105 protein-coding genes and 1 tRNA gene (2 of these 106 only partly in view) are annotated in these 114,282 nt (G+C 68.4%); 52 read left to right on the forward strand and 54 right to left on the reverse strand.

Annotated features, from left to right (window positions below; genetic code table 11):
- Positions 1–293 carry the final stretch of a PDDEXK nuclease domain-containing protein gene (locus tag HDA44_RS25495; protein ID WP_184838574.1) on the forward strand. The gene continues 769 nt to the left of window position 1, outside the view, so the window shows 293 of its 1,062 coding nt (coding positions 770–1,062); the start codon falls outside the window, past its left edge; it ends in the stop codon at positions 291–293.
- Between the two features lie 37 nt (positions 294–330).
- Here the strand turns inward: HDA44_RS25495 and HDA44_RS25500 are convergent, their stop codons facing one another.
- Positions 331–798 carry a nitroreductase family deazaflavin-dependent oxidoreductase gene (locus HDA44_RS25500; RefSeq protein ID WP_184838576.1) on the reverse strand — a complete coding sequence of 156 codons (468 nt, stop codon included), beginning with the start codon at positions 796–798 and terminating at the stop codon, positions 331–333.
- 107 nt (positions 799–905) lie between these two features.
- Between HDA44_RS25500 and HDA44_RS25505 the strand changes: the two genes are divergently transcribed.
- Entirely contained in the window at positions 906–1,598 is a 693-nt protein-coding gene (locus tag HDA44_RS25505) for a TetR/AcrR family transcriptional regulator (RefSeq protein ID WP_184838578.1), read from the forward strand.
- On the opposite strand, the gene aat is transcribed toward HDA44_RS25505, so the two are convergent.
- Positions 1,591–2,256 (reverse strand): leucyl/phenylalanyl-tRNA--protein transferase, encoded by a 666-nt coding sequence (gene aat, locus HDA44_RS25510; protein ID WP_184838580.1) that lies wholly within the window; start codon positions 2,254–2,256, stop codon positions 1,591–1,593. The genes HDA44_RS25505 and aat overlap by 8 nt on opposite strands.
- A gap of 198 nt (positions 2,257–2,454) precedes the next feature.
- Between aat and HDA44_RS25515 the strand changes: the two genes are divergently transcribed.
- Entirely contained in the window at positions 2,455–3,150 is a 696-nt protein-coding gene (locus HDA44_RS25515) for an EcsC family protein (RefSeq protein ID WP_184838582.1), read from the forward strand.
- Between the two features lie 167 nt (positions 3,151–3,317).
- On the opposite strand, the gene HDA44_RS25520 is transcribed toward HDA44_RS25515, so the two are convergent.
- Positions 3,318–4,160, reverse strand: a complete 843-nt coding sequence (locus HDA44_RS25520; RefSeq protein WP_202887555.1) for an MmyB family transcriptional regulator — start codon at positions 4,158–4,160, stop codon at positions 3,318–3,320.
- Positions 4,161–4,383: 223 nt separating this feature from the next.
- On the opposite strand from HDA44_RS25520, the gene HDA44_RS25525 reads away from it, so the two are divergent.
- On the forward strand, positions 4,384–5,265 hold the full coding sequence (locus HDA44_RS25525; protein WP_425557185.1) for a hydroxymethylglutaryl-CoA lyase: 882 nt from the start codon (positions 4,384–4,386) through the stop codon (positions 5,263–5,265).
- 25 nt (positions 5,266–5,290) lie between these two features.
- On the opposite strand, the gene HDA44_RS25530 is transcribed toward HDA44_RS25525, so the two are convergent.
- Positions 5,291–5,740, reverse strand: a complete 450-nt coding sequence (locus HDA44_RS25530) for a pyridoxamine 5'-phosphate oxidase family protein (RefSeq protein ID WP_184838589.1) — start codon at positions 5,738–5,740, stop codon at positions 5,291–5,293.
- A 67-nt stretch (positions 5,741–5,807) separates the two neighbouring features.
- Here HDA44_RS25530 and HDA44_RS25535 point away from each other — a divergent pair, with 67 nt between their 5' ends.
- Positions 5,808–6,395 (forward strand): TetR/AcrR family transcriptional regulator, encoded by a 588-nt coding sequence (locus tag HDA44_RS25535; RefSeq protein ID WP_184838591.1) that lies wholly within the window; start codon positions 5,808–5,810, stop codon positions 6,393–6,395.
- Between the two features lie 150 nt (positions 6,396–6,545).
- Entirely contained in the window at positions 6,546–7,190 is a 645-nt protein-coding gene (locus tag HDA44_RS25540; RefSeq protein ID WP_184838593.1) for a GNAT family N-acetyltransferase, read from the forward strand.
- A 104-nt stretch (positions 7,191–7,294) separates the two neighbouring features.
- Here HDA44_RS25540 and HDA44_RS25545 read toward each other — a convergent pair whose 3' ends face one another.
- The 6 genes from HDA44_RS25545 to HDA44_RS25570 form a co-directional block, all read right to left on the reverse strand.
- Complete coding sequence (locus tag HDA44_RS25545) at positions 7,295–8,086, reverse strand: metallophosphoesterase family protein (RefSeq protein ID WP_184838595.1); 792 nt, start codon at positions 8,084–8,086, stop codon at positions 7,295–7,297.
- Positions 8,087–8,278: 192 nt separating this feature from the next.
- Positions 8,279–9,493 (reverse strand): TrbL/VirB6 family protein, encoded by a 1,215-nt coding sequence (locus HDA44_RS25550; RefSeq protein WP_184838598.1) that lies wholly within the window; start codon positions 9,491–9,493, stop codon positions 8,279–8,281.
- The gene (locus HDA44_RS25555; protein WP_184838600.1) at positions 9,493–10,260 is read right to left on the reverse strand and encodes a DUF8175 domain-containg protein; all 768 of its coding nucleotides are present in this window, start codon (positions 10,258–10,260) and stop codon (positions 9,493–9,495) included. The genes HDA44_RS25550 and HDA44_RS25555 overlap by 1 nt, the downstream gene beginning before the upstream one ends.
- Positions 10,261–10,356: 96 nt before the next feature.
- Positions 10,357–11,166 carry an ABC-2 family transporter protein gene (locus HDA44_RS25560; RefSeq protein ID WP_184838602.1) on the reverse strand — a complete coding sequence of 270 codons (810 nt, stop codon included), beginning with the start codon at positions 11,164–11,166 and terminating at the stop codon, positions 10,357–10,359.
- Entirely contained in the window at positions 11,159–11,956 is a 798-nt protein-coding gene (locus HDA44_RS25565; protein WP_184838605.1) for an ABC transporter permease, read from the reverse strand. Before HDA44_RS25565 ends, HDA44_RS25560 begins: the two co-directional genes overlap by 8 nt.
- Positions 11,953–12,963 (reverse strand): ABC transporter ATP-binding protein, encoded by a 1,011-nt coding sequence (locus tag HDA44_RS25570; protein ID WP_184838607.1) that lies wholly within the window; start codon positions 12,961–12,963, stop codon positions 11,953–11,955. Before HDA44_RS25570 ends, HDA44_RS25565 begins: the two co-directional genes overlap by 4 nt.
- 199 nt (positions 12,964–13,162) lie before the next feature.
- Between HDA44_RS25570 and HDA44_RS25575 the strand changes: the two genes are divergently transcribed.
- Together HDA44_RS25575 and HDA44_RS25580 are read left to right on the forward strand one after the other, a co-directional pair.
- The gene (locus HDA44_RS25575; RefSeq protein WP_202887558.1) at positions 13,163–13,714 is read left to right on the forward strand and encodes a MarR family winged helix-turn-helix transcriptional regulator; all 552 of its coding nucleotides are present in this window, start codon (positions 13,163–13,165) and stop codon (positions 13,712–13,714) included.
- Between the two features lie 92 nt (positions 13,715–13,806).
- Entirely contained in the window at positions 13,807–15,339 is a 1,533-nt protein-coding gene (locus HDA44_RS25580; RefSeq protein ID WP_184838609.1) for a molybdopterin-dependent oxidoreductase, read from the forward strand.
- Here the strand turns inward: HDA44_RS25580 and HDA44_RS25585 are convergent.
- Positions 15,320–15,949 (reverse strand): TetR/AcrR family transcriptional regulator, encoded by a 630-nt coding sequence (locus HDA44_RS25585; RefSeq protein ID WP_184838611.1) that lies wholly within the window; start codon positions 15,947–15,949, stop codon positions 15,320–15,322. The genes HDA44_RS25580 and HDA44_RS25585 overlap by 20 nt on opposite strands.
- 56 nt (positions 15,950–16,005) lie before the next feature.
- On the opposite strand from HDA44_RS25585, the gene HDA44_RS25590 reads away from it, so the two are divergent.
- Positions 16,006–16,719 (forward strand): P-loop NTPase family protein, encoded by a 714-nt coding sequence (locus HDA44_RS25590; RefSeq protein WP_184838613.1) that lies wholly within the window; start codon positions 16,006–16,008, stop codon positions 16,717–16,719.
- Positions 16,716–18,779: a YhgE/Pip family protein gene (locus HDA44_RS25595; RefSeq protein WP_184838616.1), complete on the forward strand. Its 2,064-nt coding sequence runs from the start codon at positions 16,716–16,718 to the stop codon at positions 18,777–18,779. Before HDA44_RS25590 ends, HDA44_RS25595 begins: the two co-directional genes overlap by 4 nt.
- An 8-nt stretch (positions 18,780–18,787) precedes the next feature.
- On the opposite strand, the gene HDA44_RS25600 is transcribed toward HDA44_RS25595, so the two are convergent.
- Entirely contained in the window at positions 18,788–19,657 is an 870-nt protein-coding gene (locus HDA44_RS25600) for a DMT family transporter (RefSeq protein ID WP_184838618.1), read from the reverse strand.
- A gap of 81 nt (positions 19,658–19,738) precedes the next feature.
- On the opposite strand from HDA44_RS25600, the gene HDA44_RS25605 reads away from it, so the two are divergent.
- Positions 19,739–20,629: a LysR family transcriptional regulator gene (locus tag HDA44_RS25605; protein WP_184838620.1), complete on the forward strand. Its 891-nt coding sequence runs from the start codon at positions 19,739–19,741 to the stop codon at positions 20,627–20,629.
- Between the two features lie 141 nt (positions 20,630–20,770).
- Here the strand turns inward: HDA44_RS25605 and HDA44_RS25610 are convergent, their stop codons facing one another.
- The 9 genes from HDA44_RS25610 to HDA44_RS25650 all read right to left on the reverse strand — a co-directional run bounded on the left by HDA44_RS25610 (position 20,771) and on the right by HDA44_RS25650 (position 30,553).
- Positions 20,771–20,962, reverse strand: coding sequence for a hypothetical protein (locus tag HDA44_RS25610; RefSeq protein WP_184838622.1), 192 nt, complete (start codon positions 20,960–20,962; stop codon positions 20,771–20,773).
- An 81-nt stretch (positions 20,963–21,043) separates the two neighbouring features.
- Positions 21,044–22,381 carry a hypothetical protein gene (locus HDA44_RS25615; protein WP_184838624.1) on the reverse strand — a complete coding sequence of 446 codons (1,338 nt, stop codon included), beginning with the start codon at positions 22,379–22,381 and terminating at the stop codon, positions 21,044–21,046.
- A complete protein-coding gene (locus HDA44_RS25620; protein ID WP_184838626.1) occupies positions 22,378–23,208 on the reverse strand; it encodes a carbohydrate ABC transporter permease in 831 nt (276 codons plus the stop codon). The genes HDA44_RS25615 and HDA44_RS25620 overlap by 4 nt, the downstream gene beginning before the upstream one ends.
- Before the next feature lie 14 nt (positions 23,209–23,222).
- Entirely contained in the window at positions 23,223–24,113 is an 891-nt protein-coding gene (locus HDA44_RS25625; protein WP_184838628.1) for a carbohydrate ABC transporter permease, read from the reverse strand.
- A complete protein-coding gene (ngcE, locus tag HDA44_RS25630; protein WP_184838630.1) occupies positions 24,113–25,480 on the reverse strand; it encodes an N-acetylglucosamine/diacetylchitobiose ABC transporter substrate-binding protein in 1,368 nt (455 codons plus the stop codon). Before ngcE ends, HDA44_RS25625 begins: the two co-directional genes overlap by 1 nt.
- Before the next feature lie 121 nt (positions 25,481–25,601).
- The gene (locus tag HDA44_RS25635; protein WP_184838632.1) at positions 25,602–26,270 is read right to left on the reverse strand and encodes an N-acetylmannosamine-6-phosphate 2-epimerase; all 669 of its coding nucleotides are present in this window, start codon (positions 26,268–26,270) and stop codon (positions 25,602–25,604) included.
- Positions 26,267–27,154, reverse strand: a complete 888-nt coding sequence (locus HDA44_RS25640; RefSeq protein WP_184838634.1) for an N-acetylglucosamine kinase — start codon at positions 27,152–27,154, stop codon at positions 26,267–26,269. Before HDA44_RS25640 ends, HDA44_RS25635 begins: the two co-directional genes overlap by 4 nt.
- Positions 27,151–29,835 carry a hypothetical protein gene (locus HDA44_RS25645; protein ID WP_184838636.1) on the reverse strand — a complete coding sequence of 895 codons (2,685 nt, stop codon included), beginning with the start codon at positions 29,833–29,835 and terminating at the stop codon, positions 27,151–27,153. Before HDA44_RS25645 ends, HDA44_RS25640 begins: the two co-directional genes overlap by 4 nt.
- 79 nt (positions 29,836–29,914) lie before the next feature.
- Complete coding sequence (locus HDA44_RS25650) at positions 29,915–30,553, reverse strand: hypothetical protein (protein ID WP_184838638.1); 639 nt, start codon at positions 30,551–30,553, stop codon at positions 29,915–29,917.
- A 108-nt stretch (positions 30,554–30,661) separates the two neighbouring features.
- On the opposite strand from HDA44_RS25650, the gene HDA44_RS25655 reads away from it, so the two are divergent.
- Both HDA44_RS25655 and HDA44_RS25660 read left to right on the forward strand, forming a co-directional pair.
- A complete protein-coding gene (locus tag HDA44_RS25655; RefSeq protein ID WP_184838640.1) occupies positions 30,662–31,453 on the forward strand; it encodes a polysaccharide deacetylase family protein in 792 nt (263 codons plus the stop codon).
- On the forward strand, positions 31,450–32,643 hold the full coding sequence (locus tag HDA44_RS25660) for a YncE family protein (RefSeq protein ID WP_184838642.1): 1,194 nt from the start codon (positions 31,450–31,452) through the stop codon (positions 32,641–32,643). The genes HDA44_RS25655 and HDA44_RS25660 overlap by 4 nt, the downstream gene beginning before the upstream one ends.
- A gap of 4 nt (positions 32,644–32,647) precedes the next feature.
- Here HDA44_RS25660 and HDA44_RS25665 read toward each other — a convergent pair whose 3' ends face one another.
- Entirely contained in the window at positions 32,648–33,391 is a 744-nt protein-coding gene (locus HDA44_RS25665) for a GntR family transcriptional regulator (RefSeq protein WP_184838644.1), read from the reverse strand.
- A gap of 147 nt (positions 33,392–33,538) precedes the next feature.
- Between HDA44_RS25665 and HDA44_RS25670 the strand changes: the two genes are divergently transcribed.
- From HDA44_RS25670 to HDA44_RS25705, 8 genes are all read left to right on the forward strand, one after another.
- A complete protein-coding gene (locus HDA44_RS25670; protein ID WP_184838646.1) occupies positions 33,539–34,327 on the forward strand; it encodes a TIGR03084 family metal-binding protein in 789 nt (262 codons plus the stop codon).
- Positions 34,328–34,428: 101 nt separating this feature from the next.
- Entirely contained in the window at positions 34,429–36,132 is a 1,704-nt protein-coding gene (locus HDA44_RS25675; RefSeq protein ID WP_337906410.1) for an acyclic terpene utilization AtuA family protein, read from the forward strand.
- A complete protein-coding gene (locus HDA44_RS25680; RefSeq protein ID WP_184838650.1) occupies positions 36,129–37,262 on the forward strand; it encodes an acyl-CoA dehydrogenase family protein in 1,134 nt (377 codons plus the stop codon). The genes HDA44_RS25675 and HDA44_RS25680 overlap by 4 nt, the downstream gene beginning before the upstream one ends.
- A gap of 62 nt (positions 37,263–37,324) precedes the next feature.
- Positions 37,325–38,860, forward strand: coding sequence for an acyl-CoA carboxylase subunit beta (locus HDA44_RS25685; RefSeq protein WP_238353332.1), 1,536 nt, complete (start codon positions 37,325–37,327; stop codon positions 38,858–38,860).
- A gap of 4 nt (positions 38,861–38,864) precedes the next feature.
- Positions 38,865–40,778: an ATP-binding protein gene (locus tag HDA44_RS25690; protein ID WP_184838654.1), complete on the forward strand. Its 1,914-nt coding sequence runs from the start codon at positions 38,865–38,867 to the stop codon at positions 40,776–40,778.
- Positions 40,779–40,815: 37 nt separating this feature from the next.
- Positions 40,816–41,973 carry an acyl-CoA dehydrogenase family protein gene (locus HDA44_RS25695; RefSeq protein ID WP_184838656.1) on the forward strand — a complete coding sequence of 386 codons (1,158 nt, stop codon included), beginning with the start codon at positions 40,816–40,818 and terminating at the stop codon, positions 41,971–41,973.
- An 11-nt stretch (positions 41,974–41,984) separates the two neighbouring features.
- Positions 41,985–43,541, forward strand: a complete 1,557-nt coding sequence (locus tag HDA44_RS25700; protein ID WP_184838658.1) for an AMP-binding protein — start codon at positions 41,985–41,987, stop codon at positions 43,539–43,541.
- An 8-nt stretch (positions 43,542–43,549) separates the two neighbouring features.
- Complete coding sequence (locus HDA44_RS25705; RefSeq protein WP_184838660.1) at positions 43,550–44,161, forward strand: TetR/AcrR family transcriptional regulator; 612 nt, start codon at positions 43,550–43,552, stop codon at positions 44,159–44,161.
- On the opposite strand, the gene HDA44_RS25710 is transcribed toward HDA44_RS25705, so the two are convergent.
- Positions 44,134–44,928, reverse strand: coding sequence for an AraC family transcriptional regulator (locus HDA44_RS25710; RefSeq protein ID WP_184838663.1), 795 nt, complete (start codon positions 44,926–44,928; stop codon positions 44,134–44,136). The two genes, HDA44_RS25705 and HDA44_RS25710, sit on opposite strands and share 28 nt — an antisense overlap.
- A gap of 54 nt (positions 44,929–44,982) precedes the next feature.
- On the opposite strand from HDA44_RS25710, the gene HDA44_RS37535 reads away from it, so the two are divergent.
- A complete protein-coding gene (locus HDA44_RS37535; RefSeq protein WP_184838665.1) occupies positions 44,983–47,619 on the forward strand; it encodes an MFS transporter in 2,637 nt (878 codons plus the stop codon).
- 39 nt (positions 47,620–47,658) lie between these two features.
- Entirely contained in the window at positions 47,659–48,573 is a 915-nt protein-coding gene (locus HDA44_RS25720) for a GNAT family N-acetyltransferase (protein ID WP_184838667.1), read from the forward strand.
- 67 nt (positions 48,574–48,640) lie between these two features.
- Here the strand turns inward: HDA44_RS25720 and HDA44_RS25725 are convergent, their stop codons facing one another.
- Positions 48,641–49,186 (reverse strand): MarR family winged helix-turn-helix transcriptional regulator, encoded by a 546-nt coding sequence (locus HDA44_RS25725; RefSeq protein WP_238352547.1) that lies wholly within the window; start codon positions 49,184–49,186, stop codon positions 48,641–48,643.
- 16 nt (positions 49,187–49,202) lie between these two features.
- On the opposite strand from HDA44_RS25725, the gene HDA44_RS25730 reads away from it, so the two are divergent.
- Complete coding sequence (locus HDA44_RS25730; protein ID WP_202887562.1) at positions 49,203–49,595, forward strand: hypothetical protein; 393 nt, start codon at positions 49,203–49,205, stop codon at positions 49,593–49,595.
- Between the two features lie 402 nt (positions 49,596–49,997).
- On the opposite strand, the gene HDA44_RS25735 is transcribed toward HDA44_RS25730, so the two are convergent.
- Entirely contained in the window at positions 49,998–50,171 is a 174-nt protein-coding gene (locus HDA44_RS25735) for a hypothetical protein (RefSeq protein WP_165549662.1), read from the reverse strand.
- A gap of 229 nt (positions 50,172–50,400) precedes the next feature.
- Here HDA44_RS25735 and HDA44_RS25740 point away from each other — a divergent pair, with 229 nt between their 5' ends.
- The 4 genes from HDA44_RS25740 to HDA44_RS25755 are packed head-to-tail and all read left to right on the forward strand — an operon-like array spanning position 50,401 to position 54,462.
- A complete protein-coding gene (locus HDA44_RS25740; RefSeq protein WP_184838669.1) occupies positions 50,401–51,696 on the forward strand; it encodes an NsdA family TPR-like regulatory protein in 1,296 nt (431 codons plus the stop codon).
- Positions 51,697–51,739: 43 nt separating this feature from the next.
- Complete coding sequence (locus HDA44_RS25745; protein WP_184838671.1) at positions 51,740–52,273, forward strand: GNAT family N-acetyltransferase; 534 nt, start codon at positions 51,740–51,742, stop codon at positions 52,271–52,273.
- Between the two features lie 35 nt (positions 52,274–52,308).
- Positions 52,309–53,253, forward strand: a complete 945-nt coding sequence (locus tag HDA44_RS25750) for an oxygenase MpaB family protein (RefSeq protein WP_184838673.1) — start codon at positions 52,309–52,311, stop codon at positions 53,251–53,253.
- A 9-nt stretch (positions 53,254–53,262) separates the two neighbouring features.
- A complete protein-coding gene (locus HDA44_RS25755; RefSeq protein WP_184838675.1) occupies positions 53,263–54,462 on the forward strand; it encodes an ROK family protein in 1,200 nt (399 codons plus the stop codon).
- Between the two features lie 68 nt (positions 54,463–54,530).
- Here HDA44_RS25755 and HDA44_RS25760 read toward each other — a convergent pair whose 3' ends face one another.
- Together HDA44_RS25760 and HDA44_RS25765 are read right to left on the reverse strand one after the other, a co-directional pair.
- The gene (locus HDA44_RS25760; protein WP_184830367.1) at positions 54,531–55,754 is read right to left on the reverse strand and encodes an IS30 family transposase; all 1,224 of its coding nucleotides are present in this window, start codon (positions 55,752–55,754) and stop codon (positions 54,531–54,533) included.
- A 155-nt stretch (positions 55,755–55,909) separates the two neighbouring features.
- Positions 55,910–56,506 (reverse strand): ParA family protein, encoded by a 597-nt coding sequence (locus HDA44_RS25765; protein ID WP_184838677.1) that lies wholly within the window; start codon positions 56,504–56,506, stop codon positions 55,910–55,912.
- Between the two features lie 259 nt (positions 56,507–56,765).
- On the opposite strand from HDA44_RS25765, the gene HDA44_RS25770 reads away from it, so the two are divergent.
- From HDA44_RS25770 to HDA44_RS25780, 3 genes are all read left to right on the forward strand, one after another.
- Complete coding sequence (locus HDA44_RS25770) at positions 56,766–57,404, forward strand: sigma-70 family RNA polymerase sigma factor (RefSeq protein ID WP_184838679.1); 639 nt, start codon at positions 56,766–56,768, stop codon at positions 57,402–57,404.
- Positions 57,401–57,673, forward strand: coding sequence for a hypothetical protein (locus HDA44_RS25775; protein WP_184838681.1), 273 nt, complete (start codon positions 57,401–57,403; stop codon positions 57,671–57,673). Before HDA44_RS25770 ends, HDA44_RS25775 begins: the two co-directional genes overlap by 4 nt.
- A 64-nt stretch (positions 57,674–57,737) precedes the next feature.
- On the forward strand, positions 57,738–58,898 hold the full coding sequence (locus HDA44_RS25780) for a DUF4185 domain-containing protein (RefSeq protein ID WP_184838683.1): 1,161 nt from the start codon (positions 57,738–57,740) through the stop codon (positions 58,896–58,898).
- A gap of 9 nt (positions 58,899–58,907) precedes the next feature.
- On the opposite strand, the gene HDA44_RS25785 is transcribed toward HDA44_RS25780, so the two are convergent.
- A complete protein-coding gene (locus HDA44_RS25785; protein ID WP_184838685.1) occupies positions 58,908–59,768 on the reverse strand; it encodes an NAD(P)-dependent oxidoreductase in 861 nt (286 codons plus the stop codon).
- Positions 59,769–59,810: 42 nt separating this feature from the next.
- Between HDA44_RS25785 and HDA44_RS25790 the strand changes: the two genes are divergently transcribed.
- Complete coding sequence (locus HDA44_RS25790) at positions 59,811–62,663, forward strand: AfsR/SARP family transcriptional regulator (RefSeq protein WP_184838687.1); 2,853 nt, start codon at positions 59,811–59,813, stop codon at positions 62,661–62,663.
- Between the two features lie 26 nt (positions 62,664–62,689).
- On the opposite strand, the gene HDA44_RS36785 is transcribed toward HDA44_RS25790, so the two are convergent.
- From HDA44_RS36785 to HDA44_RS25810, 6 genes are all read right to left on the reverse strand, one after another.
- The gene (locus tag HDA44_RS36785) at positions 62,690–63,643 is read right to left on the reverse strand and encodes an ABC transporter substrate-binding protein (RefSeq protein WP_337906415.1); all 954 of its coding nucleotides are present in this window, start codon (positions 63,641–63,643) and stop codon (positions 62,690–62,692) included.
- Complete coding sequence (locus tag HDA44_RS36790; RefSeq protein ID WP_202887563.1) at positions 63,640–65,610, reverse strand: ABC transporter permease; 1,971 nt, start codon at positions 65,608–65,610, stop codon at positions 63,640–63,642. Before HDA44_RS36790 ends, HDA44_RS36785 begins: the two co-directional genes overlap by 4 nt.
- The gene (locus HDA44_RS25800) at positions 65,610–66,680 is read right to left on the reverse strand and encodes a betaine/proline/choline family ABC transporter ATP-binding protein (protein ID WP_184838691.1); all 1,071 of its coding nucleotides are present in this window, start codon (positions 66,678–66,680) and stop codon (positions 65,610–65,612) included. The genes HDA44_RS36790 and HDA44_RS25800 overlap by 1 nt, the downstream gene beginning before the upstream one ends.
- An 86-nt stretch (positions 66,681–66,766) precedes the next feature.
- Positions 66,767–67,015: a globin family protein gene (locus HDA44_RS37540; protein ID WP_238352548.1), complete on the reverse strand. Its 249-nt coding sequence runs from the start codon at positions 67,013–67,015 to the stop codon at positions 66,767–66,769.
- Positions 66,997–67,227: a globin domain-containing protein gene (locus HDA44_RS37545; protein ID WP_337906416.1), complete on the reverse strand. Its 231-nt coding sequence runs from the start codon at positions 67,225–67,227 to the stop codon at positions 66,997–66,999. Before HDA44_RS37545 ends, HDA44_RS37540 begins: the two co-directional genes overlap by 19 nt.
- Positions 67,228–67,254: 27 nt before the next feature.
- On the reverse strand, positions 67,255–68,193 hold the full coding sequence (locus HDA44_RS25810) for an aminoglycoside phosphotransferase family protein (protein ID WP_420488555.1): 939 nt from the start codon (positions 68,191–68,193) through the stop codon (positions 67,255–67,257).
- 36 nt (positions 68,194–68,229) lie between these two features.
- Between HDA44_RS25810 and HDA44_RS25815 the strand changes: the two genes are divergently transcribed.
- Genes HDA44_RS25815 through HDA44_RS25825 form a run of 3 tightly spaced genes read left to right on the forward strand, consistent with a single transcriptional unit; the run spans position 68,230 to position 70,008 of the window.
- Entirely contained in the window at positions 68,230–68,463 is a 234-nt protein-coding gene (locus HDA44_RS25815; RefSeq protein ID WP_184838695.1) for an antitoxin VbhA family protein, read from the forward strand.
- Positions 68,464–68,472: 9 nt separating this feature from the next.
- Positions 68,473–69,255: a Fic/DOC family protein gene (locus HDA44_RS25820; protein WP_184838697.1), complete on the forward strand. Its 783-nt coding sequence runs from the start codon at positions 68,473–68,475 to the stop codon at positions 69,253–69,255.
- A gap of 42 nt (positions 69,256–69,297) precedes the next feature.
- Positions 69,298–70,008, forward strand: coding sequence for a hypothetical protein (locus HDA44_RS25825; RefSeq protein ID WP_184838699.1), 711 nt, complete (start codon positions 69,298–69,300; stop codon positions 70,006–70,008).
- A 12-nt stretch (positions 70,009–70,020) separates the two neighbouring features.
- On the opposite strand, the gene HDA44_RS38680 is transcribed toward HDA44_RS25825, so the two are convergent.
- From HDA44_RS38680 to HDA44_RS25840, 3 genes are all read right to left on the reverse strand, one after another.
- The gene (locus tag HDA44_RS38680; RefSeq protein ID WP_184838701.1) at positions 70,021–70,845 is read right to left on the reverse strand and encodes a siderophore-interacting protein; all 825 of its coding nucleotides are present in this window, start codon (positions 70,843–70,845) and stop codon (positions 70,021–70,023) included.
- Positions 70,846–70,916: 71 nt separating this feature from the next.
- A complete protein-coding gene (locus tag HDA44_RS25835) occupies positions 70,917–71,948 on the reverse strand; it encodes a hypothetical protein (RefSeq protein WP_184838703.1) in 1,032 nt (343 codons plus the stop codon).
- 2 nt (positions 71,949–71,950) lie between these two features.
- Positions 71,951–73,012: a hypothetical protein gene (locus HDA44_RS25840; protein ID WP_184838705.1), complete on the reverse strand. Its 1,062-nt coding sequence runs from the start codon at positions 73,010–73,012 to the stop codon at positions 71,951–71,953.
- A gap of 179 nt (positions 73,013–73,191) precedes the next feature.
- On the opposite strand from HDA44_RS25840, the gene HDA44_RS25845 reads away from it, so the two are divergent.
- Positions 73,192–75,825: an ATP-binding protein gene (locus HDA44_RS25845; RefSeq protein WP_184838707.1), complete on the forward strand. Its 2,634-nt coding sequence runs from the start codon at positions 73,192–73,194 to the stop codon at positions 75,823–75,825.
- 165 nt (positions 75,826–75,990) lie between these two features.
- Here HDA44_RS25845 and HDA44_RS25850 read toward each other — a convergent pair whose 3' ends face one another.
- A complete protein-coding gene (locus HDA44_RS25850) occupies positions 75,991–77,109 on the reverse strand; it encodes an endonuclease (protein WP_319044795.1) in 1,119 nt (372 codons plus the stop codon).
- 394 nt (positions 77,110–77,503) lie between these two features.
- Positions 77,504–78,283 (reverse strand): PrsW family intramembrane metalloprotease, encoded by a 780-nt coding sequence (locus tag HDA44_RS25855; RefSeq protein ID WP_184838709.1) that lies wholly within the window; start codon positions 78,281–78,283, stop codon positions 77,504–77,506.
- A 147-nt stretch (positions 78,284–78,430) separates the two neighbouring features.
- Between HDA44_RS25855 and HDA44_RS25860 the strand changes: the two genes are divergently transcribed.
- Positions 78,431–82,048 carry a S8 family peptidase gene (locus HDA44_RS25860; RefSeq protein ID WP_184838711.1) on the forward strand — a complete coding sequence of 1,206 codons (3,618 nt, stop codon included), beginning with the start codon at positions 78,431–78,433 and terminating at the stop codon, positions 82,046–82,048.
- Between the two features lie 33 nt (positions 82,049–82,081).
- On the opposite strand, the gene HDA44_RS25865 is transcribed toward HDA44_RS25860, so the two are convergent.
- The 5 genes from HDA44_RS25865 to HDA44_RS25885 form a co-directional block, all read right to left on the reverse strand.
- A complete protein-coding gene (locus HDA44_RS25865) occupies positions 82,082–83,059 on the reverse strand; it encodes a helix-turn-helix domain-containing protein (protein WP_184838713.1) in 978 nt (325 codons plus the stop codon).
- A gap of 333 nt (positions 83,060–83,392) precedes the next feature.
- Complete coding sequence (locus tag HDA44_RS25870) at positions 83,393–85,234, reverse strand: hypothetical protein (RefSeq protein ID WP_184838715.1); 1,842 nt, start codon at positions 85,232–85,234, stop codon at positions 83,393–83,395.
- Positions 85,219–85,974 (reverse strand): ABC transporter ATP-binding protein, encoded by a 756-nt coding sequence (locus tag HDA44_RS25875; RefSeq protein ID WP_184838717.1) that lies wholly within the window; start codon positions 85,972–85,974, stop codon positions 85,219–85,221. The genes HDA44_RS25870 and HDA44_RS25875 overlap by 16 nt, the downstream gene beginning before the upstream one ends.
- Positions 85,975–86,081: 107 nt before the next feature.
- Positions 86,082–87,089 (reverse strand): Abi family protein, encoded by a 1,008-nt coding sequence (locus HDA44_RS25880; RefSeq protein ID WP_184838719.1) that lies wholly within the window; start codon positions 87,087–87,089, stop codon positions 86,082–86,084.
- Positions 87,090–87,272: 183 nt separating this feature from the next.
- A tRNA-Leu gene (locus HDA44_RS25885) sits at positions 87,273–87,356 on the reverse strand.
- 180 nt (positions 87,357–87,536) lie between these two features.
- Between HDA44_RS25885 and HDA44_RS25890 the strand changes: the two genes are divergently transcribed.
- From HDA44_RS25890 to pknB, 6 genes are all read left to right on the forward strand, one after another.
- A complete protein-coding gene (locus tag HDA44_RS25890) occupies positions 87,537–88,373 on the forward strand; it encodes an FhaA domain-containing protein (protein WP_184838721.1) in 837 nt (278 codons plus the stop codon).
- A gap of 10 nt (positions 88,374–88,383) precedes the next feature.
- Positions 88,384–88,866, forward strand: coding sequence for an FHA domain-containing protein FhaB/FipA (locus tag HDA44_RS25895; RefSeq protein WP_184838722.1), 483 nt, complete (start codon positions 88,384–88,386; stop codon positions 88,864–88,866).
- Between the two features lie 10 nt (positions 88,867–88,876).
- Positions 88,877–90,271 (forward strand): protein phosphatase 2C domain-containing protein, encoded by a 1,395-nt coding sequence (locus HDA44_RS25900; RefSeq protein ID WP_184838724.1) that lies wholly within the window; start codon positions 88,877–88,879, stop codon positions 90,269–90,271.
- The gene (locus HDA44_RS25905; RefSeq protein WP_184838726.1) at positions 90,268–91,665 is read left to right on the forward strand and encodes an FtsW/RodA/SpoVE family cell cycle protein; all 1,398 of its coding nucleotides are present in this window, start codon (positions 90,268–90,270) and stop codon (positions 91,663–91,665) included. The genes HDA44_RS25900 and HDA44_RS25905 overlap by 4 nt, the downstream gene beginning before the upstream one ends.
- Positions 91,662–93,116: a peptidoglycan D,D-transpeptidase FtsI family protein gene (locus tag HDA44_RS25910; protein ID WP_184838728.1), complete on the forward strand. Its 1,455-nt coding sequence runs from the start codon at positions 91,662–91,664 to the stop codon at positions 93,114–93,116. The genes HDA44_RS25905 and HDA44_RS25910 overlap by 4 nt, the downstream gene beginning before the upstream one ends.
- Positions 93,117–93,254: 138 nt before the next feature.
- Complete coding sequence (gene pknB, locus HDA44_RS25915) at positions 93,255–95,105, forward strand: Stk1 family PASTA domain-containing Ser/Thr kinase (RefSeq protein WP_184838730.1); 1,851 nt, start codon at positions 93,255–93,257, stop codon at positions 95,103–95,105.
- Positions 95,106–95,260: 155 nt separating this feature from the next.
- Here the strand turns inward: pknB and HDA44_RS25920 are convergent, their stop codons facing one another.
- The gene (locus tag HDA44_RS25920) at positions 95,261–95,890 is read right to left on the reverse strand and encodes an aminodeoxychorismate/anthranilate synthase component II (protein WP_184838732.1); all 630 of its coding nucleotides are present in this window, start codon (positions 95,888–95,890) and stop codon (positions 95,261–95,263) included.
- 17 nt (positions 95,891–95,907) lie between these two features.
- Positions 95,908–96,669, reverse strand: a complete 762-nt coding sequence (locus HDA44_RS25925; RefSeq protein WP_238352549.1) for a DUF881 domain-containing protein — start codon at positions 96,667–96,669, stop codon at positions 95,908–95,910.
- Positions 96,670–96,790: 121 nt separating this feature from the next.
- Between HDA44_RS25925 and HDA44_RS25930 the strand changes: the two genes are divergently transcribed.
- The 4 genes from HDA44_RS25930 (at position 96,791) to HDA44_RS25945 (ending at position 99,848) form a co-directional block, all read left to right on the forward strand.
- Positions 96,791–97,057 carry a cell division protein CrgA gene (locus HDA44_RS25930; protein ID WP_184838736.1) on the forward strand — a complete coding sequence of 89 codons (267 nt, stop codon included), beginning with the start codon at positions 96,791–96,793 and terminating at the stop codon, positions 97,055–97,057.
- Positions 97,058–97,386: 329 nt separating this feature from the next.
- The gene (locus HDA44_RS25935) at positions 97,387–97,911 is read left to right on the forward strand and encodes an EXLDI protein (protein WP_184838738.1); all 525 of its coding nucleotides are present in this window, start codon (positions 97,387–97,389) and stop codon (positions 97,909–97,911) included.
- Positions 97,912–98,073: 162 nt separating this feature from the next.
- Positions 98,074–99,021 carry an ATP-binding cassette domain-containing protein gene (locus HDA44_RS25940; RefSeq protein ID WP_184838740.1) on the forward strand — a complete coding sequence of 316 codons (948 nt, stop codon included), beginning with the start codon at positions 98,074–98,076 and terminating at the stop codon, positions 99,019–99,021.
- Positions 99,018–99,848, forward strand: coding sequence for an ABC transporter permease (locus HDA44_RS25945; protein ID WP_184838742.1), 831 nt, complete (start codon positions 99,018–99,020; stop codon positions 99,846–99,848). Before HDA44_RS25940 ends, HDA44_RS25945 begins: the two co-directional genes overlap by 4 nt.
- Here HDA44_RS25945 and HDA44_RS25950 read toward each other — a convergent pair.
- Positions 99,845–100,525 (reverse strand): pyridoxamine 5'-phosphate oxidase family protein, encoded by a 681-nt coding sequence (locus HDA44_RS25950; protein WP_184838744.1) that lies wholly within the window; start codon positions 100,523–100,525, stop codon positions 99,845–99,847. The genes HDA44_RS25945 and HDA44_RS25950 overlap by 4 nt on opposite strands.
- 188 nt (positions 100,526–100,713) lie before the next feature.
- Here HDA44_RS25950 and pdxR point away from each other — a divergent pair, with 188 nt between their 5' ends.
- Positions 100,714–102,081, forward strand: coding sequence for a MocR-like pyridoxine biosynthesis transcription factor PdxR (pdxR, locus tag HDA44_RS25955; protein WP_184838746.1), 1,368 nt, complete (start codon positions 100,714–100,716; stop codon positions 102,079–102,081).
- On the opposite strand, the gene HDA44_RS25960 is transcribed toward pdxR, so the two are convergent.
- The 3 genes from HDA44_RS25960 to arfA all read right to left on the reverse strand — a co-directional run bounded on the left by HDA44_RS25960 (position 102,068) and on the right by arfA (position 106,846).
- On the reverse strand, positions 102,068–102,928 hold the full coding sequence (locus HDA44_RS25960) for a hypothetical protein (protein ID WP_337906423.1): 861 nt from the start codon (positions 102,926–102,928) through the stop codon (positions 102,068–102,070). The genes pdxR and HDA44_RS25960 overlap by 14 nt on opposite strands.
- Before the next feature lie 136 nt (positions 102,929–103,064).
- On the reverse strand, positions 103,065–105,275 hold the full coding sequence (locus HDA44_RS25965; RefSeq protein WP_337906424.1) for a family 43 glycosylhydrolase: 2,211 nt from the start codon (positions 105,273–105,275) through the stop codon (positions 103,065–103,067).
- A gap of 68 nt (positions 105,276–105,343) precedes the next feature.
- Positions 105,344–106,846, reverse strand: coding sequence for an arabinosylfuranosidase ArfA (gene arfA / locus HDA44_RS25970; protein ID WP_184838748.1), 1,503 nt, complete (start codon positions 106,844–106,846; stop codon positions 105,344–105,346).
- A gap of 127 nt (positions 106,847–106,973) precedes the next feature.
- On the opposite strand from arfA, the gene HDA44_RS25975 reads away from it, so the two are divergent.
- Positions 106,974–107,972 (forward strand): LacI family DNA-binding transcriptional regulator, encoded by a 999-nt coding sequence (locus tag HDA44_RS25975; protein WP_184838750.1) that lies wholly within the window; start codon positions 106,974–106,976, stop codon positions 107,970–107,972.
- Here HDA44_RS25975 and HDA44_RS25980 read toward each other — a convergent pair.
- The 3 genes from HDA44_RS25980 to HDA44_RS25990 all read right to left on the reverse strand — a co-directional run bounded on the left by HDA44_RS25980 (position 107,969) and on the right by HDA44_RS25990 (position 111,707).
- Positions 107,969–108,751 (reverse strand): sugar phosphate isomerase/epimerase family protein, encoded by a 783-nt coding sequence (locus tag HDA44_RS25980; RefSeq protein WP_184838752.1) that lies wholly within the window; start codon positions 108,749–108,751, stop codon positions 107,969–107,971. The two genes, HDA44_RS25975 and HDA44_RS25980, sit on opposite strands and share 4 nt — an antisense overlap.
- A 12-nt stretch (positions 108,752–108,763) precedes the next feature.
- Complete coding sequence (locus HDA44_RS25985) at positions 108,764–110,773, reverse strand: DUF4328 domain-containing protein (protein WP_184838754.1); 2,010 nt, start codon at positions 110,771–110,773, stop codon at positions 108,764–108,766.
- A 208-nt stretch (positions 110,774–110,981) separates the two neighbouring features.
- Positions 110,982–111,707: a DUF4328 domain-containing protein gene (locus HDA44_RS25990; protein ID WP_184838756.1), complete on the reverse strand. Its 726-nt coding sequence runs from the start codon at positions 111,705–111,707 to the stop codon at positions 110,982–110,984.
- Positions 111,708–111,816: 109 nt separating this feature from the next.
- Between HDA44_RS25990 and HDA44_RS25995 the strand changes: the two genes are divergently transcribed.
- Together HDA44_RS25995 and HDA44_RS26000 are read left to right on the forward strand one after the other, a co-directional pair.
- Entirely contained in the window at positions 111,817–112,290 is a 474-nt protein-coding gene (locus tag HDA44_RS25995) for a methylated-DNA--[protein]-cysteine S-methyltransferase (RefSeq protein ID WP_184838758.1), read from the forward strand.
- Between the two features lie 167 nt (positions 112,291–112,457).
- Positions 112,458–112,769 (forward strand): hypothetical protein, encoded by a 312-nt coding sequence (locus HDA44_RS26000; protein WP_184838760.1) that lies wholly within the window; start codon positions 112,458–112,460, stop codon positions 112,767–112,769.
- 84 nt (positions 112,770–112,853) lie between these two features.
- Here the strand turns inward: HDA44_RS26000 and HDA44_RS26005 are convergent, their stop codons facing one another.
- Positions 112,854–113,759 carry a hypothetical protein gene (locus HDA44_RS26005; protein WP_184838762.1) on the reverse strand — a complete coding sequence of 302 codons (906 nt, stop codon included), beginning with the start codon at positions 113,757–113,759 and terminating at the stop codon, positions 112,854–112,856.
- 250 nt (positions 113,760–114,009) lie between these two features.
- Between HDA44_RS26005 and HDA44_RS26010 the strand changes: the two genes are divergently transcribed.
- On the forward strand, positions 114,010–114,282 hold the 5' portion of the coding sequence (locus tag HDA44_RS26010) for a peptidylprolyl isomerase (RefSeq protein WP_420488543.1). 270 nt of this gene lie beyond the right edge of the window; only the first 273 of its 543 coding nucleotides appear in the window; it begins with the start codon at positions 114,010–114,012; its stop codon lies beyond the right edge, outside the window.

The raw sequence follows: 114,282 nt of genomic DNA on the forward strand, positions 1-114,282 counted from the left end.
TGGTGATCGAGTTGAAGGCAGTGAAGTTCAACGCGGCGTTCCTGGGGCAGCTCGGGCTGTACATGGCGGTCGTCGACGACGTACTCGCGAAGGACGGCGACAAACCGACGATCGGCTTGCTGCTCTGCCGGAACAAGAACCAGGTCGTCGCGGAGTACGCGTTGAAGGGTTTCAAGGCGCCGATGGGTGTGGCGGAGTGGACGAGCGCTATCAATCGTTCGCTGCCTGCGGAGTTCCGATCCGCGCTGCCGAGTGTTGACGTACTGGAAGCGGAACTGACCGCCGGGGACTGAGTCCACCGTTTGTGCAAGCCGGCGTTGCACGAATGGATCAGCGGATCTTGAAGACGGGGACGCCGGGGGCGATGTGGTGGAGGACCTCGTCGGGGGAGTTCTTGGTGACGTCGCCGCTGAAGAAGGTGCCGACCTCCCAGGCCCACTTCTTCAGGTACAGGCGGAGGGCGGGGAGTTTGTCGGCGTCGGCGAGCTCCTCGGCGTGGAAGGTTTCGACCGTGCGGCCGAGTTGCAGGCGGGCGACGCCGCTGGCGCGCAGGTTCTTCACCCACTGGGTGTGGCCGCGCGGGGCGACCAGGTAGCGCTGGCCGTCGATCACCAGCAGGTTCACCGGCGTACTCCGCCACTCGCCGGACTTGCGGCCCTGGACCGAGAGCACCCGGCTGCCCATCAGGCTGAGACCGAGCTTCGTCAGCCGGGCGACGATCCGGTTGAAGACCCGCATGCTGCCCTCGGACGCGGTGATGACGCGCTTGCTGTCGTAGGTCTGCTTGTACTCGGTCATGACATCTCCCTATTTACGAGAGCGGTGCTCTCTGTTGTGATCAGTGAACACCGGATCGCTGCTCACTGTCAAGAGCACTGCTCTCGGTTTTGTGGCAGACTGACCACATGAACGCCGGACGTACCGCCCGTGAACGTGCCCGGGCCGAGCTGACCGAGGAGATCAAGAACACCGCGCGCGAGCAGCTGGCGACGGTCGGCGCGGAGGCGCTGTCGCTACGGGCGATCTCCCGCGAGCTGGGCATGGTCTCGTCGGCGCTCTACCGGTACTTCGCCAGCCGCGACGAGTTGCTGACCGCGTTGATCATCGACGCGTACAACGCCCTCGGCGCGGCAGCCGAGGCGGCCACGGACTCGTCGGAGGGTGACCTGATCGACGAGTGGCTGTCGGTCTACGCCGCGGTCCGGGGCTGGGCACGGACTTATCCACAGGAGTACGCGTTGATCTACGGCTCCCCGATCAGCGGGTACGAGGCGCCGCAAACAACGGTCGAGCCCGCGGCCCGGGTTCCGCTGGTACTGCTCGGCCTCCTCCAGCGAGCGCAGACCGCCGGCCGCCTCGACACACCCGCCGACGCGCCGCATCCGACCGGAGTGCTGGCGAAGCAGACCGAGGTACTGGTCGCGCTGGCACCGGACGTACCGCCGGCGGTGCTCGTACGGACAGTGATCGTGTGGACGCAGCTCTTCGGGATGATCAGCTTCGAACTGTTCGGTCAGCTGGTCGGTTCGATGGACCCGGCCGACGAGTTCTTCGAGTCGGCCGCGCGGCAGCTGGCTGCGTTCGTGGGACTCAAGTGAATGCCTTCGGCAACGGTACGTCGGCCGCGCGGGCGAGTCGGCGTACGTAGGTCTCGCGCGGAATCGACACCGCGCCGAGCGTCGCCAGGTGATCGGTGACCCATTGGATGTCGAACACGCGATCAGCCGCGTACTCGTCGTCGAGCAGCTCGATCGTTCCGGCTACTGCCGCCTTCGAACCATCGGTTTTGTGGTGGAACATCGACTCACCGGCGAACAGTCCGCCGACCGCGACCCCGTACAAACCGCCGGCGAGTTCGTTACCGTCCCAGGCCTCGACGGAATGCACCCAGCCCATCCGGTGCAGTTCCGTGTACGCGGCGATGATGTCGCGATCGATCCACGCCCCGGGCCGGCGCGGATCGGCGCAGGCCCGGATCACCTGGTCGAACGCCGTGTTCACCCGGATCTCGAACTTCGCCCGGGCGCGCCGCAGCGTACGCGACGGCTGATGCCCGGCGACCTCGATCACGCCGCGGTCGACCGGCGACCACCACAGCACCGACCCGCGGTGATCCGGCATCGGGAACAGGCCACGGCGGTACGCCGCCAGCACCGTCCCGGGCGCGAGATCCGCGCCACCCGCGACGACATCACTCGCCCCGGCCACCCCGACCGGCGGGAACTCCCAGACAGACGCGTCAGGCTCAACAGGCACGGCACCATCCTGAACCCCGGATCGCCAGGCCGTCACCTGCCCCCTTGCGCCCGGCGCGTCACGCTGAGCTCGCGGGCGGGCCGCGATCGTGATGCCCTGGAGATCCCTTAGGGGTTTCTCCCGAGTGGCGGGCGGCGGGGAGCCACGTACAGTTGAAGCACGTCCAGGCTCCGACTCGGCCGGGCGGGAAGGAGCACCGTGGCCGGAGTAACCAGGTTCGTCGCCAGCAGCCTCGCGCCCGCCGCGCAGCGCTTCGCCCCGACCGCCGCGGCGGGTGCGCTGCGCCAGGTCCTCGAAATCGCGATCGACGGGTACCAGCGCTTCCCCGGCGCGGAGCGGATCGCGGACAACAAGCTGGCCCGCTGCGGCGGCGACGCGCAGCTCGCGGTCGAGGCAGTGATCGACCAGCACATCCGGTTGGCCGGCGTACAAGGGTTCGTGACGAGTATCGGTGGGCTGGTCACCCTGCCGGTCGCCCTGCCGGCGAACCTGACCGGTCTGGCCGTGGTGCAGGCACGGATGGTGGCGGGGATCGCGCATCTGCGCGGGTACGACTTGGACGATCCCCGGGTACGGACCGCGGTGATCACCTGTTTGCTCGGCGAGGACGGGGTCGCGGATCGGCTACGCAAGTCGAGTCTCGTGACGTCCCCGCTGGCAATCGCGACCGCACCGGTGTTCGACCCGGAGCTGGACCGCCAGGTCGCCGGCGAGGTCGTCGCGGAACTGATCGCGCGAATCAGCGGAAAGCGGATGGCACTGACAGTCACCCGCCGCATCCCGCTACTCGGCGGCGCGGTCGGCGCCGGCGTCGACGGCTGGTCCACCTACCGAGTCGGCCAGTACGCCGACGAAAGCCTCGTACGCCGAATCCCCCGCCCCATCGAACCCTAACTGTGGATAACCGGCGTCCCGTGTGCCCGCCGACACGGTGCTTTGGGAAGCCACCGCGTACCCATCGGCCGCGGTAATACACGGTGGGTTCTCAAAGCCGCGGGGTGCACAGGCGCACCATCACCCCTGAACCGCAACTGGAGCTCAGCCGGCCGGTGTTGCGTTCGTCAGGCTGGCTGGGGGGTGGTGGGTTGGCGGCGGGTGCGGGGGAGGTTGGCTCGGGTGTCGGCGGTTGCTGGGGTCTCGATGAAGAGGATCAGCTCGGGGTGGGCCGGGACGCTCAGTTCGGTGACCGTGAAGTGCAGCTCGCCCGCTACCGGGTTGAGGATGCGGCGGACGCGCGGAGTACACGCCGCGACCTCGTGCCGTGACCACAGCCGATCGAACTCCGGGCTGCTCGAACGGAGCCGTTCGAGGTCGGTTTCCCAGTCCGGATCGCCGACGTGTTCGCCGTACGCCGAGCGGAGGCGGCCAACCAGGTACGGCACCTCGGTGTCGTAGTTGAGCAACTGCGCACGGGCGGCCGGCTCGGTGATGATGCACCAGAGCAGGTTCTTGTGGATGCACGGCAGTGCGTGCCAGTCATGGAACAGATCGCTGTACGCGGTGTTGGGGCGGATGATGTCGTACCGCGTGTTCGTGATCACGGCAGGCAGCGGGTCGAGCGCGTCCACGATCTCGCCCAGCACCGACTCGCTCGCACAATCCGCGGTCCGCGGCAGCCGCACCGGTGTCGCCTCGGCCAGCCGGTACAGGTGCTCGCGCTCGATCGGCGACAGCTTCAACGTCGCCGCGACCGCGTCGAGCACCTGCCCGCTCACGTTGATCGGCCGCCCCTGCTCGAGCCAGGTGTACCAAGTCACGCCGACGCCCGCGACCTGCGCCAGCTCCTCCCGCCGCAGCCCCGGCGTCCGCCGCCGCCCACCCCCAGGCAAACCGACATCCTCAGGAGCCACCCCGGCCCGCCGAGCCTTCAAGAACTCCCCGAGCTCAACCCGCTGCGCACGCACCCCACCATCCTTCCCCCACCCACCGACAATTTCTCGCCGGCCCACCACTTCCACCCCGACCCAACGCAAGCCGGCCGCGCTGACTTTCGCCTGCAGCATCAGTGCGTACGCCTAGGATTGAGCGGGGCTCCGGGATCAGCGGGCCGGAGGTCGACCGAGTAGCGCGCGGAGGCGGACAGTGCGGAAACCGCAGGTGGTGCGGAGCGAGGGTTTGCCTTCGCGGGTGACGATCTACGAGGTCGGGCCGCGGGACGGGTTGCAGAACGAGTCGGCGATCGTCGACGTGGCGGTGAAGGCCGAGTTCATCCGGCGGCTGATCGACGCCGGGCTGAGCACCGTCGAGACGACGAGTTTCGTCCACCCGAAGTGGGTTCCGCAGCTCGCCGACGCCGCCGAGCTGCTGGCCGGCCTGGACCTGCCCGCCGGCGTCCGCGCCCCGGTCCTGGTACCGAACGAGCGCGGCATCGACCGCGCCCTCGAGGCCGGCGTCCGGGAGATCGCGATCTTCGCCAGCGCGACCGAAACCTTCGCGGCGAAGAACCTGAACTCGACCCTCGACGACCAGTTCGCGATGTTCACGCCGACGGTGCAACGCGCGCTCGGCGAAGGTTTGGCGGTCCGCGGATACGTCTCGATGTGTTACGGCGACCCATGGGAGGGTGACGTACCGATCGATCAGGTGGTCAAGGTCGGGGCCCGGCTGGTCGAGCTCGGGTGCCACGAACTCTCGCTGGGCGACACGATCGGGGTCGCGACACCGGGGCAGGTACGCGCGTTGATCGCCGCGTTCGGCGCGGCCGGGGTCGGGGTGGAGAAGCTCGCGGTGCATTTCCATGACACGTACGGGCAGGCGCTGGCGAACACCCTGACCGCACTGCGCGAGGGCGTCACCACGGTTGACAGCTCGGCGGGCGGGCTGGGCGGGTGCCCGTACGCCGAGAGCGCGACCGGCAACCTCGCCACCGAGGACCTGCTCTGGCAACTGGACGGCCTCGGCATCGAGACCGGTGTCGACCTGGAAAAGCTGGTCTCCACCAGCGGCTGGATGGCGACCCAGCTGGGCAAGCCGTCCGCGAGCCGAGTAGTCCAGGCGCTCGCCGGATGAGCTCGCCCGCGCCGGATCCTTTGGGTCAGCCCAGGTCGTTGGTGAAGTCGGCCGTGTTCCACTTCGTGGGTTTCATGGTGTAGACGAAGTCGGTTTCGGCGGCACCGGCTTCGTACCAGCCCTTCGCGTACGCCGTGCCCTGCTCTTCGCCCAGGTAGCGGATCGCCAGCGGAAGAACATCGGTGATGCCTTCGGTTCCGCGGATCTCGACGACCGGGCCTTCGACCGTTACGTAGCGGTACGGGAGCGATTCGGACTGTACGACCAGGCTGAAACGCTTCGCCGCGTCGATGGCGACGCCCTTGCGGGACGTGCGGTTCATCATCACGGAGATGCCGGTCTCGGGGCTGTAGGTGTACCAGATCGGCGCGCTGACCGGCGCGCGGTCGGGATCGTTCGAGGCGACGGAGAGTACGCCGACGCGGACGTCCGACAGGAACGCGTCCCGCTCGCTGCGACTCAGACGGGTTGGCATGGGGGATCCTTTCGATTAGGTCAGTGACCAATAATAGGTCATCGACCTAGGCACGTACACTGAGGTCATGAGGAGCTCGCTGAGTACGCGCGGCTATGAGCGGTACTGCGAAGTGCTGGCGGCGGCGCGGGAGCTCCTGGTCGACGAGGGATTCGACCGGTTCGTACTGCGGCGGGTCGCGGCGAAGACCGGGATGACGCTGGGCAACTTGCAGTACTACTTCGCGACCCGTGACGATCTGCTCGAAGCAGTGATCCGGTGCGAGTTCGAGCAGGACCTGGTGGCGGTACGGAACGCCACGACGATCGACGGTTTGAAGGAAGCCGCGGGAGCACTGGTCGACAACTGGACCAGTGGCGCCGGCACCGCCTTCGGCACGATGTCGCTGCTCGCGTACCACCAGGAGCGGTTCCGGCGGCTGAACCGCGAGATCTACGCGACCTTCTACGACGAGCTCGGCGTACTGATCCGGCGGGTCACGACCGGGCTGAGCGACGACGAGGTCGCGACGCGGGCGCGCCTGATCACCTCGGTCCTGGACGGTGTCGCCCTCCAGATCCACGCCGGTACCGAACCGGACGAGCGCACCGCCCTCACCAACCGCGCCGCCGCCGTCGTCATCACCATCGCCACCGGCGACCCCGAGTCCCGGTGAACTGAGGCCGTACCGAAGCACGGGTAGTGGTGGCGCCGACCTGCGTCCTGGCGGCGTCCGCGCCGCCTGACGTGGCCGCAGGCATCGAACCACTACCTGTCCTTCGGTACCTGTGGATGAGGCGACGCTCGGGTTCGTGAGAATAGGCGGGTGACGACTCTTGGGGACATCTTTGCGGCGGTTGAGCGTGGGGTTTTTCCGGTGGTGGATCTGGGGGTGAGTGTGGTGCCGGCGCCTTCCGAGCGGGAGTCGGCGGTGGTGGCGTTCACCGGGCATGTGGTCGTGGCGGCCGAGGTGACGCCGGAGTGGGTCGCCGCGCGGGTGCCTGTGGATGACCTGGCCACGCCGACCAACCCGCCGTTTCTGAGCGCGCTCGCCGCGGCGACCGGGCGGCGGGTCAGCTCGAACGACGCGATGCTGCTCGCGCCGGCCGTGACCGATCCGGACGAACGCGCGGCCGCGGTGGAAGGCCTGACCCCGCTGACCGACCTCGACCATCCCAGGGTGCGGCGGGCGCTCGACTACCGCGACGACGTGCAGGCGTACGGCGACGTACACGGCGGGGTCGTGGTCACCGGACGCGGAGTCGCCGGGCGGCTGGAGTGCGCGATCGAGTTGCCGGACGAGGTGTGGGGCCGTGGGCACGGACGGCGGCTGGCCCGCGCGGCGCGCGCGTTGATCCCCACCGGGGCGTCGATCTGGGCGCAGGTCACGCCGGGTAACGCGGCGTCACTGCGGGCATTCCTCGCGGCCGGGTATCAGCCGGTCGGCTCCGAGGCGCTTCTGGTCAGGTGAGCGGAGGTCCGCTGTTCAGGTGGCCAGGAGCTGAACATCCATCGGATAGTTGCTGTCAGCCCCCAATTCACAGCTGTGGATAACCCTGGGGAAAGTGGGCCGCTTCAGCTTGGCGCCGTCGGCGTACGGCGGCCGTGGTAGGCGCGCGGAATGCTGTTGTAGAGGTTCGTCCGGTACAGGCCGTGGATGAGTTCCGACTCGTAGCCGTCGCATTCCGGCATCCCGAGCTCGCGCGCGACGGCCAGTTCGGCGTACGCGTCGTACGGCACCCGGACGAACTGGATCGAGAACGGCGCCGGCGCCGGGGAGTCCAGTATGCCTTCGAGGATCACGTACACGGGGGTCGGATCGCCCAGGCTGTTGCCGACCGAACCGGTGTTGAACAGGGTTCGGCCGCGATCGGACTCGTAGAACGGGTCATGAGTGTCGGCGTACCCGACGACTGTGGGCACCGGGCCGTCGCCGGTCGCGGGGGTGTTCTCGAAGAAGCTCAGGAACTCGGCTTCGTCGTGGTCGTAGAGGATGCGGCGGTGAACATCCGTCGACGATGCGTGGAACAGGCGCACTTGGCGACCGCTGATCAGGAAGTCGTACGAGAACGGGAGCCCGCGCAACCAGGTCCACTGCTCCTCGCGCAGCTCGTTCTTCCACCAGCGCAGGGCTTCGCGGTCGTCAGTGCGGTTCGGGTCGGGGAGCGAGTCGTCCCAGTTGCCGAGGAGGTTCACCTCGCACACCTCACGACACTTATCCACAACCGCCCGGCCGCGCGGACCTTTGCCGACGTAGTCGCCGAGGTTGAAGATCCGCTCGATCCCACGAGCAGCAATATCCCCAAGCACCGCCTCCAGCGCAGTCAGATTCCCGTGCACGTCGGAGATCAGCGCAACCCGGTCCATACCCACATGCTTTCATCCACCCGCAGCCGCCTCACCAGGCACCGGGTTGCCGCCTGGGATGGAGGGTTGCCCCCTGGAATTTCGAGGGGGCAACCCTGCAGTTCGAGGGGCAACCCTCTTCGGGCGGGTTCGCGGGGCACTCCCTCGGGCGGGTTCGCGGCGGCAACCCCCTCGGGCGCGTGCGTTTGTCGGTTACCGGGTGGTTCGGTGGCGGCGGGGGTGGGTCAGGGGGCCGGCGGTGGGTGGGGTGGGGATGCCGCCTGCGGGTTCGCCGGCTGAGTGGGCGGCTGCGCCTGCTACGCCGCCGGCGGCTTTGCGGGCTGCGGCCAGGGCCAGGCCGGCGGCACCTGAGGCACCTGAGGCACCGGTGGCACCGGTGGAGTGGGGTGGGTTGGTCAGGGATGCGCCGGATGGGCTGGAGGGAGTGGGCGTGCCGGGGGAGGCAGTGCTCAGGCGGGAGGTAGCTATGTTGAGGGCACCGGTGGCGAGGCCGCCAGGGTCGGTGGCGGCAGTGCCCATTGCGGCGTTGCCGCCGGCCGCGGCGGTGGTGAGGGGGACCATGAAGCGGAGGAGGGCGGGGAGGGCGAAGATCGAGAGCAGGAGCATCATCATGCCGGTCATCGCCTGCATGACGGCGTCGGTGCTGCCGGGAGAGCTCTTGGACATCATGATCGCGGCCGCGTAGACAAGAGCGGCGGCAGGTTTGTACGCGATGAACGCGAGTGACCAGCCGCAGAACTTCTTCAGCCAGGTTCGGCCGATGTCGGTGTTGGTCGCGGCGGCGGCGAGCGGGAAGGCACCGGCGAGGAGTACGAGCATCGCGGAGCGGACCAGCATCAGGACCAGCTGGACCAGGGACGCGATGATGACGGAGACGCCGATCGCCATCGCGAGCAGGTTCGGCATCGTGTCCGCGACCAGGTCCGTGACTTTGCCGTCAGCTGACACCGGGCCACCGAACGCGGCGGCCAGTGACAGGTCCTTGGCCGCCTTGTCGATGATCGAGACCGCGAACGCGTCCGACCACTCCGCCAGCAACTGCATCGTCGCCGTCCCGGCCCCGGCCACCACGACGAAGGTCAGCATCGCCTTCAGCAGTTCTTGCGCCGGCTGCGCGCGTTGTTCCCAGGCGATCCGGATCCCGGCGATGATCACGGCGACCGTGAACACCCCGATCGTCACCGGCAGCAGACCGCTGTGCATGAACTCGATCGCCGGATTGTTGGTCCAGGTGTTGCCGTTCTGCTCGGCCAGGTGTGGGGTGTCGGGGCGGATCCAGAAGCTCGCGGACTGCAGGGTGTTCAGCGCGGCGTGGGTGGTTTCCTGCCGGAGCTGGTCCAGAACGTTCGCCGCGACCGCCTGGAAACCCTCCTTGACCTGGCAGCTGACCTCGAGCGGGCCGCACATCAGACACCGCTCCAGGCGACGAAGCCGGACAGGTCACGGTGCTGGGCGTACGGCGCGCCGACCGGCTCGTCGCCCGCTGGTGGTTGGAGACGCCAATCATTGTCGTGCCAGACGAGCGTGAAGTTCAGGCTCATGTACGCGGACTCGACCGGCATCGCGAGCATCAGACTGACGCGCTCCTGACCGGCGTCGATGATGCGGTAGCCGCTGAGTTGCGGGGTGGTGTACCCGCTGGTCGAGTTCTGTGCTTGCACTTTGCGGATCAGGGCATCGGTGGCCGGCCCGGGAAGCATCAGTTTGCGGGCGGTGCTGACGATGACGGATTGATCGGCGATCGCCGCGTACGCGTTGTAGGCGGCGTACACGGCGCCGGTCGGGGAGTGCGCGAAGCACCTACGGAAGCCGTCGGGGTCGGTGGTTGCCGGGCCGTTGGTCGTGGAGCGGGGGACGACGATGCGCCGGCTCACTTCCCAACTGTCCACGGTTGGCGCCTTGGAGGGGATCGCCTGATCGCCACCCGGAAGTTGGCAGCCGGAAGAACGCCGGCCGGTCTCCGCAGAGCCGATTGCCCCAACGGGATCAGCAGGCGTCGCGGGATCGGCGGGGGGCGCGGCACCAGCGCCCGGGGTGGTTTCCACGGCGGTTGGTTCGGCCGAGGTCAGGTTGGCGATCAGGAGGGTCGCGGCGCACAGGATGACGGCGGCGACGACGATGCAGGCCGCGATGAAACCCCGGCCGTACGGTGACTGCTCGCTGGTGTCGCGCATCTGAACTCCCCGATCCAAGGCGGAAAACCGTGTGGATCAAGGGTGGCAAAAATCGCCGAACCGCCGCGGAAGTTATCCACAGCCCCCGAAGCGCCGTCAGCTCCCCGGGCTGGCGTACCTGGGCAGCATCCGGATGAAGAACGCGTACCCAAGCGCCAGCACCACCGGCCCAGCCACCGGTGCAGCCGCGATCAGCCAAACCGGCAGCGGAATATCCTCAGTACGGCCAAGCAGCAGCGAGGCGGGCAGGAACGCGATGAACGCCATCGGAAACACGCTGCAGAACCCGTAGAACACCCCACGACCGAACATCGTCAACGGGTACCCGGAGAACTGCGTGATCGAGTTGTCCGCGAAGATCCGCAGCGAGAACGTCGAGGCGGCGACGAACGACAGACCGCAGAAGAACGTCTGAATGCCGGTCTCCACAAGTCCGCCGCCGATCACCGCGAGCAGCAGGTAACCGACCTTCGCCACGCTCCACTCGACCGGCGCCTGCCAGCCGAACACGATCAGCGCCCCGAACCCGAGCAACGCGTCGCCGATCGACATCAGTGGGAACTGTCGCGTGATCAGCTGCAGGAACGGATTCACCGGCCGCAGCAGCACCCGGTCGAACTCACCGTCGCGCACGATCAGATCCGTCAACCGCAGCGAGCCGAACGGTACGACGTACAGCGCATGCGACGCGAGCCGCATCGCGAACACGAACGCGACCTCGCGAAACCCCCACCCGGCGATCAGACCGAACTTCCCGAGCAGCACGCCCAGGAAGAGCAGCTGTGTTCCCTGGTACGCGACTCCACCCATCAGCGTGGTCCAGAAGTTCACCCGGTACTGCAACTGGGCTCGCAGTGCAGCACGCTGGAGGATGACGTACTGGCGGACCCACGAAACGTCAGCCACCTTGCACCACCACCTTGTGCCGGGCGCGCCGCCAGATCAGCTCGAGCAGCAGCGTCAGCACGACCACCCACGCCAGCTGTACGCACACCAACGCCAGTGCTTCACCGCCACGTGTCTGACCGAGGTAGATCGACACCGGCGTGTACACCTGCGCCTGGAACGGCAGCCACTCGACAGACGACCGCAGCCACCCCGGCATGAACCACAGTGGGATCAGCGACCCGGACAGGAACGCACTGCCGAACCGGTACACGATCAGTGGACCGCTCACCTCAAAGGTCCAGAACGTCACCATCGACACGATCAGGTTGCACAGCATCGCAACCGCCACACCGCCCACGGTCGCCACCGCGGTCAGCAAGGCCGCGCCCAAACCTGGCGGTCCAGTCAGCGCTCCGAGCAGACCCGCGGCCACCAGCCCGACCACGCCGAGCGGCAACCGACCGAACAGGACACCGAGGTTCTGCCCGAGCACCTGCCACATCAGACCGAGCGGTCTGGTCAGGTCGGTCGCGATCTGACCGTTCCGGATCCGCTCCGGCAAGGACGAGAACTGCCAGGGCAACAGCACTGCCTGCAAGCACGCCGCGATCGCCGCGTACGACACCGCGGTCTGGCCGTCCACCCCGTTCACCGGCGCGCGTCCTGAGTACACGGTGCGCCAGACGGCGATCGCCAGCACGACCTGGATGACCAGTGTGATCGCACCGGTGACCAGATCGCCGCGGTAGATCAGTACGGACCGCGTACCTGCTCGTGTCATGCCACGAAACGCGCGGACCGTGCTCACGTCAGCACGCCGTCGTACAGCTGCGCGATCACATCGGTCAGCCGTGGGTCCACTATCGACAGCTCATCAACCTGGTACACCTGCGACGCCTGCGTGATCAGCGCGGGCGTAGCGATCTCTCGCGGGTCGAAACGCAGTACGACAGTGCGGTCCGGGTACGGCACGGCCGCTCCGACCGCGGCCGCATCCACTTCGGTAGCGAACGGGATGTCAGCGCGAAGGCTGCGCTCGGCAAGAGTGAGTACGAGAAACCGGTACGGCATGAAGCGTTCTTTGAGCTTCGAGAGGTCACCGTCGTACAGCACCGTGCCGGAGTCGATCACGATGATCCGCTGGCACAACCGCTCGACGTCATCCATGTCGTGCGTGGTCAGTACGACAGTAGTACCCGCCGTGCGGTTGGTTTCGGCGATGAACTCGGTCAGCCGCGCCTTCGCGACCACGTCCAGCCCGACGGTCGGCTCGTCCAGGAACAGGATCGACGGCGCGTGCAGCATCGCCGCGACCAGGTCGCCCCGCATCCGCTGACCGAGTGACAACGACCGCACCGGTGTGTCCAGGAAGTCGGACAGGTCGAGCAGCTCGGTGAACAGACCGACCCGGTCGCGGTACGTCGTCCGGTCGAGGTTGTAGAGATCGCCGAGCACTTCGAACGAATCACGCAGCGGGAGGTCGTACCAGAGCTGGGTGCGCTGCCCGAAGACCACGCCGATGTTGCGGGCGTTCCGCGCGCGGTCCCGGGACGGCTCCAGACCGGCCACCCGGCAGACCCCGGACGTCGGCGTGAGGATGCCGGTGAGCATCTTGATGGTCGTGGACTTCCCGGCGCCGTTCGGCCCGAGGTAACCGACCAGCTCGCCCGGCTCGACCTGGAAGTTCACGCCGCTGACCGCGCGGGTGATCTCGCGTTTGGTGCTGAACAGGCCGCGGAGCCGCGGCAGCCGGCCTGGGAGCACCGCCGGCCGACTGAACTCCTTGACCAGCCCGGCCGCCTCGATCACCGCCATGCGTACCCTCCCCAGCGAGCGCGAACCGCCATCGTGCCACCGTTCCGGGCAGCCTGCAGGTCAAATTCTCACCGTGCTAGACCGGATCGGCCGCACCAGCTCCCGCTAGGCTCGGACTTCCTTGCAGTTCTGGGTCGATCTGTAGCCGACAGGTCACCCCGTGTAGCGAAGTGACCTAGTCAGCTAATAGAGTCCGCGCATGACCATCGCGCCTTCGCTTTGCTCGCCCCTAGCGCTCGCCGATGCAGAACCCACTCGCGCCGCCGAACCCTGGGAAAGCGACGTGCTGACGGCCTACGGCCTGCTGCGAGAAGCAGCAGCCGAGCTGGATCACCTGATGCGCCATTCCCTGAAGCGCAGTGGACTGCAAATGGCAATGTTCGAACTGTTGCTGCGGCTTGCCCGCAGCCACGGGGAGAAGCAGCGTCTCACCTCGCTCGCCCGGGAGCTGACCGTCACCACCGGCGGCATCACCCGGCTGGTCGACCGCGCCGAGAACCTCGGCCTGGTTCGCCGGGAGCCCTGTCCTGACGATGCCCGCGGCTCGTTCGCCGTCCTGACCGAGGAGGGGAAGCGCCGGCTGCGCGAAGCGTTGCCGGACCACCTGCTCGAGATCGACAGCCTCTGGATGTCCCAGTTGGCGGACGACCGCGACGCTGTCCTCGGCAGGCTCCGACGGGTCCGGGACAACGCCCGCCGCTGGCCGAACGGCCGGCCGGGACTAGGGCCGATCACACCCGACCGGATCTGACCGACGAGCTCGACAACCACCCCGCATTACCCGTGACTAACGGATGGGGCGCCTGGCTGGTGCTGGGCGCCCTGTCGCGCAATTGTTGAGAAGTGAAGCAACAAGTCGATCCGAAGGCCCCTGGCGGCACCAAATGGCGTGGCGCCGTCGGCGGCGTCCTCGCGGCGCTGGCCGGGCTCGCGGTCGGCAGCGTCGTGGCCGGATTCCTCGGTACGGCGCAGACGCCCGTGACGGCGATCGGATCGGCCTTCATCGACCGGGTGCCGCCGTGGCTGAAGGACCTGGCGATCTCCTGGTTCGGTACGCACGACAAGACCGCGCTCCGAGTCGGAATCCTGATCGTGGTCGGCGTACTCGCGGCGGTCGGCGGCATCCTGGCCGTACGGCGCTACTGGGCCGGTGCCCTGATCACGGTCGCACTCACCGCCGCGGCGATCGCCGCGGCCATAACCCGCGCGGACTCCGGGCAGACCGGCTTCCTGCCGTCCTTGCTCGCCGGGGCCACCGCGCTGATCGTGCTGCGCCTGTTCAGCCGTCGGCTCGAGCCGCTGGTCGATGCCCCGGACGACGGGGTCAGCCGCCGTGGGTTCCTGCAGCTCTCGGCCGGTGTCGCGCTCGGCAGCGCCGCGGTCGGCCTACTGGGTCGCGTCGCCAACGGGAGCCGCGCCGCGGTCGCCGACGCACGGGCAGCGCTCCGGCTGCCGCAACCGCCGAGCCTCGCCCCGCCGGCCGGCGTGCAGGCCGACGGCGCCGTCCCCTGGGTGACGGCGAACGCGGACTTCTACCGGATCGACACCGCGCTCTCGGTGCCGCAGATCGTGCCGTCGGACTGGAAGCTGCGCATCCACGGGATGGTCGATCGCGAGCTCGAGCTGACCTTCGACGACCTGCTGAAACGCCAAGTTGTCCACAAGTGGGTAACTCTCACTTGTGTCAGCAACGAGGTCGGCGGCAACCTGATCGGCAACGCGTTGTGGTCCGGCGTGCTCCTGAAGGACCTGCTCGAAGAGGTCGGTCCGGCGAAGAACGCGGACGCGATCCAGTCGACCTCGAAGGACGGTTTCACCGCCGGTACGCCGCTGCCGACGCTGCTCGACGATCGGCAGGCGATGCTGGCGTACGCGATGAACGGGCAGCCGCTGCCGGTGGAACACGGGTTCCCGGTACGCATCGTCGTACCCGGCTTGTACGGGTATGTGTCGGCGACGAAATGGCTCGTGGACATCGAGGTGACGCGGTTCGACCAGTTCCAGGGGTACTGGACACCGCGTGGCTGGTCGGAGCTCGGTCCGATCAAACTGTCGTCGCGGATCGACGTACCAGGCGGCAAGAAGGTCGCGCCGGGGCCGGTCACGGTCGCCGGCGTGGCATGGGATCAGAACGTCGGCGTGTCCAAGGTCGAGGTACGCGTCGATGGTGGCCCCTGGCAACAGGCGACGCTGGCGGCGGATGCGTCGATCGAAACTTGGCGGCAGTGGCACTGGACCTGGCAGGCGTCGGGCGGTACGCACGTATTGCAGGTGCGCGCGTTCGACGACAAGGGCAATCCACAGGTGGAGTCGTCGGCGCCGCCCGCGCCGAACGGCGCGACCGGCCTGCACACCGTCAGCGTGAAGGTCGGCTGACCGCTGCCAGCACCATCGGCAGGAACGTGTGCTCCAGCGAGCCGGCCGGGACCTCCCGCGGCTCGAGCAGGCTCTGCGACCGGGCCCCTTCGTGTACGGCGATCACCATCCGGACGAACTGCTCCGCCGGGACGGTCAGCTCCATCCCGCTGGTCTCGGTGATCTGCTCGACCAATCTGGTCAGGCTCTCGCGGAACATCGTGCGCTGCTTGTTCAGCGCCTCGGCCGCGTCCTTGTCGCGGAGCGCGTGCAGGGTGAACTCGGCGGAGATCAGGTGCCACTGGCGCTGGTCCGGCGCGGTCTCGTCGAGCAGGCTCAGGACGGCGTCGAGCAGCGAGCCGGGTTGATTGGCCAGCTCCGGGAGCAGCGCCTCGATCTGCTCCAGCAACCGGTCGGTGGTGGCCTGGAAGAGGGCCAGGACCAGCTCGTCCTTGGAGCCGAAGTTGGAGTAGAAGGCGCCGCGGGTGAATCCGGCCCGCTCGCAGATGTCCTCCACCGAGGCACCCTGGAACCCGCGCTCGGCGAACACGTCGAGCGCTCCCGCGAGCAGCCGGGCCCGGGTGTTCGAGCGGCGACGCTTGGCCGGTTCGGGGCGCTTGGTCGGTTCCATAGGAGTAGGATACAGTTCTGTATTGAATACACAACCGTATTGAACGGGGACGCAGGATGGAGCTCCACGCCGTCAGGATCAGCGTGCGCGGACCGCACGCACCGATGCTGCCTGCCACGTCGGTGAAGGTCGCGGACCACCAGGTGGTCCTGCTGACCGGCTATCCAGGCGCTGGACACGTCGCGGCCTCGCTTGGGCTCTCCGGGCGGCTGAAACCCGACACCGGTTCAGTCCGGATCGACGGACTGGATGACCTGGCCGCCCTGCGTCGGCGGGTCGCAGTGGTCGACGCGCCCGGTATCACCGAACCGGACGACGCGCTGCCGGTGCAGACGGTGGTTGGCGAAGAGCTGGCGATCGCTGGTCGTAAGGCGGGGCGCAAGGCCGTACTGGAGTGGCTGAACGAGCATGACGCGGCCGAGCATGCTGACAAGCGGTTCGAGCACCTGCCAGTTGCCGTACGCACCAGACTGCTCACTGAGCTGACCGTGGCGCGTGCTGACGTCCAGGTGGTCATTCTGACGATGCCGGATCGCCATGGTGGAGACCCGCACGGTTGGTACGAGCTGGGGCGTTCGCTGGCGGCAGATGGGTACGGCGTGATCATCACCTGTGCTGACGCGTCGGCCCGGTTGCTCGACATCAAGGCGGCTCGGATGGGTGAGACGGATCAACCGGATCCGATACAGGTCGCCCCGGTAGCTCCGGTTGAACCTGTCACCCCCATTGACGAAGAAGACGAAGCAGACGAAGTGGAGAAAGAGGCGTGACCGCGCTGCGGATGGCCTTGAGTGAGTTGCGGCGCCTCACGGCTGGGCGGCTGCCCAAACTGGCCGTGGTGGCACTACTACTGGTCCCGGTGCTGTACGGCGGCCTGTACTTGTACGCGAACCACGATCCGTACGGCCGACTGAACAAGATCCCCACCGCGGTCGTCGTCGAGGATGCGGGTACGACGCTGGCAACCGGTGAGAAGCTGAACGTCGGACCGCAGGTCGCCGATGAGCTGGTGAAGTCGAAGAGCTTCGACTGGCATCAGGTGAACCGTGCGGACGCGACCTCGGGGGTGTCGGACGGGACGTACGAGTTCGCGCTGGTGCTGCCGAAGACGTTCTCCTCGGACCTGGCGTCCAGTGCGGACTTCAAGCCGCGGCAGGCGGAGTTGGAGCTGCTGACCAACGACGCCAACAACTACATCGCGCATACGATCGCCAACCAGGTTGTGGCGCAGGTGACGAAGACGGTGGCGTCGCAGGTCAGTGAAACGGCCGCATCGCAGCTACTGGCCGGCTACAACACCATCCACAAGCAGGTGAGCTCCGCGGCCGCTGGTGCGGCGCAGCTGCAGACTGGTCTGACGTCGGCCGCTACCGGTGTGACGAAGCTACAGACCGGTGCTACGCAGCTCAACACCGCGCAAAAGCAGTTGTCTGCTGGCGCGACCCAGCTGGCGGCCGGTGCTGGGCAGGCGTCTCAGGGTGCGTCGTCCCTTGCTGCTGGTGCGTCGCAGTTGGACAGCGGGCTGGCCACGCTGAAGGACAAGACGGCCACACTGCCCCGTCAGACGAAGCAGTTGGCCAACGGCGCTGACCAGGTGGCCGATGGCAACGAGAAGATCGCTGGTGTCGGGCGACAGGTCGCTACGGCGTCCGGCACGTTGGTGTCTGATCTGACCACGTTCGACAAGCAACTCGCGGCTCGGCTCAAGGCGGAAGGGCTGAGTCAGCACCAGATTCACGTCGTACTGACCGAGACGGCGAAGTTGCGCGCCCCGGTCGTACGCGCCAACACCAAGATCCAGTCGACGTCCAAGCAGCTCAACCAGTTGGCCACCGGCGCGCGGAAGGTGTCGGACGGTGCGTCCGCCCTCGCCAAGGCAACACCGGCCCTGACGAACGGGATCAGTACGGCGTCCAGCGGCGCACATCAGCTGAACACCGGTGCGGCGAAGCTGAAGACCGGTCTGGGTACGCTGAACACCGGTGCCACGCAGCTGGCTGCCGGCGAGAAGCAGGCGGTCACCGGGCAGGGTCAGCTGCTGACTGGCGTGAACAGCCTGTCCACCGGCGTCACCCAGCTGAAGAACGGTGCGACGCAGTTGAACACCGGTCTGGCCAACGGGGTCAAGCAGATCCCGAACCCGACGGCTGACCAGCGCAAGGCGGTCGCGGAGACGCTGGGCGCGCCGGTGACGCTGCAGAACGTCTCGCAAGCCACCGCGGACAGCTACGGCGCCGGTCTGGCTCCGTTCTTCCTCAGTCTGGCCTGCTGGATCGGTGCCTACGTCCTGTTCCTGCTGGTTCGTCCGCTGTCACCCCGCGCGCTGGCCGCGCTGCAGTCGCCGTTCCGGGTGGCGCTGGGCGGCTGGCTGACTCCGGCTCTGTTCGGTGCGGTTCAGGCCACGCTGGTGTTCGTCGCGGTCGTCCTCGGGCTCGGTATCAGCACAGCGCACCCGTGGCTGACGGTTGGGTTCCTGATCCTGACTTCGTTCACGTTCGTCGCGATCCTGCACGCGTTGTCGGCGTGGTTCGGTGCCGTGGGCAAGTTCCTTGGTCTGGTACTGATGGTGGTGCAGCTGGTCAGCGCCGGCGGTACGTTCCCGTGGCAGACGATCCCGGAGCCGTTGTATTTCTTCCACCATGCACTCCCGATGAGTTACGCGATCGACGGCGTACGCCACCTGATGTACGGCGGACCCGGCACCTCACTCGGCAAGGACCTGCTCGCACTGGGCGCCTGGTTCGTGGTCGCCCTCGCCGCCTCCACCCTCGCCGCCCGCAAGCAACGTGTCTGGCCCGCCAAGAAACTCGCTCCGGAGCTGGCGCTGTAGCGGTCAGATCAAGCGGGTGCAGGTGTCAGTGGTTTGGACGTCGACTCCCGGTGGGTTCGTTCGATGGATTGGCCCCAGGTGGTGCCGGCCAGCATGAGGGCGGCGCCGATCGCGGCCGGGATGGTCAACCGTTCATTGCCGAGGCCGATGCCGATGGCAACTGCCCAGACCGGTTCGGTGCCGAGGAGCAGGCTTGCGCGGCTGGCCGACGTACGCTGCACGGCCCAGGTCTGCGCCAAGAACGCGAACACGCTGCAGAACAAGGCGAGGTACGCCACCTGGAGCCAGGTTGTCGTCGCATGGATGCTCGGTAGGTGCGTGATCGCGGGCGCGGCGAACAGTGCCGTACCGACCAGAGTCTGCACCGCGGTCAGAGGCGCGGGCCTGAGGCCGGCGGCGAGGCGGCCGACGAGCGCGACGTGACCCGCGCGTACGACGGCCGCCGCGAGCATCAACAGATCGCCGAGGCCGGGGCGGTGCAGGCCGTTGCCGGCCATCAGCAGCCCGACGGCGAGTACGCAGGTGGCCGCGGCGAGGTAGAAGCGCGGCGGCAGCGTACGGCGATCGAGGAGTGGGGTGAGGACGAGCGTCAGGCTGATGATGAGGCCGGCGTTCGCGGCGCTGGTGTGCGTGACGCCGTACGTTTCGAGGACCAGGACCGCGGCCTGGGTCAGTCCGAGGACGATCCCGAACCGGAGTTCGGCGCGGGTGATACGGCGGACGGCGAACAGCAGGGCGATCGCGGAGATCGCGTAGCGCAGGAAGAGGACCGTGAGTACCGGCAGGGCGGCGGTTGCGGTTTTCGCCGCGAGATAGCTCGATCCCCAGATGATGGCGACGATCAGCAGGACGAGATCGATACGGCGCGATGCGGGCACGAATCCAACGGTGACCGATCACGACGTTGTAGCCAAGGACGAAGTTCTTCAACGAAGTTGTAGTTCGCCTACAGTGTGTGGATGGACGAACGGCAGCTTCGCGTACTCCGGGAAGTCGGCGAGCTCGGCAGCGTGACCGCGGCGGCCGACGCGCTCTTCGTCACCCCGTCGGCGATCTCACAACAGTTGCGACTGCTGCAACGGTCGATCCCGGTGCCGCTGACCGAACGCGACGGGCGCCGGGTCGTACTCACCGCCGCCGGCCAGGCGCTCGCGAGTGCCGCCGCGGACGTCGAGCTGGCGCTGGCGCGGGCGCGGCATGCGGTGGACGAATTCATTGACCAGCCCAACGGTTCGGTGTCGATCGCGGCGTTCCACAGTGCGGCGGCCGCGTTCTTTCCGTTGCTGCTGAAGGCGGGGGCCGGGCTCCGGTTGCATGACGAAGACGTGCCGCAGGACGAGTTCCCGGCGCTCACCCGCGAGTACGACATCGTGCTGGCGCACCGCCTCGACCACGCCGTCGGTTGGCCGCGTACGGTCGCGGTCGCCCAACTGCTGCGCGAACCGCTCGACGTCGCGGTACCCATCGACCATCCGTTGGCCTCGAAGCGGATGCTGACGCCACGGGACGTCGCGCACGAACCGTGGATCACCGTGCACGACGGGTTCCCGCTGATGGCAACCATCGAGGCGATCGGCGCGGCCGCGAACCACCGGCTCGACCTGGTCCACCGCGTCAACGAATTCACCGTCGTCACCGAACTCGTCGCCGCCGGCGCCGGCCTCGCCCTGATCCCCCGCTGGACCGCCCGCCGCCACCCCGCCGTCGCCCTCCGCCCCCTCCGCGGCGTCCACACCCGCCGCCACATCGACGCCCTCCACCGCCCCGAACACACCCCCCGCCAAGCCCTCCGAACCACCCTCACCCACCTCCACCAAGCCGCCACCACCATCCGAACCACACCCCACTGACCACCTTCCCCGAGCACACCACACGAAGCCCAACGCGCCGGGCGGCCGAACCCTGCATTTGAAGGGGCATCCCCGCAAGCGCAGGGTTGCCCCCTGGAAATTCGAGGGGGCAACCCGTCGTTCGAGGGGGCAGGCTGCTGGTCAGGAGCGCGCGGCCGGTGCCTCGCCCAGCGCGACGCGGAGATGCTCGCTGAGTACCTGCAGATGGTTCCGGATCACGCTCACGAAGAGGTCCGGTCCGGCCCAGGTCAGGTCGCCGCCTGCTGATGCGTACGCGGCGATCGGCCGCGGCATGTCGATCCCAGCGTCGAGCGCCTTCCGCTCGAACGCCATCGCAACCGCCACCTCATCTGACGTCGGTGTGTACAAGATCCCTCCACTACAACCGTCGGCTCGGGGCGTACGCCGGGGGTGTCAGGTGTTCATGAAGTCGGCGGCTTGTTTGATCAGGTGGTTTGTGGTGGGTTGGTCGAAGAAGGTGATGAGGGCTTCGTAGGTGCCGGCTTCGGCGGCTGAGGGGTCTACTACGTAGCCGTAGTAGCCGTCGGTGTAGCCGATTACTCGGGTGATGGGGTGGGTGCTGTCCGACTGGAGGCAGGCGCCGTGGACGGCGAAGAGTTCTACTGGGAGGTTGATCCAGCAGACGTCGCCGAAGGTGACCGTGCTGACGGACAGGTCCAGCGCGGGTGGGAGGTTGGCGGCGGCCATCAGGGCTTGGCCGCGGGCTCCGTCGAGGCGGGTTTGGGTGATGCGGCCGGAGGGGTCGTCGGCGGCAGCGGCGCGGGTTTCGGCGGCAGGGGCGCGGGTTTCGGTGGCGGTGACGCGGGTTTCGGCGGCGGTGGCGGGCAGGTTTGCCTGCTCGGTGGTCGACAGCACCGCCTGCTCGGCGGCGGTGACGAGTTTTTCGGATTCGTCGGCGGGTGGGATGCTCCGGACCGGCAGGGTGAGGGTGGTACGGCGGATGGCCGGCGCGGATTGTGGCAGCTCGAGGCCCGGTTGGGTGAGCGCTTCGCGGACCCGGCCGGCCAGGAGTGAACCGAGTCGGGTGACCTCGGCCGCGCCACGGCCTTGCCGGGTGAACCGCGGGCTGACGTCACCCGCGGCGCCCTGAAGGAACCCGACGACGGCCGGCGCCAGCGCGGCCCGCGCCGCCCCGGGCCAGTCGGCGGAGTACTGCATGTTCTCCGGACCGTACGTGGTCGGATGGCAAGCGAAGTCCAGCAGTACGGCCTCGAGCGAGCCGGATCGTGAGTGCAACGCGAGGATGCCGGCGGTGTTGTCGTGCGGACCGTTCTTCCGGTGCCGGTTGGTGCCGACGCCGATGACCTCGATCGAACGCCACGACGCGCTGACCGGCTGCCGCTCCAACCGGACCGCGCGGACCGCACCGACCAACGAGTCGATCAGGTCGCGTTCGCGCTCGGCCGGGATCACCGGGTGGATCTCGCCGGTCCACCCGGACGGGCCGGAGTGGGTGTGCGATGCGGACACGACGACGTGCGACGGCGGGATGCCGGCCGCGGCGCCGGCGGCTTCGGCCAGCTCGGCGCACAGTTGGTGACCGGCGGCGATCGCATCGAGGGTGAGCCACAGTACGCCGGGATCGTCGGCCGTCGACAGCCAGATCAGGGTGGCGTTGAGTGGGTCCGCGGTGCCGGTGGACAGGCCGGCGCGGGCGGCGTACCCGTCGAGTCGGTGGCCCGGTGGTGGGGTCACGTCGAGGGCGGTCGCGGCCAGGAGGAGGTCAGTCATTTGAGGGCTCCCGCGGTCATGCCGGCGCTGATCTGGCGATGGAATCCAAGATATACGGCCAGGACCGGAATTATCGAGATGGTGAGTCCGGCGAACAGCCCGGAGAAGTCGCTGTGGTAGCCCTGAGTGACCGCGATGCTGGCCAGGCCCTGGGTGACCAGGTACCGCTTCTCGTCGGTGTTGAGCACCAGCGGCAGCAGGTATTCGTTCCACATGCCGAGGAACTGGAAAATGCCGATGCTGACCAGACCGGGTCTGGCCAGCGGCAGCATGATGCGAAAGAGCACACCCCAATGAGAACACCCGTCCACAAGTCCCGCCTCAGCCAGTTCCTTCGACTGCGTCCGGAAGAAGGCCGTCAGGAAGAACACCGAGAACGACATCCCGTGCGCCGCGTACACCAGGATCAGTCCGAGGTACGTGTTCAGCAGCCCCAGGTTCTGGACCACGAAGAACAGCGGCACCAGGGCCAGGAACCCGGGAAACACCATCCCCGCGACGAACACGTAGTACAGCGGCCGCGAACCCGGGAACTCGAACCGCGCCAGCACGTACGCGACCGCCGACGACAGCAGCAGGGTCAGTACGACGCCACCGAGTACGACGATCACGCTGTTGAAGAAGTACGTACCGATGTGTGACTCGTTCCAGGCCCGCGAGAAGTTGTCCCAGCGCCACCGGGTCGGCAGGCTCCACGGGCTGGTGAAGATGTCCTGGTCGGACTTGAACGAGCTGAGCACCGCCCACAGCAGCGGGAACACGACCATCGCGCCCCACACCAGCAGGAACCCCTGCGACACGCCACCCAGCACCCGGCCGCGAACCATCCAGCGCTCCCCACTCAGTACTCGACCCGCTCGCGCCGGGTCAGCCGGAACGTGAGCAGGGTCAGGATCATGTTGATCAGGAACAAGGTGACGCCGATCGCGGACGCGTACCCGAATTTTCCGTACGTGAACGCGTTCGTGTACATGTACAGCGAGATCACCTGGGTCGCGTCGTCCGGCCCGCCGGGACCGACGGACAGGATCTTGACCAGCGCGAACAGGTCCAGCGCGCCGATCACCTGGAACGCGAGCGCGGTCTGCACCGTGTTCCAGATCAGCGGCAGCGTCACCCGCCGGAACGACTGCACCGCGCCGGCCCCGTCGAGCGTCGCCGCCTCGTACAGTTCACGCGGGATCGCCGCCATCGCGGCCGTGAACAGCACGACGTAGAACCCGACGCCGCCCCAAACCACCACGGCCATGATCGACCCGAGCGCGGTCTTGCCGTCGCCGAGCCACAACCGGGCCAGCCCGTCCAGCCCGATCGCCCGCAGGAACCCGTTCAGCAGCCCGTTCCGCGGCTCGAAGACGAACTGCCACAGCACGCCGATGATCGCGATCGACAGGACGCCCGGGAAGAAGTACACGACCTTGTAGATCCGCGCCCCCGGTACGCCGCCCTGGTAGTTCAGCGCGGCGGAGAAGAACAGGGACAGCGTGACGATGATGACCGGCAGCGAAACCAGCAGGAACAGGTTGTGCCGCAGCGCCACCCAGAACACCGAGTCGTGGAACAGCGTGACGAAGTTCCCGAAGCCGATGTACTGATAGCTCGCCGAAAGCCCTTCCCAGTTCGTGAACGCGATCGGGAACGCCTGCACGTACGGAGAGACCACGAACACCGCGTACACGGCCAGCGGTACCGCCAGCAGGCTGACGATGAACCGGTACTTCCCGTGGTGCATCAGGCGTGGAACTTCTTGATCGACGGGTCCTTGGCGGTGTCGTCGGCGTACTTCTGCATCTGCTTGCTCCACTCGTCCGGCGTGACCTCGCGGTTCATCAGCGCGGCCATCGCCTTGTCCGAGTTGTCCAGCAGCTTCTTGTACCAGAGCCGGAACTGCCAGTCCGCGAACATGTTCGTACCGGCTGCCTCGATCACTGCCTGCATGGACTTGTTCGCCGACGACAGTTCGACGCCGTCGCTGGCGCCTTTGACCACGGTCAGTGACTTGGTCACCTTGGTGAAGTTCTGCATGCACTGCTTGGACAGGATGATCCGCAGCAGTTCCATCCCACCCTGCGGGTTCTTCGCCTTCGCCGGCACGATCAGCGCGCCGCCCGGTCCGCCGGTGACGGTCTCAAATGGTGCCTTGTCCGCCGCCGACAGACCCGGCACCGGGACCATCGTCATGCCCAGGTCCTTCGGGGCGATCGCGCCGAGCTCGTTCTCCAGCCAGCCGCCGCACGGGATGAAGACGGCCTTGCCCTGCGCCCAGTACGTCTGCGACTGCGTGTGTGAGAGCGCTTGCGAGCCCTCCAGCAGGTAGCCCTTCGCGGCCAGCTCCTGGTACCCCTCGGCGGCCGCGATCAGGGCCGGATCACGCCACGCGTTCGGTTCGAGGTTGTCGACCTTCTTCTTCAGATCCGGCCCGGCGGCCTTGTACGCGGTCATCAGCATCGGGTTGGTCAGGTACCCGGGGAACTTGCCCTGGTACGTCCACGGCGCGATGCCGGTCTTCTTGATCTCCGCGCAGAGCGCGAGCATTTCGTCCCAGTGCTTCGGGTACGTCCAACCGTGCTTGTCCAGCAGCGGTTTGCTGTACCAGATCCCGCCGACGCCGAACACGTACGGCATCTCGTACTTCACGCCGTCGTACCGCCCGGCTTCGGCGACGCCCGGGAGCAGCGTGTCGCGGACCTTCTTGCCGGGTTCGTCGTACGCGTCCAGGTCGAGCAGCGGGCCGAGGTCCATGACCTGCTTCTGCGCGGCGAGCGTAGCGCCGTCGAGGCCGACGTTCTCGATCAGGTCGGGCGGGTTGCCCTGGATGAAGCGTGGCTGCAGCTGCTGCTGGAGCTGCTGCCCGCTGGTCAGCTTCACGTCCGCCTTGGGGAACTCCTTGCGGTAGAGGTCCAGCGGCATCGTGGTCCATTCCTTGCCGTAGCCGCCGTCGAAGTTGAAGAACTCCAGCGGCTTGCTGCCGTCCACCGAGGTCCCGGTCCCGGCGGCCGCGGTCTTGTCCTGGACCGGCTTCGCGCAGGCGGCGAGGGTGGCGACGGCGGAGCCGGCCAGCGCGGCGCGGAGCAGGGTACGACGGTCGACCTCGATCATGATGGGTGCGTCCTCTCACGGCCGGTTGGGCACTGGCTGGGACATGGATACGCCCGGCGGCCGCCCACGCGGAAGAGGATTCGATCCCGATCGACAAGATGGACTAGACCACTGATCTGGTCTACGGCAGCGGCATCGCGCCAGCCAGCCGGGCGGTCAGGTCCATCGGGTTGGTGATCGCGTGCCCGACCACCACCGCGTACGCGCCCGCATCGCACACCCTGCGGACGTCCGCGGGGGTCCGAATCCTGCCTTCGGCAACGATCGGGCAGTCCAGCTTCGCCGCGAGTTGCCGGACCAGTTCGACGTCAGGTCCGGCCGGCGGACGGCCATTGGTATAGCCCGACAGGGTCGTCGCGACCAGGTCGGCGCCCGCGTCCCGGGCCGCCAGACCGGCGTCCAGGGTGTCCACGTCGGCCATCACCGGTACGCCGAGCTCGGCGTGGATGCGGTCGATCTGACCGGCCAACGGGCGGCCGTCCGGGCGCGGTCGCAAGGTCGCGTCGAGCGCGACCAGGTCGGCTCCGGCGGCGACGGCACCGGCGGCGGCCTCGTACGTCGGGGTGATGAACACGCCGGCCGGATCGCCGAGTTTGTGGATGCCGATGATCGGCAGGTCGGTGACCGCGCGGATCGCCGCGATGTCGTCCGGTCCGTTCGCCCGGATCGCGCCGGCCCCGCCTGCCGCGGCGGCCTGGGCCATCAGCGCCATCCCGGCCGGGCCGTACAGGGGATTCTCGGGACCTGCCTGACAGGACACCACCAGGGTGCCCGGAGCGAGCGCTCTCATCGACGGTAGGTCACGATCAGATCCGCGTACGTCCCGGTCGGACCGGTGGCGAGCCGTTCGGCACCGTCGAGCGAGTTACCGGCCGCCGGGATGAGCCGGGCGCGGGCGGGCAGGGCCGCGCGGACCGGTGTCAGTAGTTGCTCGCCCGCTCCGGCGAACAGTCCGCCGACACACGCGACCGGCACCGGTCCTTCACCCGCGAGCTGCGCGACCGCCGCGCCGATCGTCTCGGCGATGTCACCAGCGGCGCGTACGAGCACATCGTGCGCGACCGGATCACCTTCCGCGGCACAACGCAGTACTTCCGGGGCGAAGCGGGCCACGTCGTCCACCAACGTCGACGAGCGGTAGAGCAGCACCGGGTCGATCGCGGTGTCGGCCAGTTTGGTGACCGGTCCACGTCCGTCCCGCGCCCGCTGCACGGCCACCAGTCCGGCCCGGCCGATCGCGAACGCGCTCCCGGCATCACCGAACAGGTACCCGTGCCCGTCCAGCTTCCGCCAGGTCCCGTCCCGGTCGACCGCGAGACACACCAAACCGGTGCCTGCGGCAACCACCACGCCGTACCCCGCGGGCAACGCGCCGGCATGCGCGGTCACCATGTCCTGCGTCAGCCGCACCTCGTCCGCGTCCAGCAGTTCACCAACCTGCCCCGCGAACCGCTCCGCAACTCCCGGAGCCTGTGGATAACCGGTGAGACCCAAGGCGACCACGTCCACCGGCCCCTGCAACTCAACCTCGGCCGCCGCGACCCGAATCGCGTCCAGCATCCGCATCAGCGCGTCCGGCCCATGCGTGTACCCCGGCCCGGTTCCCGTTCGCGCCGAAGCCGCCACCCGAAGCCGAAGCGCGGACTGCCCACCATCGATAGCAATGCGGTTCATGAGGTGATCCATCGCGAGTAGTCCTGCCAGGGGAGGTGCCAGCGGTTGACCTTGCGGGTGCGGCGGTCTTGGCCGGCGGTGTCGTTTGCGGTGAGGCGTACGGTGCCGAGTTTCTCGTCGTACATCACGGCTGGTGAGCCGGTGAAGTGCAGCGTACCCACAGGTTCCCATGGGGTGTGGCCGCCGCGGACGTCGATCATCGAGCAGTGATGGATTCGGCGGTCGGCGGCCAGTACGTAGACCTCGATGGCATCGGCGCCCGGGTTGAAGGCGACTACTGGGTCGTCGGCGAGTTCGAGGTCGCCGAGTTGGTGCCAACGGCCTTGGCCGACGCGGTCGTCCAGGTACGTGTGGTGCAGGTGGTTGTCGGTGCCACGGACGTAGATCTCGTAGGAGTTCCACGGATCGTTGCGGGCCCAGGCTGGCTCGCCTGCCGCCTGCAGGTCGCCGAGGATCGCCTGGACGCCGGCTTGGCGGCGGCTGATCCGGCCGTCTTGGCGGCGATGGAAGCTGGGCTCGGCTGGTTCCCTGGCGAGGATCGAGGCGAACTCCGATCGCACCGAAGCAACAACTGCAGCTGGGTCCGCGGGGGCGACCGACGGGTTGGTGGGGGCACCAACAGTTTGAGCGGCGGGGAAGAAGGGTTCGGCTTGGAGGTATTGCATGGCGGCGATCAGTGTGGGAGCGACTGACCAGCCGGTTTCGACGCAGTACGGGCCCCAGCCGATGTCGGCGTTCGAGCCGAAGTACTCCCAGGCGTCGAAGTCGAACGCGCGCTGCCACGTACCGTGCAACTGTTCGTCGGCCGGATCGTCGATCTGGATCCGGCTCAGATAGTCGAGTACGCCCTCGGCGAGTTCGGCGAAGATCGGCTCGCCGGTGATCTGGTGGACGATCGGCAACGCCCAGGCCGCGAACGGCGTCCCGTACAGCTGGTCGGTGACCGGATCACCGTTCGCCTGGAAGATCGACGCCTCGTCCACCCCGTACGCCTCGTTGCTCGGCGGGCACTTGCCGTCCCACTCGGCGAACCCACCGTCCGCGCCTTGACGGCTCTTCAGGTACGCGGCCAGCTTGAGCAACGTCTCCAGGTACAACGGCTTGCGCGTGTAGAAGTACCCACCGGCCAGCGGCAGCAGGAAACGGCCCGCCTCGCAGGTGCGGCTGGTCTCCAACCGGGCTCGCGGATGATGCGACGCCATGTGCTCGAGCCCGCGCTCGGCGATCTCCAGGTACGACGGTTCGCCGGTGATCCCGTACGCGTACAGGTAGGCGCACAACGCGGAGCTCTGCCAATGCGACGTCAGGTCCAGACCGTCCTCGATCGGGCTCCGGCCGAACTCGTCCCAGCCCTTCACCAGCAACGTCGACGGCGTACGCCACGGGTCGACCTGCAGGCCGAGTTCGGTGTTCGCGGTCCGGATCAGCGACTCGACCCCGCGCAACCCGGCTTCCAGGTGCCCGGAGATCAACGCGAACAGCGAGATCCAGCCGCCGTCGTCGGCGAACAGGTTGTTCGTACGGGTCAGGTCGGTACGCGAGCCGCGCGGCTCGAAGGCGCCGTACAACGGGTTGCGATCGGTGAGCTGTTCCTCCTCGACGACCTGCCGCATCAGATTGGCCGCGATGGTGTGTCCGCGCGGGAAGCCGGCCAGGTCGGCGTACATCCGGAATGCGTGCGCGGTCTGGGTGTAGCAATCGCCCCGCGGCACCGGCCGGAAGGGCAGTTTGCCGTCGAACCCGATCTCGTTCGAGAACCCTTCGGCGACCCCGCGCGACCCGTCCGGGGCGTCGTAGAACATCCCCGCCCGGTCGAACCAGGCGATCCCCCGATCGACCATCCGCCGGTACCGCTCGGCGCGCGAACCGACCGTCACCGTCGCGTTCTGCCCGCCGACGACGAACGTGTGCTCACCGTCGGGAAGCACCATCGGCTCGGATTCGAACCTTCCCGGTGAAACTTCAGTCAGCTCAAGGTCCGAGGCCGGCGGTTTGCCCGTACGCGCCACCACCTTGACCGGTGCGCCGGATGCGACCCACACGCGTGGTTCGGTGAAGACCTCAAGGTCGGTGGGTGCTTCGGTGCCGGTGAGCTCGGCGACGATCAGCCGCAGCAACCGGGTCCATCGGCGTACGGGTTTGTAGCGGCCGCGGACATGATGGCTGAGTGCGGTCGTCGCGTACAGCAACCGCCCTTCGCCGACCGGAATGTCGAGCAGCGCAGGGAACGTGTGCGCGGGCGGACCGAACACCGCCTTGTGCGTACCAGCGACCGAACCGTACGTCAGCAGCTCGATCGAACCTTCCGGCGCGACCACCTCCTGCGCCCGCGACAACTGCTCGTCGAGGATGCTCAGCGGCTCGATGCCAGTCAGCGCTTCCCGGGTGAAGATCCGTTCGATATGCGCGTCCCGCACCGGACCGGCCGGCAGGAATCCGTCGTCAACCGTGTACTCGACGTACGCCGCCCCGCCCGAACGCAGGTACGCCGCCAACCGCGAACCATTGATCCGCCCCGGCTCCGGATACGTCCCGGCGAGCACGATCACCGCCCGGTACGCGGTCAGTTCCACGGGCAGTTCGTCGTACCGAACGTAGGCGAGACCGGCCTGATCAAGGGCGGCCGTGAAGGCGGCCGCTGGGCCGGGCGATCCGATCAACGCGACAGACGATGCAGGCACCGGTTCACTGTCGCGGACGAACCGCACCCGGTAAAGCACTCCAGCTAGACCACTTCACCAACCGGCCGAACGAAGGCAGCTAGTGGATCGCGAGCTGGCGGGATTCGGCCAGAACGGCTGCCAGCGGCATGCCGGTGAGGTGGATGCTGGGGCTGGCCCAGTCGTTCAGGATCGGGGCTTCGGTGCCGAGGTGGTCGGCCAGCTCGGACTGGCTCAGCTCGAAGATGTGCGCGGCGTTGCCGGTCAGGTCGACGACGGTTTGCATCAGCCGGGTGACCTGGTCCTCCCAGCGCGCGTCCTCGAACTCGTGCTGGTCCGGCCGGATCAGGAGCAGGTCGATGTCGCTGTCCAGATCGCCGTCGGCGCGGGCGATCGCGCCGTACACCCCGGCGTGTACGGGCGGGATGCGCCAGCGGGTGATCTCGTCGGTGAGCCGGGCGACGAGCGTACTGCGGAGGTCCGCGAGCTGCGCGACGATCGCCGCGACGAGATGTTGCCGGTTCAGCCGGTACAGCAGTGAATTGCCGAGGTCGTCGACGTGGACGAGACCGGTCGCGGCCAGTCGCTGCAGCACCAGGCGGACGCCCGCGACGCTGCCGGAGCCGGCGAGTTTGTGGATCTGCCGGCCGGACAGACCTTCATCGGCGCGGGCCAGCACCTGCAGCACCGGACCGTCCAGCGACGGCACCACGGTACCGATCGGATTCCCGAGATCCATCTGGTCAACCTAGTAACCAAGCGGCCACGTCAGGTAATCATCTTGACGGCTCAGTCACTCCGTCCAGGTTCAGCGTCCCCTCAGGCGGCGCTGCGTACGTTCGCCGTCATGGCTGTGGAACGACGAACCGTACTGAGGTCTGCCCTGCTGGCGATAGGTACGGGAACGGTGGCTGCCTGCTCGAACGACAACCAGGCGAAGAACGCCCCGCCGGACGCCGCGTCCCAGCCGACGACCGCACCGGCCTCGACCCGGCCGGCCGCGAAGAGGCCTGCCGGACCGCGACCCGCGCCGCCGACCGAAGCCACCGAGATCGGCCACGGGCCGCGTACTGTCCCCAAGGTCGCGCTGACCTTTCATGGCAACGGCGATCCGGCGCTCGGGACCGAACTGCTCGATCTGGTCGAGAAGGCCGGCGCCAAGGTCAGCGTCCTCGCGGTCGGTACCTGGCTGGTCGCGCATCCAGAGATGGCCACCCGGGTCCTGAAAGGCGGCCACGACCTCGGCAACCACACCATGCACCACAAGCCGATGCGGAAGCTCGGCGCGGCCGACGCGCGGCGCGAGATCGGCGACTGCGCGGCGGTTCTGCGCCGCGCCACGAACAGCCAAGGACGTTGGTTCCGCGCCTCGGGTACGCAGCAGACGACACCACTGATTCGCTCATCGGCCGCCGCCGCGGGCTACGCTGCGTGTGTGTCCTATGACGTCGACGGTCTCGACTGGCAGGACCCACCTGCCGCGACCGTGGTGAAGGCCGTCCTGGACGGGGTCCATCCGGGTTCGATCGTCAGCCTGCACCTCGGCCACCAAGTGACGGTCAAGGCACTGCCACAGATCCTGTCCGGTCTGTCGGCCAAACACCTGACCCCCGTCACCTTGAGCGAACTACTGCAATGAAACGACTGGTCGCTCTGGGCGCGCTGGTGGCACTGACCGCGAGCGCGTGCTCCGGCAGCGGCCACCCGGCCACCTCCTCGGCCCCGCCTTCGCCAACAACCGCGCCACGCGAAGAGACGAAACCGGCGGCCGAGCGCGCGCCTACTCTGCTGCCCGGGATGCCGCGACCGCTGTCGCCGACCGACGTCTGGGCCGCGGACCGGCCAGGGCAGTTCGCCAAGGCCGTCCGCGGCGTGCCGCTGCGCATCTACGTACCGAACAGCGGCAGCAACACCGTCACCGAAATCGATCCGCGTACGTACAAGGTGATCCGCACGTTCCGTACCGGGCGGGAGCCGCAGCACGTCGTACCGTCCTGGGACTTGAAGACGCTGTGGGTGAACAACGATCTCGGCAACAGCCTGACTCCGATCAACCCGGTCACCGGGCTGCCGGGCCGTTCGATCGCGGTGCACGATCCGTACAACCTGTACTTCACGCCGGACGGCAAGCACGCGGTCGTGATGGCGTCGAACGACAAGCAGCTGGTGTTCCGCGATCCGCACACGATGGCCGTACAGAAGACCGTGCCGGTGCCGTGTGCCGGCGTGAACCACGCGGACTTCGCGGCCGATGGCAAGTCGTTCCTGGTGTCGTGTGAGTTCTCCGGACAGCTGCTGCTCGTCGACACGGCCGCGGAGAAAGTACTGCAGGTGCTGAAGCTGCCGGGGATGGCCGGGATGCACGCGCCGATGCCGCAGGACGTCAAGCTGTCGCCGGACGGGCGGTTCTACTACGTCGCGGACATGATGAGCAACGGGATCTGGGTGGTGTCGACGCATCCGCCGGTCGCGATCCAGGACTTCATCCCGACCGGCAAGGGCGCGCACGGGCTGTACGTCACGCGCAACTCGCGCGACCTGATCATCACCAACCGGGGCGAAGGCTCGGTCTCGCTGTTCGACTTCGCCACCCGCAAGGTGGTGAAGAAGATCAAGATCCCCGGCGGCGGCAGTCCGGACATGGGCGGGGTGTCACCGGACGGCAATGTGCTGTGGGTGTCCGGTCGGTACAACTCGGTCGTGTACGCGATCCGGTTGAGTACCGGCAAGCTGCTGGCTCGCATCCCGGTCGGCAGAGGCCCGCACGGTCTGGCCGTCTTCCCCCAGCCCGGCCGGTACTCGCTCGGCCACACCGGGGTCTTCCGCTGAACCCCTACAGCCCCTTGGCGTTCGCGCGTGGGCTGGGCGTGGTCGTCCGCAGCTCGGTGGTGAAGGCGTACCGGTCACCGCGATAGACGGCCGACGTGTACTCGAAGACGCGATCGCGGCTGTCGAAGCTGATGCCGTGTACCGCGAGGCACGGCTGCGTGGTCGGAATGTCGAGCCAGCCGGCCGTCTTCGCGTCGGGCATCACCGGTTCGAGGCGCGACGTTCCACTCACGACCTCGATCCCGTACCGGGTGGTGAGCAGGTCGTACAACGAGCCGTTCAGGTCGTCGGCCTGCAGACCGGGGACGTACGCGGCCGGCAGCGTCGTACGCTCCACCACCATCGGATGGTTGTCCGCGAGCCGCAGCCGGGTGAACGAGATGATCGCGTCGCCGACGGGGATGCGCAGCCGCCGCGCCGCCGCCCGCTCGGCCTTCTGGTGCCGGAACTCCAGCATCGTGCTGCCCGGCCGCATCCCGCGCCGGCGGATGTCCTCGGAGAACCCGATCATGCCCAGCCAGCGCGCGACCTTCGGCCGGGTCGTGTACGTCCCGCTGCCGTGCCGGCGGACCAGCAGTTCCTCGATCACCAGCTCGTCCACCGCCCGCCGCAGCGTCATCCGCGCGACGTTCCAGCGGGCGGCCAGCTCCCGCTCGGGTGGCAGCGCCGCACCCTCCGGCAGCGTGTCGATCAGACTCAGCAGCAGCGCCCGGATCTCGGCGGCCTTCCCCGGCAGCGAACCATGCATTGGTCCTGATTAACACCAAGTGGTCTACGCCGAAACCCTTTCCATCAGGTTGGAACCTGTCGAGCTGCCGAGGTTCGGCAAAACAAGCACGGTTGATTCTTTTTGCGGGAAGTGGGACGCTCGGGGGACCTGCTGAGGGAGTGTCGCGTGCGGCTGGATGACGTGCTGGCGGATCTGTTCGCCGAGAGTGCCGAGTTGGACCAGCTGGTCGGTGGGCTGGCGGCCGACGAGTGGGCGACGCCGACGCCGGCCGAGGGGTGGACGATCGCGCATCAGATCGCGCACCTGGCCTGGACCGACGAGGCGGCGCGGTTGTCGGCGAGTGATCCGGCGGGGTTCAAGGAGTCGCTGCGGGTCGCGGCGGCGAGCCCGGAGACGTACGTCGACGATGGTGCTGCCGAGACTGCCGCGTTGCCGCCCGATCAGCTGCTCACGTACTGGCGGGAGGCCCGGGCCGAGGTCGCGGAGGCGCTGAAGCAGGTGCCGGCCGGGGAGAAGGTGCTCTGGTACGGGCCGCCGATGAGCCCGACGTCGATGGCGACCGCGCGGTTGATGGAGACGTGGGCGCACGGGCAGGACGTGTTCGATGCGCTCGGCGTACGGCGCGAACCGAGTGGGCGGTTGCGGCACGTCGCGCATCTCGCGGTGCGTACGCGGGACTTCGCGTACTTACTCAACAACCGCACTCCGCCGCGCGATGAGTTCTTCGTCGAGCTCATCGGGCCGGATGGTGTCGTGTGGACGTGGGGTCCGGAGGGTGCCGCGCAGCGGGTGAGCGGACCGGCGGTGGACTTCTGCTTGCTGGCGACGCAGCGGCGGCACCGGGATGACGTGGCGGTGCGGGGGGAAGGTGCTGAGGCGGAGGAGTGGCTGGGGATCATCCAGGCATTCGCCGGACTACCGGGAAAGGGCCGCCGCCCGGGACAGTTCGCATGACGGGACCAGGCGCGGCCGGCCCGACCGGGACGAGCAGGACGGGCAGTTCTGGCCGGACCGGCGGCACCGGCGGCACGGGCAGTTCTGGCCGGACCAGTTCGGTGGTTCGGATTGGGAATGCGTCCGGGTTCTACGGGGATCGGTTCAGTGCCGTGCACGAGATGCTGACCGGTGGGCCGTTGGATGTGCTGACCGGTGACTACCTGGCCGAGTTGACCATGCTCATTCTCGGCCGCGATCGGCTCAAGGACCCGTCCCTCGGCTACGCGCGAACCTTCCTCAAACAGCTCGAAACCGGTCTCGGTGAAGCCTTGGACCGTGGCGTCAAGATCGTCAGCAACGCCGGCGGCCTCAACCCCTCCGGCCTCGCCCAAGCCATCCACGACCTGTCGGGCAAACTCGGCCTGCACCCCAAGATCGCGTACGTCGAAGGCGACGACCTCCTCGCCCGCGGCGACGAGCTAGGCCTCGGCCAACCCCTGACAGCCAACGCGTACCTCGGCGCGTGGGGCATCGCCGAAGCACTCCGCGCCGGCGCGGATGTGGTCGTCACCGGCCGTGTCACCGACGCCTCGGTCATCGTCGGACCGGCCGCCGCGCACCACGGCTGGAAGCGGACCCAGTACGACGAGCTGGCCGGCGCGGTCGTCGCCGGGCATGTGATCGAATGCGGCTGCCAGGCAACCGGCGGGAACTACGCGTTCTTCAGCGAGCTCCACGACTTCGGCCGACCAGGATTCCCGATCGCGGAGATCCACGCCGACGGCAGCAGCGTGATCACCAAGCACGACAACACCGGTGGCGCGGTCACCATCGACACCGTCAAGGCCCAGCTCCTGTACGAGATCACCGGCGCCCGGTACGCGGGTCCGGACGTCACGACCCGCCTGGACACGATCGAGCTGGTTGCCGACGGCACCGATCGGGTCCGGATCTCCGGCGTTCGCGGCGAGGCGCCACCGCCGACGTACAAGGTCTCGCTGAACAGCGTCGGCGGCTTCCGCAACGAGGTCGATTTCGTGCTGACCGGCCTGCAGTTGGAGCAGAAGGCTGAGCTGGTCCAGCGCCAGCTGGAGCAGGCGCTGGCGAAGCGTCCGGCGGAGCTGAAGTGGACGCTCGCCTGGACCGAGAAGCCGAACGCCGAGTCCGAGCAGGAGGCAAGCGTCTTCCTCAAGTGCGCGGTGAAGGACCCGGACCCGAAGGTGGTCGGGCGCGCGTTCAGCAGTGCCGCGGTCGAGCTGGCGCTGGCGAGCTACCCGGGTTTCCATGTCACCGCGCCGCCCGGCGACGGGTCGCCGTACGGCGTCTTCCGCGCTGAGTACGTGGACATCCACGAGGTGGAGCACGTGGTCGTACTTCCGGACGGATCGCGCCGGGCGATCGAACCGGCGGCCGAAACGCGGCCGCTCGAACCGGTCCAGGACATCCGGCCGCCGATGCCGTTGCCGCAGCTCGCGTCGAGCGGACGGATGCGTACGCGCGAGGTCCCGCTCGGCCGGATCGCCGGGGCGCGCTCCGGCGACAAGGGCGGCGACGCGAACGTCGGCGTGTGGGTCCGCGACGAGAAGACCTGGCGCTGGCTCGCGCACACCCTCACCACCGAGCTCTTCAAGACGCTGCTCCCCGAGACCCGCCCGTTGACCGTCCATCGCTACTTGCTGCCGAACCTCTGGGCAGTGAACTTCGTCGTCGAGGGTCTGCTCGGGGAAGGCGTCGCCGCGCAGGCACGCTTCGACCCACAGGCGAAGGCGCTCGGGGAGTGGCTGCGGTCGCGGTACGTCGACGTGCCGGAAGTGCTGTTATGACAGCCGAGCGGGAGGCGCTGCGCGATACGGTCCGGCGGTTCATGGCGGCCGACGTACTGCCTTCGCTGGACGACTGGGAACGGGCCGGCGAGCTGCCGCGCGACCTGCACAAGAAGGCCGGGCAGCTCGGTTTGCTGGGCGTCGGCTTTCCGGAGGCGGTCGGTGGTGGCGGTGGATCGCTGCTCGACTCGATCGCGGTGGTCGAGGAGATGCATTACGCCGGCGGGTCGGGCGGCCTGGTCGCGTCCCTGCTGACCTGCGGCATCGCCCTCCCACATCTCATTGCGGCCGGCAACGAGCAACAGCTCGACAAATGGGTCCGGCCAACGTTGGATGGTGAGCTGATCGGCGCGCTGGCGATCACCGAACCCGACGGCGGCTCGGACGTCGCCTCGGTGCGTACGACGGCCCGTCGCGAAGATGATGTCTTCGTCGTCAACGGTGCGAAGACGTACATCACCTCCGGCTGCCGGGCGGACTTCGTGACGACGGCGGTGCGTACTGGCGGACCCGGCGCGCACGGGATCAGCTTGCTGGTGATCGAGCGGGACACACCGGGATTCGTGGTGTCACGCAAGCTGGAGAAGCTGGGCTGGCTCTGCTCGGACACTGCCGAGTTGTCGTTCACGGACGTACGCGTCCCGGTCGGGAACCTGGTCGGTACGCAGGACTCCGGTTTCGTCCAGCTGGCGGTGAACTTCGTCGCGGAACGGTTGACGCTGGCGGTTCAGGCGTACGCGGGTGCGCAGCGCGCGCTGGACCTGACTGTTGCCTGGTGCAAGCAACGCGAGACGTTCGGGCGACCGTTGAGCTCTCGGCAGACCGTGCAGTACACGCTCACCGAGATGGCCCGGCGGATCGAGGTCGCGCGGGTGTACGTGCACGCGGTCGCCGAGCGCGCCGTACGCGGCGAGGAGGTGATCGCCGAGACGTGCTTCGCCAAGAACACCGCGGTCGAAGCCGGGCAGTGGGTCTGCGACCAGGCGTTGCAGTTGCACGGCGGTCTCGGGTACATGCGGGAGGCCGAAGTGGAGCGGCAGTACCGCGATCAGAAGATCCTCGCCATCGGCGGCGGGACCACCGAAATCCTGACCGGCCTGGCGGCGAAACGACTGGGGTTCACCGGATGACCAACCACACCACCCCCTCCTCGGCCGAACCCGAAGCGGACCGGCCGAGCAATCGGGAACTGATGCTGGCGAAGCTCGCCGCGCTCGACGACGAGCATGCGAAGGCGCTCGCCGGCGGGGGCGAGAAGTATGTCGCCAGGCACCACCAGCGCGGCAAGCTGCTGGCGCGGGAGCGGATCGAGCTGCTGCTCGACCCGGATTCGTACTTCCTCGAACTGTCCCCGCTGGCCGGCTGGGGTTCGGACTTCACCGTCGGCGCCAGTCTGGTGACCGGGATCGGCGTGGTCGAAGGCGTCGAGTGCCTGATCACCGCGAACGATCCGACCGTCAAGGGCGGCGCCAGCAACCCGTGGACGCTGCGCAAGGCGTTGCGGGCCGACGAGATCGCGCGGGCGAACCGGCTACCGGTGATCAGCCTGGTCGAGTCCGGCGGCGCGGACCTGCCGACACAGAAGGAGATCTTCATTCCGGGCGGCGCGATGTTCCGGGACCTGACCCGGTTGTCGGCCGAGGGGATTCCGACGATCGCGCTGGTGTTCGGCAACTCGACCGCGGGCGGCGCGTACATCCCGGGGATGAGCGACTACGTGGTGATGGTCGACGGCGGCGCGAAGGTGTTCCTGGCCGGGCCACCGCTGGTGAAGATGGCCACCGGCGAGGACGCGGACGACGAGTCGCTCGGCGGCGCGGCGATGCACGCGCGGCAGTCCGGCCTGGCCGACTACTTCGCGGTCGACGAACCCGACGCGATCCGGCTCGGGCGGCAGATCGTGTCCCGGTTGAACTGGCGCAAGCGCGGCCCGGCGCCGGGACCCGCGTACGCCGAACCGTTGCTCGCCGCGGATGACCTGTTGGACCTCGTGCCGGGTGATCTGCGTATTCCGTTCGACCCGCGGGACGTGATCGCCCGCGTGGTGGACGGTTCGGTGTTCGACGAGTTCAAGCCGCTGTACGGGTCGTCGCTCGCTACCGGTTGGGCGTCCGTGCACGGGTATCCGGTGGGCATCCTGGCGAATGCGCGCGGGGTGCTGTTCAGCGCGGAGTCTCAGAAGGCGGCGCAGTTCATCCAGCTGGCGAACCGGTCGAACACGCCGCTGATCTTCCTGCACAACACCACCGGTTACATGGTCGGGCAGGAGTACGAGCAGGGCGGCATCATCAAGCACGGCGCGCAGATGATCAACGCGGTCTCCAACTCGAAGGTCCCGCACATCTCGATCCTGATGGGTGCCTCGTACGGCGCCGGGCACTACGGGATGTGTGGTCGCGCGTTCGATCCGCGGTTCCTGTTCGCGTGGCCGTCGGCGAAGTCCGCGGTGATGGGACCGCAACAGCTGGCCGGCGTACTGTCGATCGTCGCGCGGGCGGCGGCGGAGGCGAAAGGGCAGCCGTACGACGAGGCGGCCGACCGGCAGTTGCGCGCGTACGTCGAGGGGCAGATCGAGGCGGAGTCGCTGCCGATGTTCCTGTCCGGGCGGTTGTACGACGACGGGGTGATCGATCCGCGGGACACCCGGACCGTACTCGCCATCTGCCTGTCCGCCATTCACTCCGCACCAGTCGAAGGCACCACGTCCTTCGGCGTCTTCAGGATGTGACGACGTGACTCGGATCAACTCTGTACTGGTCGCCAACCGGGGCGAGATCGCGCGACGAATCTTCCGGACCGCCCGCGACCTCGGCCTGTCCACCGTCGCCGTCCACTCGACCGCCGACGCGTCGATGCCGTTCGTACCCGAGGCGGATGCCGCCGTTCACCTGCCTGGTAACACGCCGGCCGACACCTACCTACGAGCCGACCTGATCATCGAGGCAGCCCAGCGAGCCGGCGCCGACGCGATCCACCCCGGCTACGGCTTCCTGTCCGAGAACGCCGCCTTCGCCCAGGCCGCGATCGACGCCGGACTGACCTGGATCGGCCCGCCGGTCGACGCGATCTCGTCGATGGGCTCGAAGATCGAAGCCAAGAAGCTGATGGCGGCCGCCGGTGTGCCGGTGCTCGCCGAGCTGACCCCAGCCGAAGTGGGCGCGACCGACCTGCCCGTTCTGGTCAAGGCATCGGCCGGCGGCGGTGGGCGCGGCATGCGCGTCGTGACTCGGCTCGAGGACCTGGCGGCCGAGATCGAGGCGGCCTCGGCGGAGGCGTTGTCGGCGTTCGGCGACGGCACGGTCTTCTGCGAGCGCTACCTGGCCGGCGGGCGCCACATCGAGGTGCAGGTGATGGCGGACCAGCACGGCACGATCTGGGCCGTCGGCGAGCGCGAATGCTCGATCCAGCGCCGCCACCAGAAGGTGGTCGAAGAGGCGCCATCCCCGCTGGTCGAACGCATCCCAGCCATGCGCCCGCGCCTCTACGACGCGGCCCGCACCGCGGCCGCCGCGATCGGGTACGTCGGCGCAGGCACCGTCGAGTTCCTCGCCGACGAGGCCGGAGAGTTCTACTTCCTCGAAATGAACACGCGCCTCCAGGTCGAGCATCCGGTCACCGAGGAGACGACTGGATTGGATCTGGTCGAACTGCAGTTCGCGATCGCGGGCGGCGCGCAGCTCGTACCGGAACCGCCTCCGACCGTTGGTCACGCGATCGAGGTACGCCTGTACGCCGAGGATCCGCTGCGTGACTGGCAACCGCAGACCGGCGTACTGCACCGGTTCGACCTGTCGTCCGGCGTACGAGTGGACTCCGGGGTGGTGGATGGGTCGGAGGTTTCGCCGTACTACGACGCGATGCTGGCGAAGGTGATCGCGTCCGGGCCGGATCGGACCGCGGTGGCGCGGCGGCTGGCCGGCGTACTGGAGCGGGCGGCGATCCACGGCGTGGGGACGAATCGGGACCTGCTGGCCTGGATCTTGCGGCATCCGGCGTTTCTCGCGGGTGACACCGACACCGCCTTCTTCGACAAGCATGGCGTGGGCGCGGGACCTGATGACGCGGCGGTGCGGGTGTCCGCGCTCGCGGCGGCGCTGGCGGACGCGGCGGGACGACAGGCGCGTACGCCGGTGCAGGTCGCGAGCGGCTGGCGGAACGTGCCGTCGCAACCACAGCGGAAGAAGTACCAGGTCGGCGCTGTCGGGTACGAGGTCGCGTACCGGTTGACCCGGGACGGATTGGTTGCGGACGGCAACGTACGGCTGATCCAGGCGGACCCCGAACGAGTGGTCCTGGACGTCGACGGCGTACGCAGGTCCTTCGCGGTCGCGGCGTACGCCGGGCTGGTGTGCGTGGACTCGCCGCTTGGCAACGTCAGCCTGACGCCGGTCGCGCGGTTCGTCGATCCAGCGCAGCAAGTAGCGGCCGGGTCGTTGGTGGCGCCAATGCCGGGGACGGTGGTACGCGTCGGGGTCCAGGTCGGCGACAAGGTGACGCAGGGCCAGCCGCTGCTCTGGCTGGAGGCGATGAAGATGGAACACACGATCGCCGCCCCGGCCGACGGCGTGGTGAACGAGTTGCCGGTGGACGCTGGACAACAGGTAGAGGTCGGTGCGGTACTGGCCGTGGTTGGGGAGGACGCATGAACCTTGCAGAAACCGATGCGACGGTCGGGGGATGCCGATGAGCTTCGTGGAGTCCGAAGAGCGGCGGGAGCTGCGGAAGGTCGTCGGTGAGCTCGGCGCCAAGTACGGCTACGAGTGGTTCAACCGGCAGGCCCGATCCGGTGGGTCGACCGCCGAGCTCTGGCTGGAAGCCGGCAAGCTCGGCTTCCTCGGTGTCAACCTGCCCGAGCAGTACGGCGGCGGAGGCGGCGGGATGGCCGATCTCTCGATCGTCCTCGAGGAGCTCGGCGCGGCCGGCTGCCCGTTGCTGATGATGGTCGTCTCGCCGTCGATCTGCGGCACCGTGATCTCGCGCTTCGGCACCGCCGATCAGAAGCAGCGCTGGCTGCCCGGTATCGCGGACGGCAGCACGATCATGGCGTTCGCGATCACCGAACCGGACGCCGGCTCGAACTCGCACCAGATCACCACCACCGCCCGGCGTACCGGAGACGGCTGGTCGCTGACCGGGCGCAAGGTGTTCATCTCCGGTCTCGACGTCGCGAAGGCGGTCCTGGTCGTCGGCCGGACCGAGGACGCACGCACCGGCAAGCTCAAGCCCGCCCTGTTCATCGTTCCGATCGACGCGCCGGGCGTGGAGTTCCGGCAGATCGAGATGGACCTGATCAGTCCGGACAAGCAATACGCGTTGTTCCTGGATGACGTACAACTCCCACCGGATGCGCTCGTCGGGTCCGAGGACGCGGCGCTGATGCAGTTGTTCGCTGGGCTCAACCCCGAGCGGATCATGGCGTCGGCGTTCGCGATCGGGATCGCGCGGCATGCGCTCGGCAAGGCGACCGCGTACGTCAAGGAGCGCGCGGTCTGGAAGGCGCCGATCGGCGCGCACCAGGGCATCGCGCACCCGCTGGCCCAGATCAAGATCGAGCTGGAGCTGGCCCGGCTGATGATGCAGAAGGCCGCGGCCCTGTACGACGCGGGTGACGACCTGGCCGCTGGTGAGGCCGCGAACATGGCCAAGTACGCCGCCGGCGAGGTCGCCGTCCGCGCCACCGACCAGGCGGTGCAGTCGCTCGGCGGGAACGGGATGACGGTCGAGTACGGTGTCGCGGCCCTGGTCGCGGCCGCGCGCGCCACCCGGATCGCACCGGTCAGCCGGGAGATGATCCTGAACTTCGTCGCCCAGCACAGTCTCGGTTTGCCCAAGTCCTACTGAGAGGCCTCGGCATGATCATCACCAGCGAGTTTCCACCCGTCGAGGTGCTCGACCTCCCGATCCACGACGCCGTCCTCGGCAAAGCCCAGGAGTACGGCGATCGGCCGGCGATGGTCGACGGCATCACCGGGCAGGAGCTCAGTTACGCCCAGCTGGACCGCATGACCCGGCGGATCGCGGCCGGCCTGGCCGAGCTGGGCATCAGGCATGGTGACGTGATCGCGCTGCACAGCCCGAACACGATCCTGTACCCGGCCGTGTTCTACGGCGCGACCCGCGCGGGCGCGACGGTGACCACGGTGAACGCGCTGTACACCGCCGACGAGCTGCACAAGCAACTCGTCGACTCGAAGGCGAAGTTGCTGGTGACGATTTCGCTGTTCCTGCCGATCGCGACAGCGGCAGTCGAGGGTACGGGCGTCGAGCAGATCTTCGTGTGTGACCAGGCCGAGGGGTACCGGTCAGTGCAGGAACTACTCGCGTCCACCGCGCCGGAACCGACGGTGACGATCGATCCGGCCTCCGATGTGGCAGTCCTGCCGTACTCCAGTGGAACCACCGGCGCGGCGAAGGGCGTGATGCTGACGCACCGCAACATCGCGACCAACATCTCCCAGGCCGAGGTGATGATCCAGATCGCTCCGGGTGAGCGGGTGATCGCGATCCTGCCGTTCTTCCACATCTACGGGCTGTCGGTGCTGATGAACCTTCCGCTCCGGCTCGGCGTGACCGTCGTCGTGCTGCCCAAGTTCGACCTGCAGCAGTTCCTGACCACGCTCGACCAGCAGCGGATCACGCGCGCGTTCGTGGCGCCGCCGGTGGTGCTTGCGCTGGCGAAGCACCCCTTGGTCGACGGGTACGACTTGTCCCACTTGAAGTACGTCACGTCGGCCGCGGCGCCGCTCGACGGTGAGCTGGCGCAGGCGTGCGCGAAGCGGCTCGGGTTGCACGCGGTCCTGCAGGCGTACGGGATGACCGAACTGTCGCCGGGCACGCACGCCGTACCGCAGGACGACCCGGAGCCGCCGCCGGGCGCGGTCGGGAAGCTGTTCCCGTCGACCGAGCTGCGACTGGTCGGTGCCGACGGCAACGATACCGACGAGGGCGAGATCTGGATTCGCGGGCCGCAGGTGATGAAGGGATACCTGGGTCGGCCGGCCGACACCGACGCGACCGTCGATCCGGACGGCTGGCTGCACACCGGCGACATCGGGCGGATGGACGCGCGCGGTTATCTGTACGTCGTGGACCGGGTGAAGGAGCTGATCAAGTACCACGGGTACCAGGTGCCGCCCGCAGAGTTGGAGGCTGTATTGCTCACCGACGACCGGATCGCGGACGCGGCGGTCATCGGCGTCGATGCTGATGGCAACGAAGTTCCGAAGGCGTTCGTGGTGCCGATGCCCGGGGTGGCGCTGACCGCGGCGGACGTGATCGCGTACGTGGCCGCGCGGGTGGCGCCGTACAAGAAGATCCGGCAGGTGGAGTTCATCGACGCGGTGCCGAAGGCGGCGTCCGGGAAGATCCTGCGGCGCGAGCTGCGGGCGCGCGAAGCCGCTAATGAGTGAGGTCACAAGTGAGTGAGGTGCTGCGGGCGCCGCAACAGGATCGTTCGCGGGCGACCCGGCAGCGGTTGCTCGAGGCGGCGGTGGAGTCACTCGCCGAGGTCGGGTACGCGGCGACGACGGTGAGTGTGGTGGCGACCCGCGCCGGGGTGTCGCGTGGGGCGGCGCAGCATCACTTCCCGACCAGGGCGGACCTCTTCGCGGCAGCAGTCGAGTACATGACCGAGGTGCGGCTCGCGGAGATCCGCGCGCAGGCGTCCGATCTGCCGAGCGGCGCGGGGCGTACTGAGGCGATCGTCGGGATGCTGGCGGACGTGTACACCGGGCCACTGTTCCGGGCCGCGTTGCACCTGTGGGTGGCTGCGTCGACCGAAGAGGCGCTGCGGCAGCAGATAGTGCGGCTGGAAGCACATGTGGGTCGCCAAGCACACCGGGCGTTGCTGGAAGTGCTGGAGGTCAGTGAGCGGACTGCGGGCGTACGGGAAACGGTGCAGGGCGTACTGGACATGGCCCGCGGGCTTGGGCTGGCTGCTCTGTTGACGGATGACAGTGCGCGGCGGCGCGGGATCGTACGCCAGTGGAGCCGGATCCTGGATCAGGCCTTACGCGAGCCCGGTGTGTGACCGAACGCGCGGCGGAACGTGTCGATGAACGCACTGGTCGACGCCCAGCCACAGGCGTGAGCGACGCGCGTCACTGACTCCCCTTCGGCCAAGAGCCTGAGTCCTTCGTGCAGTCTGAGTTGGGTACGCCACTGTGGAAAAGTCATGCCCAGGTCTGTCTTGCAGAGGCGGCTCAGGGTGCGTTCGCTCGCACCTACTACTGCGCCCAGCTCGGTCAGCGTCCGGCCGTCGGCTGGGTTATCCACAAGCAGTGCACAGGCTGCTGCCAACCGTGGGTCTTGGGCGGTGGGTAGATAAGTAGGGCGCTGCGGCGAGCCGCGCAGCTGGTCCAGCAGCACAGCCCGCAACCGCGCTCGCTCAGCCAGCTCGGACAGCGGCTGCTCGGACAGGGGCTGCTCGGTTGGCAGCCGCTCGGTTGGTGGCTTGGGCGGCTGTTGTTCGGTTGAGGTGTAGGTGAGGATCAGCTCGCGGAGCAGCGGGCTGACTACCAGTGCCGATGGGACATCCAGGCGCAGTGGGTTGTCTTCCAGGCCGATCGTGTGCAGGGCGGTCTCGCCGTACGCGCGGTGCTGGTGGACCGTGCCGGCCGGAATCCAGATGGCTCGGGTACCAGGCGCCACCCAGCTGCCGGCGTCGGTCGTCACGGACAGGACGCCGCGGCCCGCGTACACGATCTGGTTGCGGTCGTGCCAGTGCGCCTCGATGCCGCCGCCGGCCTGGATCGGCCGGTGACCGGTGTTCGCGGGCAGTTGGCTGGTTTCCGGCATCACTTGGCATTTTATCGGAAGCCGGACAAGGGTCGCGGCGGCGACGATCGTGAGGTGCGGAGACTTCGACCGATCGGACTGATGGCTACGGGCCACGCGTGTGTGGACGTGTACCAGGGTTGCGTGCCGGCGCTGGTCCCGTTCCTGGTCGCGGAGCGTGGGCTCGGGTACGTGGCGGTGTCCGGGATCACCTTGGCCGCGACCTTGCTGTCATCGGTGGTGCAGCCGCTGTTCGGCGTACTCACCGATCGGCGGCCGCTGACCTGGCTGATCCCGATCGCGATGACCACGGCCGGGCTCGGGATCGCGCTGATCGGCGTCGGCGACGGCTACGTACTCAGCTGGCTCGCCGCGGCGCTGTCCGGTCTCGGCGTGGCCGCGTACCACCCGGAGGCGGCCCGGATGGCGCGGGTGGTCAGCGACGGCAGTCATGTCGGGATGAGCTGGTTCTCGGTTGGCGGAAACGTCGGCTTCGCGCTGGCGCCGGTCCTGGTCACGCCGATCATCGCCGCGGGCGGGCTCGCGCTGACGCCGGTGCTCGTCGTACCGGCAATCTTCGGGGCCGCGATCACCTCGTGGGCGGTGCGCTCCCGGGTCACCGGCGCGGTCACTCGTACCCGGCCGGAGGGACCGGACGACTGGTCGTCGTTCCTGCGGTTGTCGGTGATCATGGTCTGCCGGTCGATCGTGTTCGTCGGCCTCGGGACGTTCATCGCGCTGTACGCCGGGCAGCGGGTCGGCGGCGGAACGACGACCGGTGGGGTCGCGTTGTTCGTCCTCTTCGCGTCCGGTGCGCTCGGTACGTTGCTCGGCGGGCGGTTCGCCACCCGGTACGGGCGGGTGCGCACGCTGCGCGTCTCGTACGCGATCGCGGTGCCGGCGCTCGCGGGCCTGGTGTTCGTACCCGGCCCCGCGTTCTTCGGGTTCCTCGCGCTGACCGCGATCGCGATGTCGATCCCGTTCTCGCTGCACGTCACGCTCGGTCAGGACTTCCTGCCCGGTCGCGTCGGCACGGCCGGCGGCATGACGCTCGGTCTCGCGGTCAGCATCGGCGGCGTCGCGACGCCGGTGCTCGGGGCGATCGCCGAGCACAGCTCGCTGCGGCTCGCGCTGTCCACGCTGATCGTGCTCGCGTTGTGCGGCAGCCTGATCGGGTACGCGATCACCGAACCGGCCCGACCTGTCCGGCAGGCGATCCCCGGGTGGGGAATTGTTGCCGTCTCACATACATTGACCAGTAATATGACTACTGCGCGGATCGATCGAACTGGGGTGGGACTTCGGTCCGAGCGGGGGCCGATCTTACTGGCCGTGATGCTGAGTGTCGGGCTGGTCGCGATCGACGCGACGATCCTGGCGACGGCCGTACCGTCGGTGGTTGCCGACCTCGGCGGCTTCACGCAGTTCCCGTGGCTGTTCTCGATCTACCTGCTGGCGCAGGCGGTGTCGGTGCCGATCTACGGCAAGCTCGCCGACCAGCGCGGGCGGAAGCCGATGATGCTGCTCGGCGTCGGGTTGTTCGTGCTCGGATCGGTGCTCTGCGGGTTCGCCTGGAGCATGCCGGCGCTGATCGCGTTCCGGCTGATCCAGGGTCTCGGCGCCGGGGCGATCCAGCCGATCGGCATGACGATCGTCGGCGACATCTACACGCTCGCCGAGCGGGCCAAGGTGCAGGGCTACCTGGCCAGCGTCTGGGGCATCTCGTCGTTCGTCGGGCCGACGCTGGGCGGAGTGTTCTCGGACTACATCTCCTGGCGATGGATCTTCTTCGTGAACATCCCGCTCGGCGTCGCGGCCGCCTGGGTACTGGTCCGCAAGTTCGACGAGAAGATCGGCGACAAGACCCGGCACCAGATCGACTACGCCGGCGCGATTCTGCTCGCGGTCGGCGGCTCGCTGTTGCTGCTCGGCCTGCTCGAGGGCGGCGTGATGTGGGACTGGGGTTCGACGACCAGCATCGTGATCCTGGCCGCGGCGGTGGTACTGCTCGTTGCGTTCGTACTGGTCGAGCGTCGCGCCGCGGAGCCGATCCTGCCGTTGTGGGTGCTCGGGCAGCGCGTACTGAACTCGGCCAACTCGGCGGCTTTGCTGATCGGGTTGCTGATGATCGGACTGTCCACGTACGTGCCGCTGTACGCGCAGAGCGTGCTCGGTACGTCCGCGCTGGTCGCCGGATTCACCTTGGCCGCGATGACGCTCGGCTGGCCGATCGCGGCCTCGCTCGCCGGGCGCATCTACCTGCGAGTCGGCTTCCGGACCACGATGACACTCGGCGCGATCATCGTCGTACTAGGGTCCGGGCTGTTGTTGATGGTCGGGCCCGACAGCTCCGTACTGCACCTGGCGGCGGCGTGCTTCGTGATCGGCATCGGACTCGGCTTCTCCGCGTCACCATCGGTCGTGGCGGCACAGTCGTCGGTCGACTGGCAGACGCGCGGCGTGGTGACCGGGGCGAACATGTTCTCCCGCTCCGTCGGCAGCGCGGTCGGAGTCGCTCTGTTCGGCGCGGTGGCGAACGCCGTGGTCGCGTCCCGGCTCGGCGACAACCACTCCGACTTGCAGAAGGTCCCCGCCGGCGTACTCGCTCCCGCCGTACATGACGTGTACTACGGCGCGGCGGCTGCGGCTGTACTGCTCGTGGCTGCTGTTCTGTTCATGCCCAACCGCATCACCGAACGACCGCTGCGCTAGTGCTCCGACACGGCGCACTAGTACTACTAGGTTGATGGCATGCGTACGGTCGACTGTGTTGGTGCACTGATCCGGGACGAGCAGCATCGCGTGTACCTGCAGCGGCGTACGCCCGACCGGCGGCTGCTGCCCGGGATCTGGGACATCGTCGGCGGTCATCTCGAACCCGGCGAGACACCGGAAGAGGCGCTCGTCCGCGAGGTCGAGGAGGAGACCGGCTGGAAGGTCCGCGACATCGTCTGGACGATCGCGGACTGGGAATGGGAGTGGGACGGTCGCGTACGCCGCGAAATCGACTATCTCGTCACGATCGACGGCGACCTCAGCCGTCCGCTACTCGAAGCCGGCAAGCACGACGCATCCGCCTGGGCCGGACCGGACGACCTCGACCTGCTGATGGTCAACCGCCCCGACGGCGACCGACGACTACGTGACCTGGTCGCGCGCACCGTACGCACCAGGTTCACCGAACACCTCCGCTTGGAACCGATCACCGGGCCCAACGGGGTACACCCCGGACATGCGCCGGACTGGGAGCGCGACGGGGTCGGCAAGTGGATCGCCTACGACCGCACCACCGGAGCCGCGGCCGGCCGCGGTGGCCTCTCCCGCCTCCCTGAAGGAACGCCGACCGCCGAGGCGATCGGCACGCTCGCCGGACCAGGCTGGGCCACCGACCGCCTGGAACTCGGCTGGGCGCTGGTCGAATCAGCCCGCGGTCGTGGGCTGGAGGCGGAGCTCGGGCAGGCCGGGTTGGACTATGCCTTCAACACCCTCGGTGCTCGCTCGGTGGTCGCCTTCACCGAACGGGTCGACACCGCATCTCAGGCGGTGCTACAGCGGCTCGGCATGCGGTACCTCGGCGAGATCCACGCTGAGGGCTGGTCCACCGACGCCGCTCAGATCCTGCCCGGCGCCCCCTTCGCCGTCTACGTCGCCTCGGGGGACAGCTGACTCTCTCCGGAAAGAAATCCGCACGGAGCGCCGGAAAGGTTCCGAAGAGCGGACCTCGAGCGGACATCTAGCGGTCCAGCGTGGTCACGAAGCGGGTCAGAAGGGTGGCGAAGGTGGTTCGTTCGGCGGGGGTCCAGTCGGCCATCGCGTCGGCGAAGCGGGACTGACGGTGCTTGTGGACGGTTGCCAGCTGGTCGTGCCCGGCCGGCGTGAGGACCAGGTTGGTCCGGCGGCCGTCCGCCTGGTCCGCCTCGCGCCGGATCAGCCCACCCGCGACCGCGGCGGCGACCAGCTTGCTCGCCCGCGGCTGATCGACCCCGAGCGCGGCCGCGACACCGTTGACCCCGATCGGCTCGCCCCCAGCCGCCTCGACCGCATCCAGCACCTCCTGCACCGGATCCGACCCACCCGCCTGCACCCCGAACGTACGCCGAGCCTGCCGCCGCCGGATCGCAACCATCGCCCCCTCGACCGCCTCAACCGAAGCCGCCTCAACAGCACCCGCCGCCTCGGGCGCAGCCGTCGCCGCCGCAGCCGGATCGGCCGCCTCAGCAGCCGGCTCGGGTGGATTGGCTGTCGGGGCTGGGTTGGTGTTGTTCATGTCCTCGTCCAACTATATGCTTGTTGACATGTATATGTCTGCTGACAACAAGCCTATCGGGTGGTGGCTGAAAGAGGTCGATCGGTTGATCGAGGCGTCGTTCGAGCGGCTGCTCGCGGCCGACGGGCTGAACCGGCGCCAGTGGCAGGCGCTGAACGCGGCGGCCGGCGGCGAAGTGATCGCGGTGGCGCTGGCGCCGTTCCTGGACGACGACCCGGCCGAGCTCGCCGCGGTGACGAATCCGCTGGTCGAGCGCGAGTGGCTGACCGGCGACGAGCTGACGGCGGCCGGGTCGCGTGCCCTGGCGGACCTGACGGTCAAGGTCCGGGCGCACCGCCGTGCGATCACGGCGGGCATCTCCGAGCCGGAGTACCTGACCACCGTCGGCGTACTGCGCCGGATGGCCGGCAACCTGGAGTGAAGGCTCCGAGTGTGACCGCCCAGGCGCGGCGGTCACACTCGGAGCCCAGCCACCTCAAGGGGGAGGTTCCCGGTGAGGTGTCGGGAGCCTCCGGTGTCCTACCGCCCAGGACACTCGGCCCTGCCTGGCCCGAGGTGTCGGCCAGGAGGTGGTTGGAACGGCTGGGCGGCGGCGATACAGGGAACTCAGCCGCCAAGCCCAGCCGGGCCGGTGGGCGGCGCGGTCCGGGGCTGAGGAGTGCCCCGGACCGCGCCTGGGTGGTGTCCGGGACTGAGGAGTGCCCCGAACTTTCCAGAACTGCCCCTGAACGTGAGGAGACTCCAGGGTGCAGCAACCGGGTCTGAGGAGGACCCGGACGCATATCGGGTGTTACCGGTGTTGCGGTCCTGCTTCAGTGCTGTTTCAGTCGGTGGAGTCGAGCGGTCCGAGCAGGTCGTTGGTGACCTTCAGACCGGCGAAACGACGCCGCATCGCCTGCTCGTAGCGGGCGGCCAGTGGCGCTTCCGCGACGTACTGTGCGATCACGTGCTCGCCGAACCAGACCCGGACTCTGCGCCGGTGCTGTCTCGACGTCATTTCCGCGATGCTCACTACCTCTCACCCCGTAACTCTCAGGCCTTGCAACCAGTTGGACTTACTGGTTGTCATGGCAGTAATGGTGCACGAGCCCAACGTGACCGCTCTAGGACCTGGACCGGACCTTTGCCGGACCTCTTCCGGTCCTCTCGCGGACATCTGGGGGACAGCACCTTGTCGTGGGGCATGAGTCGAGACAACGTCTTAGCTGACGTGAACGGGAGGAACGATGGCGGGTAGGTACGCGCCAAAGACGGTCCTGGCGCACCTGATCCAGCGCCGGAACCAGACCTACTCCGAGATCGTCGCCGAGTTCGTCGAGCTGGGTGGAACCATCACCGAGCGGCACCTGCGGCGGCTCGCATCGGGCGAGCGCGCGGGGACCACTCCTCAGACCCGGCGCACCCTGCAACGCATGTTCGGCAAGCCGGTCGAGGAACTCCTCTCGCCGTACCAGCCCGAACCGGCTGCCCAGGTGGTGCCGGCACCTGCCGCGAGTGGACGGATCACGACAGGTAATGAGATGGAGGTTCTCGACATGGCTGCCAGCCGAGCGAGGGCGTTTGCCCTCGCGGCCCAGTCCGGTCTCGGAAGCGAGGCCATGGAACAGGTGTACGACGACGTACGCCACGCCGCCCAGGCGTACCCGCAGCGCCCCCTGCCCGAAATCCTCGGCCAGCTGGTCGAGACGCAGGACCTGGTTTTCGGTCTGCTGGAGAGCCGCCAGCGCCCGGACCACCACCGCCAGCTGTACTTCCTGGCCGGGGTGACCGGCGGTCTGCTGGCCAAGGCCTCGCACGACCTCGGCAACCCGCACGCCGCCCTGACCCAGGCGCGGACCGCGTTCCTCTGCGCCGACAACGCCGACCACCACGGCCTCCGGGCCTGGGTCCGCGGCCTGCAGTCCCTGGTCTCGTACTGGGCCGGCAACCCGCACGACTCGGTCCGCTACGCGCAGCTCGGCGCCGGGTACGCGGAGCAGGCGAACAGCACCACCAGCGTCTGGCTCCCGGTCAGCGAGGCCCGGGCCTGGGCAGCGCTCGGCAACCCGGAAGCGGCCCGGCACGCGCTCGAGCGCGCCGAGGATGCCTGGGACTCGGTCCAGAACGACGACCTGGACGCCATGGGCGGCCTGTGCACGTTCGGCCGCAACCGCCAGCTCTACTACGCCGCCGACGCGCTGGCGTGGCTGCCGGGTGAAGTCGACCAGGCACAGCGGTACTCCAGCCAGGCAGTGGACGCGTACACCGACCAGAACCACCCGGAGTGGGCCTTCGGTGACGCCGCCGGCAGCCACGCCGCGATGGCGATCACCCGGATCGCGAGCGGCGAGCTGGACGGCGCGGCGGACGCGCTGGCGCCGGTGCTGACGCTGCCGACGGAGCGGCGGATCAACGGTGTCGTGCACTCGGCCCGCCGGGTCCACCAGGCGCTGCGGCAGTCCGGCCGCGCCGAGGATGCCCGGGAGCTGCAGGAGGAGATCGAGGCCTTCACCCGGACGCCGATGCAGACGTACCCCCGGTAGTCTCTGCCCGAAACTGGAGCGGTGGGGGAAAGGCAAGACAGCTATGGAGCTCAGCGGCGAGCTGACTGTACTGCGCGAATTCCGGACGTCCGACCTCGACGATTACCTGGCCATCGCCGGTGACGACCGGGTCACCACCTGGATGGCGTTCGACAGCTACGACCGGGCCAAGGCCGAGCAGAACCTGGCCGGCATCATCGACCGGTCGGCGCGGCAGGACCGGCCGGACTACATGCTCGCGGTCACCCGGCCGGTCGACGACCGCGTGGTCGGGTTCGCCCGGATCGCGCCGAGCGGACCCTGGACGGCGAAGCTCGGCTACGCGATCCACGCCGACCAGTGGGGCCGTGGGTACGCCACCGACGCCGCCCGGACGCTGCTGCGCTTCGCCTTCGGCACCCTGTCCCGGCACCGGGTGACCGCCGCGATCGGCCCCGAGAACGAGGCCTCGATCGCGGTCGTGAAGCGCCTCGGGTTCACGTACGAGGGCCAGCTTCGCGACCATGTCTTCACCAACGGCGGCTGGCGGGACTCGCTGCTGTACTCGCTGCTCGAACCCGAGTACGCGCCCGCCTGATCGAAGCGCTTGGCGTGGTGGGGAGACTGGATTCCATGGCCGCCACCAGTTCTGCTTCGCTGCCGCCGCTGAGTCCACCGAGTCCGCTGAGTCCACTGGCTCCGCTGACTCCGCTGCGGGACGGGCTCGCGCGGATGATCCTGACGAAGGTGGCCGGCCCGGATCCGTACGCCGAGCGCGACCGGGTGCACAAGACGCCCGGGCCGCGCTGGTTCGCGCCGGACCGGCCGATCCGCCGCGTACACGGTGACGCGTCGATGTTCGCCGGCGGACTGCGGGCGCTGTTGTTGCAGTCGCTGCATCCACTCGCGATGGCGGCGGTGGCGGCACACTCCGGGTATCGCGGTGACCCGTGGGGCCGGTTGCGTCGTACCAGCTACTTCCTGGCCATCACGACGTACGGTGCCGTACCGGATGCCGAGGAGGCGATCGCGCACGTTCGGTCCGTACACGAGCGTGTCCGGGGGACCAGTCCGGGTGGGGTGAAGTACCGGGCGTCGGACCCCCATCTACTCAAGTGGGTGCATGTGGCGGAGGTGGACAGCTTCCTGCTGGCCCACCAGCGGTACGGGGCGCGGCCGCTGACTGCTGACGAGCAGGACCTGTACGTCGAGGACGCTGCGCTGGTAGCTCGCAAGCTCGGGGTCATAGACCCACCGACCACGGTCGCTGAGCTGCAACAGCTACTGAAGGACTACCAGCCGGAGCTGCGCGGTACAGCGGAAGCACGCCAGGCCGCCCGCTTCATGCTGGTTCACCCGCCCGTACCCTGGGCGGCCAGACCGGCGTACGGCGTGCTGACTGCTGCTGCGGTCGGACTGCTCCCGTGGTGGACCAGACTGCCGCTCCGGCTCCCGTACCTGCCACTGGCCGAACGGACCGTCGTCCGAGCCGCCGGTGACGGCCTCACCAGAACCATCCGCTGGGCACTGGCTTCACCGAACCTGGAAGACCGGTCGCAGGCACCCGCCGTGATCTAGGTTGTTCCTGTGCCGCTGCGTCCTCATCGTCCGCTTCCGCTGGCCACGCCGGCGGGTGTCGAGGTGCTGACCAGAATCCTCACGCAGGGTCCGATCCCGCGGGTGGAGATCGCGCGCCGGACCGGACTGTCGCAGGCGGCGGTGACCAAGGCGGTGGCGCCGCTGATCGAGACCGGGTTCGTCACGGATCAGGCGGCACCCGCGGGAGGCGACAGCCAGGTCGGCATCGGGCGACCGGTGAGTCCGTTGACCGTCGTACCCAGCAGCGTTTCGGTGATCGGGGTCAAGGTCACGCCGACCAGTCTGATCGGCGTCACCACCGACTTCACCGCGGGCATCCTGAACGTACGGCACGAGGAGCTCGACGACACCGTCCCGCAAGCCGTGATCGACCAGCTCGCGGAACATGTGAAGGCGCTGATCGGCGCACTCAAATCCGGTACGGCGGTGGCCGGCCCGCTGGCCGGGATCGGGATCGCGGTGTCCGGCGATGTCGACGCGGCGAACGGCGTGGTGCGGGACTCGCCGCTGATGGGCTGGCGCGGCGTACCGGTCGCGGAGTTGCTCGGCGAGCGGGTCAGCCTGCCGATCGTGGTGTCCAACGACGTCCGCGCGCTGACCGTCGCGGAGCACTGGTTCGGCGTCGGCGTGAACGCGGACTCGTTCGCGCTGGTGACGATCGGCTCCGGGATCGGCTGCGGCCTGTACGTCAACGGCGAGGTGGTGTCCGGGGCGTACGGCGTCTCCGGCGAGCTCGGCCATCTGCCGCTCGCGCCCGGCGAACTGGTGTGTACCTGCGGCCGGCGTGGTTGCGTGGAAACCGTCGCGTCGTCGGATGCGATCCTGGCCCGGATTCGGGACACCACCGGCCGGAAGGAGCTGGACCTGGCCGGGGCGATCGAGCTCGCCCACGCCGGCGACCGGCAGGCGGGTGCCGCGTTCGACCGCGCCGGTGAGGTGATCGGCGCGGCGCTGGCGGCGATGGTGAACCTGGTCGGCCCCGAACTGGTCGTGATCGCGGGCGAAGGCGTCGCCGAGTACGAGCTGTACGAGGAGCGGATGCGCCGCGCCTTCGCCGACCACGCCTTCGGCGCCGCGGGCAACTGCCGGCTGATGCTCCGCTCGCACACCTTCGACGACTGGGCCCGCGGCGCCGCCGCGACCGTCATCCGCGCCTACGTCCGCGCCGAACCACCCCTCCACCGCTGACCCCGCCGCCCCGGCCCAGGGCAATTTCGGAGGTGAACGCCGCCAGTTGACCGGCGGGGTCCAGTGGTCTAAGCAACGAGTAGTTCGGCCAGTGCTTGGGCTGGGGTTTTGAGGTTGAGTGTAGGGCGGGGTCGTTGGTTGAGGGTGGTGGCGATCTGGTCGAGGCTGGCGGCGGTGTGGGTGGACAGGTCTGTGCCTTTGGTGAGCCAGAACCGCAGGAGCCGGTTGGTGTTCTCGTTGGTGCCGCGTTGCCAGGGGGAGTGGGGGTCGCAGAAGTAGACAGGCATGTTCAGATCGAGCTGGATGCGCCGGTAGGCGGCTAGTTCGCGTCCGCGGTCCCAGGTCAGGGAGCGGCGCAGGTGGTCGGGCAGGGTGCGCATCTGGGTGATCATGGTCTCGGCCACGGTGTCGGCGTCGTGCTGGCCGGGCAGGTGCAGCAAGATGGTGAACCGGGTGGTGCGCTCGACGAGTGTGCCGACCGCGGAGCGGTTGCCGGTGCCGATGATCAGGTCGCCTTCCCAATGTCCGGGCACGGCACGGTCGGTGGCCTCGGCGGGGCGTTGACTGATCGTGAACGCTTCCCGGTACGGGTTTCGGGCCTGGCGATGGTCGCCGCCGCGGGGTTTGCGGGCCGTGCGGCGCAGGCTCAACTGCCGGTGCAGGTCTTGTCGCAGCTGGCCGCGGGTCTGCACATACAGCGCTTGGTAGATGGTTTCGTGCGACACACGAGCCATCCTCTCCTGCGCGCTGTCGCCGGGGTGATCACGGCGCAGTACTGCCGCGATCAGGCCCGGGGACCAGCCGGTGTCCATCCAGCCGGTGATCCGGGCGCACAGCCCCGGATCGGCGGCCAGCTTGAACTCCTTGGGCCGGCGCCGCCGCTCATGAGCGGCACGGTGAGCCACCGGCGCCCAATAGGACCCGTCCCGGCCGCGATTGCGGGCCACCTCACGCCAGATCACCGACTTGTCCCGCCCGATCGCCTCACCGATCCCGGCATACGACAACCCCTGCCGTAACAGCACAGCGATCACCGCCCGGTCCTCACTGGTCAACGGCCGCCGAGCTCGCGTCCCCGCGACCCCACCCGGGACTGCTGCTGGCACGCTGCCCGGCAACCCACCAGCTCTGTTCTGCCGCAACGATGGCTCCACAAGCCCCGATGTTCGCCACCACAACGAACCCGTATCCCACGACACGCCGACCGCCGACGCCGCTGACTGCACCGACCACCCACCACCCACCAGCGCGAAAAACTCATCCCGCACTCCGTACGGATACCTCATCGGCATACACAACACCTTCCATCAGGCGTTGCTTCGACCACTGGACCCCGCCACCCTTCACACCCCGCATGCCGGAGGTGAACGGTGCATTTGAGAGGTGAACCTCTCAAATGCACCGGGGGGTAGCGGGGACAGGGCGGGTGGTGGTCAGGTGCGGGCGGTCAGGTGCGGGCGGCGGCGAGGATCTTGCGCCAGACCTTCTTGTACGAGTCGAGGCCGTCGGTGGCCAGTGGGCCGGTCGGGCCGGCGGTGATCGAGACACGCTCCGGGATAGTGCCCCAGACCGGAATGCTCTCGGCCGCGTAGTGCTGCATGGCCTCCTGGTACGAGCGGGTGTACGTACGCGCCGAGCAGATCACCAGGCCGGCCGGCACGTGATCGGGTACGAGCTCCATCACCGCCTTCACCCGCGGCGTCTCGACCCCGCCGACGCGGGTCGGGATGATCACGATCCGGGCCCGTTCGAGCGCCTTGTTCAGCAGCCGCTCGTGGGACGGCGGCATGTCCACGATGCCGATGCCCTCCGGCGGAACCTTGTCCAGCGCCTTGGTCAGCAGCCGCTCGGTCGGCGCCTCCGCGATCTCGATCCGGTTCAGGTGCTCGTCGTCGGAGTCGGCGATCCAGTCCGCGGCGCTGCCCTGCGGATCCGCGTCGACCAGGGTGGATGTGCGACGGTTGGACGATGCCAGCGCGGCCAAGTACACCGACGTGGTTGTCTTCCCGACCCCGCCCTTCAGTGCAGCTGTCACGATGATCATGGAGTGAATCTACCCGGACCGGACCGGATTTCGGCGTGTCGTCGGCGTTGCCGATCCACATCGTGATAGTTGCCCCCGGCCCATGTGACCAAGCTCAAGCCCACTTCAGCCCGGAATCCTTCCGGCTGTCCGCCGCCTCTTACTCCTGACTCGACCCTGACGAAGGAGCTCCTGATGACCGTTACCCTGACCATCGCCGCCGTTGCCGTGGTGCTGCTGCTCGGCACCTGCAGCGTTGTCGTCCTGCGCCGGAGGAGCCGTGGCTGACCTCGACGAGCAACTGATCAGCGCCGCCCGATCCGGCGACGTGGACGCCCTCAGCACGCTGGTCGCCGACTCGCACCCGACCGTACGACGGTTCGCCCGGACCCTCTGCAGTACGCCGGAGGACGCCGAGGACGCCGCGCAGGAAGCGCTGATCATCCTGTACCGGAAGATCGGCATGCTCCGTGCGACCAGCGCGCTGACGTCCTGGATGTTCCGCATCGTCCGGAACGAGTGCCTACGCCGGACCCGTTTCCTGCTCCGCGAACACCCAGCCGCCCCACCCACTCCCGGATCGGCCGGACTGACCGGATCGGCCGGACTGACCGGATCGGCCGGACTGACCGGATCAGCTGGACTGACCGGATCAGCTGGACTGGCTGGATCAGCTGGATCGGCGACCACCGTGCCCTCCGCCGAGGACGAGGTGCTGCGGCAGCTGGAGGCGAGGGCCGTCGCCGCGGCCATCGCCGAGCTGCCTCCGGACCAGCGCAGCGTCCTCGTCCTCCGGGACGTCCAGGGCTACAGCGGCCCGATGGTCGCCAAAGCCCTCGGCCTCAGCGTCCCCGCGATGAAGTCCCGGCTGCACCGCGCCCGCGCCTCCGTCCGCGAGACCCTTGGAGCACCCTCATGAGCTTCGCCAGCAGCTCCCTACCTCGCCACCTGTTCCGCGGCGCCCTCGGCTTCGGCAGCCTGATCAGCGCCTTCGCCCTACTCCCACTCGTCGGTCCGGCCGCCTTGCTGCTCCTTCTGCTCGGCGCCGTCGCCTTCCGTGGTTGCCCAACCTGCTGGGTAATCGGCCTCATCGAGACAACCTCCCGCGGCCGCCTGAAACGAGATTGCACCGACGGCACCTGCACGCTGACACGCGGCCCGGCCACAGCCCAGCGCTGTGGAAGCTGATCCAACACGCGAACAAGCTCACGTCAGCCCGCCCGCGGCCCGGTGATGTGTGACCGTAGGAGCCATGCCGACCACTTCCGACGTCCCATCCGGGCCCGCTGAACCCGGCCGTCAGCGGGACCACGCCGCCCGGGCCGAGGCCGCGGCGGCCTGGCGGGTCGCCGCGACCCCGCACGCCGCGCCGGAGGCGGCGTTCAACGCGTACAGCGACAGTGGCCAAGGGTGGACCGGCGGCGACAGCACGTACGCCCAGCGGCTTCCGGACGGCCGGGTCGTCTGGGCGTTCTCCGACACCTTCGTCGGCCCGGTCAACGCCGACGGCTCCCGTCCCGAGACCACGCCGTTCATCAACAACTCCTTCGTCGTCCAGACACCGGACGAGTCGATCCACACAGTCACCGGCGGCACCAAGGAGCACCCGGCGCCGCTCATCCCTTCACCGGCCGACGGCTGGTACTGGCTGGGCGGGCGCACGCTGAACGGTGACAACCTCGATGTGATGGCACTCAGGTTCCAGCGCACCGGCGAGGGGATGTGGGACTGGCAGTGGGTCAGCAACAACCTCGCGCGCTTCGACAGCCAGACCCTGGCCTTGAAGGAGCTCATCCCGCTGCCATCGGATGCGAACGTCCAGTGGTCCGCGTGGGTGCTGCAAGAGCAGGAGTCCACCTACGTGTACGGGGTGGAGGACAGCGGGGAGGCGAAGTACCTGCACATTGCCCGGGTTGCTGGTGGTGACCTGGCTCAGCCATGGGAGTACTGGACCGGTGACGACTGGTCGAACGATGAGGCGGCGGCCGCGCGGGTGCTGGGTGGGGTGGCGAACGAGCACAGCGTGACGCCGTGGAAGGACGGGTATCTACTGGTCACGCACGACACCAGCGAGGCGTTCAATCCTCGGATCCTCGGCTACACCGCGGCCACACCGACGGGACCGTTCACCAATCCGGTCGAGCTTTACCGGACACCGGAGACCGGCACGGACCCGCAGGTCTTCACGTACAACTCACACGTCCAACCGCACCTGAGTAGCGACGACTCGCTGCTGATCAGCTACAACGTCAACACTCTGGATCTGGATGCTTTGTTCCGTGCGGGCGGCACCTCCATCTACCGCCCGCGGTTCGTCCGGGTGGAGCTCGAAACCGATAGCCCCAACGCGCCCGAGCCGTACGGCAGGCGTGGCCGGACCGCGCCCAGCCCGCGAACCGGCCGGGAGCGATAGGGCGCGGCGCTAGCTCGGTTTGCGGATCAGTTCTACTAGGGCGGTCAGGCCGGCGGTGCCGTAGCCGGCGGCGTCGGTTCGGGCGAAGAGGTTCGCCATGGCGGCCGGTACGGCGGCGTCGAGGCCTGCGTTGGTGAAGGTTTGGACGACGTGCTCGGCGCCGATGGCCTGCATGTGCAGGTTGCTGTCGCCGCCGCCCGCGTGATCGCCGGTGTCGAGTGAGGTGCTCGTCTGGAGGAAGCCCATCGGGCCGTCGCCGGCCAGGTCGGTGAGCAGGGTCGCGACGTACGGGCGGAGCTGTTCCGCGCTGCCGACCAGGCTGGACGAGTAGAAGTAGCTGATCAGCGTGGTCCAGAAGATGTTCAGCATGGCCTGGTAGAAGAGCATTGCCAGCCCGGGGTCGGCGCCCATGTGGTCGACGCGGCCCAGTGCTTCCAGCGCCGGCTGGTGGTCGGCCAGCGGCTGCTTCGGTCCGGCGTAGAACACGTACGAGCCCGGCTGACCGATCCCGGGCGGCGGCACCATGATCCCGCCGGTGATGAGGACGCCGCCACGCTCGTCCACCCACTGACTCGCCTCGCGCAACCGCTCCGGGGTGTCCGAGCTCAGGTTGACCAGGACCCGCCCGTTCAGGTCCGCGTCCGCCAGCGACTCGAACATCCCGGTGTAGTCGATCTGACTGATCACCACCAGCCGGCTGGCCGCCACCGCCTCGGCCGCGGTCGCTGCCGGTACCGCACCCAATCCGTCCGCCTTGCCCGGCGTACGGTTCCAAACCGTGGTCGGATGCCCCGCCGCCACGAACGTCTTGGCCATCATCGACCCCATCGCGCCGAGCCCGATCACTGTCACTGCTTCACGTGAACTCATGCACCCGATGCTCGAAGAACTCACTACGGGTTTACTACGGGTATGTACTTCGGGGTGCTCGGTCCGCTGCTCGTACGGACGGCTGCCGGCGATGCGGTCGCCGTACCCGACACAAAGGTCCGCACTCTGCTGCTCGACCTACTGGCGAACCAGGGCCGTCCGGTCAGCGCGGATCGGCTCATCGATGACCTGTGGGGTACGCGGCCGCCACGCAACGCGACCGGTACGTTGCAGGCCCGCGTCTCCCAGCTGCGTACTGCACTGGACCGCGCCGAGCCAGGCGCCCGTAGGCTCGTCCAGCACGGCCCGGCCGGGTACACGCTGGCTGGTGGTGTTGTCGACAGCAACAGCTTCGAGCAGTACGTCCGTACTGGCAGGCTGCGCGACGCACTCGGGTTGTGGCGCGGCCCGGCGTACGCGGATGTGCCCGACCACGAGTTCGCCCGCGCCGAACGGGACCGGTTGGACAACCTGTACCTGACCGCGTTGGAGGACCTGTCCGGTCGTGGCGATGACGTACTCCAGGAAACGACCGCACTAGTCCAGCAGCGCCCGCTCGACGAGCGACTGCATGCCGTACATCTCCGAGCGCTCTACATCGCCGGCCGCCAGCACGACGCGCTCCGGGCGTACGAGGAGCTGCGGACCGCACTTGCAGACGAGCTCGGCGCGGACCCCGGACCGGAGTTGGCTGAGCTGCACCAGGCGATCCTCCGGCATGACCCGGCGCTCCGGCGCAGTACGACGCTGCCCACTCCGCTCAACGACCTGATCGGCCGAGCGGACGCACTGGCCGCTGCACAACTACAGCTCGCTCAGAACCGTCTAGTCACACTGGTTGGTCCAGGTGGGGTCGGCAAGACCCGTCTGGCACTGGAACTCGGCCGCAACCACACACTCGACGTACGCCTGCTGGAGCTCGCCCCACTACGCCAGGACGACGTACTGGACGCGCTGGCCACCACACTGGATCTCCGCGACGAGTCAACCGACCTCCTCACCCGGCTGATGGATTCGATCTGCACCAGACAACTCCTGCTGGTCCTCGACAACTGTGAGCACCTGGACCTGGCAGACCTCGTCGGTCGTATCCTCACCAGAGCACCCGGGATGCGCGTACTGGCGACCAGCCGAGAGCCACTAGGCCTGACCGGTGAGCAGGTGTTCGACGTACCACCGCTAACGCGTTCCGCGGCGGTCGAACTGTTCCAGGCGCGATCCGGTGTCACCGACGACGTAGCAGCGATCTGCGAACGCCTCGACGGCATACCGCTCGCGCTGGAACTGGCAGCGACCCGCGTTCGCGCGCTGGGCGTGCAAGGACTGGCTGAACGGCTGGACGACCGCTTCCGGCTGCTGTCCGGCGGCAAGGCCGGTCCGGAACGCCAGCGGACCCTGCGCGCGACCATCGACTGGAGCTGGGAGCTACTGGACGACGAGGAGCGTCAGATGCTCCGCAGACTCGCGGTCCACGCCGGTACGTTCTCGCTGGAGGCTGCGGCCAAGGTGAGCGAGCTACCGGAGCACGTCCTGCTCGCACTGGTGGACAAGTCACTCGTAGCGGCAACAGCCGGTCGGTACCGTCTCCTGGAGTCAGTGGCGGCGTACAGCCTGGAGCGGCTGACGGAAGCCGGCGAAGAGGCAATCACTCGCGACAAGCACGCGACGTACTACCTGCAGCTCGCTCAGCAGGCCCAGCTGCACGGACCAGGTCAGCGAGTCTGGCTGCACCGGCTCGACCAGGAGGCCGCCAACTTCCGGGTCATCCCACCGTCGCTGGAGCTGGTCAACGCGCTCGCCTGGTACTGGTACCTCCGTGGTCGGTACGGCGAAGCGCGCCGTGCTCTTGCAGCCGCGCTCGCGCTACCGGACCAGCAGCGGGCACTCCGTACGAAGGCAGCTGTCTGGCTGGCGGGTATGAGCGCAACCGACGCCCAGGCAACGGATGTCGCCGCGGCGGGCGACCGGGCACTGGAGGAGATCGGCGACGACCCGGACGCGCTCTGGTTCCTGACCATGACCCGCTGGGCGTACGGCGATCCGGTGGTGTTGATGGACCGCATCGACCGCGCTATCGCCAGCTTCACGGACCGCGACGACCAATGGGGAGTGGCCGCGGCACTCAGTACCCGCGCGCAGCTGAACATCGTGCACGCCGACCTGGACGCGATGCGGCGCGACAGCCGGCGCAGTCTGGAGCTCTTCAACGAGTTGGACGACGACTGGGGCCGGCTGCAGGCGACGTACGCGCTGATCGTCGCTGCTGAGATCAGTGGGGACTACCCGACCGCGGGCGGATACCTGGAGGAGGCGATCGTGCGCGCGGAGAATCTGGGGCTGTGGACAGAGGTCTCGTTCCGCACTGCCGGGCTGGGCCGGATCGCCTTGCTGACCGGCGACTACGCGCGCGCCGACGAGCTGCACGAACAAGCCCGCCGGCTCGCGATCGAGCAGTCGAACAAGTCCGCCGAGGAGTACGCGGAGGTCGGGCTGGGTCTGGCCGCGCGCCGGCAGGGCCGCCTGGACGATGCCGAACGGCACTTCACCAAGTGGCTCGGCTGGCTGGAGCAGGTCGGCGGTATGCCCGGCATCGGGTTCATCTCCAACCAGCTCGGCTATGTCGCCGAGCAGCGCGGCGACCTCGCGACCGCGCGCCGGCTGCACCAGCGCGGTCTCGAGGTCGCGCGGCAGACCGGTGACGAACGGGCGATCGCCCTCGCGCTCGAAGGGCTGGCCGGCGCGACCGAGGACCCCGGTCGCGCCTTGGACCTGCTGGCCGAAGCGGCCGCGCTCCGGCAGCAGGTCGGCGTCCCGCTACCGCCGGCCGAACGCTTCGACGTCGACCGAGCCACCCACCGAGCCGAGAGCGTCGGCCGCGGCCGCGCCAGGCGCTGACCGAGCCACCCGCCGGGCTGAACGTGTCAGCGGCCGAGCCAGGTGTTGACCTTTGGCTGGTTGTCCTTCACCCACTTCTCGGCGGCCTGGTCCGGCGTCAGCTTGTCCACCGCGATCATCCGGGCGATCGTGTTCTGGTCCTCGTTCGTCCACTTGAACCGCTTGACCAGGTCGTACGCCGGGCTGCCCGAGTCGGCGAACTTCTTCGACACGATCTTGTCCAGGTCGTACGGCGGGTAGTCGCAGGCCACCTTCGCCGGCACGGCGTCACAACCGGGCGTCCACTTCGGCAGGTTGATCTTCACCAGCTTGACCTCGTTGAAGAACCACTGCGGCTCGTAGAAGTACGCGAGCAGCGGCCGCTTGTTCTTCTCCGCGTCCCGGAACGACTGGATCAGCGCGGTCTCACTGCCGCTCTGCACGACCTTGTAGTTCAGCGCCAGGTTCTTCACCAGCGCCTCGTCGTTGGTCACGTACGAGGGGTCGCCGTCGAGCAACTGCCCCTTGCCACCGGACTCCGACGTCTTGAACAACGCGGCGTACTTGTTCAGGTTCTTCCAGTCGGTGATGTCCGGGTACTTCGCCGCCATCCACGGCGGCACGTACCACCCGATCACGCCGGCCACGCCGGTCGAACCGGCCTCGACCGCGACCTTGTCCTCGGTGATGTACTTCTTCTTCAGATCCTCGTGACCCCAGTTCTCCAGGTTCACGTCCACCTCACCGGTGGCGAAGCCCTGCCAGGCAACCTGTTCGGCCAGGTTCTTCTTCACCACCTTGCAGCCGAGTTCCTTGGTCGCGACGTACGACACCACTGCCGCGTTCGCCTCGTACCCGACCCACGGGCTGACGGTCAGGTTGAACGTGCCGCAGTCCTTGCCCGCGGCGGCCGGCTTGTCGTCGGCGATCTTCTGCCCACCACAACCCGCCACCGCGAGCGCGACGGCCGTCAGCACACCGGCGTACCGGAGTCTCTTCACCGCTTGTCTCCCCTGCTTCTGTTCCGATTGGAGCCTTGATAGTTCTGGGTCCGGCGAGCCGCTGCCTGCGTCACCCGGTCGAGCAGCACGCCGAGCAGCACGATCGCCAGCCCCGCGGCCAGTCCCTTGCCGTACAGCTCGTTCTGTACGAAGCCCGCGGACACGTCGTACCCGAGCGCGCCGGCGCCAACCAGTCCACCGCAGACCACCATCGAGAGGACATAGATCAGGCCCTGGTTGACCGCGAGCGTGATCGCCCGCCGGGCCACCGGCAACTGCACCTTGCTGATCACCTGCCAGCTGCTGGAGCCGACCGAGTTCGCCGCCTCGACGGTCGCGACCGGGACCGCTTTGATGCCATCGGCAACGATCTTGGTGGTGACCGGGACCGCGAACACCACCGCGGCCGCGATCGCGGTGAACCGGCTGCTGCCGAACAGGGCCAGGAAGGGCACCAGGTACACGAACGGTGGCATCGTCTGCCCGGCATCCAGCAACGGCCGAATCCAGACGTCGACGCGGTGGTTCCGCCCGGCCCATACCCCGAGCGCGATCCCGACCGCGACCACCACGACGGTAGCGAGCAGCGTCGACGCGAGCGTCACCATGCTGTCCGCCCACAACCCGGTAGCGACCAGCAGCCCGGTGCAGACCACCGCCGGTACGGTCGCCCGCCAGCCACCGAGCACGGCGGCCAGCGCGACCACGACCGCGGTCACGAGCCACCACGGCGAGCCGGTCAGCAATGCCTCGAACGGGTTCAGCAGTCCGTTCGTGACGGCGTCTCGCAGGCCGTAGGTGAATCCACCGAACACGTCCTGGACCCAGTTCGTCACGCTCGACGTGATAGTGGCGATCCGGGCTCCGAGTGTGCCGTCCGCTGGGAACTCGGCAGCCCAGACATAGGTCCGGGAGAACCAGATCGCGACCAGTACGCCGACCGCGCCCGCGCCGAGCAGGATCCGGCGCCGGAGGTTCGCCGTGCGCCACGGGCGATCACCCGCGGCGGTGGTGACCCGGTCGAGCACGATCGCCAGCACGACGATGGCCAGGCCGGCGTTGAACGCGACGCCGACGTCAAGCGTCCGCAACGCCTTCAGTACGGTCTGGCCCAGGCCCGGCGCGTCGATCAGCGCGGCCACCGTCACCATCGACAGCGCCGCCATGATGGTCTGGTTGATGCCGACGACAACGGTCGATCGCGACATCGGCAGCAGTACCTTGGTCAGCGTCTGGCCGTGGGTCGATCCGAGCGAGCGGGCCGCCTCGACGCTGGCCGGCGGGACCGAGCGGATCGCGTGCGCGGTCAGCCGGACGGCCGGTGGCGCGGCGTAGATCAGGGTGGCGATCGTCGCGGCGGCCGGACCGATCGCGAAGAACAGGGTCAGCGGCGCCAGGTACACGAACGTCGGCAACGTCTGCATCAGGTCGAGGACGAGCGTCGCGACCTTGAACGCGCGGTCGGACAACCCCGCCCAGATGCCCAGCGGGATCGCCACCAGCAACGACAGCAGCACCGCGGCGATGGTCAGCGAGAGCGTGTCCATGCTCTCCTGCCACAGCCCCTGCATCCCGATGAACCCGAAGCCGGCCGCGGTCAGGACGGCGACCTTCCAGTTGCCGAACGCCCACGCGCCGTACGCCGCGAGCGCGACGACGCCGAGCCAGCCGATCACCGGTACCGGACGGTCGAACGACGGCTGCGAGATCAGGTCCTGAAGCAGCACGACGAAGTTGCCGACGGCGATCCGGATCGCGTCGAAAAGCACGTTGCCCTGGCCGACGTCGTCGCGGTGCTCGGTCAGCCACCGGTGCAGCGCGGTGGTGTCCTGACCGCCGAGGGCGAGCGTGTCGATACCGCGGAGCAGGAAGTACGCGGCGACCCAGACGACCAGCAGGACGCCGGCCACCACGCTCCGCCGCGGCCGCCGGACCTCGATCTCGGCGTCGCTGGTGATCGCGGCCATCAGGCCGGCTGGTGGTTCGGCGGTGCGACCACGGCGAGGATCTCCTCGTCGCCGATCACCCCGAGCAGCGTGCCACCGTCGACCACCTTGACCGGGCGGCTCGCCTCCAGCACCGGCCGGGTCGCGTCCCGGACCAGCACGTCCGCATCGAGCTCCGGGCCGTCCAGCGGCTCGCCCGGGCGCGGGTCGCGGACGATCCAGCGCAGGGTGAGTACGTCCGCGCGTGGCACTTCGCGAACGAACTCGCGGACGTAGTCGTCGGCCGGCGCACCGACCAGCTCGTCGCCCGTACCGAGCTGCACCGCGGCGCCGTCGCGCATCAGCAGAATCCGGTCGCCAAGCTTGAGCGCCTCGGACAGGTCGTGGGTGATGAACACCATCGTCTTGCCGACCTCGCGGTGCAGCCGCACCACCTCGGTCTGCATCTCGCGCCGGATCAGCGGGTCCAGCGCGGAGAACGGCTCGTCGAACAGCAGTACGTCGGGGTCGTTGGCGAGCGCCCGGGCCAGGCCGACCCGCTGCTGCATACCGCCGGACAGTTGCTCCGGGTAGAGGTTCTCGTTGCCGGCCAGGCCGACGAGGTCGATCACCTCCTGGGCGCGGCGGCGGCGATCCGGCTTGCTCTCGCCGCGGATCTCCAGGCCGTACGAGACGTTGTCGATCACCTTCCGGTGCGGGAGCAGACCGAAATGCTGGAAGACCATCGAGAACTTGCTCCGGCGCAACGCGCGCAGCCGCTTCTCGTCGGCCGCGCGCAGATCCTCGCCCTCGAACAGCAGACTGCCCGCGGTCGGTTCGATCAGCCGGGTCAGGCAGCGGACCAGCGTGGACTTGCCCGAGCCGGACAAGCCCATCACGACGAACACTTCACCCGGCGCCACCTCGAAACTCAGGTCGCGGACGGCTGCCGTACACCCGGTCTGGGCGAGCAAGTCGGCGCGGTCCAGCGCGGCCAGGTCCGGGCGCCGGGGGACCCGCTGGGCCTTCGGGCCGAACACTTTCCACAGGCCCTGGACGGACAACAGCGCATCGGCGTCCTGCACGTCGGGGTACTCGAGCTGAGCGGTCACAGGTAAACCCTCGCATCCCCGCCGGTGGACACTAGCTGACCGCGACTGTACCCAACGGGCAGGGCCCCGGCGCCTCGGCGGGGGTGTCAGCTCGGCTGGTAGGGCGGCGCCTCGCCCCAGCCCCAATGCGGGACCGGCGCCTTCGGCGGCGGGGTCGCGCCGGGCTGGGAGTTGGCCAGCGCGATCCGCGTCCCCCACTCGACGTAGGCGACGAACGCGGAGCGGAACTCGGGATCGTCCGGAAGACCGGCCGGGTCCGCGCTCTGGGCGATCAGGGCGGCCCAGCGGGCCCGCTGCTCCTCGGTCAGCCCGAGGTTCAGGTGGTGGGCCAGCATCGCCGGGTACCGCCGAGCTCGTCCGTGTACCGGCTCGGGCCGCGGAAGACCTCGCCGAGCCAGATCGCGACATGTTCGCGATGGTTCTCGCTCATGTGCGCGAACACGGGTGCCAGGATCGGGTCCTCGAGCACCGCGTCGTAGAACACCTCAGTCAGCCGGCGAAGCGCATCGTGGCCGCCGGCCCACTCGTACAGCGTCGGAGTAGTCACGTAATCATGTAATCACACGAGCAGGCTTCACGCGAACAAGGCATCGGCGACCGCCGCGAGCTCGTCCTCCAGCCGGGTCGCGCCGTCCTCGGCGAACCAGATCACGTTCTGCAGGATCCGGCCCGCGGTCCAGGCGAGGGCGCGGTCGCGGTCGATCCCGGTCACGTCGAGCATCAGCGCGAACCGGTCCCGGATCGCCTGCGCCACGTCGCCGGTCGCGACCAGGTCGTCCCAGCGGTTCCACAGCACCGGGAAGACCTCGAACGCCGGGTCGCCGGCCAGCGGCTTCGGGTCGATCACGAGCCACGGCCGCCGGTCGGCCGCCATCACGTTCAGGTAGTGCAGGTCCCAGTGCAGCAGGCGGTCGCCGGATTCGGGGAGTACCTCGCGCACCTGGTCGGCGAACCGGCGTACCAGCTGCTGCTCCGCCGGGTCGGTGAGCCGGGGGAGCCAACGCGGTGCGTCCTCAACCAGTCGCGCGGCGATATCCGCGAGGCGGCGTACGCCCGGTGGTGCGGGCACGGCGCTCAGGTGAGTCAGGAGCTCGGCCAGAATTCGGGTCGCCTCGACGTGGTCGGGCAGGTCGTCGAGCGTACGCGGACGGAGCCGTTCCAGCAGCAGCGTCGACGTTTCCGGGTCGTCCTCGAGTACGCCGACCACGTCGTCGTGGTTCCAGGTCCGGAGCGCGAGCGCCTCGTCCTCGCTCTCGTCGTTGACCGGCTGAATCTTCAGCATCGCGGCGGCACCGTCCCGGCGGACGACCGGCAGAACCAAGGAGGCCTCGCCACTGATCGGCGCGCCGTCGACGGTCAGCTCCCACTCGCGGACGTACCGCTCCACCGCCGCCGGCAGGGACGCCAGCCACTCGGCACCCTTCTCCTGATGGTTCCGGATCAGCTTCGCGGGGATCTCGATCACCCTCGGCACAGTAAGCGGTTCCGCTGGGGTGCGCTCATCTTTTCGTATGCTGAGGAGACTTGACGTCGGAGAGGGTGGGGGACCGTGGCGGACGAACTGAAGGCCGAGGAACGGTGGCCGGAGCTGTTCGCTGAGCTGGACGAGGTGCAGCGGCGGGCCGTCCTGCAGTCGCTCGCGAGCGCCTGGCACGAGGGCTGGGAGCCCAACCGCGAGGACGTCGAGAACCTCGTCGACAGCGCCCTCGGCCGGATTGACAGGGACGAGTACCTACGTCGCGCCCACGACGCGGCCCGCCGCCGCGCCGCCGGCCAGAACTGAGCTGCCCGGATGGCAGAAGATCCGTACCTCTACCCCGGCACCGAGACGCTGCGGAACAAGTTCGGCGAGCGCGACAAGGACGTCCTCAAGGGCCTCGACTACGCGGCCGCGATGGATCGGCAACGCCAGCTGGAGTCCGGCGAAGCCGACGTCCCGAGGACGTACGACGCGCAGCACCTGCACGCGATCCACCAGCACCTGTTCCAGGATGTCTACGAGTGGGCCGGTCAGCCCCGCCCGGACGTGACGGTGTTCAAGGGCGTTCCGGGCGGTTTCGCGCCACCCAATCTGATCGATCGCTACCTGACCGACGCCGCCGAGGCGATCTCCTCCGCCGACTGGGCCTCGATGGACCAGGAACAATTCGCCCAGCAGGCCGCCAAGGTGTTCGCCTACGTGAACCAGGCGCATCCGTACCGGGAAGGCAACGGGCGAGCGACCAAGCTCTTCATGCAGCACGTCTCGGAGCTGTCGCCGTACGAGCTCGACTACACCAGAATCCCGGACAAGGTGTGGAATCAGCGCTCGATGCTGTCCGGCCCGGACATAGGTCAGTACGAGCCGGTGCCGGAGATGATGCAGCCGGTCTTCGAGGTTCTCGCCAAGGAGCGTCCGGACGGGCCGGCTCGGACCATGCTGTCACCGGAGCTGCAGAAGGCTCGTCAGGCCGCCGGGCTCGATCCGGGTGAGGTCGCCGGCCGGAACGCGAACCCGCAGTCAAGCACCGGTGCCGGTACCGACAAGCCGAAGACGTCCCGCGGGCGCGGCACGCAATCGCCTGAACGAGGCTGAGGTGCCGTAGGTCGCTCGGGCGACATGTGCTTGGGTCTTCCCATGGAGAGCAGGCATCGGCGGGTGCAGCGGGTCGTGGCTGCTATCTACGCCGGAATTCCGGTGGTGTTGCTGGTAGCGGTCGCATTGATCGCGGCGGCTGGGCCAGTGGCGGCGTGGGTTGGATGTGTTGTGCCGCTGGCGATGCTGGTCGTTGGCGTGGTGCTGCTGCGGCGGCATCGGTACCAGCCTCGGTGGTGGACCGGAGTGGCTGGGCTGTTCGGTGGTGCGGCAGGGCTGATGGTCACGCTGTTCCCGCTGGCGGTCGGCGTGTGGTGGCCGGCCGTGCTGGCGTTGCCGGGGCTCATCGTCGGCATTGTGGTCGGCCTGGCGTTGGCGCGGCTCGCGGACCGTACGCTGCTGGTCCCGTTCGTTCCGGAGCTTGCCGAGACGCCGTACGAGCTGGTGTTCCGGCTGCGGGGGATTCCGCTGGCGGCCGTGCTGGTCGGAGCGGACAACGTGACCATCCAGGCGCATCCGGTGCCGCGGTCCGAGCACCAGTTCCAGACCTACTCGCTGGGCGAGGTCACCGGCACCTACGAGTTCTCGCTGTCCGGGGCGGAGCGGCTGAAGTTCCCGATCGCGGTGACCCACGCTGTCGCCAGCGCGGGCCCAGCGGTGATCCTGCAGGCCAAAGGACAGGACTGGGTCCTGCCCACCAACCAGGCCGGCACGCTGATCGACGTACTCAACCGCCGTCAGCCCAGCGCCTAACCAGGCCGGCTGTCAGGACGCGGTGGTCTCGCGTTCGCGGCGGGCGGTGTCGGCCTTCTCGGCCTGCCAGCCGTCCTCGTTCTTGCCGAGGCGCCAGTACCCGGACAGGGACACCTGGTCGCGGGACAGACCGCGCTCCTGGAACAGGTTCTTGCGGATCCGGAAGACGAACCCGGCCTCACCGTGCACGAAGATGTGCGGCGTCCCGGCCGCGAAGTCCAGCGCCTCGACCGCGGCGACCAGAGCATCACCACGGGCACCGGACGCGGCCGACCGGTGGAACCACCGCACGTCGACGTCCCCGAACTTCTGCTCCTCGGTCTCGTCCTCGACCTCGAGCAGTACGGTCGCCCGCGCGCCCGGCGGCAGTTGCTCGACAGCCGAACCAATGGCCGGCAGCGCGCTCTCGTCGCCGACCAGCAGATGCCAGTCCGCCGCGGCGGACGGCGTGTACGCGCCACCCGGTCCGTTGAACCACAGCACGTCGCCAGGCTGCGCCGCGGCCGCCCACGGCCCGGCGACTCCCTCGTCGCCGTGGTGCACGAAGTCGATCGTCAGCTCGCGCGCGGCCTCGTCCCAGCTACGGACCGTGTACGTCCGCATGGTCGGCCACTGCTCCGCCGGATACGTCTCCCGGACCACGCCCAGGTCCAGCGGCTCCGGGTACTCGACGCCGTCCTTGCAGAACAGCAGCTTCACGTAGTGATCGCTGAAACCGTTGTCGGCGTAGTCGTCGGAGTGAAGCACCACCCGGATCATGTGCGGGGTGATCCGCTCGGTGCTGCGAACGACGGCGCGCTTGCAGACGCGGTTACGGCGGGGTGCGGGGCTGGTCACGCGACCACGGTCCTCTCGGGCGGAAAAGTTAGGTCTACCTAAGTAAGCCTAACCCACCCGCCCCAAGGACCTCAGGTTCCGCGGATGTAGAAGGTCTTGCTCGCCGCCGCGATCGAGGCACAGGCCGGTACGTACACCCGGTACGGGATGGAGCCCTTGTACGCCGGCTGCGCGTTGACGGTGTAGCGACCGGATGACCGGACCGCGCCCGTACTGACGTTGCGCCACGCCGAGGCGCCGTACAGCCGCTGCAGGTTGACCGCGCACCCGGTCCGTACGGTGTGGACCGCGCCGTTGACCGGTACGACCGTTCCGATCGGCGCGCTGGTCCGCGCCGGCACCGCTGTCACCGTCGGCTTGATGTACGGCCGCAGCACGACCAGCCCAAGGCCACCCACCGACGCCGGGTTGCCGGGCAGCAGCAGGCAGTTGACCGCCTTGGCGTCGGCAGCCGCGTACGCCTTGGCCACCACGCCGTTCGTGTCAGTGAGGTTTGTGTATCCCGGACCGAAGTACTCGGCGCAGGTGTTGTCGATCCCGAGCACCACCCGCACCCGACTGCCGTACGGCTTGCCGGTCTGCGCGTCCGTGACCGCCCATCTGATCGTGTACGGCTTGTTGTACGGCACGAACTTCGGCGTCACCGAGGCGGTGATCTTCGGCTGGTGCGTGCCCTTGATCGCGAGCGACGGACCGGCGTACGGCGTCGGCGTGGTCATGCTGCCACTGCCCGGGAGGAACGGACCGGTCATCACACCGGTCACCTTGAACGTACCGTTCGCCGTCGACGGCACGTTCAGCACGCCGCTCCACGTACCGTTCGCCAATCGAGGCAGGTTGGTGGAGATCAGCGACCGCTCCTGCCCGCTGCCACCGGTCCGCTCGAGGTACACGTTCACCGAGGTGTTGGGCTCCACGGCGAACGAACCCTTCACTGTCACGGTGACCGGCGCGGTGTTCAGCCCACTCACGGCGACACTGGTCTTGTTCAGCGTGACGGACGTGATGTGCAGATCCGGATCAGGATCGGCGTACGCCGACAGTGGCGTCAGCGCGAGTCCCAGCATCGGTACGGCGAGCAGCGCGGACAGCACTCGTCTCATCTTCACGTCCCTCGGATGGAGAAGCTCTTGCTGACACCTGCGACGAACGGCTGACACGCGGGCACGTACACCCGATACGTAATAACGCCTTTGTACGAAGGCTGTGCGTTCACGGTGAACCGCCCGGACTGCCTGACCTTGCCGTTGCTGACGGTGCGCCAGGCAGTACGCCCGTACAGCCGCTGCAACTGCACCGGGCAAGCGCCGGTCATGTACGCGACCGAACCGTTGACCGGGACAACTGTTCCGACCGGCGCACTGGTCTTCGTCGGCGCGGCCGCTACGGCAGTCGGTCTTGCCGGGAACAGCCACTGGCCGACGATGTAGTACGGGTCCGCCATGATGTGCGCGCAGTTCAGGGCGCCGGCGTCGTTCGCCGTGTACGCCTTGGTGATCACGCCGTTCGTACCGGTTCGGTACATCGGGCTGCCACCTTCGGCGCAGGGCACATCGACCCCGAGTCCGATCGGGATCCGGCTCCCGTACGGCTTGCCGGTGGCCGTGTTCGTCACTGCCCACGTGATCGTGTACGGCTTGCCGAACGGCACCACGCGCGGATTCACGGACGCGCTGATCCGCGGCAGGTTCGTACCCTTCACGGTGATCGTCTGGCCGGAGTACGGCGTCGGGTCGACCGGCGTACCCGGGTTCGGCGCACCGTACGGGCCGGTCATCACGCCGACGACCTTGAAGGTCCCGTTCGCGGTCGACGCGACGTTCAGCCGGCCGGTCCAGGTACCGTTCGCGAGGGTGCCCTCGGTCCGCTTCAGGTCCGCGGACACGATGTCGTTCCGGGATCCGGTTCCGCCGGTGCGGTCGAGGACGACGTTCAGCACCAGGCCCTGGTCACCGGGCTCGCTGGAGCGGTAGCCGCCCTTCACGGTGACATTGATCGGATAGGTGTTCAGACCGGACACCGCCACCGAGGTGCGGTCCAGCGTGACCTGAGTGATCGTCAGGTTCGGGTCCGGCGCGGCCTGTGCGGCGCCGGACGGCAACAGCCCCGCCAGTGGTACGGCGAGGAGCGCCGCGGTCAGCGGCGACAAGGCTCGCATCATTCGCATACAACTGAGAGTGACAGCGGCACCCGGCGCCGCCAAGCATTCCACCCCAAGTCTGCGCGATCGGGCCGCGCCGAATAGACCAGTTGCGAGCGGCCGATTCAACTGTCAGGACCCGACTGTTAACCGGCCGGCCATGTACAGCCCGTGTCGGCGACGGCTACGGTCCGCACCCTGGACCAATGAGCCAGGTCTTCGGTACGGTCCGGCACCCGGCGTATTTCATCCGCCGGGTCGATCGGCTCGGTACTCCGATCTCGCTCGGCGAGACGCTGCCCGAGAGCCGGGCAATCCTTTACACCGGCCCGCCAGGGATGGGAAAGACGACGGAGCTGAACCAGGCCGAGGACCTGGCCCAGCGGCAGGGCTGGACCGCGATCCGGCTGAACGCGTCCGCCGTCCGCCCGATCGAGCACCAGCTCACCGCCGCGGTCCGGGCGAACCTCGACCTGCTCCGGTCCCGCTACAAGGGCAGCGCGGTCCGCGATCTCGCCACCACGGTCCAGGACCTGACGCACAGCGGCCGGAACACCCGGATGGGCTGGGAAGGGCGGCTCGGCGGCGGCATCATTCCGGTCGAGTTCGTCGCCAAGCGGGAGAAGGACACCACCGCGTACGACAACCTCGGCACCACGCTGAACGACTTCGCCGACAAGCTCGCGGCACTGTCCGAGGAGGACGGCAAGCCGATCCTGCTGCTGATCGACAACGTCGACCGGGCGACCGAGGACGACCAGGCCGGGCTGAACGAGCTGGCCATCCACATCGAGGTGATGCACCGCCCGGTCTGGCTGGTCGCGGCCGGTGGCTCGATGTCGACCAGCGCGTTGATGACCGCATCCCGGCGGATGTCCGGGATCGCGACCACGATCAGCAACCAGTTCGACATCCGCGAGCTCGGGCCGCTCACCGCGGACGAGCTCCGGCCGGCGTTGACCGAGCCGTTGATCGCGGCCGGAATCCCGTTCCAGTTCAGCACCGTCGAGCGGTTGCTCAAGGCAGCCAACGGCGACCCGGCCCGGCTCCGGATGCTCAGCGAGGCCGCCCTTGGCTTCCGTGATCCGGTGCTCGGTATCACCGGCACCGCCGGCACCATGGCGACCCTCGGGGTCTACGCCGACGCCGCGGAGTGGTACCAGGGCGCGTGGAATCAGAAGACCACCAGCCACGAGCAGAAGGATCTGCTCGCCCGGGTCGCGGCCCAGGGACCGAACGGGCTGTACATGCCGGCCGACATGGCGGCGGCCGGCGACGACCGGTGGCCCGCGATCGACGAGGCCCGGCAGCAACTGGTGGCGCGGGGCCTGCTCCGCGACCATCCCGGCCAGTACGTCACGATCCCCGACGAGGGATTCCAGGACTGGCTGAACGAGTACCTCGGGCAGACACCGGTGCTGGACGTCGAGCCCGGCCGGCTGGAACAGCTCCGCGGGCAGCCCGCGCTCGCGCCGGCGCACCCGACCGGCGACCGGGCGCTGGTGAACCAGGTGTTCGGTACCTCCCGGAGCCTCGTCCGCCAGGTCGACCGGGTCGACCAGAGCGGCCGGCCCATCTCGCTCGACCAGCGGCTGCCGCGCGGTACGTCGGTCCTCTTCACCGGCCCGCCCGGCATGGGGACCAGCCAGGAGCTGACCCGGACCAAGGCGCTGGCCGACCGGCAGGGCTGGATCACGATCCGGCTGGACGCGTCCCGGCGGGAGTCGCTGGAGGCCCGGGTGATCCGCGCCGTCCGCGGCGAGATGGACGCGATCAAGCAGCGTTTCCCGAGTGGCCAGGTGAAGGACCTGAAGGCGCTGCTGAACCGGCTGGCGGTCCGGACCAGGAACTCGATGAACACCGCCCAGGTCCGGTTCGGCATGTCTCCCGGTCCGAAGGTCGGCGTGCACACCGCCTGGGAAGGCGTCACCAAGGACTCGGTGGGGACGACGCTGAACGAGGTGGCCGCGCAGTTCGGCGCGATGGCCGGTCCGGAGGGGAAGCCGATCCTGATGATGGTCGACAACCTGGACGCCGCCTCGAAGGACGACCTGATCGCGCTCACCGAGTTGTCCTCGCACCTGAGGGAGCAGCGGCAGCCGATGTTCCTGATCGCGGCCGGCGGTGAGGAGGCGACCTCCCGGCTGCTCGAGGCCTCCGGTGGGCGCAACGGCAAGGAAACCAACGAAGTTGCCGAGTTCGACGTCCGGCGGCTGCAGCCGCTGAGTCCGGACCAGCTCCGGGAGGCACTCACCTTTCCGCTGGAGCAGGCCGGGATCAAGTACGAAGCCGCGGCGGTGGACTCCTTGATCGAGGCCGCGAACGGTATTCCGACCCGGCTGCGGACGCTGGCCGGCGCGGCACTCGAGCTGGCCGACCCCGGCGTCGGTATCACCGTGGACGTCGCCGCCGCCGCGACCGCGAAGCTGAACGCGCAGTCCCAGGCGCTGTACAACGCGGCCTGGCACAACTGCTCGCCGGCCGAGAAGCAGGTCCTGGCCAGGACCGCGTCCCACGGTGCGCGCGGGATCGAGATTCCGGCCCGGTCCGAGACGCCGGACCGGTGGTCACTGGACGAGGCGACCCAGAAGCTGGTGTCGCGCGGCCTGCTGACCCGCACCGGTCACCAGATCCGCGTCGCCGACCCCGGGTTCCGCGACTGGGTCCAGACCCGCCTCGGCGTCAACACCGCCCAGACAGGCATCGCGCACCCCACCGCCACCCGGCCGGCGGCGGCCCAGCACGGCGTACCGCACACCCCCCAGCCGGCCACCACCCGCCCAACCGACCGCCGCCCAACCCACCACGCCATCCCCGCCAACCTCCAACCCAACCGCTAACCCCCGCCGTCCCGCTCACCGTCATTTGGGTGGTTAACCTCGCAACCTGCCCCTTCACCTCCCGCATGCGGGAGGTGAAGGGGCAGGCTCAGGGGTTCACCCCTGAAATGGCGACCGGCCGGCGGGTGGGGCAGGGGCCGGGGTGGGGTTAGAGTCGGGGTGGGGTTAGGGCCAGATGGAGTTGATCCACTCCGGGTGGTCGATGAACGGGTTCCGGTTGTGCTGGAACTGGGAGTAGATGACCTCGTTGCGGTTCTTCTCGAACGCGTCCGGCGGGTCGCCCGCGGCCCAGGCCTTCAGTACCGACAGTTTCCCGATGTACGGGGCGGTGCCGTTGCCGACCGAGTTGTTCAGTTCCAGGTTCGCGAAGCCGTCGCCGCCCTCGTACCGGACGGCCATGTAGAAGATCATCCGGGCGACGTCGCCGCGGACGGCCGGGCGTGGCGCGAACGAGTCCGCGTCCGCGGTGCAACCGGTGCACTGGGCAACCGCCGTACCGCCGTTGTCGAAGTCGAGGTTGCCGCGGGCCGAGTTGACCGACACGTCCTCGGGCCGGAGATGGTGTACGTCGGTACCCGGGCCGGTCGCCGTACCGAAGTCGCCGTGTGACTTGGCCCAGACGTGCTCGCGGTTCCAGTCGTCGACGCCACCGCCCTGGCTGCTCTTCGGGATCGAGCGGCCGGAGTAGATCTCGATCACGTTGTTGCTGTTGTTCGGGTCCTGGTCGGTGACCTTCAGCGCGTCCCACACCTGGTCGTACGTGAGCTTGGTCTGCTGCGAGATGATCGTGTGCAGCGCGGCCTTCAACTCCGCACCGGTCTTCCCCGCGGCACCGGCGTAGTAGTCGCCAGGATCACCGGGGTCCGTACTGCCTCCGCCGCCGGTGAAGGCAGTCGCGTTCTTCAGCCCAGGGTGCGTGAAGTACGCGGCCAGCGTGCCGGTGACGGTGATCTGCTTGCCGAGCAGACCAGGATTGCTCTGCAGCCCGTACGCCGCGCGGAAGGCGGTTGGGATCTGCACGTACAGCATCGACGACGTACTCGTCTGGGTGGCCGAATCGGCGAGCGCCAGCGCGTAGTCGTTCGGGAAGTTGCCGCGGACAACCGTGCTGGTGGCGGTCGGCTGACCGACCACGTACCCGGTGACGGACGCGGTGGAGCTGTCCTGGCGGCCGATCGCGGTGGCGACCGTGATGGACGTGGCGGCGCTGGACGGCGTGCTGCCGAAGCCGAGCAGCGCGAGCACCACGGTGACAAGCAACGCGGGACGGAGGAATCGGGACACGGGTACTCCCAGGGGCGGTTGGGGACCGGACTGTGGTCAGTCTGCCCAGCAAGCCGGGCCGACGAACATCCGGATCGCGAACACCGCGTGAAGAGTCGAGCCCGGAGAGTTGAGCGCGGGGAGTTGAGCGCGGAGAGTTGAGCCGGTGGGGCGGTGAACGAGTGAGTGTCGTTCATCGCCCCACCTGGGTGGATGGGCCCCCATCAGGCCATGACGCGTCGCCACAGCCTGCTCTGCCCACCCACCAGCGAGGTGCCACTGGCGGGCAGCACCTCACCGACCGAGCTGGCGTGGTGCGGACGCCGTTTACGGACCGTACTCACTCCGGCACGCAATGTCCATGGGTCGTTCGAGCCATCTCAGCCTCCAGACCGATGCTTGACAGCACAGCGGTTCAGGCCTGGCCCACCTCCACGCGTTGCGCGCGTTTCAGGCCGATCAGCAACAGACCGATCGAGATCGCACCGACCACCGCGTACGTGACCCGGCCGCCGATGCCGTCCCAGGTGGTGTGCAGGGCGACGGCGAGGGCGTACATGCCGAGGAAACCGGCGAATCGCTTGCCGGTCGGCCGCATCACGAACCGCCACAGACCCCAACAAGTCAAACCGGTCCAGGCCGCATGCCCGGCCGGCGAGAGCAGACCGCGGATGAACAGCGTCTGCTCGGCCGCACCCACGTTTCCACCCGACTGGAGCAGCGCGACGAACGCGTACCCCATCGTCTCGAGCACCGCGAACCCGGTGCCGACCGCGATCCCGATCACGATCCCGCGCCCGACCGACATCCGGTAGCGGTGTCCGAAGAACACCACCAGGACAGCCGGTACGACCAGCTTGGCGGCCTCCTCGATCAGCCCGACCCCGAGCATCGGCAACGTACCGAGCCCGCGCATCGCGTCGTACTCGAGCAGGCCCGCGACGACCACCCCGACCACGCCGCCGAACAGCAGGCACCCGCCGAGCGTCGGCCCGTCGATCAGCCACCGCCCGGACCGCCCGGCCGCGAACGTCACGAACGTCAGCGGGACCACCAGCGCGCCGAGCAGGATCATCGTCGGGAACAGATTCGGATTCCCGGTGTCGGTCAGCACGACCAGGACGGCGAGATACAGACCCCCGCCGATCAGGAATGTGCCGATCCAACCCCACCTACGCAGAACTTGCTGAGTCATGGGCGCCTCCGCGGCTGGACTGTCCCTCAGTATGGCGCGGTTGCGCCATGTCCCAGGGACGGCAGCGATGGACAAGGGGTAATCCCGTGACGGGATTGCAAACTCTCTCGAAAGGCTTGCCCCAGCCGGTCGAAGGAGAATCCGCCTATGTCCTCCCCCAGTCGTATCGTCGCGCTCACCACCGCGGCGGTGCTTGCTCTCGGCGCGGCGACGGTGATCCCGTCCGCCGCGGCGCCACCACCCCGGCCACCGGCCGGCAGCCTCGGCACCAGCGCGACGTCCGTGGTCACGCTGATCACCGGAGATGTCGTCGAGGTGACCGACGCGGGCGGCGGCAAGAAGGCCGCCACTGTCCGCCCGGCCGCCGGCCGCGAAGGGGTGTCGTTCCACACCGTCGAGGCCGACGGCGGCCTCCGGGTGCTGCCGAGCGACGCCGTGCCGTACATCTCCACCGGTGTCCTGGACGTGAACCTGTTCGACGTCGACGAGCTGATCGCGGACGGGTACGGCGACTCGGCCGCCCGGCAACTCCCGCTGATCGTCAAGGACACCCCCGGCGTACACAGCGCCCAGGCCCTCGCGGGCACGACGACCACCCGCCAGCTCCCGTCCATCAACGGCCGGGCCGTCGACGCGGCGAAGGACCAGCTGCCGCAGCTGTGGAAGTCGCTGCAGCCCAGCTCCGGCGTCAGCGCGCTGAGCAGCGGCATCAGCAAGATCTGGCTGGACGGGAAGATCCGCCCGGTACTGGACAAGAGCGTGCCGCAGATCGGCGCGCCGGACGCGTGGAAGGCCGGGTACGAGGGCACGGGCGTCGAGGTCGCCGTCCTCGACACCGGCGTGGACGCGACCCACCCGGACCTGACCGGCAAGGTCAAGGAGAGTCAGGACTTCTCCGGCAGCCCGAGCGGCACCGAGGACCACTTCGGTCACGGCACCCACGTCGCCGCGACGATCGCCGGTACTGGCGCGGGAGCCGGCGGTACTCGCAAGGGCGTCGCGCCGAAGGCTGACCTGCTGGTCGGCAAGGTGCTCGGCGACGACGGTTACGGCTACGACTCCTGGATCATCGCCGGGATGGAGTGGGCCGCCGCCGAAGGCGCCAAGGTGGTCAACATGAGCCTCGGCGGTGAGGCGACCGACGGCACCGACCCGCTCAGCCAGGCGGTGAACGACATCACCGCCCAGACCGGCACCTTGTTCGTCGTCTCGGCCGGCAATGAAGGCCAGGACGAGTCGGTCGGTACGCCAGGTGCCGCGGCGTCGGCCCTGACGGTCGGAGCGGTGGACCGCGAGGACAAGCTCGCCGACTTCTCCAGCCGCGGCCCGCGCCTCGGCGACTCCGGGCTGAAGCCGGAGATCACCGCGCCGGGCGTGGGCATCATCGCGGCCCGCGCGTCCGGCACGGACATGGGTGACCCGGTCGACCAGCTCTACACCGCCGCGTCCGGTACGTCGATGGCCGCGCCGCACGTGGCCGGCGCTGCCGTCCTGCTCGCGCAGCAGCACCCGGACTGGAAGGCCGACCAGCTGAAGAACGCGCTGGTCAGTACCGCGAAGACACAGCCGGACCAGACCGTGTACGCGCAGGGTGCGGGCCGCGTCGACCTGACTCGCGCGGTTGCTCAGAAGGTGACGGCCAGCGGCGTCGCCGACTTCGGTACGCAGACCGCCGAGGCGGGTACGCGGACCATCACCTACCGGAACGACTCCGGCAACGCGATCACGCTGAACCTGTCCGTCCAGGTCACGAACCTGGATGACAAGAAGCCGGCCACCGGCTTCGGTCTGCCCGCGACCGTCACGGTCCCGGCCAACGGCGCCGCCGACGTCGCCCTGTCGCTGGACCCGGCGAAACTCGGCCGCGGCCAGTACAGCGGCTGGATCGTTGCCACCGGCCCCGATGGTGTCGTCACACACACCGCCGTCGGCGCGCTCCGGTCCGGCCCAATGCACAAGGTGACGCTCCGGGCAGTCAGTCTGGACGGCAAGCCCACCGGCTCACCGGTCGTCTCGTTGTACGGCGACAACTCACGTTCCGACGTACTCGCCTGGATCCGGAACGGCTCTTCGTACACCGCCGAGGTGGAGGAGGGTACGTACCTGCTCCACTCGCTGGTGGAGCACAACGATCCGCAGGACGAGCAGGCCAGCCTGTTCACCGATCCGAACGTCCAGATCACCAAGGACACCGAGATCGTCATCGACGCCCGCAAGGCGGTGCCGATCAGCATCGAGACGCCGAAACCCTCCGAGCAGCAGGCAGTGCTGAGCTACTACGTGCACCGCGTGTACGGCAACGGCCGCTCGATCAGTCACGGTGTGATGCACTTCAGCACGGTCCAGCAGGTCAACGTGACGCCGACCAAGCCGGTCAAGGACGGCAGCTTCGAGTTCTCGTCCCGCTGGCAGCTGGTCGCGCCGATGGTGCAGGCGTCGATTCCGGGAGTGTCCGGTCCGCTGGACATCAATCTGCTGCACCGGTCGCCGTCGTACGAAGGTAAGAAGCGGTTCCCGCTCGTCACCTCGCTGCAGCAGGCGAAGGGCGCGGTCGTCGTACTGGACTCCGACAGCGAAGAGGAGCAGATCAAGGCAGCAGCCGATGCCGGTGCCGCGGCGGTCATCCTGGTCCGCCCGGCCGACTGGACCGCGTGGACGGTCTGGCGACCGATCGGTGACCGGGAGCCGATTCCGGCGATGGTCACCACGTTCAAGGACGGCCAGAAGCTGACCGATCGGGTCCGGCGCGGCAAGACGTCGATCGATCTGACCCTGACGACCTCCAGCCCGTACTTGTACGACGTACAGCAGGTCTCCACCGGGTTCATCCCGCCGAAGATCAACTACAAGGTGACGGCAGCGAACAGCCAGCGCATCACCACCCGGTACGCGGACAACGGTGGCTTCAACTGGGCGAAGGAGCAGCGCTTCGGCTGGCGTCCGTGGCAGGAGTACTCATGGAACGACTCCCAGCGGTTCGTCGAGACTCCGAAGGTCCGTGAGGAGTGGGTGACCTCTGGCGACTCGCTCTGGCAGCACCGGGTGCACCACTTGTACACGTGGGACACGATGAACCCGCTGAACGGTGGCATGACGTCCGTGCCCACCAGCTACCGATCCGGTAAGTCGGACGAGACGTGGTTCGCGCCGGTGGTCCGTCCGGCCGCCGCGCCTGGCATACCGTCCACTCGTACCGGTGACCGGCTGTCGCTCCGGATCCCGAACTTCGTCGACGCGTCCGGGCACTACACCCGCGGCGAGACCACCTCGTCGTCGGCGAAGCTGTCCCGCGACGGCAAGGTCGTCGCGGAGCTGCCGAACGGCTGGGCGGACGTGATCACGTCCAGCGGCGACGCGGCGTACAAGCTGGATCTGTCGACCGAACGCATCGACAGCGAAGGGGAGTGGAACTGGGGTACGCGCACGGACACCTCCTGGGAGTTCCGGTCAGCCAAACAGCCGGATGACAAGGCGGTACCGCTGGCACTGCAGCAGGTCGACTACAAGGTGCCGGTTGATCTGACTGGCCGGGTCAGCACGCGTACGCATGTTGTCGGCTTCGAATCGCCTCGTGCGAGCTCACTGCAGGCCTGGGCGTCGTTCGACGAAGGCAAGACCTGGAAGCGGCTGGCTGTGGTCGGTGCACTGGGGCACTACGTGGCTGTAGTACCCAACGCGCACGACACGGTCTCGCTGAAGGTGACGGCGAAGAGCGGTAGCGCAAGCATCACCCAGACGGTGATCCGCGCGTACGGCGTTCGCTGATCTCTGTGGGCCGGCGCTCCGGCGCCGGCCCACTTACAGCCAGTTGCGTTTGGCAGCTTGAAAGGAGAGTCCGGTCCGGGTGTCCACGCCGGCCATGGCCATCAGCCGGTCCAGCCGCCGTTGCACCGTACGCCGACTGATGCCCAGCTGGGTGGCTATGGACTTGTCCGGAACCCCAGCCACCAGCAGGGACAGCAACAACCGCTCCGAGTCGTCCAGCCCATCCACTGTCTGCGTCTGGTCCGGCTGGAGCCGCACTGGTGTCGCCGCTTCCCAGTAGCTCTCGAACAGCGCCAGCAGCGCGTCAAGCAGCTGACCACGGCTGATGATCGCCGCGGACGGTTCACCGAGCTCCGGCTCGTCATCGCGGACCAGCGGGCAGATCGCTGTGGACCGGTCGACGATCGCGATCCGTACCGGCAGCGTCGGCAGTACCCGCGCCTCTTCGCCCCAGCTGACTCCTTCGGCGATCGAGTCCAGCTCACCGGGTGTCTCGACCAGCGCGCGCTCGTAGATCGCCCGGTACCGGACGCCGCGCGACAGGGCGCCGTACTCCTCGGTGTTCTCGGCACCTTTCATCGCCATCGGGTTCGCCCGGCAGAACCAGAGGATCTCCTCGCGGGCCGCGTTCTGCAGGTCGCGGAGCCGCTCGCGGAGCGTGGTGGCGCCGACGATCACCTCGACCAGGTGGTGCGCGTCGCGACGGCTCGCGCTGGCCCGGAACTCCTCGCTGAGCGCGGCGACCGTCTTCCGGGCGGCCTCCAGCGACTCCTGCCGGCGCAGCAGCGTGGTCCCCAGAGCGACGTCCGGCGGCAGCGGCCGGAACACCGGCTCGTCGGCCGGCTGGACCGTGACCAGCCCCTTCGCCTGCAACCGCTGCAGCACCTCGGCGGCCTCGTGCGGCGCCAGCTCGGCCACCTCGGCGAGCTCGGCGGCCCGCGCGGCGGACAGGCCGACCAGCAGCCGATAGGTCTGCTCCTCGCGCGCGTCGAGCAACGAACCGTCCTGCATCCGCCCCACCTCCGGGCACCACCTAACAGCCTTACCGATCAGGAAGCGAGCGCTTTCCAACTGGCACTGATCAGCCACGGCACCAATCAGCCATCACGGCAAGGCTGAGGACCCGTCACTTTCCCGACCGAACGTCAGCGGAACTCGCCGCCGCACCCACCGCACGGCCACCGAACGGCCCACCGCCCCGGGAGAGAGAACCAATGATGAGCGTCACCGACTACGCCGGCATCGCCGGACTGATTGCCGCGGCCGCGGTTGCCATCTGGATGCTGCGCAACCACCGCACCATCGCCCGCACCGTCGCCCCGAACGCCCGGCACCGCGGCTCGCCTACGCTGCGCCTACCGCGACAGACGCACCCGGAGCGTGCTTCCTCGCGTAGTAGTAAGTGAGTCCGCCGAACGCGTACATGGACAGGCCGAGCGCGCCCATCAGTACGATCACCACCCACTGCCACGCGCCCTCCTGGTAGAGGGCCAGGAACCAGGACTTGCTGCTGTTGCTGCCGGTGAGCTTGATGACCAGCGGCACAACCGACTGTGGGATCAACGGGATCGCGCCGAACCCCAGGCAGAAGCCGGCCAGGGTGCGCCGCCACTTGGGCAACGCATCGAGCCCTGCAGTCTTCTTGGCCTGCTCCGCGGGCGATCTGCCATGCCTGAGCAGGGTGAGGAGCTCAGGACCCTTCTGCTCGAGACGCCGGGCGGTGACCCGGCCGAAGTACCACCAGAACAGCGCGCCGGACAGTAGCCCGACCGGTACGCCCCACCAGCCGGTGTAGAGCGCGACGATCAGTGCCGGGGCACAGGAGGTCGCCACGGCGATCAGCATCACGTAGACGATGCCCATCGTTTCGCCCTCGTTCTCACCCGTGTTGAGCGGGTTCCCGGATCGCTTGTGCGCGTCAGTTGTCGGTACGGCGGAGTACACCGAGCACGCGACGATCAGACCGGCCGCACCACCGAGCAGCGCGGGCAGCACGCTCAGTACGAGCGGCCACGCACTGGCGACGCCCGACCACCAGGTGAGTACCACGGTGATCGCCAGCGTCACCGGGCCGAACGCCAGCAAGAACGCGCGCTGCCTGGCGCGTACATCCGGACGGCTCGCGCCAGGCGTCATCACGGTCGTCCACAGCGCCGTGCCGTCCGCGCCGTACAGGTTGCAGCTCATCGAGCCGGCCATGATCACTGCCGCGGGGCCGGCCCACGGGAGCATTGACTTCAGTCCGATCGCCAGTGGCATCAGACAGAAGAACAGCCCGTAGGCGATCGCGAACACGGCCCGGTGTCCGTACAGCAGGTCTCTGGTCCAGGAGCGCAGTTCCTTCGCGGCGGCGGCGCCCTCCGCGGTGCTTGCAGTCAGCTGTCGCCTGGGGGTACGACCTGCCCGGTTGGCTGTTGTCCGGCGTACCAGCAGGGCTGACCAGACCAGCAGCATCACCAAGGCGAGCACCGCGAGCCCAGCAAGCGCGGCGAGGAGCTGGAGCCAGTCGCCGCGTCCGGCCGCCTCCACCGCCGTGAAACCCCAACCAGACGGCGCGAACCGGGCCGCCTTCGCGATCGTGCCTTGTACGTCGGTCGAAACGAACGCCGCGATCAACGCCCACCCCTGCGCGGCGAAGGCGAGGATGAACGCGTTGACCAGCGCCGCGATCACCGCACCGGCACGCGCCTGGAGCAGCACGCCGTACACCGCCACGGCCAGCCGGGACGCCAGGACGAAGCAGAACAGCTGCAGCAGCAAGGCCGGCACCGCGACCAGTGCCGCAACGACGCTGAGCTGACCACCCAGGATCACCAGACTGACCAGGGCGATCAGGCTGATCACCGGCGCGACACCAGCGAGCGCCGCCACCAGCAGACCGCTGGAGAGCGTGCGCGGCGACAGCGGGAGCATCGTGAAGTACTCCGGCTTGAGCGTCTCGTCGCCACCGCCCGCGAACAACGGGCCGACCACCCAGCCGAGCATCCAGAGCGCGAGCACGACCACCAGCACGTCCTGCTCGCCCCGTGCGGCGAGCCAGATCGTGCCACCCGCGAGTACCAGGCCGATGAACGCGCCGGTGATGATCCAGGATCGGCGCAGCTGGTCCCGCAACGCGTGCCGGAACGACGCCAGCCGCATCCGGACCAGCGTGCGCGACGTCTCGTACGTCAGCGCGAGAGCCATGTCAGCCCCTCCGCGCCCTTCGTCGAGGCACCGACCAGCGCCACGAACGCGTCCTCCAGGCTGCCGCCGGCGCGTACCTCCGAAACGGTGCCCGAGGCAACTACCTTTCCGTCCGCGACGACCGCCACCCGGTCACAGAGCTGCTCGACCAGCGCCATCACGTGACTGGACATCACCACTGACCCGCCACCGGCGATGAACCGGTGCAGGATCGTCCGGATGGTTGCCGCCGACACCGGATCGACCGCCTCGAACGGCTCGTCCAGCACCAGCAGCCGCGGCGCGTGCAGCAACGCGACCGCGAGCCCGAGCTTCTTCCGCATGCCGGTCGAGTAGCCGATCACCTGCTTGTCGTCCTCGTGATCGAGCTCCAGCACCTCCAGCAGCTCGGCCGCCCGCGCCCTCACCTCGGCTTCCGGAATCCCGCGCAACAGGCCGAGATAGGTCAGCACCTCCCGGCCGGTCAGCCGCTCCGGCATCCCGAGCCCGTCCGGCAGTACGCCGACCAGCGCCTTGGCCTTGGCCGGCTCCCGCCAGACGTCGGCGCCGAAGATCCGCGCCGTCCCCGCGTCCGGCCGCAACAGCCCGACCGCCATCGACAGCGACGTCGTCTTCCCGGCGCCGTTCGGCCCCAGCATCCCGAAGAACGACCCCGCCGGAACACTCAAACTCAACCCGTCAACCGCCCGCTGCGCCCCGAAAACCTTGGTCAGCCCATCAAGCTCGAGTGCTTCGCCCATACCCCGAACTCTGTCACCAACCCCCCGCCCCAGACGTCACCCGTCCGGCTGACCCACCCCATCCCCCATCAGGCCAGCCACCCAATCCGGTCCAGTCCGGACACTGCCTACACCGGTCGACCGACGGCGGCCCAGAGAGGTTGCCCGTCCCAGGCCGCCGGGAATCCCATGCTCTCGATCGGCGACAAACCGGGCGCGAGCGGGAACTGGCGGACATGGTCCAGCACTGAACCCGGCCAGTTGCTGTCCGATCCGAGCGAACCCAGGAGGTACGCGGTGATCGCGAGGCTCGAGTAGACCTTGTCCGTCGGAACCGTGCCCGCCAAATGCGCCAGCCCCGACCCCACCTGGTGTCGATTGAATCGCCGCACCTTGTACGTCATCGACCGGTTCCAGAGGCGGGCGTGATGGGCGGCGACGTTCCGCAGGTAGTTGATCGCCTCCAGCCAGCTCCCCGCCAGTCCGCCGCCTTTGATCCCCAGTTCACGGGCGATGACCGTCCGGTCCTCCGGACGCATCAGGTTGAACAGCCGCACCAGCGCACCGAAGGTCAAGAGCTCGACGGCGATCCAGACCGGGAGTTCGTCGTACTTGTGGAGATTGTGGCGGACGAAATCCTCGCGAGACGCGTCACGAACCGACCGCTGGTAGTTGCGTAGCCAGACCTGGTGCCGAGTCTCGCCGACGGCACGAACCCGGGAGTGCGCCTGATTACAGGCGGCCGCGTCGAGCGACGCCACCCGCAGGTGCCCGAACGGATCCCGTTCGCCGAGAACGTACGCGATCTTCGTCCGGAGGCCCACCTCCACGGTCTCGACGGCGTCGAGCACCAGCAACCGCAGCAACCGGTCGAACCGCCAGAGGCTCGCAATCTGCGCGAAGGTCGTGCCGGGCACGATGGTCTCGGACCGGTAGTGCGCGGGGGTGGCGACGGCCTGCCGATCCGGCGGAAGCAGCTCGCGGAACGGGTAGACGTACGCCGACAACCGGTAGTAACCGACGGCTTGCAGCAGGCGAAGCGCGGCGGCTTCGTCCCCGATCTCCAGCCCGCGGCCGCGCAGGAGCTTCAGCTGGTCCTCGTACCGCAGATGAGGCTTGGTGTAAGGGACGGGCACGGGCGGACGCTCCAAAAGAAAACCGGCCCTTGCAGCCGATATCGACTAGCAGCGGGGCCGGTGTTGATGACGCCATCGTAACAGAGGGTGCCCAGCACCGGCCAACGCCGGCGATCTCATCCGAAAGGAGGAAATGTGGGGGGAACGCAAAAGTCCCGGTCGTTGTCGACCGGGACTTGCTTGTGCGCGAGGGGGGAGTTGAACCCCCACGCCCTTTCGGGCACACGGACCTGAACCGTGCGCGTCTGCCTATTCCGCCACCCGCGCGCTGCCGCCTGAGATGCTGTCCTGGCGACGAGGAGAAACAGTAGCACGGGTTTCGCCGGAGCTTCACATTGCGGGTTGGGTCGAACCTCCCGATACGATCGATCGTCGTACCCGGTGTGTCCGCCACGACCGGTGGATGTGATGGACCGAGTACCGCGTACCGACCGTGGAGGAGGAGGCGTGCGACCGCTGCAGCGCTTCGAGCGACGCCTGGAAGGCATTGTGAGCGGTGTCTTCGCGCGCGCTTTCAAGGGTGATGTCGAGCCGATCGAGCTGGCCGCGGCACTCAAGCGTGAGATCGACAACACTGCCCGGATCCTGTCCAGGGACCGGCGGCTGGTGCCGAATCACTTCACCATCGAGCTCGGTCCGGACGATTTCGAGCGGCTGAACGCCTACGGCCGGACCCTGAACCACGAGCTGGCGAACGAGCTCCGCGACCACGCCGACATCCAGCGGTACACCTTCTCCGGGCCGATCGACATCGAGTTGGTCCAGCACGAGGAGCTGCCGACCGGTAAGTTCCGGGTGGTCAGTGAGACGGTCGGTACGCCCCAGCGGCGGCCGGCCGGCTATCAGCAGCCCGAGCCCCAGCCCTACCAGCAGGAGCCCTACGTGCCGCCCAACGAGCCGGTCGTGCAGAGCCCGCCTCCGCGCCAGCCGCAGCAGCCCTCGCCGCGCCGCGGCCACCCCCAGGTGATGCTGGAGGTGAACGGCCGCCGCCGGCCGGTGAACCCGCCGGGCGTGGTGCTCGGCCGGGGCACCGACGCGGACATCCAGATCAACGACCCGGGCGTGTCCCGGCGGCATGCCGAGATCCGGCTGATGCCGGAGGGCCCGGGCGGTATCCGGGTGGTGCTGGTCGACCTCGGTTCGACCAACGGCACGCTGGTGAACGGCCGCCGGAGCGCGGAGGCCGAGCTGGTCGACGGCTCGACCGTCCGGATCGGCAACACGACCATGACGCTGCGTCTCGCGGACGAGCCGATGGCCCAGCCGCCGAGCAGCGGGTGGTGACTGACCTTCCATGTCGGAACTGACCCTGACCCTGATCAAACTGGGGTTCCTGGCCCTGTTGTGGATGTTCGTCCTCGCGGTGCTGTCCGTGATCAGGTCCGACCTGTTCGGCGCGAAGGTGGACAGCCGGGCCGCGGCACCGGCCGCGCCCGCCGTCACCCGGACCCCGAAGCCCACCAAACCGGCGAAGAAGCGCAAGGGCCTGCCCGCCTCGGTGACGATCGCGGACGGCCCGCAGGCCGGTGTCGGCGCCTCGCTGGCGGACGAGCCGGTGATCATCGGCCGTGGGTCGGACTGCCAGATCCGGCTGGACGACGACTACTCGTCCACCCGGCACGCCCGGTTGTTCCTGTCCGAGGGCCAGTGGTGGGTCGAGGATCTCGGCTCCACCAACGGCACGTACCTTGACGGCCAGCGGGTCACCCGCCCGGTCCCGGCCGAGATCGGCGGTTCGATCCGAATCGGCCGGACGACGCTGAACATCGCGAAGTAGGCCTGCCTCGATGACCCTGTCGCTCGACTACGCCACACTGTCCGACGTCGGACGCGTGCGCCGCAACAACGAGGATTCGGCGTACGCCGGTCCGCACCTGCTGCTGCTCGCCGACGGAATGGGCGGCGCCGCGGCCGGTGAGGTGGCCAGCGCGGCGGCGGTCCAGGTGATCCGGCGGCTGGACACCGCCGACATCGGCGGCGAGGACATGATCGAGGCACTGGCCGGCGCCGTGCACCGGGCCAACGAGCGGCTCTCGGAGCTGGTCGAGGAGGACCCCGAGCGCGAGGGCATGGGTTCGACCGTGACCGCGCTGATGTTCGACGGCAAGCAGCTCGGGCTGGCGCACCTCGGCGACTCCCGGGCGTACCGGATGCGCGACGGGCAGCTGTTCCAGCTCAGCCACGACCACACTTTCGTCCAGTCGCTGGTCGACGAGGGCCGGATCTCCCAGGAGGAGGCCTTCAGTCACCCGCACCGGAACCTGATCCTCCGGGTGCTGGACGGCCGCCCCGACTCCGACCCGGACCTGGAGATGCTCGACGTCCAGGCCGGCGACCGGCTGATGCTGTGCAGCGACGGCCTGCCCGACTACGTCAGCAACGATGTGATCGCGGCGTCGATGGCGAGCGGTACGCCGGACTCGGTCGTGGTCGAGCTGATCACGCACGCGCTGGAAGCGGGTTCGAACGACAACGTGACCTGCGTGGTCGCGGATGTCGTCGAGACCGAGCCGGCCAGCGGGATCGCGCCGCAGTTGGTCGGCGCCGCCGCGGAGCTCGCCCAGGGCAGCACCGGGCGTGGTGAGCCGACGGCCGCTGTCCGTGCCGGCGGCCCCGACGGCTCCGGCGGCGGCGGTCACGGGACCTCGGTCGACCCGGAGGAGTTGCGGTACGCGCCGCGCCCGCCCAAGCGGTTCCCGTGGTTGCGGAGGATCACGGTCCTGGTCGTCGTCCTCGCGCTGCTCGGTGGTGGCGCCTGGTTCGGCTACAGCTGGACCCAGAAGCAGTACTACGTGGGCACCGACGGCGACTACGTGGCGATCTACAAGGGCGTCGACGCGGAGATCCCCGGCATTTCACTGTCCTCGGTGTACGAGCGGCAGCAGCTGCTCGTCGACAAGCTGCCGACGTACAGCCGTCAGCAGGTCGAGGGCGACATCCAGGCCGAAAGTCTGGCCGGCGCCCGGTCGATCGTGGCCCAGCTGCAGCAGACCGCGGCCGAGTGCGCCAAGCTGAAGCCGACCCCGAAGCCGAGCGCGAAACCGACCGCGAAGGCGACCACCCCGGCGGTGACCACGCCGCCGGTCTCGAAGCCGCCGGTGTCCACCTCACCGCCGACGACGGCCAGTTCGACGCCGACAGGCCCGTCGGTGAACCCCGAAGACTGTGACGGAGTCCGATGAGTATCGCGTCGACGTCCGTTATCCAGATCATCCCGCGTACTAGGCGCGGGGTGGAGCTGCTGCTGCTCGTGATCGCGATCGCCGTCTCGGTCGGCGCGTACGTGAACATCGGCATCACCGTGCAGAACTCCGTCCCGGCCAGCACCGGGTACTACGCGGCCGGGATCGGTCTGCTCGCGCTGATCGCGCACCTGGTACTGCGGTACCGGGCGCCGTACGCGGACCCGGTGCTGCTGCCCTGCGCGGTGCTGCTGAACGGTCTCGGTGTCGCGATGATCCATCGGATCGACCTCGGGCTGGCGATCGTCGCCGAGGCGAGGGGCAAAATGCCGAAGGCGGCAGCGGCCTCGCAGCAGATCACCTGGACCGCGGTCGGCATCGTGCTGTTCGTGGTGGTCATCCTGGTGGTCCGGGACCACCGCCGGCTGCAGGCGTTCACGTACACGCTCGGTCTGGGCGGTCTGGTCCTGCTGGTGCTGCCGCTCGTCCCGGGGCTCGGCGCGAACGTCAACGGCGCGCCGATCTGGATTCGCATCGGCAAGATGTCGTTCCAGCCCGGTGAGTTCGCCAAGGTCGCCCTGGTCATCTTCTTCGCCGGCTACCTGGTGGTGAAACGGGACGTACTGACCCTGGCCGGCCGCCGCTTCCTCGGGCTGGACCTGCCCCGGGCCCGCGACCTCGGGCCGATCCTGATCGCCTGGCTGGCCAGCCTGGGCGTGCTGGTGTTCGAGAGCGACCTCGGCTCCTCGCTGCTGTTCTTCGGCCTGTTCCTGTTCCTGCTGTACGTCGCGACCGAACGGGCCGGCTGGCTGATCATCGGCGGCGTACTATTCGTCGGCGGCGCGTACTTCGCGTACATGACCTTCGGCCACGTACACCGGCGGATCACCGACTGGCTGGACCCGTGGGCGATCGACGGCGGCCAGATCAAGCTCGGCCTGATGGGTCAGGCCTGGGGCGGTGTCCTCGGCCGTGGCCTCGGCCAGGGTCACCCCGAGGCGACGATGTACGCGAACAGCGACATGATCATCTCCTCGTTCGCCGAGGAGCTCGGGCTGACCGGGCTGATCGCGATCCTGCTGATCTTCACCCTGATCATCGAACGCGGCCTGCGCACCGCGCTCGGCTGCCGGGACATCTTCGGCAAGCTGGTCGCGACCGGTCTGGCGATGTCGTTCGCGCTGCAGGTGTTCGTGATCGTCGGCGGCGTCACCGGCCTGATCCCGCTGACCGGTCTGGCCACCCCGTTCATGGCCCTCGGTGGTACGTCCCTGGTCGCGAACTGGGCGATCATCGCGCTGCTGCTCCGGATCAGTGACCAGGCCCGGCGGCCGCAGACCCCGGCCGCTCCAGTGTCCGACGAAACGATCGCGATGGCGGTGCAGAAGCAGTGAATTCGGCGATCCGACGACTGGCCGTCGCGGCGATGATCCTGATGCTCGCGCTGATGGCCAACTCGACGTACCTGCAGGCCTTCCGGTCGAACGAGATCAACGGGCGCAACGACAACAACCGGGTCCGGGACTCGCAGTTCTCGGTGAACCGCGGCCCGATCCTGATCGGCAACACGCCGATCGCGAAGAGCGACCCGGTCAACGACCGGTTCAAGTTCCAGCGCACGTACCCGTCCGGTCCGGTGTACGCGCCGGTGACCGGCTTCTACTCGTACCTGTACGGCCGGGGCGGGATCGAGCTGACGATGAACTCCGAGCTGAACGGCTCGGATCCGTCGATGGCGTTCCGGCGGATCATCGACGTGATCAGCAACCGGCCGCAGCAGGGCGGCAGCGTGACGCTGACGCTGAACGCGGCGGCACAGCAGGCGGCGTACAACGGACTGGCCGGCAAGATCGGCGCGGTGGTGGCGATCGAGCCGAAGACCGGCAAGATCCTGGCGATGGCCAGCCGCCCGTCGTACGACCCGAACCTGCTCGCCGCGCACGACAGCAACAAGGTCGGTACGGCCTGGAAGAACCTGAACGCGGCGAAGGAAAAACCGATGTCCAACCGCGCGGTGCAGGAGCTGTACCCGCCGGGGTCGACGTTCAAGCTGGTGACCGCGGCCGCCGCGCTGTCCAGCGGGAAGTACACGCCGGACAGCAAGGTGAACTCGCCGGCCGAGCTGCCACTGCCGCAGACCACCGTCCCGCTGGTGAACGAGGACGGCAAGAACTGCGGCGGCAGCAACAGCGCGACGCTGACGGTCGCGCTGCGTTACTCGTGCAACACCGCGTTCGGTACGGTCGGCATGGCCCTCGGCGCGGACGCGCTCCGCGAGCAGGCGGCGAAGTTCGGGTTCGGTGCCCGGCCGCTGACCGAGCTGCCGGCCGTCGCCACCAGCCAGTTCCCGGCCGACCCGAACGAACCGCAGACCGCGCAGTCCGCGATCGGCCAGTTCGACGTGCAGGCCACGCCGCTGCAGATGGCGATGGTCGCGGCCGGGATCGCGAACAAGGGCGAGGTGATGAAGCCGTACCTGGTCCAGAGCGTGAAGACCCCGGACCTGAAGACGGTCTCGGAGACCAAGCCGGAGTCGCTGCACCAGGCGGTCACCCCGGAGGTCGCGTCCCAGCTGACCGCGATGATGCTGGACGTCGTCAACAACGGCACCGGCAAGCCGGGCCAGATCAAGGGCGTCCAGGTGGCCGGCAAGACCGGCACCGCGCAGACCTCGAAGGACCGCCCGCCGTTCGCCTGGTTCACCGCGTTCGCGCCGGCCGACGACCCGAAGGTCGCGGTCGCGGTGCTGATCGAGTCGGCGAACATTCCCCGCGACGACATCGCCGGCGGCAAGCTGGCCGCGCCGATCGCGAAAAGCGTGATGGAGGCGGTGCTGGGCCAGTGAACAGCCGATGAGCACCATACGGAATGATTCGGTGACAGTGCGTCTTTCCAACGGGGATCCACGTGTGGCGGCCGCTACGGTGGGCAAATTGAGTGTGTTTTTTGTGTGTGGTCCACGGACAGGTTGGAAGGCTGAGTCATGACATCGCAGGCACGTCTCGTCGGCGGCCGGTACGAAGAAGGCGAACCGCTCGGCCGCGGCGGCATGGCCGAGGTCCGCAGGGGCGTCGACAACCGGCTCGGCCGGAGTGTCGCGATCAAGCGGCTGCGGGTCGACCTGGCCAGTGACGCCACCTTCCAGGCCCGGTTCCGCCGGGAGGCACAGTCGGCCGCGTCGCTGAACCACCCGACCATCGTTTCGGTGTACGACACCGGCGAGGAGCCGGATCCGAACGGTTCCGGCGTCACCATCCCGTACATCGTGATGGAGCTCGTCACCGGTAAGACATTGCGCGACCTGATCCGCGAGGGCCGCAAGATCATGCCGGAGCGAGCGCTGGAGATCACCTCCGGCGTGCTCGAGGCGCTCGACTACAGCCATCGGGCCGGCATCGTGCACCGCGACATCAAGCCCGGCAACGTGATGCTGACCCCGCAGGGCCAGGTCAAGGTGATGGACTTCGGTATCGCCCGCGCGGTCGCCGACACGTCCTCGACGATGACCCAGACCGCGGCCGTGATCGGCACCGCGCAGTACCTGTCCCCGGAGCAGGCCCGCGGCGAGACCGTGGACGCCCGCTCCGACCTGTACTCGACCGGTTGCCTGCTGTACGAACTGCTCACCGGCCGGCCGCCCTTCGTCGGCGAATCACCGGTGTCGGTCGCGTACCAGCATGTCCGCGAGCAGCCGCTGCCGCCGTCGTCGTTCGACCCGGACATTCCGCCGGAGGTCGACGCGGTCGTCCTGAAGGCGCTGGCGAAGAACCGCGAGGAGCGGTACCAGAGCGCCTCCGAGATGCGCGCCGACATCCACCGGGTGCTGGCCGGTCAGCAGGTGACCGCGCCGATGGCGGCGGTCGCGGAGACCCGTTCGATGGCGCCGACCGCGGTCGCGCCGGCGGCCACCCAGGCGTTCCGGCAGACCAGCGGTAACGACCTGCTGCCGCCGGGCGGGGACGACCTGGAAGAGGACGAGGACAACCGCTCCCGGCGGAACCGTGGCCTGGCCTACTTCCTGCTCGGGCTGGCGATCGTCGCGGTGGCCGTCGGGGCGTACGCGCTGTTCAACCACTACAACAAGGACACCAAGGCCGGCGGTGGTGGCGCGACCACCTCGACACCGGCCAAGGTCGCCGTCCCGGACCTCAGCGGCAAGTCGGTGGCCGAGGCGACCGCGCTGCTCGACGCCAAGGGCCTGAAGCTCACCTCCACGTCGCAGAAGAGCGACACGGTCGGTAAGGGCGCGATCATCAGCCAGACGCCGGAGTCCGGTACCGAGGCCGACCAGGGCTCGACCGTGAACGTGGTGGTGTCGGCCGGGCCGAGTGCCTTCTCGGTACCGAACGTGATCGGCATGTCCGAGTCGAAGGCGAAGCGGACGCTGGAGAACGCGAAGGGCCAGTTCACGGTCAGCGACAAGACGGTCGAGAAGGACAGCGACCAGAGGAAGGGCACCGTGATCGAGGTCAGCCCGGACCCGAGCGGCTCGTACGCGCCTGGCACCCAGTTCACCTTGACGGTGTCCAGCGGCGTGGTGAACGTGGAGGTGCCGAGCGTCATCACCCAGACCCAGGACGACGCGACGGCGGCGCTGAAGGCCCTCGGCTTCCGGGTCGGCTACACCTCCGTGGACGATCCGTCCAAGCCGGACCAGACAGTCGTCGCCCAGAGCAAGGCGGCCGGCACGCAGCAGCCGAAGGGCACGTTGATCACACTGACGATCAACAACCACCAGCAGGAATCGCCGCCGCCGACGGGCGGACCGACAGGCCAGCCGACGGGGGAGCCCAGCGGCGGTCCGACGTCACCCGGCATCACCATCGGCGGCTGACCGCCCCTCGGCACCACCGGAAGTGCGCCCCAAACCGCTTCGGGGCGCACTTCCGCCGAGACTGGGGAGCCTGACTGCCCGATTCGGGCGGGCAAAACGCCCCAAACCGGTTTGGGGCGGACTACGCGGCCACTCCCCGAACCGGTTTGGGGAGGTTAGGCGACCGGTTGGCCGACTACCGGGGCGAGGCCGGCTGAGCGGGCGATCGCGTCGGGGTCGCCGCAAAGGGTCAGCCAGTTGGCGAGCATCCGGTGACCGCCCTCGGTGAGTACCGACTCCGGGTGGAACTGCACGCCTTCGACCGCGAGCTCGTGATGCCGGGCAGCCATGATCACGCCCTTGTCGGTCCGGGCCGTCACCTGCAACTCGCTCGGCACGCTGTCCTGGGTGATCGCGAGCGAGTGATACCGGGTCGCGGTGAACGGCGATGGCAGTCCGGCCAGTACGCCGGCGCCGTCGTGGTACACCTGGCTGGTTTTGCCGTGCAGCAGCTCGTCCGCGCGGCCGACCACCCCGCCGTACGCGACGCCGATCGCCTGCAGGCCGAGGCAGACGCCGAAGATCGGCACCTTCCCGCCTTGTTCCTTGACGATGTCCACGCACGCACCGGCTTCTTCGGGCGTACCCGGGCCGGGGGAGAGCAGCACACCGTCGTACGCGCCGGCCTGCTCCGGGGTCACCTCGTCGTTGCGCAACACCGTGGTGTCAGCCTGCAACTGCTGCAGGTACTGAACCAGGTTGTAGACGAAGGAGTCGTAGTTGTCGACGACAAGGATCCGCGGCATGCGAACCATTGTGACAGCTAACGCCCGCTGGCGGTGGGGCTGACCGAAGGGGTGCGGTCGAAGCCGGGGACGGTGGCGCTCTGCAGGTCCAGGGTGCCCTCGTACGCGGGCATGGCGATCGAGGACTCGTTCTGCACGTCGTACCCGAGCTGGAACTTCACCACGTAGTCCTGCAGGTTGTCGATGTACTGCGAGTCGTCGAGCGCCTGCTGCAGCTTCCGCCGGTCGCCGATCGCGGTGATCTTGTACGGCGGGAGGTACGGCACCCCGTGCAGTACTACCGAGTTGCCGACGCACTTGATCCCGGTGGTGGAGATGACCCGGTGGTTCTGGATCGAGATCGCGTCCGCGCCACCGGCCCAGAGCGCGTTCACCACCGCCTGGATGTCCTGTTGGTGGATCACCAGCCAGTCGGCGTCGACGTCCGGATTGTCCTTCACCACTTGCTGCGGCGCGTCCTTCAGCGTCACGGTCAGGCCCGGCCCGGTGACCGGCGTGGTGCCGACCTCGTCGGACAGGTCCTTCAGCCGCTTCGCCAGCGCCGGGTCGATCGACCCCTGCTGCGCCTGCAGCTTCTCGATGTCCTGGGTGAGCGCCGCGTGCTGCCGGACCAGGGTTGCGCTGCGGCGGCTCTGTTCCTCCACCAGCCCGGCGAGCGTAGTGTTACGGCTGGGCCGCAGGTCCGTACCACGGGCGTTGGTGGCACTGGTCGCGAACAGCAGGCCGGCACACAGCAACGCCAGCGGCGCCACCGCCCGCCACAGCGAAATCCGCCTCAACCTCCGCCCCAACCTACGCATGAGTGATCTCCACATTGCTCTGCACTACGCTAACCCTGGACCGGACCGGCACAGGTCCACACGGTTAGCTTATGCGTCCGTCCTTACAAGGAGTTCAGTCGTGCCCGAGTCGAGCAGTCGCAAAACGAAGAAGGCCGAGAAGGTCAAGGTCAAGGCCGAGAAGACGCCGAAGAAGCCGCGCACCCAGTCCCGGGTGTGGGTGGCGCCGCTGATGCTGGCCTGCTGGCTGCTCGGGCTGGCTTGGCTGGTCGTCTTCTACGTAGCCGGCCAGGACATCCCGGTGATGAACGACCTGGGCAACTGGAACCTGCTGATCGGCATGGGCCTGATCGCGGTCGGCTTCGTCGTCTCCACCCAGTGGGTCTGACCCCACTCACCCTTCCGAACTGAACAACCGAGGGGCCCTCGAGCTCCTCACCCACCAAACCCCTGTGACCATGTCCAGGGGTTTGCTCAGTTATCCACACCTGTATCCCCAGGTGTGCACACCGATTCCCGGGACTTATCCCCAGCCTGGCCCTTACTTCTCCACAGAAATCCGGTGAAACTGCCCCGAATCTGTGGATAACTCAGGTTTGAGCCGGCCAGTTTCCACACCGTTCACCAACCGTCCAACGACGCCTTCACGTCTACGTACAGATCTACGTAGACATATGCGGAGAGCTGTGCGTATAGTTCTACGTAGGAGGAGACACCATGCCGAACAAGACGATCTATGTGTCCGACGACGACCTGCCGCTGTACAAGAAGGCGCAGGAGCTCGCCGGCAACCTGTCCTCGGCGATCTCGATCGCCCTGCGCAAGTACGTCGAGCTGGAAGAAGGCCGGCTCGAGGGGTACGACGAGATCACCGTCCGGGTCGGCCGGGGCACCGGCCGCAAACAGCGGTTCTCGGGCGTACTGCTGGCCGAGGGCGGCCGGTCCAACAACACCGGGTACGAGGCCTTCAAGGTGTACCGCAGCCGGACCGGGAAGTTCGTCCTGCACGCGGACCGGCGGAACCAGTTCACCGTCAACGCGGACGACGAGCGGTACCTGACCGGCTGGCGGTCCTGGATCGGGAACTGGAGCTCCGACCAGTCCTGGAGCATGGCGCAGGGCGAGGCCACCCTGCAGGTCGTGGAGACCGTCGACGAGCTCCGCGACCTGATCCCCGAGGACCTGTACGCGCTGGTCGAGGAGGCTGCCAACCAGCCGGCGGTCGAGGACCTCGACATCTGACCTCGCACCCCACCTGAACCCACTGCCCAACTGAAGTCACCGCGGCACCGACCGTAGCCACCAGGCCGGCCGGGCGGGCGAACACGCCCGAAACCTCCTCCTGATCACCCCATCAGCCACCGGGGCAGGTTCCCCCTGCCCGAAAACACCCAAGGACCAGTCATGTCAGCAGCGATCGACGTCACCGGACTGCGCAAGTCCTACGGCGAGAAACTCGTCCTCGACGGCATCGACCTGAATGTTGCCGAAGGCACCATCTTTTCCCTGCTCGGCCCGAACGGCGCCGGCAAGACCACTGTCGTACAGATCCTGGCCACGCTGAACACCGCCGACGCCGGCGAGATCCGGGTGGCCGGTCACGACCTGCGCAAGCAGCCGGAGGCGGTCCGGGCCGCGATCGGCGTCACCGGTCAGTTCTCCGCGGTCGACGGTCTGATGACCGGCCGGGAGAACCTGATCCTGATGGCCGACCTGTACCACCTCGGCAAGCGGGAGGCGCGGCAGCGGGCCGACGAGCTGCTGGAGCAGTTCGACCTGGCCGAGGCCGGCAAGAAGCTGGCGATGACGTACTCCGGCGGTATGAAGCGCCGCCTCGACCTGGCGATGACACTGGTCGGCCGGCCGCGGATCATCTTCCTGGACGAGCCGAGCACCGGCCTCGACCCGCGGAGCCGGCACAACATGTGGACGACGATCCGGGAACTGGTCGCCGGTGGTGTCACGATCCTGCTCACCACGCAGTACCTGGAAGAAGCGGATCAGCTCGCCGATCGGATCGCCGTACTCGACCACGGACGCCTGGTCGCCCAAGGCACGGCCGAGGAACTGAAGCGGCTCGCGCCCGGCGGGCACATCCGGCTGCGGTTCACCTCGCCGGAGGAGTTCGCCCTCGCCGGGCGGGTGCTGCCGACCGGCGTACCCAATCAGGAATCGCTCGTCCTGCAGGTGCCGAACGACGGCAGCGTGCACTCGCTCCGCGCGCTGCTGGCCCGGATGGACGACGCCTCGCTCGAGGTGGACGAGCTGACCGTACACACCCCCGACCTGGACGACGTGTTCTTCGCCGTCACCGGTCAACCCACTCAGCAGGAGAAGGTGACGACGAAATGAGCTCCACCACAATCCAGTCCGTACCGGCCGCCCAGGCCGCCCCGGCCAGTCGTCCGCTGACCGACATCGGCACCATGCTGCGCCGCAACCTGCGGCACGCGCAGCGCTACCCCGGCCTGTCGCTCGGCGCGCTCGGGATGCCGGTGATCATGATCCTGTTGTTCGGCCTGGTCTTCGGTAACACGTTCGCGGCCGGGCTCGGCGGCGGGGGGCGCGGCGCGTACATCGACTTCCTCACCCCCGGGATCCTGCTGATGTCGATCGCGTCCGGAACGATGTCCCCGGCGGTCGCGGTCTGTATGGACATGACCGAGGGGATCGTCGCCCGGTTCCGGACGATGGCGATCTTCCGGCCGGCGGTGCTCGCCGGGCACGTACTCGGCAATGTGCTGCTGACCATCGTCAGCCTCGCTCTGGTCGTCGGTTTCGCGATCCTGATCGGCTTCCGGCCGAACGCGTCCGTCGGGGACTGGCTGCTCGCGGCCGGGCTGTTGATCGCGGTGACGTTCGCGCTGACCTGGTTCGCGATCGCGTTGGGGCTGACCAGCAAGACGCCGGAGAGCGCGAGCAACATCGTGCTGCCGATCAGCTTGCTGCTGCCGTTCCTCAGCAACACGTTCATCCCGTTGCAGTCGATGCCGAGCGGCATCCGCTGGTTCGCCGAGTACCAGCCGTTCACTCCGATCATCAACACCCTGCGGCACCTGATGCTGGGTACGCCGATGGACAGCGGTGACGGCTGGCTCTCGCTCGCCTGGTGCCTGGCGATCGCCGTCGTCGGCTACTTCTGGGCGCAGAAGAACTACAACAAGGGGACCGTGGCTTAAGAAGGTGCGCCGAGGCGGTTCGCGCGGGAGCGGACGTGGGCGGGCACCAGCAAGTCGCAGTCCGGGTTGTTCTCCGGCTCGCCGGCGACCGAGTGAAGTGGGATCACACCCGTCCAGTAGGGCAGGTTGAGGTCCTCCTCCTCGTCGTTGGCGGGCCCGGAGCGCGTCTTCACCGACGCCTCGGTCAGCGACAGGGCGAGTACGGAGGTCTTGGCCAGCTCCTTGCGGTTCGGTGGGCGGACGGCGGTGGACCGGCCTGGTACCAGGTGATCGACGATCCGGTTCAGGCCGTGCAGCTTCTCCTCCGCACCGGTCACCAGTCGCGGTACGCCGAAGATCACCGCGGACCGGTAGTTCACCGAGTGGTGGAAGGCGGATCGCGCGAGTACCAGGCCGTCGGTGTGCGTGACGGTGACGCAGACCGTCTGCTCCGGCGCGGCGACCACACTGCGGGCAGCCACCGAGCCGTGCAGGTACATGATCCCGTCGGCGCTGTGGTCCAGGTCGATCCCGTACGCGGTCGGAAGGACGAGTGGGTGGCCGTCGACCACGACGCCCAGGTGGCAGAACATGCCATCGAGCAGTACGTCGTACAGCGCCTGCCGGTCGGTGGCGGCGCGTTCCTTGGAACGACGGAGCGACGTACGAGCGGTCGGCTGCAGCGGAGTGCTGGTCATGGGGCCTCCCGGCCTGGACTGAGGAGTGGAGGGAGCGAAGCGACTGGAGTGACGAGGGAAGGCCGGGAGTCACAGCCCCATGACCCGCCGCGACGGAGTCGTGGCATCTGCACCGTCATGCAACCAGGTTCGGGGGTGGAGTGGCATGCTGGCACGGTCCATTCCCGTCTGAATCAGGTAGTCCATTCGTGGAGACCTCACTCCCGCTGACCATCGACCGTACGATTGCGCTCCCGCTGCACCTCCAGCTGGCGGAGCAATTCCGGGCTGCCGTACTGGACGGTCGGTTGCAGTCCGGTCATCGGCTTCCGTCCACGCGTGATCTCGCGCGGCAGATGTCCGTGTCGCGGGCGGTCACCCAGGCCGCGTACGACCAGTTGCACGCGGAAGGGTGGATAGCGGGGCGTACGGGCGCCGGTACTTTTGTCACGGACGTGGTGCCGTTGCAGCCGGCCGTACGACGCCGTACGCCCCACCGTGAGGACCCGGACAAACGGTTGCTGACGCTCCGGCCGGGCATTCCGTACATCGCGCCGACACCGGACCCCGGTTGGCGGCGCGCCTGGCGCGAGGTGTCCGCCCAGGCACCACCACGCGGGTACGACGACGCGGCCGGCCTGCCCACGCTCCGGGCCGCGCTCGCGGAGCATGTCGGCCGGGTACGGGGGATCGCATGCGGCCCGGAGAACGTGCTCGTCACGAATGGCACCGTGCACGGACTCCGCCTCCTGCTGACCGCGACCAGCGCACCGGGCGGCCGGATCGCCATCGAGGACCCCGGTTATCTGAACGCGGTCACCGCGGCTCGCGACCATCAGCTGGAGATCGTCGATGTGCCCGTGGACGAGGACGGGCTGCGGGTGGACGCGCTGACAGACGACGTCGACGCTGTGTACGTCACGCCATCACACCAGTACCCGCTGGGCTTTCGGCTGCCCGTCGCGCGACGCAACGAACTGGTCCGCTGGGCCCGCCGGACCGGCGCGCTGCTGATCGAGGACGACTACGACAGCGAGTTCCGGTACGACGTCGCGCCGCTGCCCGCGCTCGCCCAACTGGACCTCGACCGGGTCGTGCACCTGGGCACCCTGTCCAAGACCCTCAGCCCGGCGCTCCGGCTCGGCTGGATGGTGGCGTCGGAACCGATGATCGACCGGCTGACCACGTTCCGCGCCGAGACCGGCGACTGGCCCGGCTGGCCGATGCAGGCCGCCCTACTGGCGATGCTCCGCGACGGCTACCTGGACCAGGCAGTACGCCGCGGCCGCCGCCTGTACGCGGACCGGCGCACCCTCACCTGCGCGGCGCTGGCCCCATACGGCGAGGTCATCGGCCAGGACGCCGGCCTACACATCACGCTCCTACTCCCCAACCACACCGACGACCAGTCCCTAGCCACCCAAGCCCGAGCCGCCGGCGTAGTAATCGCCCCCCTCTCCGAATACCGCCGCACCACCCCCGGCCCCCCAGGCCTGGTAATCGGCTACGCCACCCCGACAACCCCAGACCTACACCGAGCCCTAAAAATCCTCACCGAAGTCCTCAGTCGCCGTTGAGGGAGTCGGCGAAGTAGACGGGGCCCCAGCGGAAGTTGACTGGGTTGGGGAAGGTGGCTTTGACCTTGCCTAGGCTGTTGATGACTGTGGTGGGGCCGTTGGCGTGGCCGATGGCGTAGAGGTTGGCGGTTTGGGTTTCCTTGTCGATGCCGAGGAGGAGCGTGCCGTAGTTGCCGCACTTTTCGGCTACCAGGGACTCGAAGCCTTGCCAGGTGCCGGGGCGGATCTTGGTGACGATCGGCTTCATGGGTGACGTGACGGGGATGCGGATCGTGTACAGCGCGCCGCCGCGGGTGTTCGCCAGGAACGTGTCGTACTTCGCGGTCTTGCTGATCAGGGCCATCGCCTTGACCGAGCCGAAACCGGTGGCCGAGCCGGCGCTCTTCCAGGTCTTTCCGACCGTCCAGCGAAGGAGCGTTCCGTCGTTGCGCAGCCCGTACCCCATCCAGTGGGTCGCCTTGCCCTGCTGGTAGTGCGCGAGTTCGAGTGCGTTGAACTTGGACCAGCCGCCGCCGACCCGCTGAGTGAGGTTGATGCCGGCGTTGAAGTTGTACATCCGGTAGTACAGCGCGTCGCCCTCGACGACGTACCCGCTGGAGTCGGCGCCCGCGACGTTCGGCTCGCTCTCGAAGGTCGAACTCAACCGAACCGCGCCTGCCGGGAACACGCCTGCCTCGGACGTCGGGTTGGACATCGTCGGCGGCGTGCCCGCGGTCACCTTCGCGGTGGTCTGCGCGCCGGCCGAGGTGACCGATCCCGCGAGCATGCTGCAGGCAGCCCGCGGCGAACTCGCACTCGCCTGCGCGGCGGCCGGCATCACACCGGCCGCCAGCAAAACCGAACCCACCGCTCCGTACACAACCCTGCGTCGCTTCATGTTCTCGCCCCCAAGTTGGCTCTGTGCATCTACAGCCTTTGATGCCGGCGGGGCGGCGAAGGTTACCGATTCAGTGATTGTGTTGATTTGTCGACATATGGGCCTGCTACTTGCTCTCGTAGAACTTCAGGTAGTCGAAGGTGGCGACCGGCGGTGGGTTGGCGCCGGTGAACTCGCCGTGGGCGTAGAGGCCGATCCGGGCCGCGGCCGGCAGCACCCAGGCCGCGCCCCACGTCCAGTTCTTCCCGTCCACCGAAGTCCCGGCCCGGTACACATGTTCACCGGCGGCGTTCTTCTGGTACGCGAGCCGCATCCACAACGTCGGCGCCGATCGCCCGATCGCGGCGGCGCCGTACGACGTCGCGCCGTCCGACGGTCGCGCCACCAGCTCCCGCCCGTACTCGGTCTGCCGCGTCTTCCAGATCGACACGTTTCCCAACCGCGCGAAGTCGTTGTCGTTCAGGTACGCGATCAGGCCTGCCTGCTGATAGTTGCGTACGTCCCCCTGCCCGGTGTCGAGATGCAGTTCGGTTTCCGCGATCCACTTGTCCCCGGCCGGTGAATCATGCAGCAACAGACCGGCATTGTTGCCCGTACCAACCAAGTCGGCGTTCTCCAACGGCCAAGACAACTTGCCATCGGCAACAGTTGCCTTGGCATCCTTGCGTACCCACGACCAGCCCGCGCCGAGCGAACCGTCGAAGTCGTCACCGGCGAGCACCTTCCCGGTCCGCGGTACGTCAGCCGGCTTCGTCACCGCCTTCGCGACGGACCGTACGGTCAGGTTGTCCACCTCCGCCGACCCGATCCACCGCACCGGTGCGGCCGCAAGCCGTACGCCCGGCAGCTGCGCCTCCGCGTAGACATCACCAAGCCCCGCATCGTTCAGTCGCGCCGTCACGGACGATTCGGTCACCTGCACGACCAGCTTGTTCCACTGCGTACGGTCGAAATCCGCCGGCAGGTTCACCGAGGTCGTACGCCGACCGGCCACCAACGTCAGCCGATTGCCCACCACCCGAGCCACGACCTGATTCCCCAGCACCGTGGCGAACGAGCTACCCAGACGAACATCCGCCTCCACCCGAAGCGATCCGCCAGGCGCCGTCTGACGCGTCTGAGCGGCACCCGCGATCTTCGCGGTCGCACCACCGACCGCATCACCCGGCTGCCGTGTCGCGCCGATCAACCCACCAGCCGGATCGGTCGAGTCGATACCAAGCGCCGACCCCGTCGCCGGCGCGGGCACCGGGCCTTCGGACGGCCCGAGACCGGCGCGGGTTCGCGGCCAGCCGTCGATCCAGTCGATCTTGTCGATCAGCATCGGCCGCCGGTTGATCCCGAACGGATCGGTCAGCCACGGCGTACGCCGGTCGATCGCGTGATAGACGATGTGGTCCTGCCCGGCCGCGTCCGTCATGAACGCGTGGTGCCCGGGACCGATCCACTTGTTGCCGTTCTGGGTGATCACCGTCGTGCCACCGACCCGCGAGTCGGTCAGCGCGACGCCGTCGGCATCCAGGAACGGACCCTTCGGCGAGCGGGACCGGCCGGCAAACACCGAGTACCCGGTGGTCGGCCCGGCGCAGCAGTTCATCGACGAGCCCATGAAGTAGTACCAACCGTCGCGGTACACGACGTATGAGCCTTCGTAGCGGTCGCCGATGGTGACCTGGGTGGGCGTACCGACCGCATGCATGCCGTCAGGGGAGAGCTCCGTGACGGAGATGCCGCCGTAGAAACCGCCGTAGTACAGGTACCGCTTGCCGTCGGCGGCGGTCAGCATCGCCGGGTCGATGGTGCCGTAGTACCCGCCGTTCCCGTCGGGCTTCGGCATGACGACCGGTCCGTCCGTCGCCGTCCACGGACCGGCCGGAGTCGGCGCGGTCGCGACGCCGATCGCCGGATCGCCGCCTGGGTTGGCGAGCGTATCGGTGACGGTGAAGTACATGACGTACTTGCCGCCGAAGTAGCGGATGTCCGGCGCCCAGAAGAACGAATCCGGCGCGGCCCAGCTCGGCTTGGTCTGGTCGTTGAAGACCGTCCCGAGGTACTCCCAGGAGCTGAAGTCCTTGGTCCGGGCCATGTGCATCAGGCCGAACGGCCCGTTCGCCACCAGCGGATCGGAGGTGGCGTACGCGTACCAGTAACCGTCCCGGCCCTGAATGATGGACGGATCGGCGAACGTGTCGGCGAAGCCGGACGTGATCGGGTTGGTGGTCTTGACCACCGGATCGGGCGCGGCCTGAGCGGCGGTCGTACCGGCGGCAACCGCGACCACGGTCAGGGCGGCGGCAAGTAGTCGTTTCGAAGGCACGGGCGGGGTCCCCTCTCGAATCAACTGCTGAGCTGAATCAACTGAGCTGGATCAGGTGCTGAGTTGGATCAAGTGCTGAGTTGGATCAAGTGCCACGAAGCCGGCGGCAAGGTGGCACGGCATATTCCGTCGACGACCTCGGTGCCGTCGACGGCCCGGGGCTGTACCCGGTCCGGGTCGTCCGCCGTGTTCACGGCCGAACTGTCCTCGTCGTACAGGGCCAGGTGCCGGATCACGTCTCCGGCGACCGGAATCTCCAGATCGATCTTGTCGTTCTCGCTCCGGTTCACCACGAAGACCGTCAGCTCCCCGGTACGTTCGTCGTACGTCGCGGTGCTCCAGAGCGCGGGGATCCGCCCGAACGCGGCGGTATCGATCGTCGGCCCGCCGCTGACCACGGTCTGCAGTACGGTCGGGCCGGCGTACCGGGCGGTCAGCGCGAACGGGTGGAAGATCGACTGCCGCCAAGCGCGACCACCTGGTTCGGTACGGATCGGGCCGATCACGTTGACCAGTTGCGCAAGGCAAGCAATTTTCACCCGGTCGGCGTGCCGGAGCAGGGTGATCAGCAGGCTGCCGACTACCACCGCGTCGTCGACCGTGTACGTGTCCTCGATCAGCGGACCGACTTCGCGGATGTCGAGACCGAGTTCGCCGGGGAAGTTCTGCTGGTACCAGACGTTCCATTCGTCGAAGGACAGCGTCAGCTGCTTGTCACTACGCTTGAGCGCTTTCACGTGGTCGGCGGTCGCGACGATCGACGAGATCATCCGGTCCATCTCTTCGGACGCCGCCAGGAAGCCGGCGCGATCGCCGTCGCGTGGCTCGTAGTACGCGTGCAGACTGATGTGATCCACCAGGTCGTACGTTCGCTCCAGGACGACGCGCTCCCATTCGCCGAAGGTCGGCATGTTCGCGTTGCTCGATCCGCAGACGACCAGTTCGAGGCCGGGTTCGACGCGGCGCATCGCGTTCGCGGTCTCCTCGGCCAGGCGCGCGTACTCCTCCGCCGTCTTGTGGCCGATCTGCCAGGGGCCGTCCATCTCGTTGCCCAGGCACCAGATCCGGATGCCGTGCGGCTCCGGGCTGCCGTTCGCGGCGCGCTGGTCGGCCAAGGTGGTACCAGCCGGCGCGGTCCCGGCCGGGAGGTTGCAGTACTGGAGCAGGTTGACGGCGTCGCGGATGCCGCCGGTGCCGAGGTTGACCGCCCAGATCGGCTCGATCTCCGCCTTCCGCGACCAGGCGACGAACTCGTCGGTGCCGAACTGGTTCGGCTCGATCGCCCGCCAGGCCAGGTCCAGCCGCCGCGGCCGCTGCTCCTTCGGGCCGACGCCGTCCTCCCACTGGTAGTTCGAGACGAAGTTGCCACCGGGGTACCGGACCGCGGTGACGCCGAGCTCGCGGACCAGTTCGAGGACGTCCTGCCGGAAGCCGTCCGGGGCGGCGCTCGGATGGCCCGGCTCGTAGATCCCGGTGTACACGCAGCGCCCCATGTGCTCGACGAACGAGCCGAACAGCCGGCGGTCGAGGGCGCCGACCACAAACCCCGGGTTCACCACGAGCCGCGCCACGAGACCTCCCCAGCCATCTCTACAACGTTTAACGTGGATTTCTACAACGATTGACCTGGGCTGTAAAGGTCTCGGCGCGGGGCGGGATGGGAGACTCGGGCGAACGGAAGCGGAGAGGAGGGTCCGGATGGCGACCAGGCTGAGTGACGTGGCCGCGCGGGCCGGGGTATCGGTGAAGACCGTGTCGAACGTGATCAACGACTATCCGCACATCACCGCGCGGACCCGGGAAAAGGTCGAGGCCGCGATCGCCGCGCTCGGCTACCGGCCGAACGTCAGCGCCCGATCGCTACGCAAGGGCCGCTCCGACTTCATCGCGCTGGCGATCCCGGAGATGGGTTCGCCGTACTTCGCCGAGCTCGGAGCGGAGATCTCCCGGGCCGCGAAGCGCCGTGGCATCACCGTGCTGATCGACCAGACCGAGGGTGAACCGGCAGCCGAGCAGCTGGTACTGGACGGGATGCGCGGGCAGTTGATCGACGGCATCATCTTCTCCCCACTCGCCACCGCCCCGGCGAACCTGACCTCGGCCGACACCGGAAAGCCGCTGGTCCTGCTCGGCGAACGCCCGGCCGGCGGGCAGTTCGACCGGGTCGCGGTCGATTCGGTCCAGGCGTCGTACGACGCGACCACGCATCTCGTCTCGCTCGGCCGGCGGCGGATCGCCGCGATCGGCGTCGGCGGGACCAGTACCGGAGCGGTTCGGCGGAAGGGCTACCGGAAGGCGCTCAAGGCCGCCGGCCTGACCCACGACCCAGCGCTCGAGCTGGCGGGTACGGGATACCACCGCCCCGACGGCGCCGCGTCGATGCGTGAGCTGCTCGCGCTGCCCGAACCGCCGGACGCGGTCTTCTGCTTCAACGACCTGCTCGCGCTGGGCGCCCTGCGTACGCTCGCCGACGCCGGACTGCGGGTACCCGAAGATGTCGCGGTGGTCGGCTTCGACGACATCGAGGACGGCCGGTACCACTCACCGACGCTGACCACGATCTCACCGGACAAGGAGTGGCTCGCGGACAACGCGGTAGCGCTCCTGCTCGACCGGATCGCCGGCAACAACGACGACACGCATCGCGACCTCACCGTCCCGTACACGCTGGAGATCCGCGAGTCGACCGCCGGCTAACGCTCCGGGTCGCCGGCCAGCCAGGCGTGCACTGCCGGCAGGGTTTCGGCCAGTGCCGGGAGCTGCGGGTGCCACTTGAGCTCCCACTCCAGCGAGAGCGGGTAGTCGGTCCCGTCGAGGACGTGAACCAGCTCGCGGATCGGGAAGTCGCCGGCGTCGAGCGCGACCGGACGGTACTCCTGCCGCGAGTCGGCCTGCTTGAACTGCACGATCTCCAGCCACGGGCGCAGCAGCGCGTACGACTCGGCCAGCGCCTCGCCGTGGGACCACGTGTGCGAACTGTCCCAGAGCGCCTTCACCGGGTGGCCCGGTGCATCGGTGTCCAGTACGGCGCAAAATGCGGCCACTTGGCGGGCCGTGGAGTGCGAGTCGTGCGTTTCGAGCAGGATCGGCACGTCCTTCGGTACGGACGTCACCCGGTCCAGCGCGCGGAGCTCCCCGGGACTCGGTGCATCCGCCGGACTCGTACCGGGATCGTCACCGGGGAAGACCCGGACGCCACGGGCGCCGAGGTCGGCGGCGAGTTCGAGGTGCGCCTCCAGCGGCTGCTCGTCGACCGCGCACAGCCGGACGTAGCTGCTGATCGCGAAGATCTCCAGGCCGGCGTCCTCGATCCGGGTCCGGAGCGTCCGGCGCTCCGCCGCGGTCAGGCCGACATGGGTGAACTCCTCCGGCGCCGCGCGCAGCTCCAGACCGGTGAAGTTGTTGCTCTGGGCAAGCTCCACTACGTCGTCGAGTGGAGCTCCGGGACAACCGAGGGTGGCGAATCCTAACCGCATACCGCTGGCTGATCAGACCCAGCGACCACGGCGCGGCTGGGTCCGCGGGGCCTGCTGCTCAGGGTCGGTCGGCTGCTGCTCGTACGGCGCCTGCTGCTGGTACGAAGTCTGGTCCGGCTGCTCCGGCTCGTACTGCCCGCTGTACGACTCGTTCGAGTACTTCGAGCTGTAGCTGTCGTAGTTGTACTCCGACGTGTAGCTCGTGTACTCCGAGTTGTACGACTGGTCCGACGACGAGTAGTCCGTGGACGAGCTGTAGCCGTAGTCGTTGGCGGAGTCGTTCCCGGAGTAGGACGTCGGCGCCGGACCGTACGACGGGACCGGCGGCAGCGGCTTGGACGGCGTCAGGAAGTCGTCATGCTCCTGGTGGCTCGGCGTGGGCTCGTAGTACCCGGACGAGGCAGTCAGGTGCGACGACGGTTGCGTGTGCTCGGACTGCCCGTACACGGTGTGGTCCGAGTCGGGCGAGTAGACCGAGTGCGAGCCGGTGGAGTGGCTCGGCACGGCCGGCTGGACCGCCGACGGGCTGTCGACCGCGACCCGAGCGGCCCGGCGACCAGCACGCGCAACTGGTGCGGGCTCAGGCTCGGGCGCGGTCTGTTGCGCCTCCACGGGGGAGGCAGTCGAGGTGAGGTAGTCCGACTCGTAGGAGTACGGCTCGGAGTAGCGCGCCGCCCAGTGCTCCTCTGCCGGCTGCTTCGGCTGCTGCTCCGGCTCGGAGTGGCGGTCTGGCTGGTACGCGTACGGGTCGGGCTGCACCACGGTCATCGGCGCGGCCTCGTCGAGCCAGCTGCCGGTGGTGGTGCTGCCGAGCGCGTCCTGGGTGCCGGTGCCGCGATAGTCGTCCCAGCTCGACCGGGGCGCCTCGTACGTGGTCTCCGGCTTCTCGTCCTGCCAGGACTGGATCGGGCTGAACTGCTCGGTCGCCGGCCCGGCGGCCTCGTCCCGCCAGCCGTCCACGACCGGAGCGAACGGGCTCCACTTCGCCGTCTCGTCCGGCTCCGGGTCCCCGGCGAACGCGGCCGGAGCCTGCGGCGCGGGCGCGTACGGCGCCGGGGTCTGCGCGGCCGGAGCGTACGGCGCCGGGGCGGGGGCTTGCGGAGCGAACGGGCTGTCGGACGGGGCCTGTCGCGGACCGCCGGCCAGTTGCAGCTGCGGCTCCCGGACCAGGCCCAGCGACGGCGCGATCGGCTCGGAGATGGCCGGCTGCTCGTCGGTGTCGTCATTCGCGTACGCCGGCACCTGAGTCACCTCGTACGACGGGACCGCGCTCAGCTTCGGCGCCTGGTCCCACCACGGCACCCACTTGCGGGTGGTCTGCATGTGGTTGATCTTGCGGATCACCAGCGTCGCCGCGACCGCGGACACCGCGGTCAGCAGCAGCGAGGCGGTCCCCGCCAGCGCGATCACCCGCAACGACCCGACCGTCGGCTCCATCCACATCAGGAACCGGCGCACCACCACGTCGAACGCGAGAGCGCCGATCCAGGCCACCCACCACACCGAAGTGAGGGGCGGAGTCCTGAACCGGCGCAGGTCATCGCTGTACACGGGAGTCTTGGGATCGCTGGCCAGCCAGACGTCGTCGACGATCTGTTTGGGATACCAGAGGTTCGGCCCGGGGACGAACCAGCTCGCCAGCACCCAGCCATGACCTCGGCGATGATCGGCCTGGCAGAAGACCTCGGAGTTGACCCGGACCCGCCACAGCCAGATGACGAAGACCACGGCGGCGGCGACCGAGACGATCACGTTCGGGATCGCGGTCATCTTGGCGATCGTGTCGGCGCGGTTCAGATCGGCGTTCTCGGCGCCCGGCAGACCGACCAGATAGCGGTGCACCACCGAGTACGTGTTCCAGTCGGACCAGGTGGACAACAGATGCGTGACCGTCGAGGCACCGAGCAGTCCGATGGCGATCTTTCCGACCGTCCCGACCTGCTGGAACTCTTCAGCCGCGTGCGGCTGCCAATCTTCCTGATCCTCGGGGGCAGCAGTCATCAATGCCTGCGGGTGGCTCACGTGTCGCGTCCCTCGCGTTGCTGGAACTCCGTCGTCTGTTCGGCGTTTCGGCCTGGTCCTGCCCCCGCGTGACCGAGCCACATTGATACCACGAAGTAGGTACGCCAGGGCAGCCGGCCCCAGTACGGAGGGTGCCGACTTAACGTGTTCTTTTCGTACGCCCATCACCAGAGGTAACGAGGAACTGGACGACGCGTGACGGTTTGGTTTACCGCGCAGGCGGTTGGAAGCCGTTGCGCGGTGTCCCGGCCGCCCACCACGGCACCCAGGGACGCTGGGTCTGCAGCTCGTCGACACGCTGGATCAGGATCACCGCGAGCACGGCCGCGCCGGTGGTGAACAGCGCCGAGACGGAGGACAGTATGACGTTCGTACGCAGGTCACCGAGCTGCGACGCGCCGGCGAGTACGCCTCTTTGGACAATGTTTCCGGTCACCAGCCCGGCCACCCAGGTCAGCCACCAGGCCCACACCAGCCGCGTGCCCGGCACATCCTTCAGAGCCGGCGTGTGCGGATCGGTGCGCGCATCGCTGGCCGCGACGATGTCGTCGACGACCTGCTTGGGGTACCAGAGGTTCACCACCGGGACGAGCCAGCAGCCGATCACCCAGCCGCGGGTGTGCCGATGCTCGCCACGGCAGAACATCTCCGCGTTCCAGCGCACCCGCCAGAGCCAGACGATGAACACGACCGCGGCCGAGAGCAGCGCGAGCGCGGACACGATGCCGAGCGACCCGGAGATCAGATCCGCCTCGTCCAGCCGGCCCGGATCGTCGCCGTACGTCTTCAGCGTGTGGTACGAGTAGCCGTCGGACCATGCGGTGGCCCAGGTGGTGACCGTGACCAGCCCGATCAGGATCGACGCGCCGAGGCCCATCGCCCGCTCGGAACTGAACCAGCGGTCCAGCGGCACCTGCGGTACCCGGCTCGACATGGATCACGTTTAGCACAACTGGGCGTGACCAGGCGAGAACATGCCGTCAGTACCGGTCCGTGGCGTATTTCCGCGAGAAACTGTCGGCGCGACCGGTCAGGATGGGTACATGCGCTGGACCGTGATCGATTCGCCGATCGGTGACCTGACGCTCGCGGTCGACGAGACCGGGCTCTGCCGGCTGAACTTCGGCGCCACCGAGCACCCGCTCGCGGCCGATCCGCTGCTGACCGACGCCGCCGAGCAGTTGAAGGCGTACTTCGCGGGCGAGCTGCAGGAGTTCACCCTGCCGCTCTCGGTCCGTACCGGCTCCACCTTCGAGCGCGCGGTCTGGCAGCAGCTGACCCGGATTCCGTACGGCGAGATGCAGACGTACGGCGAGGTGGCGAAGATCGTCGGCGATGCCGGCGCCGCCCGCGCCGTCGGGACCGCCTGCAACCGGAACCCGATCGCGATCGTGGTGCCCTGCCACCGGGTGGTCGGCGCCGGCGGCAAGATGGTCGGCTTCGGCGGCGGCATCCCGGCCAAGCGGCATCTGCTCGAGCTCGAGGCCCGGATCAGCCTCGAGACGATGTGGACCTGAGACCCGACCGCCTGAGACCCGACCGGCCGAGACCTGACGAAGATCTGACACTCGGCGACGCGTGCGCGGGCGCGCCACCGGTCACCGAGGCACTACCGTTTGAAGCGAGCGATTCAGCGCCCAGCGTCAGCTCACGCGCCGCCATCCTGCTGCCGGAAGACAGACAAATGAACAAAGCCCGCACCTCTGACCACCACGACCCCGATCTGAGCGCACTGATGAACAAGAGCGCGGAGGAGTGGTCGGCTCCCGAGATCCAGAGCGCCGCCCGCGCCGCGCTCCGGACGCACGCGCCGGACCGGGAGCCGATGACCTGGACCAAGCGGTTCAAGGTCGTTCCGTGGCTGCACCGCAACGATGCCGTCTGCCTCAGCTGCGGCGGCAGTTACCCGTGCATCACCCATCGGTACGCCACCCAGTTGCTCTCCGCCGGCCGGTACCAGCTCACCAAGCCCGACCACCCGGAAGCCCAGAACTAGGCCGAACCAGCTGCCGAACTGCCTCCGGACAGACGAAGGTCCCGGATCCGTCGTGGATCCGGGACCTTCGCCGTTGCGGTGAGATCAGGAATCGGTGGGCTTGGACTCGCTCGAGCCCGCCGGCTTCCTGGTGGTGGTCTTCTTCGCGGCGCCGTTCGACGCCGCCTTCACGTCAGCCTCGACATCCTTCGCGCTGTCCTGCTTGGCCGCCGCCTTGGGCGCGTCCGCCTTGGCCGAATCGGCCTTCGGCGCGTCAGCCGTCGAGCTCTGGGCATTCGAGCTCTGGGCATTCGAGCCTTGGGCATTCGAGCTTTGGGCCTTGGGCGGGTCGGACGGCTTGGCGTCGCTCTTGCCGTTCGCCGACGGGCTCGTCGTCCCGTTCGCCGAAGCGGTGCCCTCGGCGGGCCGCGTCGACGAGGCCGGCGCGGAGCTGTAGTCCCGCCCGCTCGTCGGCGTCGACTGCCAGGCCGGCTCCGGCGGGGTGAGCAGCTTCTTCACCGCGGCCGCGGCCAGCGCGCCCAGGCCCAGGAACAGCACCACGTTGCGGAGCTTGTGGCTCTTCTTCGGCACCTCGAGCTCGCCCTTGAGCGCGGCCTTGGTGGCCTTGCCCCGGCGGCTGGTCTCCTCGACCACCGGCTCGGCGGCGGCCGCGAGGGTCGCCAGCGCGGCGGTGACCTTCGGCAGCACGTCGTCGTTCAGCCGCTCGCGGGCCTTCTCGGCCGCGTGCTCGGTGGCCGGTCCGACCTTCGCCAGCGCGTCGTCGAGCGCCGGTCCGGCCTTACCCACCGCCTGGTGCGCGAGGTGCGCGCCCCGCTCGACGGCCTTCTCGGCGTACGGCGACACCTTCTCCCGTGCGGTGCCCACGGCCGGCGCGAGATGCTCCCGAACCTGGCCGACGGCCGGTCCGAGCTTCTCCGACGCCGACTCGGCAAGCGGCCGGACCCGACCCTTCGCGGTCTCGACCCGGCCCTTGGACTTCCTCAAACCCACGGTTCCCTCCTCGGTGCCACCCGCCCCGGCGGACAGCTCTCCCGCCCATCGGCGACATGGGCTCGTTCTGGTCACTGCTCTGGACAAATCCGGCTGCATCTGCATCGTACGACGTCACGAGTCGATAACCCCGTGCCCCCACCGGACGGATCCCACACCTGCCCGCCGATGCCCGTCGATGCCACGGTTCTTGGAGCCGCATGACAGGATCGAGCATGTAAGCCGCATTTTCCGACTAGGAGTGACTCCCGTGGCCGAAGAGCTGTACGCGACCCTGCAGACGAACAAGGGTGACGTCGTCATCAAGTTGTTCCCCAACCAGGCGCCGAAGACGGTGGACAACTTCGTCGGCCTGGCCGAGGGCAGCAAGGAGTGGACCGACCCGGAGACCGGTCAGCCCACCACGAAGCCGTTCTACGACGGCCTGACCTTCCACCGGGTGATCGACGGCTTCATGATCCAGGGCGGCTGCCCGCTCGGCACCGGCACCGGCACGCCCGGGTACCAGTTCGACGACGAGATC

This window comes from Kribbella solani, from assembly GCF_014205295.1.
Lineage (GTDB): Bacteria > Actinomycetota > Actinomycetes > Propionibacteriales > Kribbellaceae > Kribbella > Kribbella solani.

What these genes read in the sequence shown, in the direction of transcription:
- HDA44_RS25555 (WP_184838600.1), bottom strand. Translation starts at nt 10,260, where the DNA reads ATGCGCGACACCAGCGAGCAGTCACCGTACGGCCGGGGTTTCATCGCG.
- HDA44_RS25640 (WP_184838634.1), bottom strand. Translation starts at nt 27,154, where the DNA reads ATGAACCGCATTGCTATCGATGGTGGGCAGTCCGCGCTTCGGCTTCGG.
- HDA44_RS25550 (WP_184838598.1), bottom strand. Translation starts at nt 9,493, where the DNA reads ATGTGCGGCCCGCTCGAGGTCAGCTGCCAGGTCAAGGAGGGTTTCCAG.
- HDA44_RS25685 (WP_238353332.1), top strand. Translation starts at nt 37,325, where the DNA reads ATGCTGGCGAAGCTCGCCGCGCTCGACGACGAGCATGCGAAGGCGCTC.
- HDA44_RS25870 (WP_184838715.1), bottom strand. Translation starts at nt 85,234, where the DNA reads ATGGCTCTCGCGCTGACGTACGAGACGTCGCGCACGCTGGTCCGGATG.
- HDA44_RS25635 (WP_184838632.1), bottom strand. Translation starts at nt 26,270, where the DNA reads ATGAGAGCGCTCGCTCCGGGCACCCTGGTGGTGTCCTGTCAGGCAGGT.
- HDA44_RS25680 (WP_184838650.1), top strand. Translation starts at nt 36,129, where the DNA reads ATGACAGCCGAGCGGGAGGCGCTGCGCGATACGGTCCGGCGGTTCATG.
- HDA44_RS25935 (WP_184838738.1), top strand. Translation starts at nt 97,387, where the DNA reads ATGCCGAACAAGACGATCTATGTGTCCGACGACGACCTGCCGCTGTAC.
- HDA44_RS25575 (WP_202887558.1), top strand. Translation starts at nt 13,163, where the DNA reads ATGACCATCGCGCCTTCGCTTTGCTCGCCCCTAGCGCTCGCCGATGCA.
- HDA44_RS25505 (WP_184838578.1), top strand. Translation starts at nt 906, where the DNA reads ATGAACGCCGGACGTACCGCCCGTGAACGTGCCCGGGCCGAGCTGACC.
- HDA44_RS25905 (WP_184838726.1), top strand. Translation starts at nt 90,268, where the DNA reads ATGAGTATCGCGTCGACGTCCGTTATCCAGATCATCCCGCGTACTAGG.
- HDA44_RS25920 (WP_184838732.1), bottom strand. Translation starts at nt 95,890, where the DNA reads ATGCCGCGGATCCTTGTCGTCGACAACTACGACTCCTTCGTCTACAAC.
- HDA44_RS25535 (WP_184838591.1), top strand. Translation starts at nt 5,808, where the DNA reads ATGAGGAGCTCGCTGAGTACGCGCGGCTATGAGCGGTACTGCGAAGTG.
- HDA44_RS25785 (WP_184838685.1), bottom strand. Translation starts at nt 59,768, where the DNA reads ATGAGTTCACGTGAAGCAGTGACAGTGATCGGGCTCGGCGCGATGGGG.
- HDA44_RS25620 (WP_184838626.1), bottom strand. Translation starts at nt 23,208, where the DNA reads ATGGTTCGCGGCCGGGTGCTGGGTGGCGTGTCGCAGGGGTTCCTGCTG.
- HDA44_RS25745 (WP_184838671.1), top strand. Translation starts at nt 51,740, where the DNA reads ATGGAGCTCAGCGGCGAGCTGACTGTACTGCGCGAATTCCGGACGTCC.
- ngcE (WP_184838630.1), bottom strand. Translation starts at nt 25,480, where the DNA reads ATGATCGAGGTCGACCGTCGTACCCTGCTCCGCGCCGCGCTGGCCGGC.
- HDA44_RS25610 (WP_184838622.1), bottom strand. Translation starts at nt 20,962, where the DNA reads ATGGCGTTCGAGCGGAAGGCGCTCGACGCTGGGATCGACATGCCGCGG.
- HDA44_RS25590 (WP_184838613.1), top strand. Translation starts at nt 16,006, where the DNA reads ATGGAGCTCCACGCCGTCAGGATCAGCGTGCGCGGACCGCACGCACCG.
- HDA44_RS25995 (WP_184838758.1), top strand. Translation starts at nt 111,817, where the DNA reads ATGCGCTGGACCGTGATCGATTCGCCGATCGGTGACCTGACGCTCGCG.
- HDA44_RS25940 (WP_184838740.1), top strand. Translation starts at nt 98,074, where the DNA reads ATGTCAGCAGCGATCGACGTCACCGGACTGCGCAAGTCCTACGGCGAG.
- HDA44_RS25615 (WP_184838624.1), bottom strand. Translation starts at nt 22,381, where the DNA reads ATGACTGACCTCCTCCTGGCCGCGACCGCCCTCGACGTGACCCCACCA.
- HDA44_RS25605 (WP_184838620.1), top strand. Translation starts at nt 19,739, where the DNA reads ATGGACGAACGGCAGCTTCGCGTACTCCGGGAAGTCGGCGAGCTCGGC.
- HDA44_RS25765 (WP_184838677.1), bottom strand. Translation starts at nt 56,506, where the DNA reads ATGATCATCGTGACAGCTGCACTGAAGGGCGGGGTCGGGAAGACAACC.
- HDA44_RS25700 (WP_184838658.1), top strand. Translation starts at nt 41,985, where the DNA reads ATGATCATCACCAGCGAGTTTCCACCCGTCGAGGTGCTCGACCTCCCG.
- HDA44_RS25865 (WP_184838713.1), bottom strand. Translation starts at nt 83,059, where the DNA reads ATGCAGGACGGTTCGTTGCTCGACGCGCGCGAGGAGCAGACCTATCGG.
- HDA44_RS25820 (WP_184838697.1), top strand. Translation starts at nt 68,473, where the DNA reads ATGGCAGAAGATCCGTACCTCTACCCCGGCACCGAGACGCTGCGGAAC.
- HDA44_RS25990 (WP_184838756.1), bottom strand. Translation starts at nt 111,707, where the DNA reads ATGTCGAGCCGGGTACCGCAGGTGCCGCTGGACCGCTGGTTCAGTTCC.
- HDA44_RS25825 (WP_184838699.1), top strand. Translation starts at nt 69,298, where the DNA reads ATGGAGAGCAGGCATCGGCGGGTGCAGCGGGTCGTGGCTGCTATCTAC.
- HDA44_RS25855 (WP_184838709.1), bottom strand. Translation starts at nt 78,283, where the DNA reads ATGACTCAGCAAGTTCTGCGTAGGTGGGGTTGGATCGGCACATTCCTG.
- HDA44_RS25665 (WP_184838644.1), bottom strand. Translation starts at nt 33,391, where the DNA reads ATGCATGGTTCGCTGCCGGGGAAGGCCGCCGAGATCCGGGCGCTGCTG.
- HDA44_RS25730 (WP_202887562.1), top strand. Translation starts at nt 49,203, where the DNA reads ATGTATATGTCTGCTGACAACAAGCCTATCGGGTGGTGGCTGAAAGAG.
- HDA44_RS25900 (WP_184838724.1), top strand. Translation starts at nt 88,877, where the DNA reads ATGACCCTGTCGCTCGACTACGCCACACTGTCCGACGTCGGACGCGTG.
- HDA44_RS25735 (WP_165549662.1), bottom strand. Translation starts at nt 50,171, where the DNA reads ATGACGTCGAGACAGCACCGGCGCAGAGTCCGGGTCTGGTTCGGCGAG.
- HDA44_RS25660 (WP_184838642.1), top strand. Translation starts at nt 31,450, where the DNA reads ATGAAACGACTGGTCGCTCTGGGCGCGCTGGTGGCACTGACCGCGAGC.
- HDA44_RS25875 (WP_184838717.1), bottom strand. Translation starts at nt 85,974, where the DNA reads ATGGGCGAAGCACTCGAGCTTGATGGGCTGACCAAGGTTTTCGGGGCG.
- HDA44_RS25570 (WP_184838607.1), bottom strand. Translation starts at nt 12,963, where the DNA reads ATGGCGGTGATCGAGGCGGCCGGGCTGGTCAAGGAGTTCAGTCGGCCG.
- HDA44_RS25790 (WP_184838687.1), top strand. Translation starts at nt 59,811, where the DNA reads ATGTACTTCGGGGTGCTCGGTCCGCTGCTCGTACGGACGGCTGCCGGC.
- HDA44_RS25980 (WP_184838752.1), bottom strand. Translation starts at nt 108,751, where the DNA reads ATGCGGTTAGGATTCGCCACCCTCGGTTGTCCCGGAGCTCCACTCGAC.
- HDA44_RS25845 (WP_184838707.1), top strand. Translation starts at nt 73,192, where the DNA reads ATGAGCCAGGTCTTCGGTACGGTCCGGCACCCGGCGTATTTCATCCGC.
- HDA44_RS25750 (WP_184838673.1), top strand. Translation starts at nt 52,309, where the DNA reads ATGGCCGCCACCAGTTCTGCTTCGCTGCCGCCGCTGAGTCCACCGAGT.
- HDA44_RS25720 (WP_184838667.1), top strand. Translation starts at nt 47,659, where the DNA reads ATGCGTACGGTCGACTGTGTTGGTGCACTGATCCGGGACGAGCAGCAT.
- HDA44_RS25760 (WP_184830367.1), bottom strand. Translation starts at nt 55,754, where the DNA reads ATGCCGATGAGGTATCCGTACGGAGTGCGGGATGAGTTTTTCGCGCTG.
- HDA44_RS25710 (WP_184838663.1), bottom strand. Translation starts at nt 44,928, where the DNA reads ATGCCGGAAACCAGCCAACTGCCCGCGAACACCGGTCACCGGCCGATC.
- HDA44_RS36790 (WP_202887563.1), bottom strand. Translation starts at nt 65,610, where the DNA reads ATGGCCGCGATCACCAGCGACGCCGAGATCGAGGTCCGGCGGCCGCGG.
- HDA44_RS25650 (WP_184838638.1), bottom strand. Translation starts at nt 30,553, where the DNA reads ATGGATCTCGGGAATCCGATCGGTACCGTGGTGCCGTCGCTGGACGGT.
- HDA44_RS25695 (WP_184838656.1), top strand. Translation starts at nt 40,816, where the DNA reads ATGAGCTTCGTGGAGTCCGAAGAGCGGCGGGAGCTGCGGAAGGTCGTC.
- HDA44_RS25975 (WP_184838750.1), top strand. Translation starts at nt 106,974, where the DNA reads ATGGCGACCAGGCTGAGTGACGTGGCCGCGCGGGCCGGGGTATCGGTG.
- HDA44_RS25625 (WP_184838628.1), bottom strand. Translation starts at nt 24,113, where the DNA reads ATGCACCACGGGAAGTACCGGTTCATCGTCAGCCTGCTGGCGGTACCG.
- HDA44_RS25585 (WP_184838611.1), bottom strand. Translation starts at nt 15,949, where the DNA reads ATGGAACCGACCAAGCGCCCCGAACCGGCCAAGCGTCGCCGCTCGAAC.
- HDA44_RS25780 (WP_184838683.1), top strand. Translation starts at nt 57,738, where the DNA reads ATGCCGACCACTTCCGACGTCCCATCCGGGCCCGCTGAACCCGGCCGT.
- HDA44_RS25775 (WP_184838681.1), top strand. Translation starts at nt 57,401, where the DNA reads ATGAGCTTCGCCAGCAGCTCCCTACCTCGCCACCTGTTCCGCGGCGCC.
- HDA44_RS25500 (WP_184838576.1), bottom strand. Translation starts at nt 798, where the DNA reads ATGACCGAGTACAAGCAGACCTACGACAGCAAGCGCGTCATCACCGCG.
- HDA44_RS25860 (WP_184838711.1), top strand. Translation starts at nt 78,431, where the DNA reads ATGTCCTCCCCCAGTCGTATCGTCGCGCTCACCACCGCGGCGGTGCTT.
- HDA44_RS25835 (WP_184838703.1), bottom strand. Translation starts at nt 71,948, where the DNA reads ATGAGACGAGTGCTGTCCGCGCTGCTCGCCGTACCGATGCTGGGACTC.
- HDA44_RS25895 (WP_184838722.1), top strand. Translation starts at nt 88,384, where the DNA reads ATGTCGGAACTGACCCTGACCCTGATCAAACTGGGGTTCCTGGCCCTG.
- HDA44_RS25840 (WP_184838705.1), bottom strand. Translation starts at nt 73,012, where the DNA reads ATGCGAATGATGCGAGCCTTGTCGCCGCTGACCGCGGCGCTCCTCGCC.
- HDA44_RS25950 (WP_184838744.1), bottom strand. Translation starts at nt 100,525, where the DNA reads ATGACCAGCACTCCGCTGCAGCCGACCGCTCGTACGTCGCTCCGTCGT.
- HDA44_RS25530 (WP_184838589.1), bottom strand. Translation starts at nt 5,740, where the DNA reads ATGCCAACCCGTCTGAGTCGCAGCGAGCGGGACGCGTTCCTGTCGGAC.
- HDA44_RS25740 (WP_184838669.1), top strand. Translation starts at nt 50,401, where the DNA reads ATGGCGGGTAGGTACGCGCCAAAGACGGTCCTGGCGCACCTGATCCAG.
- HDA44_RS25945 (WP_184838742.1), top strand. Translation starts at nt 99,018, where the DNA reads ATGAGCTCCACCACAATCCAGTCCGTACCGGCCGCCCAGGCCGCCCCG.
- HDA44_RS37540 (WP_238352548.1), bottom strand. Translation starts at nt 67,015, where the DNA reads ATGCTGGCCCACCACCTGAACCTCGGGCTGACCGAGGAGCAGCGGGCC.
- HDA44_RS25545 (WP_184838595.1), bottom strand. Translation starts at nt 8,086, where the DNA reads ATGGACCGGGTTGCGCTGATCTCCGACGTGCACGGGAATCTGACTGCG.
- HDA44_RS25655 (WP_184838640.1), top strand. Translation starts at nt 30,662, where the DNA reads ATGGCTGTGGAACGACGAACCGTACTGAGGTCTGCCCTGCTGGCGATA.
- HDA44_RS26000 (WP_184838760.1), top strand. Translation starts at nt 112,458, where the DNA reads ATGAACAAAGCCCGCACCTCTGACCACCACGACCCCGATCTGAGCGCA.
- pknB (WP_184838730.1), top strand. Translation starts at nt 93,255, where the DNA reads ATGACATCGCAGGCACGTCTCGTCGGCGGCCGGTACGAAGAAGGCGAA.